The sequence below is a fragment of the Pseudoduganella sp. SL102 genome (assembly GCF_027856995.1).
Lineage (GTDB): Bacteria > Pseudomonadota > Gammaproteobacteria > Burkholderiales > Burkholderiaceae_D > Rugamonas > Rugamonas albidiflava.
Map to the genome: position 1 here is coordinate 1,431,181 of NZ_CP115554.1, position 111,695 is coordinate 1,542,875.

Genomic DNA, 111,695 nt, shown 5'->3' on the forward strand with positions numbered 1-111,695 from the left:
CGCCAGGCGGGTGGCCGTGCGCAGCGGCGCGGTGATCGCGCCGTGCAGCGTCCAGGCCAGGTACAGCGAAGCCACTGCCGCCAGGGAGGCGATCGTGGCCAGCGCATTGCTGCCGTTGCCGCCGTTGCCAAAGAGACTTGCCGCGCAGGCCGCCAGCACCATCGCCGGCAGCACGCCGGCCATCGCCAGCCGGGCCGGCAGCGACAGGCGCAGGCGCGCACCCAGGCGCTGCAGCAGGCCGTCCGCCACCACCTTGCCGCGGCTGATGCGCAGGCCCTGCGCCTTGCCATCCTTGAAGGCCGCATAGGCCTTGCCTGCCTCGGCGACCATGTCGCGGCTGGGCCGCGTGCGCACCGACATGTAGCCGACCGGCTTGCCGTTCTCGACCACCGGCGTGACGTTGGCCAGCACCCAGTAGAAGTCGCCGTTCTTGCAGCGGTTCTTGACCATGCCGGTCCACGGGTGGCCGCGGCGGATCGCACGCCACATGTCGGCGAACGCCTCCGCCGGCATGTCCGGGTGGCGCAGGATGTTTTGCGGGGCGCCGATCAGCTCTGCCTCGGTGAAACCGGAAATACTGATGAAGTACGGGTTCGCGTAGGTGATGTTGCCTTGCAGGTCCGTCGTGGAAACGATGGTCTTGCCTTCCTCGAGAAGGACTTCATGGCCGGTAACGGGCAGGTTGGTCCGCATGTTCGCTCGCTTTCTTGTTGGATCTTCTGACAATGGATGCCGGGCATCCGGATGCGTCGCACTGGCTGGGAGACGGGTCGGCGATGCCGTGGGCATCGGTAACGGCTGGGGTGGGGCCGTCGGAAGTCGGATGCAAGCTTAGCAGAGAAGGATGGCGAAGAACAGGGAAATGTATCCTATGAGCAACACTCCTGGTGGTCTGGAATGTGCCCGTGCCGTCAGCGCGCGCCGGAACAGGCCACGCTCCACGGCAGCAGCTCGTTGCGCGTGCGGCGCACCGAGACGCGCGCTTCGCCGGCGATGTCGCTGGCGAACACCAGCACGGGCAAGCCATCCTTGCCACGGTCGAGGCCAGTGAGCCGGTAGCCGCGCGAACGCGATGGCGCGCAGGACGTGTTGCCCGCCATGAGCAGGCGGGCGCTGCCCAGGATGGATGGATATTGCTGGAGCAGCATCAGGATATCCATCTCCGCCAGCGGCTGGAACAGCCGCACCGGCGTATCGGGCTGGGCGCCGCACTGCGGGGCGTGGTGGATCCAGACCAGCGTCTGCGGCGGGCCCGATTCGCTCCAGCGCGTTTCCTTGCTGGCACGCGGATCGTATTCGTACACGGCGCGCGGCTGGCGGCACAGCGGCAGTACGGCGCGCTGCGCCGGGCCGTCGACGATGGCGGTGACACGGCGCTTGCCCCGCTTGCCGCGTTTTCCTTCTTCGCGGATCACGTTGAATTGCGGGCGCAGCAGGCCGCGGCCGGCGTGGCGCGCGCCGTACCAGTCGAAGAACGACTCCTGTTCGGCTGGCGTGGCCGTGCGCGATGAGGCATCGTCCGGTGCCGCGAATGCCGGCGCCAGTCCCACGGTGATCGATGCCGCCAGCGCGGCGGCTACCCACTTGTGCATCGTTATCCTTTCGTCGAGATACCGATTATAGGCGCTGGTGCTTGCAGTAAAGGCACGGTTCGTGTCTATAATGGCGGCGCTGCCTTCATCGAAGGCGGCAAAACGCTAGGGGTCCTGCGCGCGGTTACAGCCGTGCACGGGTGAGAAATACCCTCCGAACCTGATCTGGATAATGCCAGCGAAGGGAAGCTTAAGGATCCTGTACCCAGCCGCCCGGGTGCGCTCGTCCTCATCTCCTTTGCTGGCTCCTGCCCAAAGGAGCCATTGTTTGAACGCCCACCAGAAGTTTCTGGCCAGTACGGCCGAAGTCGACAGCGCCGCCATCGCGCCGCTGCCCAATTCCCGCAAGATCTACGTGACCGGCAGCCGGCCGGACATCCGCGTGCCGATGCGCGAAATCAGCCAGGCCGACACGTCCGCCTCGTTCGGCCATGAAGTCAATCCGCCCGTGACGGTGTACGACACCTCCGGCCCGTACACGGATCCGGACGTCTCGATCGACATCCGTGCCGGCCTGGCGCCGGTGCGCGCGGACTGGATCGCCGCCCGCGGCGATACCGAGGAACTGGCCGGCCCGACCTCGGACTACGGCAAGGCCCGCCTGGCCGATGCGTCGCTGGAAGCGCTGCGCTTCAACCTGCACCGCCTGCCGCGCTGCGCCAAAGCCGGCGCCTGCGTGACGCAGATGCACTACGCGCGGCGCGGCATCGTCACGCCCGAGATGGAATACGTAGCGATCCGCGAAAACATGCGCCGGCGCGAATACCTCGCGGCGATGCGGGAAGCCGGGCCGCTGGGCACGAGGATGGCGGAACTGCTGGGCCGGCAGCACCGCGGCGAGTCGTTCGGCGCCGCCATCCCGCAGGAAATCACGGCCGAATTCGTGCGCGAGGAAATCGCCCGCGGCCGCGCGATCATCCCCGCCAACATCAACCACCCGGAACTGGAGCCGATGATCATCGGCCGCAATTTCCTCGTGAAGGTCAATGCCAACATCGGCAACTCCGCCGTCACGTCGTCGATCGGCGAGGAAGTGGAAAAGATGACGTGGGCGATCCGCTGGGGCGGCGACACGGTGATGGACCTGTCCACCGGCAAGCATATCCATGAAACGCGCGAATGGATCGTGCGCAACAGCCCGGTGCCGATCGGCACGGTGCCGATCTACCAGGCGCTGGAAAAGGTCAACGGCAAGGCCGAGGACCTGACGTGGGAAATCTTCCGCGACACGCTGATCGAGCAGGCCGAGCAGGGCGTCGACTACTTCACGATCCACGCCGGCGTGCTGCTGCGCTATGTGCCGCTGACGGCGAACCGGCTCACCGGCATCGTCTCGCGCGGCGGTTCGATCATGGCCAAATGGTGCCTGGCGCACCACAAGGAAAACTTCCTGTACACGCACTTCGAAGACATCTGCCAGATCATGAAGGCGTACGACGTGTCGTTCAGCCTGGGCGACGGCCTGCGCCCCGGCTCGATCTACGACGCCAACGACGAGGCCCAGCTGGGCGAACTCCGGACGCTGGGCGAACTCACGCAGATCGCCTGGAAGCACGACGTGCAGGTGATGATCGAAGGCCCCGGCCACGTGCCGATGCAGCTGATCAAGGAAAACATGGACCTGCAGCTGGAGCAATGCGGCGAGGCGCCGTTCTACACGCTCGGCCCGCTCACCACCGACATCGCCCCGGGCTACGACCACATCACCTCCGGCATCGGCGCCGCGCAGATCGGCTGGTACGGCACCGCGATGCTGTGCTACGTGACGCCGAAGGAACACCTGGGCTTGCCGAACAAGGACGACGTCAAGGAAGGCATGATCACCTACAAGATCGCCGCCCATGCCGCCGACCTGGCCAAGGGCCACCCGGGCGCGCAGATCCGCGACAACGCGCTGTCGAAGGCGCGCTTTGAATTCCGCTGGGAGGACCAGTTCAACCTGGGCCTCGACCCGGACCGCGCCCGCTCGTTCCACGACGAAACGCTGCCCAAGGAATCGTCGAAGGTGGCGCACTTCTGCTCGATGTGCGGCCCGCACTTCTGCTCGATGAAGATCACCCAGGAAGTGCGCGAATACGCCGCCAGCGGCATGCAGGAAAAAGCCATCGAGTTCGTGAAGACGGGCAGCCAGCTGTACCAGAAGGCCTGAACAGCGTCGCAAACCAACAACAGGGACAGTCCCCTCAGGGGGGACAGTCCCCAGGTTTTTTACAACACTCAAACCAGCAACAGGGACAGTCCCTCCCAGGGGGACAGTCCCCAAGGTTTTTACAACAGTTGGGGTGAACTATGGAAATCGTATTGAACGGCGCGCCCCGTGCCTTGCCGCCGGGGCAGACGCTGGCGGAGCTGGTGGCGGCGCTGGAGCTGGAAGGGCAGGCGCTGGCGCTGGCGGTCAACCGCAGTGTCGTGCCGCGGCAGCGCTGGGCCGAGGTGGCGCTGCGCGCGCAAGACCGTGTGGATATCGTCCGCGCCATCGGCGGTGGATGAACAAAGGAGACAGACAATGCAAACGAACGATGAAGACCTGCTGACCATCGCCGGCAGGCAATACCGCTCGCGGCTGCTGGTAGGCAGCGGCAAGTACCGCGACCTCGACCAGACCCGTGCCGCCACCCTGGCGGCGGGCGCGGAAATCATCACCGTGGCGATCCGCCGCGTCAACATCGGCCAGGATCCGCACGCGCCGAACCTGCTGGACGTGGTACCGCCTTCGGAATTCACCATCCTGCCCAACACGGCCGGCTGCTACACGGCCAAGGATGCCGTCTACACGCTGCAACTGGCGCGCGAGCTGCTCGATGGCCACAAGCTCGTCAAGCTCGAGGTGCTGGGCGACGAAAGAACGCTGTTCCCCAACATGCCCGAGACGCTGGTAGCGGCCCGGGAGCTCGTGAAGGACGGCTTCGACGTGATGGTCTACTGCAGCGACGATCCGATCCAGGCGCGCATGCTGGAAGACATCGGCTGCGTGGCCGTGATGCCGCTGGCATCGCTGATCGGCTCCGGCATGGGCATCCTCAATCCCTGGAACCTGTCGCTGATCATCGAGCAGGCCAGCGTGCCGGTGCTGGTCGATGCCGGCGTGGGCACCGCGTCGGATGCGGCGATCGCGATGGAACTGGGCTGCGACGGCGTGCTGATGAACACGGCCATCGCGGCGGCGCGCGACCCGGTGCGGATGGCGCGCGCCATGCGGCTGGCGGTGGAGGCGGGGCGCGACGCGTACCTGGCCGGCCGCATGCCGCGCAAGTTCGCGGCGTCGCCATCCTCGCCGATGGCTGGCCGGCTGGCGTGATGGAGCGGCCATGAAAGCGGCCATGAAAGCGCGGCCATGAGCCAGCGTCCCTGCGTGCTGGTCTTCGCCGGCGCCGATCCGTCGGGCGGCGCCGGCATAGCGGCCGACATCGGCGCCGTGGCGGCGCTCGATGCCCATCCGCTGCCCGTGATCACGGCGCTGACGGTACAGGACAACAACCGGGTCCACGAAGTGCTGCCGGTCGAGCACGACGTGGTGATGCGCCAGGCGCTGGCGGTGGCCGCCGCCTTTCCCATCGCGGCCGTCAAGATCGGCATTCCCGGCAGCGCCGAGAATGCGCAGGCGATCGCCCGCGTGATTGCCGGCTTGCGCGAAGAACACCCGGGACTGCCGGTGGTGCTCGATCCGGTACTGGCCAGCGGCCATGGCGACCGGCTGGGGCGGGGCAACGCGATCGCCGCGCTGGCGCCGCTGCTGCCGCTGACCACCGTGATCACGCCGAACGGCCCCGAGGCGGCCGCGCTGGCAAAGGCGCACCAGCAGCATATTCCGCCGCCGGGGAGCGACGTGGCGGAGCTGGCGCATGCGCAGGTCCTGCGGCAGGCCGGCTGCGAGCACGTGCTCGTGACGGGCGGCCATGGCGGCGGCGATACCGTCGTCAACCGCTGGCTGGGCCCGGCAAGGCAGCAGAACTGGCACTGGCCGCGGCTCGACGGCGGCTTCCATGGCAGCGGCTGCACGCTGGCCGCCGCCGTGGCCGCGCTGCTGGCGCAGGGCTGCTCGGTGGCGCAGGCACTGGCCCGCGCCCAGGCCTATACCCACCGCACGCTGGAGGCGTCGTATGCGATCGCCGCCGGCCAGCGCATACCGTTGCGCTAGGTGTCCCCAGGACCCATTACAGGAGAACTTTCATGCAGGGACTTTATCTCGTCACGCCCGACTGGGACGACACTGCCGCGCTGCTGGCCCGCACCGAGGCGGCGCTGGGCGCCGGCGTGGCGCTGCTGCAATACCGGCACAAGACGGCCGGCCCGGAACTGCGGCGCGGGCAGGCCACCGCGCTGCTGGCGCTGTGCCGCCGCCACGGCGTGCCGTTCATCGTCAACGACCACGTGGAACTGGCCCTGGAGCTCGATGCCGACGGCGTGCACGTGGGCGGCACCGACATCTCGGTGGCGCAGGCGCGCGACAGCGTCGGGCCCGGAAAGATCGTCGGCGCCTCCTGCTACGGCGACCTGCAGCTCGCGGTCGATGCGGAACGGGCCGGCGCCAGCTACGTGGCGTTCGGCGGCTTTTATCCGTCGCGCGTGAAGCGCTACGCGGTAACGACGCCGCCCTCGATCGTCGACGATGCGCGCGCCGCCGTTCGCGTGCCCTGCGTGGTCATCGGCGGCATGACGCCGGAAAACGCCGCGCCACTGGTGGCCCGCGGCGCCCACATGGTGGCGGCGATCAGCAGCGTGTACGGCGCGCCGGACGTGGCGGCCGCGGCTGTCGCGTTCGGGCAACTGTTCGGGCGGCGCTGACAGGCCGGCGGAGGCCATCGGGGCTCGCCAGGCGGCGGTGTGGTAGCCGCCCATCGCACGATTCGTGTAACCGCGAATCACCCTTGCCGATGAAATAAACGCCCGTATAATCGGTCCACGTTCATTCCTCCGATTGCCTGACATGCCTGCACCAGCCGCCGCGAAACGCCTGATCCTGATCGTCGACGACGACCAGCTCCTTGCCGAATTCCTCAGCGTCGTGCTGCGCAATGCCGGGTATGAAACCGTGCAGGCCCATTCGGCCGACCATGCGCTGCGCCTGGTGGCCGAGCGCGAGCCGGACATGGCGCTGCTCGATATCCACATGCCCGGCATGTCCGGCCTGGAACTGGCCAAGCAGCTGAACCGTGAAACATCGGTACCGTTCATGTTCCTGTCCGGTCGCGGCGATGCCGATGCCGGCAAGCAGGCCGCCGCCTACGGCGCGGTCGGCTTCCTCGTCAAGCCGGTCGATGAAAAGCAGCTGATGCCGGCCTTCGAAGCGGGGCTGGCGCGGGCGGACGAGATCCGCCAGCTGCGCCGCACCGAGTTGAACCTGAATGCCGCGCTGGCGGCGGGCCGTGAAACCAGCCTCGCCGTGGGGCTGTTGATGTGCAAGTTCCAGACCGATCGCAATACCGCCTTCGAAGTGCTGCGCGACCATGCCCGCTCCAGCCGGCGTAAGGTCAACGAGGTGGCGGACCAGTTGCTTGCCGCCGAGGAAACGTTGAACAGCCTGCATGCGGCTTTCAATGCACGACTGAAGAAATAATTGTTTCCAAAACGCACTTTCCTGCGTTAAGCTCTGTCTTGTGCACTGGTACGCCAGTGCATATCCCTGTCACGGCCGCCTCGCCACCGCCGCCGTTCTCGATTTCATCGGCCCAACTCCGCCGACCAGCAGCCCGGATACCAACCGACCCCGCTCCGGCGGCGCATGGCTCCAGGTTCCTGCATTCCTCATCCGCGGAGAACACACCGATGAACATGACCGATGCCCTCGAGGCCTGCAAGCCGCTCGCCCCCGCTCCCCACGTGCTGCACGTGGATGCCGACGACACCACCGCCCTGATCCTGGCCACGCTGCTGGTGCCGGAAATCCGCGTCAGCCGCGCGGCAACGATGGACAGCGCCGCGGCCCGGCTCGAGAACGAGCAATTCGACCTGGTCATCGTCGACGCCGACTTGCCCGATGGCGACGGCCAGGTGCTTGTCGATGCGGTGCGCGCGCGCGGCTGCCATATCCCGGTGCTGCTGTACTCGGCGCGGCAACCCAGCCTGCACCACCAGGCCCATGCCTACCTGCCGAAACCATGGACTTCGCCGCGCCAGTTGTGGCAAGCCGTCTGCCGCCTGCTGCACCTCGATCTCGCCGTGCAACGCTGAGCGCCCGTCAATGGTTCGTTTGCTATGATTGGGGTTTTTTCCACATCACAGGAACGAACGATGAAAACCAGGGCAGCAGTGGCATGGAAGGCGGGCGCCCCGCTGACGATCGAGGAAGTCGAACTGGGCGGGCCGAAGGAAGGCGAAGTCCTCGTCGAGATCAAGGCCACCGGCATTTGCCATACCGATTACTACACGCTGTCCGGTGCCGATCCGGAAGGCATATTCCCGGCCATCCTGGGCCATGAGGGCGCCGGCGTCGTCGTCGACGTCGGGCCCGGCGTGAAAAGCCTGAAGAAGGATGACCACGTCATCCCGCTGTACACCCCGGAATGCCGGCAGTGCAAGTTCTGCCTGTCGCAGAAGACCAACCTGTGCCAGGCCATCCGCTCCACCCAGGGCCGCGGCCTGATGCCGGACGCCACCAGCCGCTTCTCGCTCGACGGCAAGCCCATCTTCCACTACATGGGTACCTCCACCTTCTCGAACTACATCGTGGTGCCGGAAATCGCGCTGGCGAAGATCCGTGAAGACGCGCCGTTCGACAAGGTCTGCTACATCGGTTGCGGTGTCACCACCGGCGTGGGCGCCGTGCTGTTCACGGCCAAGGTGGAAGCGGGCGCCAGCGTGGTCGTGTTCGGCCTGGGCGGTATCGGCCTGAACGTGATCCAGGCCGCGAAAATGGTCGGCGCGGACAAGATCATCGGCGTCGACATCAACCCGGGCCGGGAAGCGATGGCGCGTCAGTTCGGCATGACCCACTTCATCAACCCGAACGACGTGGAAAACGTCGTCGACAGCATCATCCAGCTGACCGACGGCGGCGCCGACTACAGCTTCGAATGCGTCGGCAACACCACCCTGATGCGCCAGGCGCTCGAGTGCTGCCACAAGGGTTGGGGCAAATCGATCATCATCGGCGTGGCGGCGGCCGGCCAGGAAATCAGCACCCGTCCGTTCCAGCTGGTGACCGGCCGTGAATGGAAGGGTTCCGCGTTCGGCGGCGCGCGCGGCCGTACCGACGTGCCGAAGATCGTCGACTGGTACATGGATGGCAAGCTCAATATCGACGACCTGATCACCCACAAGCTGTCGCTGGACCAGATCAACGAAGGCTTCGACCTGATGAAGAAGGGCGAGTCGATCCGCTCCGTGGTGATGTACTGATGATGTACTGATGCTGTATTAACGAGGCCCGTGCCTGTTGCTGTACCGGTGCAGCAGGCACGCCACCCGGCGCAAAATATGGCATAGTGCAGCTTATGAAAGCCCTCAAAAGTCAACTGGCGTCCGAAGTCCTGGCCGATCCCGAAGGCCGCAAGCACTTGCGCGAATTCCTCACGCGCGGTGCCTCGGATGGCGCGCCGCCCAGCGAATTCCTGTTTCGCCGGCCGAATGGCGAAACCGTCAGACTCAGCCCCAGGATCGTTCCCAAAGCAAAAGCCGCCTGAGTTCGAATGAACGTAGCCCTGCCTGCGCTCGTCATCTTTTTCATCTTCCTGCCCGGCTTTATCTTCCGCATCCGCTTCAAGCGGGTGGAACGCACTTCCCTCGATTTTTCCCCGTTCGGCCGCATCGCCGCCGGTGCCGTCATGTCGGCAGCCGTCGCCCATCTGCTGTGGCTGTCGTTCACGTACTGGCTGTTCGGCCAGCGCTTCGAGCCCATCGTGCTGATGCAGTTGCTGTCGTCCGCTCCGGCCAGCCAGGTCGCGGCGGCCAGCGCGGTGGCTGCCGATTTCAGCTGGATCGCGGCGTATTTCGGCACGCTGCTGTTCGCATCCTTTGCCTTTCCGATACTGCTGCGTTCGGCGATCACGAATTACCGGCTCGACCGCGCCTCGTCGCCGCTGCGGCCCATGCTGCGCTTCCACGAGGCACCATGGTATTACCTGCTCACGGGGGCGGATTTCCCCGAGGAAGAAGCACCGGATTTCGTCATCGTTGCTGCAATTGTCGAGGTCGGCAGGGAAGCCATGCTGTACACCGGCGTGCTGGACAGTTTCTTTTTCGATTCAGATGGGCAGCTCGACCGCCTGGTACTGCAAGGCGTCGCGCGGCGGCCGCTGGCCAGGGATAAAGACACCAGCGATGATGCCGAAGACAGAGCAGCCAGTGCCGGCAGGGCGGACACCGGCCGCTTCTATCCGGTCGATGGCGATTCCTTCGTGCTGCGCTACAGCGAGATGATTACCCTGAACGTGCAATACGTTCACCTGGGCTGACCCCGCAAGCGGCTCGGCCCGCCTTTTTCGCAGTCCGTCGCAAATTCCCGGAAATCGCCGCGTGCGTTGACTATAGTGCAATGACCCCGCCATACCCCGATGTAGACAAAAAGTTCTAGACAAAGTTTTCTACATAATTTAATCTGGTTTCCACTTCACCAGGAGCCGCGCCATGAACAACGACAACCGGTCCGCGATTGCCGCCACCGTCCCCGCACGGAGTGCGGCATGAACATCCTGTTCGATACGCTGGTGCCGGCGATCGGCCGGTCGCTGCTGCATTTCGTCTGGCAGGGCCTGCTGGTCGGGTGGGGCGCGGTGCTGGCGCTGCACTTGCTGCGCAACGCCCGGCCGCAGGCCCGCTACGCTGTCGCGTGCGCGGCGCTGCTGCTGTGCGCCGCGTTGCCGGTGGGCGGGATCGCGTGGCGCGTGCTGGAAGCGCTGCAGGCCGGGTACTCGGCGCCGGTGCCGTTCGATCCTCTGCTGGGGGCAGTGGGCGCGGGCGCAATCCCCACCGCGCATGTGCCGGTGCTGGTCGATGCCGACCAGCTGACATCGGTCGAGTACCTGCTGCGCCGGCAGATCCCATGGCTGGTGCTGCTGTGGGCCGCCGGCGCCGCGCTGATGACGCTGCGCCTGTCGCTGGGCTTGCAGTGGGTACGCCAGCGCACGCTGGCCGGCCATTACCATCCCGATCCCGAGTGGCAGCAGCGCCTGGACCGCCTCGCGCTGCGCATCGGCATCACCCGCCCGGTGCGGCTGGGCGTGTCGGGCGAAGACCTGGAAGGCCCGATGACGGCAGGCTGCTGGCGCCCCATCGTGCTGCTGCCGGCGTCGCTCGTCACCGGCATGCCGGCGCACCTGCTGGAGGGCTTGCTGGCCCACGAAATCGCGCATATCCGGCGCCACGATTACCTGGTCAACCTGGTGCAGAGCGCCATCGAGATCCTGCTGTTCTACCACCCGAGCGTATGGATGTTGAGCAAGCGCATCCGTATCGAACGGGAACAGATCGCCGACGACCTGGCGGCGGCCGCCCTTGGCGAACCGCGCCGCCTGGCCCTGGCATTGTCCGAGCTGGATAAATTCCAGTTCTCAACTTCGCACTTCGCCCCCGCCGCGCACGGAGGAGACCTCATGTCCCGAATCAAACGCCTGGTGCGCCCCGACGCGCAACCGCTCAGCTGGAAAATCGCCGCACCCGTGCTGGGGTTGTGCACCGCTTGCGTGATGCTGTACGCCCATGCGCAGCCGGAGGCGCCAGCCACGGCCGACGCCACGCCGGCGAAGTCCGGCACCTTCATCCACGGCAGCAGTGCCGGCGCGCGGGATGCGGCTGCGGCTGCTGCTGCCGCCACCGCTGCCGGGGCCGCCGCCGCGCAGGAAGCGTCGAAGGCTGCCGACGCGGCGGTTGCCGCTGGCGCAGACGCCGCCCGGGCCGGGGCCGAAGCGGCCAGGGTCGCGGCCCTGCACGCCGCGGATGCAGGCTGGTCGGCGCCCGTGCCGCCCGAGCCGCCCGAACCGCCGGATGCACCCGATGCCCCCGACGCCCCGGATGCGCCGCCCGTTCCACCGATGGCAAGGATGGCGGTGCCGGCCGTGCCGCCGGCACCGCCCGCGCCGCCGATGACGAAGATGGCCGCTCCCGCCGCCCCCATGATGGCTGTCCCGGCCCCGGCCCCGGAAGCGCATCCCGCGCATCCGGCCCCGCCGGCGCCGCCCGCGCCACCAGCACCCCCGGCCCCACCGGCACCGTGGCTCGGCCAGATGGATGGCATCCACATGGTCCACCCGGGCCGCGCCCTCGAATCCTATGCGATCGTCCGGGGCGGCAAGGTGCCGATGCGGGTCGCCGCGTTCGACACGCGCGACCTCCACGACCTGCAATGTGTGAAGGAAGGCTTCAAGGGCGATTTCATCTGGTTCAAGAAAAACGGCAAGGCGTATGTCGTGAAAGATCCGGCGCTCGTCGCCAAGGTGCGCGCCGCGTGGGCGCCGTCCGAAAAGCTGGGCGCCGACATGGAAAAGCAGGGTGCCGCGATGGAACTGCACGGCAAGCGCTTGGAAGCGGTCGGCGAACAGATCGAAGCGCAGGTGGCGGCGGTCTTCAATACCGACCTGGAGCGCAATACCGAACGGGAAATGAACGCAGTGGCGCGGGCACAGGAACGCCTGGGTAACCGCCTGGGCGAACTGGGCGAGCGCATGGCCACGGCCGGCAGCGAAGCCCGCCGCGAAGCGCTGTCGCGCCAGATGGAAGCGGTCCAGAAACAGATGGAACCGTTGCAAGAACGGATGAGCCGGCTATCCGGATCGATGGCGAGCCAACACGCCAAGGTGGATCCCAGCCGCGAACCGATGAAGACGCTGCATGCCCGGATGGCCGAGCTGTCGAAGCCGATGGAGGAACACGGCCGCAGGATGGGCCAGCTGGGCCGCGAACAGGGCCGGCTGAGCCGCGAGGCGGACAAGGCCACCCGCGCGCTGATCGACGAGGCTCTGCGCAAGGGCCAGGCAACCGAGGTGGGCAGGCAAGGCTGACCCGCCGAACTCTCGTGCCGCTGCAAAAAAACCGGTGACGGCAGCGTTGGTGTCCGACACCGGTTTTCCAAAGGTAGAAGAACGCTGGCAGTCCCGCGCCTAGCGCCCCAGCCGCTCCAGCTTCGCCACCGACAGATCCAGCACCTTCATGCCGGCGCTGCCGAAGTTGATCTGCGCCCGGCAGTTGGCACCGCTGCCTTCGATGTTGACGATCACGCCTTCGCCGAACTTGGCATGCGCCACCGATTCGCCGATGCGCCAGGCCGAGCCGGAAGCCGACTTTTGCGCAATGCGCTGGGCGATCGCGTTGTCGCTGCCCCCGTTCAGTTGGCCACTGAGCTGCACGTCTTCCCACTGCGCCTTCTTGTTGGCGAACCAGTGCGTCTGCACGCGCGGCGACAGCCACTTCAGCGACTCTTCCGGCAGTTCGTCGAAGAAGCGCGACTTCATGTTGTAGCGCGTCTGGCCGTGCAGCATGCGGGTCTGGCAGAAGCACATGTACAGGCGCTTGCGGGCCCGCGTGATCGCCACGTACATCAACCGCCGTTCTTCCTCCACGCCGCCTTCTTCCTTCGAGCTGCTCTCGTGGGGGAACAGGCCTTCTTCCAGGCCCGTGATGAAGACGTTGTCGAATTCCAGGCCCTTGGCCGAGTGCACGGTCATCAGCTGCATGGCATCCTGGCCGGCCTGCGCCTGGTTGTCGCCCGCTTCCAGCGAAGCGTGCGCGAGGAAGGCCGACAATGGCGACATCACGGTGGCCAGCGGCGCATCGGCATCCATGATCTCCACGCCATCGGCATTGATGATCGCGGCACCGGCCTGCGCATCGGCCGGCGGGCCGAGGTGCGCCGGGGCGCCCTGGCCATAGCCTTCCTCGCCAACGAACTGGGTGGCCGCGCTGACCATCTGTTCCAGGTTTTCCACCCGGTCGGCGCCATCCTTCTCGTTGGCATAGTGCTGCAGCAGGCCGGACGATTCCAGCGTGATGCGCACCAGTTCCGGGAGAGCCATCTGCTGCGTTTCAAAGCGCACGCCCTCGATCAGCTTGACGAAGCCGCCCAGCGACGTACCGGCCTTGCCGACCATGTACGGCACCGCCGCATACATCGAGATGCCGTAGGTCTCGGCCGCGTTCTGCAACTGCTCCAGCGTGCGCGCGCCAATGCCGCGTGCCGGGAAATTCACCACGCGCAGGAAGGCCGAATCGTTGTGCGGGTTGTCCATCAGCTGCAGGTAGGCGATCGCGTGCTTCACCTCGGCGCGCTGGAAATAGCGCAGGCCGCCGTACACGGTGTACGGAATGCCGGCCGAGAACAGCGCATGCTCGATCACCCGCGATTGTGCGTTCGAGCGGTACAGCACGGCGATCTCGCTGCGCCGCGTGCCTTCGCCGATCAGGTTCCTGGCCTCGTCCACCAGCCATTGCGCTTCCTGCAAGTCCGACGTGGCTTCGTACACGCGCACCGGTTCGCCATGGCCGGCGTCCGTGCGCAGGTTCTTGCCCAGCCGGCGGCTGTTGTTGGCGATCAGTACGTTGGCCGCATCGAGGATGTGGCCGTGCGAGCGGTAGTTCTGTTCCAGCTTGATCAGGTTCTTCACGCTGAACTCGGACTCGAACGCCACCATGTTGCCCACGTTGGCGCCGCGGAACGCATAGATGCTCTGGTCGTCGTCGCCCACGGCGAACAGCGCGCCGCCATGCCCGGTGCCGTGCCCGGCGATCAGCTTCAGCCACGCGTATTGCAGGTTGTTGGTGTCCTGGAACTCGTCGACGAGGATGTGGCGGAAGCGCTGCTGGTAATGCTCGCGCAGCGGCTGGTTGCGCGACAGCAGTTCATACGTGCGCAGCAGCAGTTCGGCGAAGTCGACCACGCCTTCGCGCTGGCACTGGTCGTCGTACAGCCCGTACAGCTCCACCAGCTTGCGCTCGTTGGCGTCGTAGGCCTCGACCTGGCTGGCGCGCAAGCCCTGGTCCTTGTTGTTGTTGATGAAGTACATCACCGATTTCGGCGGGAACTTTTCATCGTCGACGTTGTTCGCCTTCAGCAGGCGCTTGATCATCGACAGCTGGTCCTGCGTGTCGAGGATCTGGAACGACTGGGGCAGGGCGGCATCGCGGTAATGGGTGCGCAGCAGGCGGTTGCACAGCCCGTGGAAGGTGCCGACCCACATGCCGCGTGTATTAATCGGCATCATTGTCGACAGGCGCGCCAGCATCTCCTTGGCCGCCTTGTTGGTGAACGTGACGGCGAGGATGCCGCCCGGCGACACCTGCCCGGTCTGGATCAGCCAGGCGATGCGCGTGGTCAGCACGCGCGTCTTGCCCGAGCCGGCGCCCGCCAGGATCAGGGCGTTTTGCGGTGGCAGGGTAACGGCGGCGAGTTGTTCGGGATTGAGGTTGTGGAGGAGATTCTGCATCCCGCCATTATACCTTCCAGACCCGCGTCCAGAGCCGCGCCCGGACCCTGCGGAACCCTGCCGGATCGCGCCCGGGCGCGCGCCTGGCGCCCGGTCTTGCGTCGATTTCTAGGACTTGGTGAAGGGATCGGCAGCAGCCTGCGCAGGCGGGAAAATATGCACGTAAGCCATGTACAGCGCGCAGTGCGCCACGCCGTACAGCACTTCGGAAAGCATCCGCATCAGCGCCAGGCCCATCGTGTCGAAGCCGAACAGCGCGCGCACCAGCAGCAACACGACGATCGTGATCGCGAACAGGCTGACGGCGAACATGAAGAAGGCGCCGGCCGCGCGCTTGATCGCGAAGAAGCTGTAGAACAGTGCCTTGCCGGGCCCCATGCCGTTCCAGTGGACCAGCGGCGCGGCAAAGCTGATCACCAGCAGCGCCGGGATATACAGCAGGGCCGTGGTCGCCATGGTCGGCACCAGGCCGGAATCGAGCAGCAGTTGCGGATTGGTCTGCAGCTCGGCCGGCGTGGCGTTGCGCAGCGCCTCGGTATCGGCGAACAGCAGTACGCCGATGGCGCCGGCGGCAAGGAACACCAGCAAGTGGATCACGCCGAGCACGCACAGCTTGCGCAGCGACGGGCCGCGAAATCCCGCGACCAGCAGGCCGGGCATCACCGGCTTGCCGGCGCCGATCTCGCGCGCCGCCGTCATGAAGCCGATCGCGAACACGGGCATCAGCACGTAGTGCGCGATTTGCCCGGCCAGCGGCACCACCAGCAGCAGCGTGCTGAGCAGCATGTAGCCGAAGAACAGCGTCGACAGGCCGGCCGGCTGCTTCTTCAGCATGCCGAAGCCCTGTTTCACCCATTCCCATCCTGATCTTGCTGGTGTGTGGTTCATTGGTACAGGCTTGGTGCGGGGGTGGCGATGCGCTCGCGGAGGATGCGCTCGAAGTGGGTGGGATCGTGCGGCGTCAGCATTTCCGCTTCGCGCGGCTGGTGCAGGTCGTACAGGCGCGACAGCCAGAAGCGCAGCGCCCCGGCGCGCAGCATCGCTTGCCAGGCTTCCTGCTCGTCGGCCGTGAAGGGCCGCACCGCGTGGTAGGCATCGAGGAAGGCGCGCACGCGCGCTTCGTCCAGCACGCCGGTGTCCAGGTCCACGCACCAGTCGTTGATGGTCACGGCCACGTCGAACAGCCAGGTATCGCAGCCGGCAAAGTAGAAGTCGAAGAAGCCGGTCAGGCGTTCGCCGTCGAACATCACGTTGTTGCGGAACAGGTCGGCGTGCACCGGGCCCTGTTGCAGGCGGGCGTAGAGCGCGCTGGCGTGGAACGCTTGCTGGAAATGCATTTCGGCGCGCAGCAGCGCCGCTTCCGGTTCGGCCATGTGCGGCAGCACGGCCGGGGCGGCGCCATGCCACCAGGCCAGGCCGCGCAGGTTGGGCTGGTGCAGCGGGAAATCGCGGCCGGCCAGGTGCATCTTCGCCAGCATCGCGCCCACTTCCGCGCAGTGCACGGGCCGGGGAGCGAGTTCGGAGCTGCCGTGGAGTTTCGACACGATGGCGGCCGGCTTGCCATGCAGCGGCACGCACAGCTCGCCCTTGTCGTTCGGTACCGGCGCCGGCACCAGTACGCCGCGCGCGGCCAGGTGCTCCATCAGCCGCAGGTAGAACGGCAGCTGGTCGAAGCTCAGGTTTTCAAAGATGGTGAGGACGTACTCGCCGCGTTCCGTCGTCAGGAAGAAATTGCTGTTTTCGATGCCGGAGGCGATGCCTTTGATGGCTGTTGCACGGCCGAGGGGGAATTGCGCGATCCAGGGCTGGACATCGTCCAGGCTGACCGAGGTAAAGACTGCCATGAGAATCTATCAGGTTCGAGGATGGATGAGCTGCCCCGGGCGAACCTTCCGCCCGGGCGGGAACGCGGCATCACTCCGTTACGGGTGGCATCGGAGGAGGCGGCGGCACGTCTGCCGCGTTGTCCGCCGCGGCTGCGGCCGCGGCATCGGCACTGCGCTGTTTTTGTTTCTTGGCGATATCGAATTCCATCACGGTCCATTGCGGCCCCCGCACTTGCGGGCCGCCCGCGTCGCCCGGCAGCTGGGTGCTGTTCGGATTGGCCGGCTTGACCGTGTAGGTGCTGCCGCCCGCCTGCACGGTTTCTTCCGTGATGCGGCCGCCTTCGCGCCGCACCGTGGTCGAGTTCTCGCGGTTCGACTTGGGCGTGACCGTGATCGGCGTATCGGTATCCGGCACCGGTTCCAGCTTCGGCGGCGTGCCGCTCTGGGCACTGGCGGAGCCTGCGGCCAGGGCCAGCACGATCGCGGCGAACTGGGTAGCTAGCGGGACAGCGGCGAATGACGGGCGCATGATGGGTGCCTTTATCAACGAAAAAACAAGGAAAAAACAGGGGAAAAGCGGATAACCGTGATATTGGTGGTTGGATCATTGTAACAAACTGACACCCGTTTCCGCTGCGGACGCCGTTTTCCGCGGCGGCGCCGCACGATTCGCGGGCCCATGTTCTCTGCGATAATGCCGGATTCGCATCAGACTATTCCACTTGCAAACATGCAAAAGACCTTGCTGCTGGTCGACGGTTCCAGCTATCTCTACCGTGCCTTCCACGCGCTGCCCGACCTGCGCAGCCCGGATGGCCACCCGACCGGCGCCATGCATGGCATGGTCAACATGCTGCGCCGCCTGCGCGCCGATTACCCGGCCGCCTACATCGCCTGCGTGTTCGATGCCAAGGGCAAGACTTTCCGCGACGACCTGTATCCGGAATACAAGGCCACGCGCGCATCGATGCCGTCCGACCTGTCGCTGCAGATCGAACCCATCCACGAAGCCGTGAAGGCCATGGGCTGGCCGATCCTGATGGTGGAAGGGGTCGAGGCGGACGACGTGATCGGCACCCTGTCCGTCACGGCCGAGAAGAACGGCATGGACGTGATCATTTCCACCGGCGACAAGGACCTGGCGCAGCTGGTCACGCCGCACGTCACGCTGATCAACACGATGAGCAACGAAATGCTCGACGAAGCGGGCGTGCTGGCGAAATTCGGCGTGCCGCCGAACCGCATCATCGATTACCTGACGCTGATCGGCGATACCGTCGACAACGTGCCCGGCGTGGCCAAGTGCGGCCCGAAGACGGCCGTGAAATGGCTCAGCCAGTACGACAGCCTCGATGGCGTGATCGCCAACGCCGACCAGATCGGCGGCGCGGTGGGCGCCAACCTGAAGGCGGCGCTGCCGTGGCTGCCGAAGGGCCGCGAACTGATCACCGTGAAGACCGATTGCGACCTGACGCAGCACATGATGTCGATCTCGGAATCGCTGGTGGCGCGCGAGGAAGACCACGAGTCGCTGCTGGCGTTCTTCAACAAGTATGGCTTCAAGACGCTGCTGCGCGAGCTGAAGGCGCTGACGCCGTCGGCGCAGGTGCCCGGCCAGACCGGCCCGGCCGCGCCGGAAGGCCCGACCGGCGACATGTTCGCCGAGCCGCCAGCCAATGTCCGCTACGATACCGTGGTGACGGAAGCGCAGCTCGACGAATGGATCGCCCGCATCGATGCCGCCGAGCTGGTGGCGCTGGATACCGAAACCACGTCGCTGGAACCGATGAATGCGCAGCTGGTCGGCATCTCGATGGCCACCGAGCCGGGCCTGGCGTGCTACATCCCGGTCGCGCACCGCTATGCGGGCGTGCCGGAACAGCTGTCGCGGGAACGGGTGCTGGAAAAGCTGAAGCCCTGGCTGGAAGATGCCGCCAAGCCGAAGCTGGGCCAGAACCTGAAGTACGACGCGCACATCTTCGCCAACCATGGCGTGACCCTGCGCGGCATCGTGCACGACACGCTGCTGCAGTCGTACGTGTTCGAATCGCACCGCACGCACGACATGGACAGCCTGGCCATGCGCCACCTGAACCACAAGACCATCGCCTACGAGGAAGTGTGCGGCAAGGGCGCCGGCCAGATCTGCTTCGACCAGGTCGAGCTGCAGCGCGCCACCGACTACGCGGCGGAAGATGCCGACATCACGCTGCGCCTGCATATGGCGATGCACGGCCACGTGGCGGGCGACGAAGGCCTGACGGCCGTGTACAGCAAGATCGAGCTGCCTACCGCCGTGGTGCTGCAAAAGATCGAGCGCAACGGCGTGCTGATCGACGCGGGCCTGCTGGCCACGCAGTCGAACGAGCTGGGCGCGCGCATCGTCGAACTGGAGCAGAAGGCCTATGAACTGGCCGAAGGGCCGTTCAACCTGGGATCGCCCAAGCAGATCGGCGAGATCTTCTTCAACAAGCTGAAACTGCCGGTGGTCAAGAAGACGCCGAGCGGCGCACCGTCGACCGACGAGGAAGTGCTGCAAAAGCTGGCCGAGGATTACCCGCTGCCGAAAGTGCTGCTGGAATACCGCGGCATGGCCAAGCTGAAATCGACGTACACCGACAAGCTGCCGAAGATGATCAATCCGCAGACGGGGAGGGTGCACACGAACTATGCGCAGGCCGTGGCGGTGACGGGGCGCCTGGCATCGAACGATCCGAACCTGCAGAACATCCCGATCCGCACGGCCGAAGGGCGCCGCATCCGCGAAGCGTTCATCGCGCCGGAAGGCAGCCACCTGGTGTCGGCCGACTATTCGCAGATCGAGCTGCGCATCATGGCGCACATCTCGGAAGACGAAGCGATGCTGCGCGCCTTTGCCGAAGGCGTCGACATCCACCGCGCCACCGCCGCCGAGATCTTTGGCGTGCCGCCCGACGAAGTAAACAGCGAACAGCGCCGCTACGCCAAGGTGATCAACTTCGGCCTGATCTACGGCATGAGCGCGTTCGGCCTGGCCGCCAACCTGGGCATCGACCGCACTGCCGCGCAGAACTACATCGACCGCTATTTCCAGCGCTTCCACGGCGTCAAGCGCTACATGGATGAAACGCGCCTGGAAGCCAAGGCCAACGGCTACGTGAAGACGGTCTTCGGCCGCCGCCTGTGGCTCCCCGAGATCAATTCCCCGAACGGCCCGCGCCGGCAGGCCGCCGAACGCGCCGCGATCAACGCGCCGATGCAGGGTACCGCGGCGGACCTGATCAAGCTGGCGATGATCGCCGTGCAGGACTGGATCGAGAAGGAAAACCTGAAGTCGCGCATGATCATGCAGGTGCACGACGAACTGGTGCTCGAAGTGCCGGACGACGAACTGGCCCTGGTGCGCGACATGCTGCCCAAGCTGATGGCCGGCGTGGCGGCGCTGAAGGTGCCGCTGGTGGCCGAAGTCGGCGTCGGGAAGAATTGGGAGGAAGCTCACTGAAAACGCATGCGTTTTCAGTGAGCTTCCGCGCACTGTGCGTTTTCAGTGAGCTTCCGCGCACTGTGCGTTTTCAGGCGCTTCCGCGAACCGGACATCCTTGTCCACGTCGCGCGCCGTCAAGCCGGTATCTCACACTATTTTTCGTTAGGAAAATGGCGCCAGACAGTAATGCCGCTTAGATAAGCCACCCCAAGTGCAAATTCCGGGGTCAGACCCGCCGGGTCTGACCCCAGCCCTTCGCTGTTGGGGTGAATGCATGCGCTTTCGTATATCAAGTATCGCTTAACTTAACGGCATTAGCGTCAGACACCGGTTTCCATTAATAGTTGGCTTTTCACTACCATTGTGTTTCAATTTCCGACAAACCACCTCCTGGAGAATCCATGAATGACCTGCACAACGATGCCGCCAGCCTCATCGGCGAAGCGGAAGGCATCAGCCGCCGCGACCTGCTGAAGGCGGCGCTCGGCACGGGGTTCGCCGCCGCCGTGCTGCCCGTCAGCGCCGAGACCGTGGTGAAGACCGAGACCGATGGCCTGACCGCCGGCACGGTGAACGTTACCGTCGACGGTTACCCGGTGCCGGTCTATCGTGCCCAGCCCGCGGGCAAGACCGGCTTGCCGGTAATCCTGGTGATCTCGGAAATCTTCGGCGTCCATGAACACATCGCCGACGTGGCGCGCCGTTTTGCCAAGCAGGGCTACCTGGCGCTGGCGCCGAACCTGTTCGCACGCCAGGGCGATCCGCAGAAGGAAGCCTCGATCGCCGACCTGCAAAAGAACATCATCAGCAAGACGCCGGACATCCAGGTGTTCAAGGACCTCGACGCCATCGTGGCCTGGGCCGGGCAGAACGGCGGCGCGGCGGACAAGCTGGGCATCACCGGCTTTTGCTGGGGCGGCCGCATTACGTGGCTGTATGCCGTGCACAACCCGGCCGTCAAGGCCGGGGTGGCCTGGTACGGGAGGTTACTAGGGGAAGCCACTCCCAATACGCCCAAGCATCCTGTCGACGTGGCTGCCGCGCTGAAGACGCCGGTCCTGGGCCTGTACGGCGCCAAGGACACCGGCATTCCGCTGGACTCGGTGGAAAAGATGAAAACCGAACTGGCCAAGGGGAAATCCGGTTCCACGTTCGTCATCTATGACAATTCCGGCCACGCCTTCCATGCCGACTACCGCCCCAGCTACGTGGAAGCGGATGCGAAGGATGGCTGGAAGCGCGCGCTGGACTGGTTCAAGCAGCACGGCGTGGCCTGATTCCGGGCTGTTTTTCGTCCGGTTTTTCGCTGGTTTTTCTCTGCTTGTCCGCTTATTGATACTGTATTTTCAGCAGAAGCGCGAGCTGGACGGTAAAATGTCCGGTTTGCGCGCTGCCCGGACCCCGGAGCAACGCGCGCTGTAAAGCGCACGAGAGGCTCCAAAATCGATCCGGTACTCATTTCCATTCTGCTGGCCACCACGCTTGCCGGCGTTGCCAGCATCTCGGCGGCGGCGCTGTTTTCGTTTACGCTGCTGTCGCGGGTCGTCGAACGAATGGTCAGCCTGTCGGTGGGCATCATGCTGTCCACGTCGCTGCTGCATGCGCTGCCGGAAGCCTTCGAGTCGCACGCCGACCCGCGCACGCTGTTCGCCACGCTGCTGGCCGGCCTGCTGACATTCTTCATGCTGGAAAAGCTGGCGATCCTGCGCCATTCGCACCACCACGAGGGCGACGGCCACCACCACGCGCATGGCCACGACAAGCACGAAGCCGGCCGCGCCGGCTGGATGATCCTGGTCGGCGACGGCATGCACAACTTCACGGACGGCATCCTGATCGCCGCCGCCTTCCTGGCCGACCCGCACCTGGGCATCGTTGCCGCCGTGGCCATCATCGCGCATGAAATCCCGCAGGAGATCGGCGACTTCATCGTGCTGCTCAATGCCGGTTTTTCGCGGGCGCGGGCGTATTTCTACAACCTGCTGTGCAGCCTGCTGTCGGTGGCCGGCGGCCTGCTGGGCTATTTCACGCTCGACCGCGCCAGCGACCTGATTCCCTATGTGCTCGTGTTCGCATCGTCCGGCTTCCTCTACATCGCCGTGGGCGACCTCATGCCGCAAATGCAGCGCCGCGCGACGATGAAGGAAACCGTGCCCCAGGTGATCCTGATTGCGCTGGGCGTGTGCATCGTGCTGTTCCTCACGGCGGGGCGGCACGGATAAGCGGCACGGCAGGATGCATTGCGTGTCACATTCCCTGTCACATTCCCTGTCACATTCCCTGTCACATTCCCGTCACAAAACTGTGCCAGCATGACTCCAACAAAAACAACAACGAAGGAGGCCGATACATGCTGGACACCCTGTCACGAACCCTGAAAACCGCGCGCGCCAAACGTCTTCGCCTCATGTCGCCGCACCGGGAAATGTTGGGCGACATGCCCCCGGAACTCTACGATTACTGGTCGCGCACGGCGCACCTCGAATTCAAAGGCATCCCTCGGGATGCCTTTTTTTACGCCCGTGCGGCCGAGGCGCTGCTGACTTTCTTCGACTGTGTCGCCAGCACTTCCCGGCCTTGCGGATTGCCGTCGAAAGCGGCGGACTCGGTCTGGCACGCATGGCTGCGCTACTCTCCGGCCTCGCTGGACGATTTTTGCGAACGGCATTTCCGCACCCGCATCCCCCATGTGGAAGCCGCCGCGATGAGCGGTGGCATGGCAAGGGCGATTGCGCGCACCCTTGTCGAGGCGCGCAGGCAGGACGGACTGGCCCTTGCCGGCCCCAATGTGCCGCGCTTGTTCCGCACGGATCGTGCGTTGCGCATGCCGGGCGGCTTTGCCTATGACTACAACGGTGCCCAGATGACCTGGGCGCAGATCGACGCGCGGGGGCGGGCGCAGCCAGCTGGCCCGCTCCGCGCCACGGATCCGTCATCCCTGCTCGCCGCCGGCCTGATCACGCGGACCGATTACGAACGGTTCCGGAAGCTTTACCGATGGGGCGGCGACTATCGCCCGGGAGACGGCCCGACCGGGGGCGCGGCGGCGGACGGCGCAGGCTGCGACGATGGCAGCAGTTGCGGAAGCCAGTGCGGCAGCAGTTGCGGCGGAAGCTGCGGCAGCGGTTGCGGAGGTGGCTGCGGAGGTGGCGGTGGTGACTGAATTGCAGGCCGCCCCAGCGCGGGTCGACGACGATCAGGCCTCACGGGGGGCGCGCCACGGCCCCTTCAGGACACGCAGCGGGCATGACTTCAACAATAACGGCAACAATAAGGACAACAATCGGGGAGGTACCACATGGTGAACCATCATCCGGGAACTTTCGACGTCGCGCGGACCACCTGGCTGCGCCTCACGTCGCGCCACCGCAAGGCCCTGCGCGACATTCCGCCGGAACTCTACGAACACTGGGCGCGCACGGCGCACTTCGAATTCAATGGCATCCCTCGCCATCCCTTTTTCTACCTCCGTGCCGCGAACGCGCTGCTGGATTTCTTCGAATGCGTCCGGCGCAGCAACCGCCCTTGCGCCTTGCCTTCCAAGGCCGCGGACTCGGTCTGGCACGCCTGGCTGAGCTACTCGCCCGCCTCGCTGGACGCATTCTGCGAGCGCCACTTCGGCCAGCGCATTCCCCATGTCGAAGCGGTCGACATGTCCGGCGGCATGGCACTGCCGATCGCCATGACGCTGGTCACGGCGCGCACGCTGGACGGCCTCGACCTGGCCGGCCCAAGGGTGCCGCGCCTGTTTGCCACCGACCGCGCGCTGGGCATGCCGCAAGGCCATGCCTGGCAGGTGCAGGGTAGCCGGATGGTCCTGTCGCACATGGACCCGCATGGGCGGACATCGCAGCGTACCCGGGTGCATCCCGCAACAGAGCCGGACTTCCTCCTCGCCGCCGGCCTGATCGCACAGGGCGAGTACGACCGGTGGCTGCATGCCTGCTCGACGGCGAGCAATGGGGGGACTGCCGGCAGCGGCGTGGACTTCGACCTGGCCTGCGACTTTGGCAGCGGCGACTCCGGCGGCAGCGACTCCGGCGGCAGCGATGGCAGCGGTTGCGGCAGCAGTTGCGGCGGCGGCTGCGGCGGTGGCGACTGAAGAAGTTTCGATATAATCGTTATGACAATGTGCTCGACCAGACAAGAAAGGAGGTAAATATGCAGCATCATCTGTCGTGCGTCCTGCCGGGCGCGCGCATGTTTGGCACAACTGCCGGCTCTTGCCTTTTGATCGCGCCGCGATAACCGGGCCGGAGCACACCCAGCACCCATCTTTCGAGTCGGCTCCCGGCTCATCCGTTGTCGTTGGCGCTTTTGCTAACGGGACTGTTCACGTCCCTACAAAAGACAATTGCCATGACGACCCTGATCACCGCCCAATCCCTCTCCCTGGAAACGAACCACGGTTCGCTGTTCCACGACCTGTCCTTTACCCTCCACGCCGGCGACCGCATCGGCCTGCTCGGCCATAACGGCTGCGGCAAGAGCACGCTGCTCGGTCTGTTGTCCGGCAGCGCCGAACCGGCGGCCGGCACGATCCACGTCGCGCGCGCCTGCCGCCTCCAGCATGTCGAACAGCACCTGCCGGATGGACTGGCCGGGCTCACGGTACGCGGCGTACTGGCGCAAGCCGCACCCGGCAGCCCGTGGCGGGTCGATACGCTGCTCGATGAACTGGGCCTGGCCGCCACTGCCGCGCAAGCGGTGGACACGCTGTCCGGCGGCCAGCACACGCGGCTGCTGCTGGGCCGCGCGCTGCTGCACGAGCCCAACGTGCTGCTGCTCGACGAGCCGAGCAACCACCTCGACCTGCCGTCGCTGCTGTGGCTGGAGCGCTTCCTGTCCGGCTGGCGCGGCGCGTTCGTGCTGGTGTCGCACGATGCCCGGCTGCTGGACAACGCCACCAGCAAAAGCTGGATCCTGCGCGACCGCCGGCTGTATCACTTCGACCTGCCATGCGGCGCGGCGCGTGCCGCGCTGGCCGAACAGGATGGCGCCGCAGCCACGCGCCACGCCGCCGAGCAAAAGGAAATCGACCGGCTGGCCGCCAGCAGCAAGCGGCTGGCCATCTGGGGCAGGACGTACGATAACGAAGACCTGGCACGCAAGGCCAAGACCATGCAGCGGCGCGTCGACCGGTTGAAGGAAGAGCAGTCGTTCGTCACCCACGGCGCACCGTGGAAGCTGGCGTTGCGGGGCAGGGCGCTGGCCGCCGATGCGCTGCTGGCGCTGGACGATGTGCCGGTCAGCCCCGCGCCCGGCATGGCGCCGCTGTTCCACGCGCCGCATGGCGTGATCCGCGCCGGCGAGCGGGTGGCGCTGCTCGGCGCGAACGGTGCCGGCAAGTCGTCGCTGCTGCGGCTGTGCTGGGCGGCATACCGGCAGCAGGCCGAAGTCCCTGGCTTGCGGCTGCATCCCGCCGCCGGCATCGGCTACTACGACCAGGGCCTGCGCCAGCTGGCCGGCGACGCCACGCTGGCCGATGCGCTGTATCCGTTCGCGCCGGAAGGCGCCCGCAGCGACACCGTGTTCCGCCAGGCGCTCGTGAAGGCCGGCTTTCCCTATGCGCGGCACGGCCAGCAGGTCGACACGCTGTCCGGCGGCGAGCGTGCGCGCCTGCTGTTCCTGGGCCTGTCGCTGGCCAGCCACCACCTGCTGATGCTGGACGAGCCGACCAATCACCTGGACATCGACGGCAAGCTGGAACTGGCCGAGGCGTTGAAGGCGTTCGAGGGCGGCTGCCTGCTGGTGTCGCACGACCGCGAGCTGATCGAACGGTGCTGCAACCGCTACTGGGTGGTGCACGAAGGGCGGCTGGAGCAGTGGCAGGATGCGGCCGATGCGTTCGCGCGGCTGGGCGCGGCGCCGCCTTCCGCTACCGCCGCCGCGCCCTTGGCCGATGCGGTCCGGGAGCTGGCATGCGATGCGGACGGCCTGCTGGAACGGCTGTGCGATCTCGAGGCCTTGCTGGCCGAAGACCTGGCCCGCAAGCCGCGCCACCAGAAACCGGCCAGCCAGCAGCGCTGGCGAGCAGAGATGGCGGCGCTGGCGCGGGCACTCGGGTTGTGAGCCGGCTGGACGTTGCTTGACGCCGATCACGTGATACAGGGCGCTTGCTTCGGCCCTGTCATGGCGCAGGGCCGGCATGGCTTCGACAATGACGGCACCATCACAACCACGGAGTCGCACATGCTGAACACACTGTCCCATGCACTGACGGCTGCGCGTGCAGCCACGCTTCGCATCACTTCACCGCGGCGCAAGGCCTTGCGCGACTTGCCGCCGAAACTCTACGAGTACTGATCGCGCACCGCGCACGGCGAATTCCAAGGCATCCCACGGGATGCCTTTTTTTATGCCCGTGCCGCCGATGCGCTGCTCATTTTCTTCGAGTGCGTCAAGCGCAGCAACCGGCCGTGCGCCTTGCCGTCGAAGGCGGCGGACTCGGTGTGGCACGCCTGGCTGCGCTACTCGCCAGCTTCGCTGGACGCCTTCTGCGAGCGGCACTTCGGCCAGCGGATTCCCCATGTCGAGGCAGCCGGCATGGCCGGAGGCATGGCGTTGCCGATGGCAACCTCGCTGGTCATGGCACGCAGGCTCGATGGACTCGACCTGGCCGGCCCCGGCGTGCCGCGCCTGTTCGCCACCGACCGCATGCTGCGCATGCCGGCGGGCTTTGGCTACGAAGCACGGGGAAACTGGATGCTTCACTCGCCTCTGGACCGGCACGGACGCCCGGCGGGGGAAGGGCGCGTCGAGCCGGGGACGGAGCCGGATTTCCTGCTCGCCGCCGGCCTGATCGCAAAGGGCCACCATGAGTGGTGGCGCCTGCAATGCCGCCGCAGGGCCGAGAGAAATGGCGCTGGCCGCGCCGCCGACGAGGCCGCGAACAGCGCTATCGAACTTGCCGCGAACGGTAGCGACAGCGGCGGTGGTGGCGGCTGCGGCAGCAGTTGCGGCGGCGGCTGTGGCGGCGGTGGATGTGGTAGCTGAACCGATCCGCGGGCCGGCCGGCATGCCACCCCGATAAGTAAAAAGCACGCTTCAAGCAGCGAAACGCACTCCCGGCCCCGCGTGGCCCACCTATACTTTCCTCGACATTGCCGGGCCCCCGCAGCAGCGCGATGCCTGCGCTGAACCTGCCCCGCCCGGCCGCCGCGAGGAGACAATCATGACACCGCAGTCCCACCACATCGCTTCGATCCCGCCGCCGGCCTAGCAGGTGCGCGCGTGCCGCGCCACCTGCCCGCGGCTTTCCCGATTCACCGTTCTCGTCTTGCACTCCGCCTCTCCGCACTCCGGCGGCGTGTGCCCGCGTTCGTCCACCATTCACAACCAGGAGACTCCATGCATCAAAAAAACACGACACTGAAGGCTTGCGCGCTCGGCGCATCGCTGCTGCTGGCGCTGGCCGCCTGCGGCTCCGGCAACGACAGTAACGCGGCGGCGGCCGTCGGCGTTTCCGACAGCGCGCTGGTTTTCGACAGCGCGAAGTACACCACCATCAACGTCACCATCGATGGCGCGCAGGTGCCGGTGCGCTGGTACAGGGAGGTGTGCTACGTGGCGAAGCCGGTGGCGATGGCGGCCACGCAGACGGCCCTCAACGGCAGCAGCACCACGATCGCCAACACGGCATGCGGCTACCAGAGCATGAACATCTTCGTGCCGGAAAGCGCGGCGGCCAGCAACGATACGGCGCTGTACTTCGCCGTCAACAACAGCGGCTGGTTTGCCAGCTATATCAGGGCCAGCGTGGCCGATGGCGCCAGCTTCGACAGCGCCACCAGCCATGTGGGCGCGGCACTGAAGGCGGGCTACGTGTTCATCGACGTGGCCACGCGCAGCCGCGGCGTGGCAGCGGCCGACGGCAGCTGGCCCGGCAAGGCACCTGCGCCCGTGGTCGACGCCAAGGCGGCGATCCGCTACCTTCGCCTGAACGATGCGCGCATGCCCGGCAGCGCGAGCCGCATCGTGGTGAACGGCACCAGCGGCGGCGGCGCGCTGTCGTCGATCATCGGCGCATCCGGCAACAGCGCTGACTACCTGCCTTACCTGGCTTCGGTGGGCGCAGCCGGCATTGACGCCAGCGGCCAGAGCACGCTGCGCGACGATGTCCTGGCCATCAATGCGTATTGCCCGATCACGGACCTGGGCAACGCCGACCTGCACTATGAATGGCTGTACACCGCGTTCGGCACGCGTGCCGCGGTGGGGCGCAATCCGAACCCGTCGGGCAGTGCGCAGCTGGCGGCGAAATTTTCCGCCTACCAGCAGGGCCTGAAGCTGGCCAATAGCGGCGGCGCGGCCCTGACGGCCGACAACATGATGGACCAGATACGCCAGGAAGTGATCCGCTCGGCCGAGGTCTACATGGCGGCCGGCGGCACCATCCCCGACCTGGGCGAGGCGATGCCCTACACCAGCGCCGGCGCCGCGAAGTCCTATATCAACGACTGGCTCGATGTCGACAACGGCGCCAGGAAAGTGGTGTCGCTCGACATGGAGAAATACCTGAAGTTCGTGGCCACGCAAGCCACGCTGAAGGCGGCGCCGGCGTTCGACCAGACCGGCATGTCGGTCACCGCCGCCAGCGGCGAATCGAACCTGTTCGGCACGGACAGCCAGAAGTACAGCAACTTCACCGAGTACGGCTGGGACAACAACGACGCGCACGGCGACGGCATCGGCTACGACGATACCGGCATCACCGGCAGCCGGCATTTCAGCCTGGCGGCGACGCCCATCATGACGCAGGTGAAGCTGGTCAATCCGATGGCCTACATCGGCACGGGCGGCAGCAGCGGCGCCGACACGGCGCCTTACTGGTACGTGCGGCACGGTACGCGCGACCGCGACACGGCATTTACCGTGTCGATCAACCTCGCGCGTGCATTGCAGGCCGACCCGAACGTGCAGGAAGTGAACTACCGGCTGGCGTGGAACCAGCCGCACGCCGGCAACTACGATGTGCCGGAAGCGATGGCGTGGATCGCGCAGGCGCTGAAGGCCGCCGCGGCAAAGGGCCTGTAGGCGCCTGGCTCGCCGTTGGACTCAGGCCCCGGTCGCCACCGGCCGCTCGGGCGCCGCGCACCACTCCGACCACGAGCCCGGGTACAGCGCGGCCCCCGGCAGGCCGGCCACTTCCAGCGCCAGCAGGTTGTGGCAGGCAGTCACGCCGGAGCCGCACTGCATCACCGCGGCGGCCGGGGAGGCAAACAGCGGCGCGAACTCGTCCTTCAGCTGCGCGGCCGGCTTGAACTTGCCATCGGGCGCCAGGTTGTCCTTGAAGAAGCGGTTCTTCGCGCCGGGGATGTGGCCGCCGACCGGATCGATGGTTTCATTCTCGCCGCGGAAGCGGTCGCTGGCGCGGGCATCGACCACGGTGAATGCGCCGGTGTCCAGGTTGGCCACCACGTCGTCCACCGACACCGTGCGCATCAGCGACGGCCGCTCGGCGATGCCGCCGGCGGTCCGTTGCGGCGCCAGATCCGCCGTCACGGGCTGGCCCGCGGCCTGCCATGCCGGCAAGCCGCCATCGAGCACGGCCACCGCTTCATGGCCGATCCAGCGCAGCAGCCACCACAGCCGCGCGGCATACATGCCGCCCTGGGCGTCGTAGGCCACCACCTGGCTGTCGTCGTCGATGCCGAAGCGGCGCAGCGCCTGGACCAGCGCCGCGCGCTCCGGCAGCGGATGCCGGCCGCGGAAGGTGCTGCCGGTGCCGGTCTTCGGGCCGGACAGGTCATCGTCGATGCTGGCGAATTGCGCGCCCGGGATGTGGCCGGCGGCAAATGCTTCGCGGCCGAAGGCCGGGTTCAGCAAATCGTGGCGGCAATCCAGGATGACCCATTTCGGGTCGGCGGCATGGCGGGCCAGGGTGGCGGCGTCGATCAGGGTAGTGTGCATGGGGCTCCTCAAACTTCGCTGGCGATAGGGTCGGTCGAAGCAACGGCCTTGCCGCGCTCGGTGTTCCGGGTATTGTAGAACGTGGCGGCACTGCCCGAGGCGAGGATGATGCCGATGCCCAGCCAGCTGTGCCAGTCGAACGAGTCGGCAAACACGAGCACGCCCCAGATACTGGAAAACACGATGCCGGTGTATTGCAGGTTGGCGACCACCAGCGTGTTGCCCAGGCGGTAGGCGCGCGTCATCGAAATTTGCGCGGCGGTGGCGAACAGGCCGATGCCGAGCAGCAGCAGGAAACCATATTCGCTGTTCAGCGAGTGGAACACGACCGGGCCGCCACCCGCTTCGGCCACGGTGCCGAGCAGGCCGGCCACCACGTTCGACACGGCGAAATAGAACACCACGCGGTTTTCCGGCTCCCCGGCCAGGCCCAGCTTGCGCACCTGCATGTAGGCCACCGCCGTGAGGATCGACGAGAAAATCGCGATCAGCGCATACACCAGCTGGTCGGACTGGAACGCCGGCTGCAGCAGCAGCACGACGCCGACAAAGCTCATGCCCACCGCCACCAGCAGCGGCCATGCCACCTGGTTCTTCGCCTGCCACCAGCCATGCGCGAACAGCCACACGGCGATCCAGATCGGCGACAGGTAGTTCAGGGTCATCGCCGTGGCCAGCGGCAGCTTGGCGATCGAGTAGAACCACAGCCACAGGGAGATCACGCCCACTACGCTGCGCCACAGGTGGCCCATTGCAAAGCGCGTCTTCAATGTGCCGCCCTGCAGGCGGATCAGCACCAGCAGCACGGTCACGCCGACGATGCCGCGGTACATCACGATCTCCGAGGTGGAGAACATATCCGAGGCCAGCTTCACGCACACGCCCATGGCGGCGAACAGGAAACTGGCGAACAACATCCACAGCGATTGCATTGCATTCCTTCTGTTCAAATGATCGAGGGGACAGTCCGTTGCGATCCGGATCTGTCCCCTCGTTGTGTTTTATTTATACGGCGATTTTACTTCGGTACCATTCGTGGAAGTGCTGCATGCCGTCTTCCATCGGGCTCTGGTACGGCCCCGCGTCCGTGGTGCCCCGGTCCAGCAGGATCTTGCGGCCGGCATCCATGCGCAGCGCGATCTCGTCATCCTCGACCGCCGTTTCCATGTAGGCGGCGCGTTCCGCGTCCACGAACTCGCGCTCGAACAGCACGATCTCTTCGGGGTAGTAGAACTCCACCACGTTCTTGGTGCGGTTCGGGCCTTCCGGCCACAGGGTCGACACCACCAGCACGTGCGGATACCACTCGACCATGATGTTCGGATACAGCGTCAGCCAGATCGCGCCGAACGGCGGTGCTTCGCCGTTGCGGAACTTGAGCACCTGTTCATGCCAGCGCTGGTACACGTCCGAACCGGATTTCTTCAGGCCGCGGTTCACGCCCACCGTCTGCACCGAGTAATCGGCGCCGAATTCCCAGCGCAGGTCGTCACAGGAAACAAAGCCGCCCAGGCCGGGGTGGAACGGCTCCACGTGGTAATCCTCGAGGTAGACCTCGATGAAGGTCTTCCAGTTGTAGTCGCAATGGTGCACTTCCACGTGATCGAGCATGTAGCCGGTGAAGTCCAGGTCCTTCGTGACGGACATGTCCTTCAGCTTGTCCATCACGTTGTAGCCGTTCTGCTCGAACAACAGGCCGTTCCAGCTTTGCAGCGGCGCCTTGGGCAGGTTCAGGCACGGCGTCTCGGGGAAATGCGGTGCGCCGATCAGCTCGCCCTTCAGGTCGTAGGTCCAGCGGTGCAGGGGACAGACGATCGTGTTGGCATTGCCGCGTCCGTTGAACATCAATGCCTGGCGGTGCCGGCAGACGTTCGACAGCAGTTCGATACCCTGGGCATTGCGGACCAGCATGCGCCCTTCGTTCTCCGAGGCGAGCGTGGTGAAGTCGCCGACGTTCGGCACCATCAGTTCATGGCCCACGTAGCGTGGGCCGTTCTGAAACAATTGCTGCATTTCACGCTGCAGTAGCGCTTCGTCAAAGTAGACGTGGACCGGAAGTTGCGCGTGCGAACGCGCCAGCCTGGCGTGGGTACCCAGATCGGACATCCCAACCCCCCTTAATTAAAGTACTGCAAACCAAGAAGAGACAGAATCCGCAAAGACCTGAATTCAGAGTATGAGAACGGGTGTTTCGGACAGAACCGGAGATTATAGCGTGAACGGCGTGATACTGCCGATAAATCTTCGTTTCACCCCCGATGCGACCGGCATTGTGCGCCCTTTCGCCAAACAGGGGTGCCGCCCTGGCCGCAATTGCAACATGGCACGCCCGGCCGGGTTGTCATTTTGGACCGTGCGGGACACTTTGTTCTAAAATAACGGGCTAAACTCCAGCACTGAGTCAAAATCAAGACATGGTCAATAAAATTAACAGCGGTGAGAATGCCGCGCCTGCCCCCGCGCCTGCCTCCTTCGAAGAGGCCATGGCCGAGCTGGCGCAGCTCGTCACGCAGATGGAATCCGGCCAACTGCCGCTGGAGGCGTCGGTCGCGGCCTACGCACGCGGTTCGGAACTGGTGAAGTACTGCGCCGCCCAGCTGGAAAAAGTGGAATCGCAGGTGAAGATCCTGGAAGGCGACATGCTCAAGCCCTTCGCCGACAGCGACGAGGGCGGGCAATGACGTTCGCACCCGACGCCGTCACGTTCCAGGACTGGATGCGTGGCATCCAGCAAGGCATGGAAGCGGACATGTCCGCGTATTTACCGGCCGACACCGCCGAACCCGCGAAACTGCACGAAGCAATGCGGTATGCATTGCTGGGCGGCGGCAAGCGCGTGCGCCCGCTGCTGGTCTACGCGGCCGGTGCCCTGTTCGGTGCCGATGCGCCGACACTGTCGCGTGCGGCGGCGGCCGTGGAAATGATCCATGCGTACTCACTGGTGCACGACGACATGCCGTGCATGGACGACGACGACCTGCGCCGCGGCAAACCCACGGTGCACGTGGCCTACGATGAAGCAACCGCGCTGCTGGTCGGCGATGCCCTGCAATCGCAGGCGTTCACGGTGCTGGCCGGTGCGGAGGGTGTTCCGCCGGCGCGCCTGCTGGCCATGGTGCGGCTGCTGGCCGACGCGGCGGGTTCGGCCGGCATGTGCGGCGGCCAGGCGATCGACCTGGACAGCGTGGGCCTGGCGCTGACGCTGGAACAGCTGGAGCGCATGCACCAGCTGAAGACGGGCGCGCTACTGCGTGCCTCCGTGGTGCTGGGCGCGCTGGCCGGCAAGGACCTGTCAGCGACCGAACTGGAAGCACTGCATGCGTACAGCCGCGCGATCGGCCTGGCCTTCCAGGTCGTCGACGACGTGCTCGACGCCACCGCCGATTCGGCGACCCTCGGCAAGACGGCCGGCAAGGATGCCGCCGACAACAAACCCACCTACGTCTCGATCCTCGGGCTCGACGAATCCGTCGCCCTGGCCGAACAATTGCGGCGCGACGCCCACGCGGCGCTTGGCGCCTTTGGCGACGGCGCACAGCGCCTGCGCGAACTCGCGGACCTGATCGTGCAGCGGAAGGCATAAATGAACCTGCTTCAAACCATCAACAACCCGGCCGACCTGCGCAAGCTGCCGCGCCACCAGCTGGCACCGCTGGCCAACGAACTGCGCAGCTTCCTGCTCGATTCCGTGTCGAAGACGGGCGGCCACCTGTCGTCCAATCTCGGTACCGTCGAACTGACCGTGGCATTGCATTATGTCTTCAACACGCCGCACGACCGCATCGTGTGGGACGTGGGCCACCAGACCTACACGCACAAGATCCTCACGGGCCGGCGCGATCAGTTCCACACGCTGCGCCAGCTCGACGGCATCTCCGGTTTCCCGCGCCGCGTGGAAAGCGAATACGACACGTTCGGCACCGCCCACTCGTCCACGTCGATCTCCGCCGCGCTGGGCATGGCGCTGGCCGCCAAGATCAAGGGCGAACAGCGCCACGCGATCGCCGTGATCGGCGACGGCTCGATGACGGCCGGCATGGCGTTCGAGGCGCTGAACAACGCCGGCGTGGAAGAAGACTGCAACCTGCTGGTGATCCTGAACGACAACGACATGTCGATCTCGCCGCCGGTGGGTGCGCTGAACCGCTACCTGGCGCGGCTGATGTCCGGCCAGTTCTACGCGGCCGCGAAGAACGTCGGCAAGTCGGTGCTGCCGGCGCCGATGCTGGAGCTGGCGAAGAAGCTGGAAGAACATGCCAAGGGCATGGTGGTACCGGCCACCATGTTCGAGGAGTTCGGCTTCAACTACATCGGCCCGATCGATGGCCACGACCTCGATTCGCTGATCCCCACGCTGCAGAACATCCGCAACCTGAAGGGCCCGCAGTTCCTCCACGTGGTCACGAAAAAAGGGCAGGGCTACAAACTGGCCGAGGCGGAACCGATCCTGTATCACGGCACCGGCAAGTTCAACCCGGCCGAAGGCATCAAGCCCGCCACGGCGCCGGCCAAGATGACGTACACCGAGGTGTTCGGCAACTGGCTGTGCGACATGGCGGCGCAGGACGAGCGCCTGGTCGGCATCACGCCGGCGATGCGCGAAGGTTCGGGCATGGTGCGCTTCCATGCCGAATATCCGAAGCGCTACTTCGACGTGGGCATCGCCGAGCAGCACTCCGTCACCTTCGCCGGCGGCCTTGCCTGCGAAGGCATGAAGCCGGTGGTGGCGATCTATTCGACCTTCCTGCAGCGCGCCTACGACCAATTGATCCACGACGTGGCGCTGCAGAACCTGGACGTGACGTTCGCGCTGGACCGCGCCGGCCTGGTGGGCGCCGATGGCGCCACGCACGCCGGCAATTACGACCTGGCCTACCTGCGCTGCATCCCGAACATGGTGGTGATGGCCGCATCGGACGAGAACGAATGCCGCCAGATGCTGACCACCGCCTACCAGTATCCCGGCCCGGCCGCCGTGCGCTACCCGCGCGGTGCCGGCATCGGCGCGGCCATTGCACCGGAACTGACCACCATCGACCTGGGCAAGGGCGAACTGCGCCGCCAGGGCGAACGCGTGGCGATCATGGCGTTCGGCGCGATGGTGGCGCCGTCGCTCAAGGCGGCCGAGGGCATCAATGCCACGGTGGCCAACATGCGCTTCGTGAAACCGCTGGACGTGGAGCTGGTGAAGGAACTGGCCGCATCGCACGACTACCTGGTCACGGTGGAAGAGGGCTGCACGATGGGTGGCGCCGGCGCCGCCGTGGCCGAGGCGCTGGCCGAGGCGGGCATCGCCAAGCCCCTGCTGATCCTGGGCCTGCCCGACCAGTTCATCGACCACGGCGACCCGGCCAAGCTGCTGGCCAGCGTGGGCCTGGATGCCGACGGTATCGCCAAATCGATCAAGACCCGCTTCTTCGGCGGCGAACCGCGGCTGGTGGTCAGCAACGGCTGATCCGGCTGAGGGGCAAATGAAAAGCGGCGCATTGCGCCGCTTTTTTGTTTTTACCGCACCTGCGGCAAACATCGACGCACGCGATCCGGCGCCCGTCGATTGCGCACCTGGTGCATGGCCGACCTCAGGCCGCGAGCCGTTTCGTTTCGCTTGCCTTGCGGCGCCGTGCCACCGCACCGATGAGGAACAAGCCGGTCGCTGCCATCGCCCAGGTCGAAGGTTCCGGGACGGGGCTTACGCCATTGAATTCGTCGATCACCAGGTCTGCACCCCAGTCGAATTGCACATGACCGTATTCGGTCTCCCGGTAATATTCGGCGTCGTACTTGGCTTGCGTGAGCGTGAAGCCAGTACCGAAGAAGATCCGGTCGAGCACTTCGTTGAAATAGGTTGCATTGTCGAGAGAATGTGCCGCGCCCTGGAAGGTCAGGCTTAAATTTTTCATCCCCACATTGTTCAGCCTGACAAATACGCCGTCGGCGCGACTGTCAATGTTAATTTGCGCGTCGTAGTAATAGGGGCTGTGTTGCCAGGTTCCAACGGTCCCAAAGTCTCCAAGCTCGACAGCATATTCTCCTCGTACATGCATACTGTCAGCCCACCAGTAGACGGGCTCGGGAGAGTCGCCGTTGTGCCACACCTGATTGCCCGGTCCCTGGAGGTCATAGCTGATTTTTCCGGCTACGACGGAGCCGTTGGAATAGGTAGGACCACTGCCGAGTTTAACGGACGAAACCGGTTTGCCATCTTTCGTCAGGTTGGCCAACTCCGCAGAGAAGGTTATTTCCCGTGGTGCGGCAGCGGCGTGGAATGAGATTCCCAGCGCCATGATGGCGAGGGTGTAACGCAATGGGTGCATGGGTGTCCTCGATGATAATAAAATTTAAATAATATCATTATGTAATAAGTAATAAATATCCATGCTGAAAAATAATAATGCTTGCAAATCGAAAGTTAATTGCCGTGCACTCACGGTTTATTGCGTTGGTCCAGGATTCAAGGACCACAACCGAGGAGTGGTTGACAGTTATCCAGCGTGGATAGCGCCGCAACCGCCCGGGCCATCGCCGCGAATCCCGCATCGCCCGGATGCAGGTGATCACCCGAATCGTACGCGGGAAGCAGCCGCGCCGGATCGGCCGGATCGCGCAGCACCGCATCGAAATCGGCCACCGCGTCGAATTCGCCACTGGTCCGGATCCAGGCGTTCACATCACGGCGCACCGCCTCCTTCGCCGGCGTCCAGTACCCCTCGAACGGCGTGCCGGGTAGCGCATCCCGGAATGGCGGCAGCGTACCGCCGATGACCCGGACGCCGCGTGCATGGGCGCGGGCGACCAGCGCGCGGTAGCCGTCGACCAGCCGCTCCGCCGTCATCGGCGGGTCTTGCGGCGCGAACGGGGTGCCGGGCCAGCCGATATCGTTTGTCCCCAGCAGCACGACGACGGCCGTCACGCCGGGCTGCTCCAGCACGTCCGCGTCGAACCGTTCGATCGCCTTCACCCCCATCTTCGACGACAGCAGCCGCGCGCCGGAAATCCCGGCATTGGCGACGGCGATACCTTGCGGCGCAAGCCGCTCGGCCAGCCGGTCCGGCCAGCGGCGGTGCCGGTCCGGTGTCGAGCCATTGCCGTCGGTGATCGAATCGCCCAGTGCCACGATGCTGCCGCCCTGGCCGGCGACGTGGACGGCGGCGAGGAAGGCGCGGCCCTGCAAACGCTGCGCTTTGTCCAGCGTTGCCGCCGCCGTGGCATTGCCGGCTTCGATGTAGCCGGTCTGCTGGGCGCCCCAGTGGAAGGTCGCCAGTGGTGCCGGGCCCGGGAACCAGGTCGATACCGTCAGGCGTTCCAGTGCCACGACCGGGAACGCGAGAGGATCGCTGGTTGCCGTGCCGCCTGGCGGGATCGTGAACTCCGTGCTGCCGGCAAAAGTCAGTGCCCGGTTGCTGGCGGTGTCGATGGCGGACGTGGCGCCGGGTCCACCTGCCGTGCGGGCAATACGCACCGCGCCAACGGCCATCGGCACCGCGCCATAGCGGTTCGACAGCACGACGCGCACGCTGCTGCCGCCGGTGGAGAGCCGCAGCACCTCGCGCACCGTGCTGCCGGCAACGCTGGCCGGCACATTGGTCGGCAGGGCGAAGGCAGGGTCCCAGGCCGGCTGGGGCGCCGCGTACCAGCTGGCCTGCCAGTCCGACGCGGCGTGGGCGGGCATTGCCAGTGCGGCGGCAAGGACGACTGCGCTGAAGGATCGGATGGTGAACATGATGGCTCCTGGTCGATGGATAGGCGGGAGAGGCTATGCTCGGTCATTCCATTCACGCTGGGTAGGGGGCAAGATCGACTATCATTCATTCCAGACTGGAATGAGGGAGCCATGGATACGATCCGCTCGCTGCAATTTTTCGTTCGCGCCGTGGAACTGGGCAGCCTGTCCGCGGTGGCGCGCGAGGAGGGCATCACGCAACCGACTGTCAGCAAGGTCATCGCGGCACTGGAGCGCGAGGTCGGTGCGCGGCTGCTGGAACGGTCGACCACCAGCCTGGCGCCGACCGCCGAGGGGCGGCGCTTCCATGAGCGGGCGCGCGGTTTGCTGGCCGAGTTCGATGCCGCTGTCACGGAGGCGCGCGGCGGCGGCGCGGCCCTGCGCGGCCCGCTGCGTGTCAGCGCCCCGGTGGCGCTGGGGCAGTTCCGCCTCAACGCGCTGGTGCTGGAATTCCTGGCACTGCATCCGGCCATCGAACTGGAACTGATCTTGAACGACCGGATGGTCGACCTGGTGGAAGAGGGCGTCGACGTGGCCTTGCGGCTGGGCGGCGACCTGCCGGGCGACATGGTGGCGCGCAAGGTCGCGGTATCGGCGCGGCTGCTGGTGGCGGCGCCGGCATACCTGGCGCGCCATGCGCCGCCGCGGACGCCGGACCAGCTTGCGCAACACGAGCAGGTGCGCTTTGCCTGGCTGCTGGCCGGCGACGTGGTCACGCTGCACGATGGCAGCCGCAGCGTGGCGGTGACGGTGAAAAGCCCCTACCGCGTGAACCATGCGCTGGCGATCCGCGACAGCCTCGCGCAGGGCGCCGGCATCGGGCTGTGCCCGGCATGGCTGGTGGGCGACCTGCTGGACGCCGGCACGCTGCGGCCGGTGCTGCCGGGCTGGCATGGCACGCCGCAGGAAGTACACCTGCTGGCCGGGCGCCACCGCAGCGCGCGGGCGCGCGCCCTGATCGACTTCCTCGGCGCGCGCCTGCCGGCACTTCCCGGGTTCGACGGCGTGGCCTGACGCGGTATGGCGAGAGTGGCAATGGAAATATTTCCGCCTATTTAACAAACTCCCGCTGCATGACAATTACCCAGGCGGGCAAGCGGCTGACTTACCCCCTCCGTTAGTTTTTCCTGTAGGATACCGGCTTTCGTCCGCGCAAAACGCATGGCGAAAATCCAAGTCGAAGCTTGTCGCGGATCAAAGCGCACAAGCCGGTATTCATGCTGGGCAGGGAAACACGTCAACAGTTCTCATGTCCATCTTTTTCGGAGACGGAATGGGAGCAGGACGCCCACCTGTCCGGCGCACCGGCAAGCTGGTCGCGCTGGCCTGCATCATTGCGCTGGCGAGTGCCGCCGCCGCGGAAGCACTGCGCTGGTCCGGCGGTGTACAGCGGGCCGAGCAGCCCGCCGTCGCCGGCACCACGGTAACCGCACCGACCGCCATCACCATCAACGAAGTCAGCCGCTCGATCATCCCGATGCCGGCCGGCGTGCCGTCCGCGCATGCCAGCGCCCTGGCGGCACTGCCACGCGGCGACCTGCTGTCGTTCTGGTGGGCCGGCAGCCGCGAGAGCGGGCCGGATGTGAAGGTCTACGCGTCGCGCTGGTCGAACGGCACCTGGAGCAATAACTGGGTGGTGGCCAGCCGCGAATCGCTGGGCAAGGCGCTCGGTTTCGGCGTACGCCGCATCGGCAACCCGGTGGCCTGGACCGCGCCCGACGGCACGGTGCACCTGTATGTGGTGGCCACCGGCCTGGGCGGCTGGGCGGCCTCGCGCATCGTCCAGATGCACTCGCGCGACGATGGCGCGACCTTCACGGTGCGCCGCGTGCTGCCGCTGTCGCCGCTGTTCAATACGAGCACGCTGGTGCGCACGTCGGCGGTGCCCTTGGCCGATGGCGGCTGGTGGCTGCCCGTCTATTTCGAGATCGGCAACAAGTACCCGATGCTGATGTCGTTCGACGCCGGCGGCGAACCGCGCCGCATCGGCCGCATCGGCAGCGGCACCTCGTCGCTGCAGCCGGCCATCGTGCCCGTCTCGGCCACCGAGGTGCGGGCCTGGATGCGCGATGCCGGCGAAGGCCAGCGCGTGCAGCAGGCGCTGAGCCGCGATGGCGGCAACAGCTGGGAAGACCTGGCGCCGTCGCAGCTGTCGAACCAGAGCACGTCGCTGGCCGCGTTGCGCCTGTCCAGCGGCAATTTCCTGATGCTGTACAACCACGTGGCGGCGGGCGGATCGGACCGCAACGTGCTGTCGCTGGCGCTGTCGACGGATGCGCGTACCTGGCGCCCGCTGGCGGACATCGTCAGCGGCAAGCCGGGCGACGAGTTTTCCTACCCGACCATGCAGCAGGTGGGTGACCAGCTGCACATCACGTACACCCACCAGCGGCAGGCCATCGCCCATCACCTGCTGCGCATCACCCCTGGAAAGGAGCCGTTATGACCTTGCCCGATCTCGCCCTGCAGATCGTCTACGGACACGTGGCGTGGGCACTGGTGCTGGTGGCCCTGCTGACGGCTTGCGTGCCGCAGGTGGCCCGCCGCCACTGGCGCGCGGTGGCCGCCGGCCTGGTGGTACTGAGCGCGCTGCCCGGCACCTGGTCGCCCGCCTGGTGGCTGACGCTGGCCTTCCAGTACCCGAGCGGCTTGTTGGTGGGCCTCAGCCTGGTGGCGCTGGAGCGGCGGCGGCAGGGCAGTGCGCCCCGCATGGTGCTGCCGCTGGCGATGGCGCTGCCGCTGGCGCTGGGCGGCGCGGCGTTGTACCTGGATACCTTTGGCGTGCTGGCGCTGGGCCTGTACCATGGCGGCTTTGGCGCGGTGGGCGCGCCGCTGCTGGGCATCGCGGCGATCGCCGCTTGCGCCTTTGCCATCTGGCGCGGCCATGCGCTGCAGCCGGCGCTGGCCCTGCTGGCCGGCCTGCTGCTGTACGCGCTGCTGCGCCTGCCGACGGGGAACCTGTGGGATGCGCTGCTCGATCCGCTGCTGTGGATGTGGGCGCTGGGTTCGGCCGTGGCCGCCGGCGTGCGCCAGGCCGCGGGAGCGCGCGTGCCGGCCGTCCAGCCAGCATTGCCGCCGCTGCAGCCGCCGCAGCCAGCCCCGCTGCTGGCGGCCGAGCCGGTGCCCGCGGGCGCGGCCGGCATCGAACAACTTCAAACGCTAAGGGAGTAATACGTGGTTCAGAACAAGTGGTACATCCACCCGGCGATCGCCGTGGCGGTCCTCGTCAATGTCTTCGTGATGGGGCTTGCCATGGCATGGTCCGGCGACCCGGCCAAGCTGCAGCGCCTGCTGGTGGAAGACGGTATCGTCGAGTGGATGCAGTTCCTGTGCTTCGCCGTGACGTCCGGCCTGCTGGCCTTTGCCGCGCTGGAACACTGGCAGCGTGGGCGGCGCATCGACCTGCCGCTGCTGGCGCTGGCCGGCCTGGCCGGCATCGTGGCGCTGGCCGCGCTGGAAGAGATCAGCTGGTTCCAGCGCATCCTGAATGTCACCACGCCGGAATACTTCGCCCAGAACAACCGCCAGGGTGAAACCAACCTGCACAACCTGGCGATCGGCGAGAAGGGCAGCATCCACAAGACGATCCTGCTGAAACTGATCGCCATCGCCGGCCTCACGCACAACATCGTGCTGCCGCTGCTGGCCCGCAAGCGCCCGGCGATCCGCGACTTCGTCGAGCGCTTCGGCCTGTACCTGCCGCCGCTGTCCGCCTCGGTGATCTACATCGTGCTGGTGGCGGTTTCGCACCTGGTGATCGACCACCCGCGCAAGGGCGAGCTGGGCGAGATGTTCGGCGCCGTGCACTACCTGGCCACGGTATTCATCGCCTACTTCCTCGGCATCGGCTACGGCAAGCAGCCCATCTTCGAAGGCCCGGCCGACCGCCGCCGCGTGGGCACGCTGTTCGCGATGCTGCTGGTGTTCCTGCTGATGACCGGCTGGCTGCTGAGCGCCGGCGCGGGCGCCGAGCCTTACCTGGCACTGCACCCGAACGGCAAGGAGTGATCGCCCGGCACGTTCCCGGCCGGGCAGCGGTAGCGACTTAGCTGCGCTTCCGGTCGTGGTGCCACAGCACGTCGCTGCCGCCGGCAAAGCGGTTCAGCACGCGGGCCAGCACGAACAGCAGGTCCGACAGGCGGTTGACGTACTGGCGCGGGTGGTCGTGGATGGTTTCCTCGCTGCCCAGCGTGACGATGCTGCGCTCGGCGCGCCGGCATACCGTGCGGCAGACATGCGCCAGCGCCGCGGCGCGCGAGCCGGCCGGCAGGATGAATTCCGTCAGCGCCGGCAAGGTGCCGTTGTACTTCTCCAGCAGCGCATCGAGCCGCTCCACGTGCTCTTCCTTGATCAGCTGGTAGCCGGGAATGCACAGTTCGCCGCCCAGGTCGAACAGGTCGTGCTGGATCGACACCAGCTCGTCGCGCAGCTCGTCCGGCAGCGCTTCGCACAGCAGCACGCCCAGGTTCGAATTCAATTCATCGACATCGCCCATGGCGTGCACGCGCACGCTGTCCTTGCGCGTGCGGCTGCCATCGCCCAGGCCGGTGGTGCCATTGTCGCCCGTGCGGGTCGCGATCTTCGATAACCGGTTGCCCATGCTCGTCTCCGTAGGATGAAAGGTGGGAGCATACGCCACAGCCGGCAAAACCGGTGACAGGCTCCGATTATTTTGAAACATTTCCCGAAAAATGGCGCCTGTCACTGTTTTTTGGAGCATGCTCCGCGAAACCCGGCTAAGCCCCCGGTTTTTCTGAAACATTTCCTGAAGCGCACAAGCGGGGCGTTTGGCCTACAATCGGCCCATGACCACGCCATCCGCCAGCGCAGCGCCGTTCAGTGAAAGCCGCCAGCGCGAGGTTGCGCAAGCCCTGGGTGCCGTATTGCCACACGGCTGTGTGCTGTTTCGCCTGGAAGATACCCGCCCGTACGAATGCGACGGCCTGTCGGCGTTCCGCCAGCCGCCGATGATCGTGGCGTTGCCCGAAAACGAGGCGCAGGTGGTGGCCGTGCTGGAAGTATGCCGCCGCATGAATGTGCCGATCGTGCCGCGCGGCGCGGGCACCGGGCTGTCGGGCGGGGCGATGCCGATCGCCGACGGGGTGGTGCTGTCCACCGCGAAGCTGAACCGCATCGTGCGGCTCGATGCCCAGGCGCGCACGGCCGTCGTGCAGCCCGGCGTGCGCAACCTCGCCATCTCCGAGGCGGCCATGCCGTTCGGCCTGTACTACGCCCCCGATCCCTCGTCGCAGATCGCCTGCACCATCGGCGGCAACGTGGCGGAAAATTCCGGCGGCGTGCATTGCCTGAAATATGGCCTGACCCTGCACAACGTGCTGCGCGTGCGCGTGGCCACCATCGGCGGCGACATCATCGAGCTGGGCAGCGAAGCGCCCGATGCGCCCGGGCTCGACCTGCTGGCCGTGTTCATCGGTTCCGAAGGCATGCTGGGCATCGTCACGGAAGTCACCGTGAAACTGGTGCCCAGGCCCGCCGTGCAGCGCGTGATCATGGCCTCGTTCGGCGACATCGTCACCGGCGCCAACGCGGTGGCGCGCGTGATCGCGGCCGGCATCATTCCGGCCGGGCTGGAAATGATGGACCAGACTTCTTCCCGGATGGTCGAACCGTTCGTCCACGCCGGCTACGATCTCGACGCGGCGGCGATCCTGCTGTGCGAAGCGGACGGCACGCCGGAGGAAGTGGAAGACGAGATCGCGCGCATGATAGCGGTGCTGCGAGAGGCCGGCGCGACCGCGATCGCGGTGTCGGACAGCGAGGCCGAGCGGCTGAAGTTCTGGTCCGGCCGCAAGAACGCCTTCCCGGCGGCCGGCCGCATCTCGCCCGATTACTACTGCATGGATGGCACGATCCCGCGCAAGCACCTGGCGCAGGTGCTCGCCGGTATCGCGCAGATGGAAGTGAAGTATGGCCTGCGCTGCGCCAACGTCTTCCATGCCGGCGACGGCAACCTGCATCCGCTGATCCTGTTCGATGCCAACGTGCCGGACGAACTGGTGCGCGCCGAAGCGTTCGGCGCCGATATCCTGGCACTGTGCGTGGCGGTCGGCGGCACGATCACCGGCGAACACGGCGTGGGCATCGAGAAGATCGATTCGATGTGCGTGCAGTTCGGCGCGGCCGAGCTGGGTGCGTTCTTCGGCGTGAAACGCGCGTTCGATCCGCCGGCGCTGCTGAATCCGAACAAGGCCATCCCCACGCTGCAGCGCTGCGCCGAGTTCGGGCGCATGCGCGTCACGGGCGGCGTGCTGCCGCACCCGGACCTTCCGCGCTTCTGACTTGCCGGCAGGGCTAGCCGGCCAGCAGTGCCTCGATATCGGCGGCGATGTCGTCCGGCTTGGTGGCCGGCGCATAGCGTTTCGCCACGGTGCCATCCCTGCGCACCAGGAACTTCGTGAAGTTCCACTTGATGCCTTCGGTGCCGAGCACGCCGGGTGCCGTCTTCTTCAGGTGCTGGAACAGCGGGTGCGCCTCCGCGCCATTCACGTCGATCTTGGCGAACAGGGGGAAGGTGACGCCGTAGTTCTTTTCGCAGAACGCGCCGATTTCCTCGTGCGTGCCTTTTTCCTGCGCACCGAACTGGTTGCAGGGGAAGCCCAGCACTTCGAAGCCCCGCTCGCGGAAGCGTTCATACAGTTTTTCCAGGCCCGCGTACTGCGGCGTGAAGCCGCAGGCGCTGGCCGTGTTCACGATCAGCAGCACCTTGTCCTGGTACTGGCCCAGGTTGACGGGCTGCCCCGCCAGGCCGACGGCGGAAAAATCAAAAACGGTGTTCATATGGTCTCCTCGTGGCGGCGCGGCTCATCTCATCTCAGCTCGGCTCATCTCATCTCGGCTCAGACCAGGCCCAGGTGCTCGGTGCCGGACGACAGGTCGCGGTTCTTCGCCCCCTTGCCTTCGAGCTTGATGGCCAGGCGCAGGTCGTTCACCGAATCGGCGTTGCGCAGCGCATCCTCGTAGCTGATCTTGTCCGCCTCGTACAGGTCGAACAGCGACTGGTCGAAGGTCTGCATGCCCAGCTCGCGCGACTTCTTCATCAGCTCCTTGATCTCGTGCACCTTGCCCTGGAAGATCAGGTCGGAGATCAGCGGCGAATTGAGCAGGATCTCGATGGCCACCGCGCGGCCGCGGCTTTCCTTCAGCGGAATCAGCCGCTGCGAGATCATGCCCTTCAGGTTCAGCGACAGGTCCATCAGCAACTGCTGGCGGCGTTCCTCGGGGAAGAAGTTGATGATGCGGTCCAGCGCCTGGTTGGAGCTGTTGGCGTGCAAGGTAGCCAGGCACAGGTGGCCCGTTTCGGCAAACGCGATGGCGTGGTCCATCGTTTCGCGGTCGCGGATCTCGCCGATCTGGATCACGTCCGGCGCCTGGCGCAGCGTGTTCTTCAGGGCGATTTCCCAGTCTTCCGTATCGACGCCCACCTCGCGCTGCGTGACGATGCAGTTGCGGTGCGGGTGCACGAATTCCACCGGGTCTTCGATGGTGATGATGTGGCCGTAGCTGTGCTCGTTGCGGTAGCCGACCATGGCCGCCAGCGTCGTCGACTTGCCCGAACCGGTGGCGCCGACCATGATCACCAGGCCGCGCTTGGCCATGATGACTTCCTTCAGCACGGCCGGCAGCGCCAGCTCGTCCAGGTCGGGAATCTTGCTGTTGATGACCCGCAGCACCATGCCGGCGGCGCCCATCTGCACGAAGGCCGAGACGCGGAAGCGCCCCAGGTCGCCCGGGCTGATGGCGAAGTTCGCTTCCTTGGTCTGCTCGAAGGTGGCGGCCTGCTTGTCGTTCATGATCGAACGGGCCAGGTCGGAGGTATGCGCGGCCGTCAACGGCTGCGCGGAAACGGGCGTGAGCTTGCCGTCGATTTTCATCGCCGGCGGAAAGCCGGCGGTGATGAAGAGGTCCGATCCTTTTTTGCCGACCATCAGGCGCAGCAGGTCGAACATGAATTTACTGGCCTGGTCGCGTTCCATGACGGTCTCTTATCCGGGGAAGTTTTCGGGGATCTTGGCGGCCGAGCGCGCGGTGGCCGCCGAGATCACGTTGCGGCGCACCAGGTCCGTCAGGTTCTGGTCCAGCGTCTGCATGCCGGCATTGCTGCCGGTCTGGATCGCCGAGTACATCTGCGCGATCTTGGCTTCGCGGATCAGGTTGCGGATCGCTGGCGTGCCCACCATGATCTCGTGCGCGGCCACGCGGCCGGCGCCGTCCTTGGTCTTGAGCAGCGTCTGCGAGATCACCGCCTGCAGCGATTCGGACAGCATCGCCCGCACCATTTCCTTTTCCTCGGCGGGGAACACGTCGACGATCCGGTCGATCGTCTTCGCGGCGGACGAGGTATGCAGCGTGCCGAACACGAGGTGGCCCGTTTCCGCGGCGGACAACGCCAGGCGGATCGTTTCCAGGTCGCGCAGTTCGCCGACCAGGATCGCATCCGGGTCTTCGCGCAGCGCCGAGCGCAGCGCGTTACTGAACGACAGCGTGTGCGGTCCCACCTCGCGCTGGTTGATCAGGCATTTCTTCGATTCGTGCACGAACTCGATCGGGTCCTCGATGGTGAGGATGTGGCCGTACTCGTGTTCGTTCAGGTGGTTCACCATCGCGGCCAGCGTGGTCGACTTGCCCGAGCCGGTGGGGCCGGTGACGAGCACCAGGCCGCGCGGCTTCAGCGCGAAGTCGCCGAAGATCTTCGGCGCGTTCAGGTCTTCCAGCGTGAGGATCTTCGACGGAATGGTGCGCAGCACGGCCGACGCGCCGCGGTCCTGGTTGTAGGCATTGACGCGAAAGCGCGCCAGGCCGGGAATGGCGAACGAAAAGTCGACCTCGAGCATCTCCTCGTAGGCCTTGCGCTGGGCATCGTTCATGATGTCATAGATCATGCGGTGCACTTCCTTGTGCTCCAGCGGGTCCACGTTCAGGCGGCGCACATCGCCGTGCACGCGGATCATCGGCGGCAGGCCGGCCGACAGGTGCAGGTCGGATGCCTTGTTTTTCACGGAGAACGCGAGCAGATCGGAGATGTCCATTTATAATCCCTGTGCCTTAAAAATAATGCCAGCTATGGGCTGGCGCGTCTGATTATGTCCGGAATCCCAGAGCGTTTGCAAGCTGTCGAAAATGCCATTGTGGCCGCCTGCGCCGAGGCGCGGCGCCCGCCTGCCGCCGTGCGGCTGCTGGCCGTATCGAAAACCTTCGGGGCCGATGCCGTGCTGGCCGCGGTCGAGGCAGGCCAGCGCGCCTTCGGTGAAAACTATGTGCAGGAAGGCGTGGACAAGATCCGCGCCGTGGCCGCTGCGTTGCCCGCTGTATTGCCCAACATGTCGCCCGATGCGCGCCTGGCATGGCATTTCATCGGGCCCATCCAGAGCAACAAGACGCGCCCCATCGCCGAGCATTTCGACTGGGTGCATACGGTCGAGCGCGAGAAGATCGCGGCACGGCTGTCCGAGCAGCGCCCGCCCGCGCTGGGGCCGCTGAACGTCTGCGTGCAGGTCAACATCAGCGGCGAGGCCAGCAAGAGTGGCGCCGTGCCGGCCGACGTGGCGGCGCTGGCCGAGGCCGTGGCTCGGCTGCCGAACCTGCGGCTGCGCGGCTTGATGGCGATCCCGGAACCGGCGGCGGACCTGGCGGCGCAGCGCGCGCCCTTCGCTGCCATGCGCACGCTGTTCGAACAGCTGCGCGCGAACTTCGGGCCCGATTTCGACACGCTGTCGATGGGCATGTCGGCCGACATGCGCGCGGCCATCCTGGAGGGCGCCACGATCGTCCGCGTCGGCAGCGCGATCTTCGGCGCACGGGACTACAACAACTAATTACGACAAACTGCAGGGGATATCCATGAAGATTGCATTCATCGGCGGCGGCAACATGGCCGCCGCGCTGGTCGCCGGCCTGGCCGGCAAGGTCACGCCCGGGGCGAACATCCACGTCGTCGATCCCAACCCGGCCGCGCTGGAAGCGCTGCATGCCGGGCACGGCGTGACGACGGCACCGTCGATCGACGCCGCCGTCAGCGCGGCCGAGGTAATCGTGCTGGCCGTGAAACCGCAGAGCATGCGCGAAGCCGTGGCACCGCTCGTGCCCCTGCTGGCAAGCGCTGCCCACGCACCCCTGGTGCTGTCGATCGCCGCGGGCATCCGCAGCGCCGACCTGTCGCGCTGGCTCGGCGGCTACGGCGCGATCGTGCGCTGCATGCCGAACACTCCGGCGCTGATCGGCATGGGCATTGCCGGCCTGGTTGCCTCGGCGGGCGTGACGCAGGCCCAGCGCCTGGCGGCCGACCAGGTACTGAAGGCTGTCGGCGGTACCGTGTGGCTCGACGATGAAGCGCAGATCGACGCGGTGACCGGCGTTTCCGGCAGCGGCCCGGCATACGTGTTTTATTTCATCGAAGCGATGCAGCAGGCCGCCGTCGAACTGGGCCTGACGGCCGGGCAGGGGCTGGAACTGGCGAAGGCCACGTTCACCGGCGCCGCGCAGCTGGCCGCGCAATCGCAGGAGCCGGTGTCGGTGCTGCGCGAACGCGTGACATCGAAGGGCGGCACCACCTACGCGGCGCTGACCAGCATGGAAGAAAGCGGCGTGAAGGCGGCCATCGTCAACGCCGTGAAGGCCGCCGCGGCAAGGGGCAGGGAGCTGGGCGAACAGATGGGCCGGGACGGCTGAGCAGGGCAATATCAGGTAGGACAGTCAGTAATGCAATAAAATAAAACAAAAAAGTAAAACAAAAAAGTAAAACAAAAAAGTAAAACAAAAAAGTAAAACCACAAACCAAAACGACAACATAAAAACCATCAAGGGAGACTGAATGGACAAGCTGGAAAAAAAACTGTGGTTCGTGATGCTGGTCAGCATCTTCGCAACGATCGCAACGCTGTACCTGACCGAGAGCGCCGGATTGCCCAGGCTGGCCGAGATGAGCTTCAGCCAGGTGATCCTGTATTTCCTCTGCTTCGGCGCCTGCTGGAGGCTGGTCTCGTTCTGCGGCTGGTTGCTGGCGCAGTGTTTCCAGACACCGGCGCAAGACCGCTGATAAAAAAACGGCCCGCATCGCGGGCCGTTTTTCTTCGGATGCCGGTGATGGTCAGTCGCGTGCGATGATGACGCCGGCCAGCAGGCCGACGACGGCACCGATGACGACCGAACGCCACGGATTGTCGTGCACGTACGTATCGGCGCACTGGGCCGCCAGCTTGCCCTTTGCCAGCGCCGTGTCTTCCAGGCTCAGCAGGTTGGTTTTCGCGTTGCGCAGGGTGTCCTTGAACTGCGATTTGGCTTCTTCGGCGCCTTCCGCGCCAGCGCTGGCAGCGCCACGCAGCCACTGTTCGGCATCGCCGATGGCATTTTTCAGGTCGGTCATCAGGCGCTCGCGCGCCGCGCCCGTGTCGCTGCCGATCGTGCCGGTTCCCGCAGTGCTGCTGCCGATGCCATTGCCGGCAGTGGGGTTGTTCGTCTGATCCATGGTCGCCTCGTGTTTAAATTGTTGGAAAGCTGGGTTGGTACAAAGCTGCATTGGTGCAAAAGCTGCATGGTGCAAAGCTGCATGGTGCAAAGCTGCGTGGTGCAAAGCTGCATGGTGCAAAAATGCATTGGTACAAAGCCGCATGATGCAGTCTGGTACAGGCGGCATACCCGGGATTGCTCAAGCGCCACTCAAGGTACGTGACAAGACTAATGCGTAACGCTTTCAGCGTAGTTCATTGTCAGCGCAGTGCATTGTCAGCGCAGCCCAAAGTCGAGCGCGATCCCGGCAAATACGGCCGCTCCCAGGTAGTTATTGTGGCGGAATGCCGCAAAGCATGGCGCACGCTCGCGTCCACGGATCAGGAAGTAGTGATAGACGGCGCACGCGGCGGCCACGGCAAGGCCGGCCATGTACCAGGCGCCGAGGCCGAAATACGCGCCGGCGGCCAGCAGGATCGCCAGGTGCACGCCATAGCACAGCATCACGATCGCCACGTCGAAGCGGCCGAACGTGATGGCCGAGGTCTTGATGCCGATCTTCAGGTCGTCGTCGCGGTCGACCATCGCATACTCGGTGTCGTAGGCCACGGCCCAGAACACGTTCCCGAGCAGCAGCAGCCAGGCCCAGGCCGGCACCGCGCCCTGCACGGCGGCAAAGGCCATGGGAATCCCGAAGCCGAAGGCGATGCCCAGGTAAGCCTGCGGGATGGCGAAGAACCGCTTGAAATAAGGGTAGGTGCCGGCAATCACCAGCGCCGCCACCGACAATTGCTTGACCAGGCCGTTGAGTGGCTGGATCAGCAGGAACGCAATCAGCGACAGGGCGGCCGCGATGGCCAGCGCTTCCTTCCCGCTGACGCGGCCGCTGGTAATGGGGCGGTCCGCCGTGCGCTTGACGTGGCGGTCGAAATCCTGGTCGGCGTAGTCGTTGACGGCGCAGCCTGCCGAGCGCATCAGCAAGGTGCCGAGGCAGAAGATGACGAGCAGCTGCCAGTCCGGCACGCCGCCGGAGGCCAGCCACAGCGCCGACAGCGTGGGCCACAGCAGCAGCACGGTGCCGATCGGCTTGTCCAGCCGGACCAGGCGGAAATACAGTTGCAGCTTGCCGGGGGAGCGGGCAGGGGAGGGCGCGGGTGCGTGCATGGTCGGTTCCTCAGGCGGTGGCGTCGGCCTTGTTCGAGCCGAGCTTGTTCAAGCCGAGATCAATTACGCCGGGCAGGCGGATCTGGGCGATCGCCTCGCACAGCGCGTCGATCGCGGCCTTGCGCGTAAAGCTCTTGCGCCACAGGATCACCACGCGGCGCGACGGCTGCGGGTCGTCGAAAGGCCGGAACTGCAGCATGCCGTCCTTCGCTTCCATGTCGGCCACCGAGGCGCGCGGCAGCACGGTCAGGCCGATGCCGGAAGCAACCATGTGGCGGATGGTTTCCAGCGACGAGCCTTCGAAGGTGCGCTGCATGCCGTTGCCGGGCGTCGAGAAACGCGCCATTTCCGGGCACACTTCGAGCACCTGGTCGCGGAAGCAGTGGCCGGCGCCCAGCAGCAGCATCGTTTCGCTTTTCAGGTCTTCGGCCGGTATGCTCTCGCGCGCCACCCAGGGATGGTTGTTCGGCATCGCCACCACGAACGGTTCGTCGTACAGCGTCTGCATCGCCATGCCGTGCTCGGGCAGCGGCAAGGCCATGATGGCGGCATCGAGCTCGCCCTGGCGCAGCAGTTCCAGCAGCTTGACCGTGAAGTTCTCCTGCAGGATCAGGGGCATCTGCGGGGTTTTCTCGATCATCGTCTTCACCAGCGGCGGCAGCAGGTAGGGGCCGATGGTGTAGATCACGCCGAGGCGCAGCGGGCCGGCCAGCGGATCCTTGTTCTGCTTGGCCAGTTCCTTGATGGCGGCGGTCTGCTCGAGCACGCGCTCGGCCTGGGCGACGATCTGCGCGCCGAGCGGCGTGACGGAGATTTCCGCGCCGCCGCGCTCGAACAGCATGACGCCCAGCTCGTCCTCGAGCTTCTTGATCGCCACCGACAGCGTAGGCTGGGCCACGAAGCAGGCTTCGGCGGCGTGGCCGAAGTGCTTGGCGCGGGCGACGGCAACGATGTATTTCAGTTCCGTGAGTGTCATAAGTCTAGGCAGGTCGATCCATGCGGGGCGTTCCGGACAGAGTATTGTAACGGAATGCTTTCGCGCGAACGGCCGGCGCGGCGGCGTTGCTCCCGTGCCTGCCGGCGGTGCGCACGGCCGGACTTTATAATGGCGGCTTCCTTACTGACCGATATCCTCCATGCCCTCGTTCGAAGACAAGATCTGCCCCCGCGACCAGTTGCGCGCCCGCGTTGCCGCCCTGCCCAAGCCGGTGGTCGTCACCAACGGCGTGTTCGACATCCTGCACCGCGGCCATGTCACCTACCTGGCGCAGGCGCGCGAACTGGGCGCGTCGCTGGTGGTGGCGGCCAACACGGATGCTTCCGTGAAGCGGCTGGGCAAGGGCGACGACCGTCCGCTCAACACGCTGGCGGACCGGATGGCGGTGCTGGCCGCGCTGGCGTCGGTGGACCTGGTGGTGCCGTTCGACGAGGATACGGCGCTGGAAGTGGTGCTGGAAGCACGTCCGGAAATCTATGCCAAGGGCGGCGACTACGACATGGCGGCGATCCCGGAAGGGCAGGCGGTGCTGGCCTACGGCGGCAAGGCCGTGGCGATCGACTTCGAACATGACCGCTCGACAACGAAGCTGCTGGCCAGGGTGCGCGAGTTCACTGCTCGTTCTGGAGAATCGTGATCTTGCCGTCCGGTTCGAGAAAGGCGCACTTCATTTTCTGAACCGGGCAGTCGGCCTCGCGCAAGGCCTGCTCGACATCGCCTTCGGCCACCCGGCATTTTTTCACGACATCGTCGAAGATTTTGCCGTCCCGGCCCAGCAGCACGGGGCGGCCATCGACCAGGTCGGCAATCTTCCGGCTGCGCGACGTGGCCACGGCAAAGAAGACGTTCAGCGCAATCAGCGTGGTGGCGACGATCATGCCGCCCGGCAGCGAATCGTCGCCGCCCGACAGCGAATTCGATACCGCCTCCGACAGCAGCATGACCACCAGCAGGTCGAACGGCGTGAACTGCCCGATGGTGCGTTTGCCCGTGATGCGCACCATCACCAGCAGGAAACAGTAAATGATGGCGCCGCGCGCCATGAATTCCCACCACGGCAAGTCCATGTCGAACATAGCTCCTCCATCGCATGATGATGGGTTTGCTTATACGACGTTTCGTGCATTTATGCCAACACTGGAGGGCTGGAGGGCTGGAGGGCTGGAGGGCCGGTGCCCTCCTGGCGTGGCAATCGCGCGGGCGGGCTTACCGGGAATCGTGCGCGGGCGGCTGGCGCGCCGCCTGGATCATCTTCCAGCCATTGCCGGACGGATCGCGGAAGCCCGCATCGACCGTGCCGAAGCGATCCACGGGTTCCTGCGTGAACTCGACACCGCGGCCGCTCAGCCGGTCGTAGGCGGCGCGGCAGTCGTCCACCAGCAGGACCAGCGGCGGCATGGCGCCCTTGGCGACGAGCTCGTTCAAGGCTTGCGCGGTCCTGGCGTCATGCACCGGCGGCCCCGGCTTGAACAGGCCGAGCTGGAACGAAGGCTGGTCCGGATGCTGCACCGTCAGCCAGCGGTAATCGCCCGAGCCCGCGTCCGTATGGACCTGGAAACCCAGCTTGCCGACATAGAACGCCAGCGCTTCGTCCTGGTCGCGCACATACAGTCCGACTACATTCACGTTTTTGATCATGGCACCTCCTTGGATAGGGGTTCCAGTGTGCCAGCGGCCAGCAGGCGCCGCTTCTCCAAAACTGCGATGTTGAGGTCCGGCCGGTGCGCGCCCCGAAGGGCGCACTCCGGTACCTGCGCGCCTGCCTGGGGCGCCGAACGCTCGCGGGTTCGCCATTCGCCGGGGCTGGCGCCGGTGATGTCGCGGAAAATGCGCCCGAAGGTGCCCAGGCTGTTCCAGCCGGTCTGGAACGCGACTTCCATGATGGGCAGGTCGGTCTCGCGCAGCAGGGCCGTGGCCCGTTCGATGCGGCGCGTGAGCAGGTAGCGGTGCGGCGGCAGCCCGAACGCCTTCCTGAACTCGCGCGCGAAATGCGCCGCCGATACCGTGCCGACCTCCGCCAGCCGCTCGACCGGCCATTCCTCATGGGGTGCGGCATCCATCCGGTCTTTCGCGCGCAGCAGGCGCCGCAGCAGATTGGGGTTCTGGCTCATCCTCGCCTCGGGCACCTTCGGGTCATGACAGATGCCGGGATTATGCGGAATGTCATCCGGTGGGTAAACAACAGGCGCTGTGAGCGGTAATTAAGCGAACTTCCCGCCGGAATCACGGTCTGACTTCCTGTTGAGATACTTCATGTATATCAGGAGGCGACATGGGCACGGCGGATGTTCGAGTACTGATCGAAGCGTTGGTGCAGCAACAGCTTTCAGAAGATCAGGTCACATTGCTGCAGCGCTTTTTGGCCAACGTCGAGCAACCAGGCCAGTGCCATCGCCTGATCGAAGAAGCCGCCGGACGACCATCGTGTCCACATTGCGGGTGCCAGCGCTCCCACCGTTGTGGGCAGGCCAGTGGCTTGCAGCGCTATCGCTGCGTGGTGTGCCGGCGCAGCTTCAACGCCTTGACCGGCACACCCCTTGCTCGTCTGCGTTTGCGCGAGAAGTGGCTGCAATACCTGCAATGCCTGATCGAGTCGACCCCTGTACGTTCGGCAGCCAGCCGCGTGGCGGTGGCCAAGTCGACCAGTTTTCGATGGCGTCACCGTTTCATCGCCGCCTTGCTCCGGGCGCCTCGCCCGCAGCTATCAGGCATCGTCGAGGCTGACGAAACCTACCATTTAGAATCACAAAAAGGCTCGCGATATTTGAACCGCCCGCCGCGCAAACGCGGCGGCAAGGCCAGCCGGCGCGGCATCAGCAGCGAGCTGGACTGCATCCTCGTTGCCCGTGACCGCAACCGGCAAACCTGTGACTTCGTCACGGGCCGCGGCCCGGTCAGTGCTGGCCAGCTGATGCAACACCTGAAGCCCGTGCTGGCGCCCGATGTGCTGCTGGTGACCGATGCCGCCAAGGCGTACCAGGCATTTGCGAAGCAGGCTGGCATCACGCACGAAGCGATCAATGTGCGTGCTGGCATGCGGGCACGCGGCGCACTCCATATCCAGGGTGTCAACGGATGGCATGGCCGCTTCAAGACTTGGCTGCGGCGATTCAACGGTGTTGCCAGCCGCTACCTGGAAAATTACACCGGCTGGCAACGTGTACTCGATGCCGCCGTGCTGACGACACCGCGGCAATGGTTGCGAAGTGCCGTGGCGCCAGCCTAAGGGCGTCGGCTTTTTGCCGCGCTCGGCATGCAAGAAAGTTCCGTGATTAACGGCAAGGCTACTTAACGCGAACAGCGCCAAACAGGAGAAGTCCGAAGAGAAACCCGGAAGAGAAACCTGGGGGCGGGAGCGGACACCGCGCCGCCGCAATCCCGGGTGGCGGGCCATCCGGCGTTCCCCGATCTGCGACACAACAAGGCGGGTAACGGTACTAGCGCGGCGATAAGCAGGATGACAATATTTCTCCCGGCAACGCCAGGGCGCCTGCTGCCGCACACCAGCCCTCCCAACCACCGCAAAGGATCATCATGAGCTTTCGTAACGGTCTCGATTCCCTGCTTCGCCCGGAAGATTCGGTCCTCGTCCTGATCGACCACCAGCCTTTCCAGCTCGCCAACCTGCACAGCCACACCGCGCACGAGGTCGTCAACAACGCGGCGGCGCTGACGAAAACCGCCAAGGCCTTCCGCGTCCCGACCATCATCACCAGCGTCATCGCCGACCGGGGCGGCCTGGTCTTTTCGCAGATCACCGATGTCTTCCCGCACCAGGAAGTGATCGATCGCACCACCCTCAACACCTGGGAAGACAAGAACGTCGTCGATGTCGTGAAGGCGACCGGCCGCAAGCAGCTGATCATCGCCGGCCTCTACACCGAGATCTGCGTGGCGATGCCGGTGATCCACGCGCTGGGCGAAGGCTGGGACGTGACCGTCGTTGCCGATGCGTGCGGCGGCGTCACCGTCGAGGCCCATGAACGGGCCATCCAGCGCATGCTCGCCGCCGGCGCCAATGTGATGACGTGGCTGGCGGTGGCGTCCGAATGGCAGCGCGACCATGCGCGTACCGAGCACATCCTCGAGTTCGTGGACGTGCTGAAGGAACATGAGCCGGGCAGCGGCATCGCGTTCCTGTGGGAGCAACAGCTGCTCAACACCCCGGTCGAGACCCTGCAGAGCTCCGGCTTCTGAGCCGGGCAGGGCGGCGGGCATATTCACCAATGAAGTCTTGACGGCACTGACCAGGAGTCGAACGTGGAAAAGATTGGCCGGGATCTGTTGGAAATGCAGCGGGTGCCGCTGGCGGAAGCGCATGTCGCCGCCATCCGGCAAGCCGGCACCGAAGTGCGCTATCCGGCCGGCACGGTGCTGGTCCGGCCCGGCGACCCCGCCCGGCATTTCGTCTATGTCGAAGAGGGCGAGATCGAGGTCATGAACGTGTTCACCGGCGAGCGCCTGATCGCCGCGACGCTCGGGCCGACGCAGTTCATGGGGGAGATCTCCTTCCTTGCGGGCGGCAGCTGGTCGATGGCATTCCGGGCCGCCCGGGACACCAGGGTCGTCGAGGTGCCCCGCCGCGCGATGCTCGACCTGATGGCGCAGGTCCCCGAGATGTCGGACATCGTCATCACCGTCCTCGCGGCGCGGCGCCGGAAGCAGCTGGAAACGGGCCACAGCGCGCTCGTGCTCATCGGGGAAGAGCTGCACCGGGACATCCGGCGCATCGCCGAGTTCGCGGGCCGCAACCGGCTGCCATGCGCCTCCCACCCCCTGGGCAGCAGCGCGGCGCATGCGGTCGCGGTGAGCTGTTCGGTCGATCCGCACCGGCCCGCCGTGATCTTCGGCCGGGACACGGTGATCGCCGATCCGACGCCGGAAAAGGTCGCCCGGCTGATCGGCCTGAACCAGGACCTCGCCGACGACGAGGCGGTCGACGTGCTGATCGTCGGAGGCGGGCCGGCCGGCGTCTCGGCGGGCGTCTACGCGGGCGCCGAGGGACTGAAAGCCCTGGTGGTCGAGGACATCGCCATCGGCGGGCAGGCCGGCACGTCGAGCAGGATCGAGAACTACATGGGCTTCCCGACCGGTATCTCCGGCGCCGACCTGGTCTGGCGGGGCGAGGTGCAGGCAATGAAGTTCGGCACGCGCTTCGCCATGCCGCTTCGCGTCGAGGCGCTGGAGAAACTGGCGGATGGGACCTTCTGCGCCACGTTCGGCAATGGACAACGGGTCCGGGCGCGCGCCGTGGTGATCGCCACGGGCGTGCAGTATCGCCGCCTGCCCATCGACCGCCTTGCCGGATTCGAGGGGGCGGGGATCTACTATTCCGCCACCGAGAACGAGGCGCGCTTCTGCCGCGACACCGAAGCGATCGTCATCGGCGGCGGCAATTCCGCCGGGCAGGCGGCGATGTTCCTCAGCCGCGTCGCCGCCCGGGTCCGGCTGGTGGTCCGCGGCGACTCGCTCGCCGCCTCGATGTCCAGCTACCTGTCGTCCCGGCTCGAGGCCGATCCGGCCATCACGATCCAGTATGGCGCCCGGGTGACGGCCGTGCATGGCGACCAGCGGCTGGAAGCGGTGACCATCCATTGCAATGGCTCGGCGGAGACGGTGGACACCTGCGCCGTGTTCGTGATGGTGGGCGCGGTGCCGAATACCGGATGGCTCGCCGGGCTGGTCAAGCTGGACGAACACGGCTTCGTGCTGACCGGTGGCGACGCCGGCGCCGCCTCCCCCTACGCAAGCTCATGCCCCGGCGTCTTTGCCGTTGGCGACGTGCGTGCCGGATCCGTCAAGCGGGTCGCTTCCTCGGTCGGCGAAGGGTCGGTCGTCATCTCCCGGGTGTGGGAGCACCTCCATCGGCCCGGCCAGTCCGGTGATCGGCATGCGGGGGCAAGCCGGGCGGCTGCTTCCGCTACTTGAACAGGGAAAGGCAAGCTGATGGCGGCAACGAGCCTGGTGCAAACGATCGGACCGGTGGTGGTCCTGCTGGGGGCGGCGGTGATCGCGGTGCCATTGTTCCGGAGACTGGGCCTTGGATCGGTACTCGGCTATTTCGCCGCCGGCATGCTGATCGGTCCATCGGCGCTGGGCCTGGTGACGAATGCGCAATCCATCCTGCATATTTCCGAGCTTGGCGTCGTGATGTTCCTGTTCGTGATCGGCCTGGAACTGCGCCCGCCCAAGCTGTGGGCCATGCGTGGCCAGATCTTCGGCCTCGGCCTTGTGCAGGTGGCCGCGGCCATCGCGGCGCTGGCGCTGACCGCGTATGCGATGTTCGGCTTTTCCGCGCCGGCGGCCTTCGTGGCCGGGGCGGGTTTCGTGCTTTCCTCGACCGCCGTCATCATGATGGTGCTGCAGGATCGCGGCGAGGTGTCGAACACGGAGGGGCAGAAGTCCGTGGCGATCCTGCTGTTCGAGGACCTGATGATCGTGCCGCTGCTGGCGGTGGTAGCCTGGCTGTCGCCACTGTCGCGGCAAACATCGGGATGGTCCGGACTCCTCATCGCGCTCGCCGCGCTGCTGTCGCTGCTGGCCGTGTCGCGCTGGGGGCTGGACACCTTCTTCGCCTTGCTGGCACAGGCGCGCACACGCGAGGTGTTGACGGCGGGCGCGCTGCTGGTGGTGCTGTGCGCGGCCCTGCTGATGGAGTTCGCCGGGCTGTCGATGGCCATGGGCGCGTTCCTTGCCGGCGTAATGCTGTCGAGTTCGAGCTACCGGCACCAGATCGAGAGCGATATCGAGCCTTTCCGCGGTTTGCTGATGGGCCTGTTCTTCCTGGCGGTCGGCATGTCGCTCGACCTGTCCATCGTGGCGGCGGAATGGCGCTTGCTGCTGGCGCTGCTGGGCGCATTCATGCTGGCGAAGGGGGCAGCGGTGTATGCGACCGGGCGGCTTTTCGGCGCGACCCGGCACCAGGCGCTGCATCGAACGTCGATGTTCCTGCAAGGCGGTGAATTCGCCTTCGTGCTCTACGCGGCGGCACTGTCGGCCGGTATCTTCGATGCCAGGACCAACGCCTTGTTCGCCACCGTGGTCATCCTCTCGATGGCGCTGTCGCCCTTGGTGATGCTCGCGGCCGATCGCATGCCGCGGGCGAAAGCCTCGATGGAGGGTGTCGACATCGCCCGGGACCTGAAGGGACGCATCCTCGTCATCGGCTTCGGCCGGTTCGGCCAGATCGCTTCGCAGATCCTGCTGTCCAGCGGCGTCAGGCTGTCGGTCATCGACAAGGATCCCGGCCGGATCCGCGATGCCGAACGCTATGGCTTCAAGGTGTTCTTCGGCGAAGGCACCAGGCTCGCCACGCTGCGCCACTCGGGTGCCGGCGAGGCCGATGCCATCATGGTCTGCATCGACGATCCGAAGGCGGCCATGCGGATCGTGGAACTCGCGCAACAGGAGTTCCCCCAGGCCAGGCTGCTGGTCCGCAGCTACGACCGTGGGCATGCCGTGGAGCTGATACGGGCGGGCGTGGATTACCAGGTCCGGGAGACCGTGGAATCGGCCTACCTGATGGGCGCGGAAGGCTTGCGCGCACTGGGCTACGCGCAGGCCGATGTCGAGGAGGCGGCCAACGATATCCGGCGGCGCGATGCCGAGCGGCTGTCGGAGCAGGTGCAGGGAACCCCCATGTCGGGACTGGACCGGATACATTTCCCGGTCATCCCGGAGCCGCTGCATGGACCCGCTTTGCAAGAATCATCTTCCAGATAGCGCGGCGCCTGGCCATGGCAAGCAATTTTTGCTGTGCTCGAGCCCGGTACGGAAGTACCATTCCGGGAAAGGTCGTGTCGCGCTATCGGGAGCACTGGATTGGACATCGAAGAATTACGGACATTCGTGGAAGTCGCCGATGCCGGGGGAATCTCCCCCGCAGCATTGCGGCTCGGCGTAGCGAAGTCGATCGTCAGCCGCCGGCTCGCCCGGCTGGAAGCGGACCTGGGCATCCAGCTGCTGTCGCGCACCACCCGCGGCGCGGCACTGACGGAAGCCGGTGCCACGTTTCGTGATTACGCGGCCAGGGTTTGCGCCGAGATCGACCTGGCGAAGGAGACCATCGTCCCTGCCGGCGAACTGCGTGGCCGGCTGCGCATTGCCGCCCCGCTGACGTTCGGCCCGACACACTTCGCGCCCGTGCTCGCGGAGATGGCCCGGCGCCATCCGCAGCTGCAAATCCACACCTGCTACAGCGACCATGTCGTCAATCTCATCACGGAAGGCTACGATTGCGCGATACGGGTCGGCTATCTCCAGGACTCCAACCTCATTGCGCGGTGTGTCGGGCCGGTTCATGGAGCCACTGTCGCGAGCCCGGAATACATCAGGGCACACGGGGCGCCCTCGACACCCGAGGAACTGCTCGACCACGAGGCCCTCATGCAGGGCACGGAAGCCTGGTATTTCATGGATGGCGACAAGACCATCACGGTGCGCCCGCAAGGGCGCTTCAAGGCCGACAACGGCGCAGCCCTGGTGGCGGCCGCGGTCGCCGGGCTCGGCATTGGCTGGCTCCCCGACATCCTCATTCAGGAACATCTGCGTACCGGCGCTCTCGTCGCGGTCATGACCCGCTATCCACCGCCGCCCGCGGCAGCCTACGTGGTTCGGCCACCCGGCCAGAATCCGGCAAAGAAGATACGCATCCTGACCGAACTGCTGATCGAGCATTTCGACAACATGCCCCATATCGCCAGGGCTCCTCTCGGCTGACTCCCGATGCGAACCGTGGCGCCCGGGCGGAGCACTTCCCCATCCGCATGCCAGCCCGCGTTCCCGCTTCCGCGACACAGCACGCCTTGAGGTAGCGCTACCGCGCCGAGCCCGGGAAAAGCACAATCTTTCTCGGGAAATGCCGGCGCTGGCGGATGTTTCCTCCCGTCGCCGACCAAACCGGTACGGCGTGGTGTCCCTTCACATCCAGCAAAGGGGGAGAGACAGTGAAGTCGATATTACTGATGGCATTCATGGTGGCGAATGGCCTGGCCGGCACCCATGCACAAGAAGTGCAGGACGCGCCCGGCGCGGACCTGATCGTGCACAACGCCAGGATCTTCACCGGCAATCCCGCACAGCCGGCGGCGTCCGCCCTGGCCGTCAAGAACGGCCGCATCCATGCGGTGGGAACCGATGCCGAAGTGCTGGCCCTGAAGAAGGCCGGCACGCGGGTCATCGATTCGAACGGCCGCCGGCTCATTCCGGGCATCATCGACGCGCACACCCATGTGCTCAACGAGGGCGGCTACAACTACTCGTTGCGGTGGGAGGGCGTGCCGACGCTGCGCCGCGCCCTGCAGATGCTGGGCGAGCAAGCCAGGCGGACACCGGAAGGCCACTGGGTGAAAGTCATCGGCGGCTGGTCTCCATACCAGTTCGACGAGAAGCGCTTCCCCACCATGGACGAATTGCGCAAGGCGGTGCCGAACCGCCCGCTGATCGTGCAGTATGCCTACAACCGCGCCTACCTGAACCAGCAGGCGATGGATGCGCTCGGCGTGGGCACCGACAAGTTTCCCATGTTGCCGGGTACCGAGTTCGAGAAGGACGGGCAGGGCAGGTACACCGGCGTGGTGCATGGCTACACCTTCCAGTTCGTCGCCATGGAAACCATGGTCCCGCAACTCTCCTTCGATGAAGAGGTAAGCTCGCTGGTCCAGACGATCCACAGTATCAACCGCGTGGGGGTCACCTCCATCGTCGATGCGGGCACGGGCTTCCGCGGGTATCCGAAGGCCGTGCGCACGGTGGATGCACTCGCCCGCGACAACCGCCTCAACATCCGCATGCCCTTCGTGGACATCCAGCTGGGAGAAGGCGCGGACTTCAACATGGTGGATGCGCAGATCACGGCGATCACGAAGACGGCGCCGATCAGTCCAGGGCACAACCTGCACCCGCGCCTCGCGCACGGCCATGTCTACCGGGGCGCCGGCGAGTTGCTGTCGGCGGAAGTCCACGATCACGAGAACTTCGACCGCCCCGCGGTCGTCATCGAGCCGGCCAAAATGCGCGAGCTGGTGGAGCGGGATGTCGCAAAGCTGGTGGAGCGGCGCATTCCTTTTCGCGAACACATCACCTATGACGAGAACATCACGCCATTCCTCGATGCGCTCGGCAAGCTGAACGAAAAGACGCCGCTCGCCGGCCTGCGCTGGAGCCTCGAACATGCCGAGACGATCAGTCCCGCGAACATCGCCAGGGTGAAGGCGCTGGGTGGCGGCATTGCCCTGGACACCAAGATGGCGCTGCACGGCGACGCCTTCATCAAGACCCACGGCCGCGACAAGGCGTTGCGGACACCACGCCTGCGCGAGCTCGTCGACAGCGGCATCCCGCTGGCCATGACCACCGATGCCTTCCGGGCCGCTTCGTTCAATCCCTGGGTCGGCATCAGCTGGATGGTGACGGGGAAGGCGATTTCGGGAACCGAAGTGCTGGGCAAGGAAAACCGCCTGTCACGCGCCGAAGCGCTGGGACTGTTCACGCGCACGCCGGCGTGGTTCATGCACGCCGAATCGGAACTGGGCATGATCGCCCCCGGTTTCCTTGCCGACTTCGTGCTGCTGGACAGGGATTACTTCACGATCCCGGAGTCCCAGATCCAGTCCGTTGCCTCGGTCCTGACCGTGATGGATGGCAGGGTGGTGTACGGCGCGCAGGACTACCAGGCGCTTTCGCCGGCGCTGCCCGCGATCCTGCCTGCCTGGTCGCCGATCAGGCATTTCGGTGGCTATCACCCGGCCCGGTGAGGGGACCGGATGATGCGCCTGGCGTGGCTCGGCATCCTCTTGTTGCCGGCGGCCGATGCCGCGCTGGCGCAATTCATGCCGATGCGATTCGACGACGATTTCCGCAGCCAGCGCCAGGGGTGCGACGCGAACGGCCACCGCGCCGCATGCTGGAAGGACCGCCCGGCCGCGGACCAGCTACGCCTGAGTATCGGCGGCGACCTGCGCTGGCGTTACGAGCACACCGGCAAACCGCGCTACGGGCTGGAACGCCAGGACCGGTGGGGTGTGCTGATGCAGCGCGGCTCCGTCTTTGCGGACCTGCGCGTCGGCGAGCACTGGCGCTGCTTCGCCCAGTTGGCCAGCTCGATCACCAGGGGCCGCGCCGCGGGCCCATCCCCGGTGGACGAGAACCGGCTCGATCCGGCCAACCTGTTCGTCGAATGGCGGGCGGCCGGCACCGGAGAAGGCAGCATCGGCGTGCGTGCCGGCATCCAGGAGCTGCAGTTCGGATCGGGGCGCGCCATCGATGCCCGCGAGGGCCCGAACGTGCGGCGCAGTTTCGATGCCGTGCGCGCGTATGCGGCCAGGGGGACCTGGCGTGTCGATGCCTTTGCCGCGGCGCCAAGGCAGAACCGGCCTGGCAGCCTCGATGACGCGCGTTCCAGGACCCAGGCGCTGCGCGGCATCTACGCCACCCGCACCGGCGGTATCACGTCCTGGGACGTCTACGCGCTGCATGGCGAAGACACGGCTGCCCGCTACGTCCAGGGCGTGGCGCACGAACGCCGCTGGTCGGTCGGTACCCGCCTGTTCGGCTCCGGGCTGGACGTCGACCGCGGTGATCGCCTATGCGCGGCCTGGCGCGTTCCTGCGCGAGACGGGCGCCGGCGATGTCCTGAGCTTCGTCAGCGCTGGTGTGCAATACCGGTTTTGAACAAGCCGGCGCCGCTCGCCTTGGCCGGACGTTCCGGACAGTGAAGGGCAAACGTCTGCGGCAGTCCAGCGCCTCAGGCGTCCTTCGCCTCGCTCACCGCGGCGCTGATGACTAAGCTTCTGGAGCGTCCGGGGCCGCCGACGGAACGACGGCAATCGCGATCTTCCCCCGCAAGCCGTTATCGGGACTCTCGAGGCGGGCATGGGCCTGGCCAATATCAGCCAGTGCATAGACCGCCCCGACATGGGGCCGGAGTTGACCGCGTTCGACCAGTGCTCCCAGTTCATCGAGCTTGCCACGGTTCTGCCTTGTGAACACGAAGTGGTAACTCGCATTCTTGCCCCACGCCTGGATCAGGTTTTGTGGCTGCGCGGTATCGACGATCGTGACGAGCCGGCCCAGCTGTGCGAGCGCGTCGGGAGCACGGGACAGGGTGTCGCCACCAATCGTGTCGAAGATGACGTCGACACCCCGGCCTGCCGTTTCACGCATGACAGCCTCGACATAGTCTTCGTTCCGGTAGTCGATGACGACATCGGCTCCCATGCTGCGTGCGAACGCGAAGTTCGCCTCGCGCGCGGTGGTGATCACCCTCGCGCCGATGGCCTTGGCGAGCTGGATCGCCACATGGCCTACCCCGCCTGCGCCACCGTGTACCAGGATGGTTTCGCCGACCCGAAGCGCCGCGCGTACGACAAGCGCTTCCCATGCCGTGCCTCCGACCAGGCTCAGGCTTGCAGCTTCCAGATGACTGAGCGCAGCGGGCTTCTTGCCGATGATGTGTTCGGCGGCCACGTGGTACTCGGCATAGCTGCCCGGACCGTCGAATATCTGGGGCGTATACCAGACCTCGTCGCCTGGCGCAAAAGTGGTGACGCCTGGTCCGATCGCTTCGACCACGCCGGAAACATCGTGTCCGGTAATGGCCCAGGCTGTGTAAAAACGCCGGCAGTGTAAACGAAACCAGTTCGGTAAACGTTGGGTGAGTATCTCATCAACCGGGGTGCAAGATGAAGCGTTTCATCGAAGGCGAAGACCGAGGACAGGGGACGTTGCTGCCTGAGCTGCTGGACGACTACGTGGCCGAGAACAATCCGGTTCGCGTGGTCGATGTATTTGTAGAAGAACTCGACTTGGGAAAACTCGGCTTCGGGCGTGTGCAGCCGGCCAGGACCGGACGACCGTCCTACCATCCAGCAGTACTGCTCAAGCTCTACATCTACGGCTACCTCAACCGCATTCAGTCGAGCCGGCGGCTCGAGCGTGAAGCGCAGCGTAATGTGGAACTGATGTGGCTGACGGGGCGGCTGACGCCGGACTTCAAAACGATTGCCAACTTCCGAAAGGACAACGGCAAGGCGATTCGCAATGTCTGCCGGCAGTTCATCGTACTGTGCCAGCAACTGGACCTGTTCGCCGATGCAATGGTCGCAATTGACGGCAGCAAGTTCAAGGCAGTCAACAGCAGTGATCGCAATTTCACGCAGGCCAAGCTCAAGCGCAGGATGGAAGAGATCGAGGCCAACATCGGTCGTTACCTGGCAGACCTGGACACGGCTGACAGGCAAGAACCGGCGACGAAACAAGCGCGCAGCACCCGGCTGAACGATAGAATCGCGGCGATGAAGTCGCAGATGGCTGTCCTTAAGGAAATCGAAGCGAAGCTGGAAGCGACTGGCGAAACGCAGATCTCGCTGACCGATCCGGATGCCCGTTCAATGATGACGCGAGGCTCGGGCATCGTCGGGTACAACGTCCAGACCGCGGTCGACGCCAAGCACCACCTGATCGTCGAGCACGAGGTAACCAATATCGGCAGCGACCGCGATCAACTGTCAGGGATGGCCAAGAAGGCCCGCACTGCAATCGGGACCAACACGCTAACTGCGATCGCTGATCGCGGCTACTTCAAAGGCGAGGAAGTCCTGGCATGCAGCCAAGCCGGCATCACTGCAGTAGTGCCAGCGACAAAGACGTCCAATGCCAAGGCCGACGGGCGATTCGACAAAGCCGATTTCGTCTACGATCGGGAGAAGAACGAGTACCGCTGCCCAGCTGGCCAATCCCTGATCTGGCGATTTTCCGGCGTTGAAAAGGGCATGACGCTTCATCGCTACTGGAGCTCGAACTGTAAGGCTTGCCCGCTCAAGGATAAGTGCACGCCGAGCCAGGAGCGCCGGGTGACGCGCTGGGAACACCAGGACGTGCTTGACGACATGCAGGAGCGTCTTGAACAAAATCCGGACGCCATGCGAATCCGGCGTTGCTCGGTCGAGCATCCCTTCGGGACGATCAAGTCATGGATGGGCGCCACGCATTTCCTGACAAAAGGACTTGAGCGTGTGAAGGCCGAGATGAGCCTGCACGTGCTCGCCTATAACTTGAAGCGCTTGATGACGTTACTTGGTGTCGATGGCATGATCGAAGCAGTCAGGGCATATGCCCTTTTACAGGCATTACAACGTGCGTTTGCAGCGGTTATCCTACTGGTCCAGTCGCCGAGCTCGAAAGATGGGAACAGCTCACGTAGCGCCCCATCAAACCGCAGAAATGCAGTGGCCGGGTGCAAACTGATCACCTCTATCCATTTCTGAGTTTTTACACAGCCTGGGCCGGGAGCTGTACCAGCCCGGCATAGTCCCCGCGCCGGACCTGGTAGTCCAGGGGGTTGATGGACGTGGCATGGACCCGGACCAGAACTTGCCCTGCTCCAGGGACCGGTTTGGGTACGTCACGGAGTACGAATGCGTCCGGGCCGCCGAACGTGTCGAGTGCGATAGCTTTCATGGGATCCTCATTTCGTTAAAAAGGAATATCGGGAATTTTCGATATAAATAGGCAAAAAAACTTCACAGGTCCTTGCCGATCAGATCGGCGAGGGTACTGATGGCTTCCTCGTTTCGCTTGTAGTAGGTCCACTGGCCGATGCGCCGGGCCTCGACCAGGCCGGCCCTTTGCAAGGTTGCCAGATAGTCGGAGACCGTCGACTGCGACAATCCGACACCCTCCTGGATACTGCTGACGCAGACCCCGACCGTATCGACGTCCCCTTCGTCCTGCGGCGGGAAGTTGTTGGCGGGGTCCTTCAACCGTTTCAGGATATCGAGCCGGGTGCGGTTCGAGAGCGCCTTGAATATTTCGAGCAAGTCCATGCGCCGAGTATATCGAAAATTCCCGATATGTCAATCTGTAGTTTGTGAGACGCCGCCATCGCCTGCTACAGAAGAGCCCGCTCCAGGCTCCTGCTCAGTTCCCGCCTTCGTACCCGTTCTGCCGCCACGCCTCATAGACCACCACGGCCACCGTGTTGGACAGGTTCAGGCTGCGGTTCCCCGGCCGCATCGGCAGGCGGATACGCTGCGGGGCAGGGAAGGTCTCCCGGAACTCCGGTGCCAGGCCGCGCGTCTCCGAGCCGAACACGAACACGTCGCCGGGCTGGAACGCCAGCTGGCCGAAGGGCGTGGAACCGTGCGTGGTCATGGCGAACATGCGCAGCGGATCGGGCGACACGGCGGCCAGGAACGCATCCCAATCCTTGTGCACCTTCATTTGCGCGTACTCGTGATAGTCGAGCCCCGCGCGGCGCATCTTGGCATCGTCGAGGGGGAAGCCCAGGGGTTCGATCAGGTGCAGCTGCGCGCCCGTGTTGGCGCACAGGCGGATGACGTTGCCGGTGTTCGGCGGAATTTCTGGATTGACCAGCACTACATGAAACAACGTTTTCTCCTCGATTAAGAATGACGGGGCGGCGTGCGGGCAAACACGATATTCGTCACCCGCGCGGCGCCATGGCGCTTGAACACGGCCGCCAGTTCGCCCAGGGTCTGGCCGCTGCTCATCACGTCGTCGACGATGCCGATATGGCGCCCTTCCACGAGCGCCCGGTCCGGCACCGCGAACACATGGGCGACGTTGGCACGGCGCCGGCCGCCATGCAGCCTGCTCTGCGCCGACGTTTCCTGCACCCGTTCGGCCAGCCGCGGCGCCACGGCGATACCCAGCATGCGCCCCAGTGGCCGGGCGATTTCCAGCGCCTGGTTGAAGCCCCGCCCGGCCAGCCGGGCCGGGCCCAGTGGTACCGGGCACAGCACTGCAGGAGCGGTGAACGCGGGCAGCGCACGTACCGCCTCGGCCAGCAATTGCGCGAACAGCCGCGCGTGGGCCAGCTGGCCGCCGAACTTCAGCTCCAGGACCAGCCGGTCCCAGGGCAGGGCATAGGCGGTTGCCGCCACGGTCGCGTCGTAGGAAGGGCGGCGCGTCACGCATGCGCCGCACATGAGCACGGTACAGCCGGGCGGCAGCGGGTCCGCGCAGACCGGGCAGCGAGGCTCGGCCTGGCTGAAGAATTGCGCGCGGCAGGGAGCGCACAGCGCTTCCCGGCCGTGCTGCCCGCACAGCACGCACGGGCAGGGCAGCAACATGGCCAGGGGCTTTGCCAACGCCATCGCCAACGCCATCGCAATTTGCTCCAAGCATGTAGACTGCGCACATTATCGCATTCAACCTTACATCCCCATGCAAGCCCGTCCCCCCAAACTGTCCGCTCCCATCGATGTGGAGCGGGTCCGCGCCCTGTTCTCCCAACCCGGGCGCCTGCGCGACGCCGAGTTCCTGCGCCGTGAAATCGCCCACCGCATGTTCGAACGCCTGCAGCTGGTGCGCCTGGCGCCGCTGCGTGTCCTCGATGCCGGCTGCGGCGGCGGTGCCGATCTCGCAACGTTGCAGAAAGCATATGCCGCGGCGCAGATCGTCGGCCTCGACGCCTCGCTTCCGATGCTGGACACTGTCGACACGGGCGGCGCGAAAGGCTTGAACCGCCTGATCAGCAAGCTGTTGCCCGCCAAGACCGGTATCGACCTCGTCTGTGGCGATTTTGCCGACTTGCCGCTGGGGGCGGCCAGCGTGGACCTGGTCTGGTCGAACCTGGCGCTGCACTGGCATCCGCAGCCGGACCGGGTGTTCGCCGAATGGCGCCGCGTCCTGCGCGTCAAGGGCCTGCTGATGTTTTCCTGCTTCGGTCCGGACTCCTTACAGGAAGTACGTTCTGCCTTTACCGATATAGATCTTGCTCCCCATACACTACCCTTCGTGGACATGCATGATTTCGGCGACCAGCTGGTCGAAGCGGGCTTCTCGACCCCGGTGATGGACATGGAAAAAATCACCGTTACGTACGACGATCCGGCGAAACTGCTGGCCGATGTGCGCGCTTTGGGCGGAAACCCCTTGAGCACCGTACGTAAAGGCTTGCTCAGCCGTTCAGCCCGTGAGAAGCTACTTGCAGGACTGCAAAAACAGCGCCGCGCAGACGGCAAGATCGGCCTCACTTTCGAGGTCATTTACGGGCATGCTTTCAAGCCCGAAGCACGCGTTACGAAGGATGGCGAAGCCATCATTCGCTTCGCGCCGCGGACACCAAAATGATAGCGATACATGCCGCGACGCACCATTTTTCGTGGCGCAATTTACCTTGAAGTCGATAAGATTTACTGCTTATAATCCTTGACTGTTTTGGCCACTTTTTTCCATACGGACAGCAAGATCCGGACGTTTGCAAAGGCCGAAAGTATCAAGCTCAGTAGCCCGCGTCATCGGCGATGGTGGCTCTGCCGGTGGCATGGTCGTGACTCCGACAAGGAGGCACAAGGTGTTTGAGAGCCAGACGATCCACCCCTACAGGCAGGTCGTCGCCATAATAATTTTTTCTACTATCTTGGGTTGGTTTTGGGGAACATATGACACTTGCGAAGCGACTCACATCGTTGCTGGCCGCATCATGGGCGGCGTTGGCCTGCTCGTCGGCCTGGGCAGCGCCGGCAGCGACGGCAACCGGAACATACACCACGGCCACGGGCGGCACGGGCGGGCCGCTGCCGAACCAGCTCGACCTGCAGCCCGCCGCGACCCAGATCGCTTCCGAAATCCATACGCTGCACAACTGGATGATGATCGTCTGCCTGGTGATCTTCGTCGCCGTGTTCGGCGTGATGTTCTATTCGATCCTCAAGCACCGCAAATCGGTCGGCCACAAGGCCGCCACGTTCCATGAATCCACCGCCGTTGAAATCGCCTGGACGGTGGTGCCGTTCCTGATCGTCATCGGCATGGCGCTGCCTGCGACCCGCACCGTGGTCGGCATGAAGGACACGTCGAACGCCGACATCACGATCAAGGCCACCGGCATGCAATGGAAGTGGGGCTACGACTACCTGAAAGGCGAAGGCGAGGGCATCTCGTTCATCTCGAACCTGTCCACCCCGCGCGCCCAGATCGGCGCCCCCGGCGTGCCCGCGACCGAACAGCGCGGCGAAAACTACCTGATGGAAGTCGACAATGAGGTGGTGGTTCCCGTCAACAAGAAGATCCGCATCGTCACCACCGCCACCGACGTCATCCACGCATGGATGATCCCGGCGTTCGGCGTCAAGCAGGATGCGATTCCCGGCTTCGTGCGCGATGCGTGGTTCAAGTCCGAGCATACCGGCACGTTCCGCGGCAACTGCGCCGAACTGTGCGGCAAGGAACACGCGTTCATGCCGATCGTCGTGCGGGTTGTCACGGACGCCGAGTACACGGCGTGGGTCAACACGAAGAAGGCGGAGATGGCCGCGCTGGCGGACGATCCGAACAAGACCTGGACCATCGACGAACTGAAGACCAAGGGTGAAAAGGTGTACGCCGCCAACTGCGCCGTGTGCCACCAGGCCAACGGCAAGGGCGTTCCGAACGCATTCGCACCGCTCGATGGCTCGGCCATCGTCAACGGCGGCAAGGGCGACCAGATCCACGTGCTGCTGAACGGCCAGAAGACCGGCAAGTACCCGGCCGAGATGCCGGCCTGGAAGCAACTGTCGGATACCGACATTGCCGCCGTCATCACGTACACGCGGAACAACTGGTCGAACAAGCCAGCGGAAAACATCGTTCAACCGGCTGAAATTGTGGCTGCACGCAAGTAATCAGGAGCATTACGATGAGCACTACTACGATCGACCACGGTCATGACCAGACGCACGGTCACGACCACGCGCATGGCCACGACGACCACGCACATGACCATCCGACCGGCCTGCGCCGCTGGCTGTTCGCCACCAACCACAAGGATATCGGTACGCTGTACCTGTGGTTCTCGTTCATCATGCTGCTGTCCGGCGGCGTGCTGGCGCTGATGATCCGCGCGGAACTGTTCCAGCCGGGCCTGCAGTTCTTCCACCCCGAGTTCTTCAACCAGCTGACCACGATGCACGGCCTGGTGATGGTGTTCGGCGCCATCATGCCGGCCTTCGTGGGCTTCGCGAACTGGATGATCCCGCTGCAGATCGGCGCGTCGGACATGGCGTTCGCCCGCATGAACAACTTCAGCTTCTGGCTGCTGCCGCCCGCCGCGCTGCTGCTGGCCGGCTCGTTCCTGGCACCGGGCGGCGCCACCGCCGCCGGCTGGACGCTGTATGCGCCGCTGTCCACCCAGATGGGCCCGGGCATGGACATGGCGATCTTCGCGATGCACATCATGGGCGCCTCGTCGATCATGGGTTCCATCAACATCATCGTCACCATCCTGAACATGCGCGCACCCGGCATGACCCTGATGAAGATGCCGATGTTCTGCTGGACCTGGCTGATCACCGCCTACCTGCTGATCGCCGTGATGCCCGTGCTGGCCGGCGCCATCACCATGACGCTGACCGACCGCCACTTCGGCACCTCGTTCTTCAACGCCGCCGGCGGCGGCGACCCGGTCATGTACCAGCACATCTTCTGGTTCTTCGGCCACCCCGAGGTGTACATCATGATCCTGCCGGCATTCGGCATCGTCTCGCAGATCATCCCGGCCTTCGCCCGCAAGCCGCTGTTCGGCTACGCATCGATGGTGTACGCCACCGCGTCGATCGCGATCCTGTCGTTCATCGTCTGGGCGCACCACATGTTCACCACCGGCATGCCGGTCACGTCGCAGCTGTTCTTCATGTACGCCACCATGCTGATCGCGGTGCCGACCGGCGTGAAGGTGTTCAACTGGATCGCCACGATGTGGAAGGGGTCGATGACGTTCGAGACGCCGATGCTGTTCGCGGTGGGCTTCATCTTCGTGTTCACGATCGGCGGCTTCACCGGCCTGATCCTGGCCGTGACGCCGATCGACATCCAGGTGCACGACACCTACTACGTGGTGGCGCACTTCCACTACGTGCTGGTGGCCGGTTCCCTGTTCGCGCTGTTCGCCGGCTTCTATTACTGGGCGCCGAAGTGGACGGGCCACATGTACAGCGAAGCGATGGGCAAGATCCACTTCTGGGGCTCGCTGATCACGTTCAACATCACCTTCTTCCCGATGCACTTCCTGGGACTGGCCGGCATGCCGCGCCGCTATGCGGATTATCCGGCCCAGTTCACCGACTTCAACGCCATCGTGTCGGTGGGCGCATTCGGCTTCGGCCTGATGCAGGCCTTCTTCCTGTTCTTCGTGGTGCTGCCGACGATCCGTGGCGGCAAGGCCGCGCCGGCCAAGCCATGGGAAGGCGCCGAGGGCCTGGAGTGGACCGTGCCGTCGCCGGCGCCGTTCCACACCTTTGAAACGCCGCCGACCGTCAAGTAAAGCGGGAACGTGCCATGTCGAACCGGAAAAAAAGCAACCTGCGGCTGGCGCTGATCCTGGGTTCGATCGCGCTGGTGTTCTTCATCTCCGTGATCGCCAAGCGGCTGATGGGCTGAGCCGATGAACAATGAAAACCGCAAGCTGTTGCGCAAGCTGGTCGTGATCGCGGTGGCGATGTTCGGCTTCGGCTACGCGCTGATCCCGGTCTACAAGCACATCTGCGAAGTGCTCGGCATTAACGTGCTGACGCAGAAGGATGGCACGGTGGCGCCGCCGGAAAACACCCAGGTCGACCGGTCGCGCAGCATCACCGTGGAGCTGGACAGCAACGTGCAGGGCACGCTGCGCTTCCGTCCCACGCAAGGCAGCGTGACCGTGCACCCTGGCGAGATGGTGACGGTGGTGTATGAAGTGGTCAATTCGCAGGGGCGCGTGGTGAATGCGCAGGCGGTGCCGAGCTATGCGCCGCAAAGCGCCACGCCGCACTTCAAGAAAGTGGAGTGCTTCTGCTTCAAGCAGCAGACCCTGCAGGCGCACGAGGCCAGGCAGATGCCGGTGATGTTCTACCTGGATCCGCAACTGCCGAAGGAAGTGAAAACGATCACGCTGTCGTACACGTTCATCGAGATCGGCGGGCTGGCGCAGTCGCCGCAGCCGGCCGGCGCCGCTGCCGCTGGCGGGACAGCAAGGCTGTGAACGGGCGCAAGCCGTCCTTCCTGTATTCGCTGAAGGCGGTGCTGTGGTCGTTCGTGGGTTTGCGCCGCAAGAGCGATTTCGACCAGGACACGGGCAAGCTGAACCCGATCCACGTGATCGTGGCCGGATTGATCGCGGTGGCGCTGTTCATCGGCATCCTGGTCGCCATCGTCAAGGTCGTGGTGGCGCAGCAGTAAGTCCGGTGCAAGGGGGGGCAATGAGTGGGCCATGAGCGGGACAGGAAGCACCGCATCAAGCCAGACACGGCCGCAACAAAGAATCGCATTAGAAATATTAAACAAGATATTCGATCGTAAGTTCGCGAGGAGATGAAGATGAATTCGAAGCAAGCACCGTATTACTTCGTGCCCGGCCCGTCCCGCTGGCCCATGCTGGCCGGGATTTCGATGCTGGTGACGATGATCGGCGCGTCGGCCTGGGTCAACGACAGCGCGTGGGGCAAGCTGGTCTGCCTGGTCGGCATCGCCGCGATGCTGGCCGTGCTGTACGGCTGGTTCGGCGATGCGATCCACGAATCCGAGGGAGGCCTGTACAGCAAGCGCATCGACCATTCCTACCGCTGGTCGATGGCCTGGTTCATCTTCTCGGAAGTGATGTTCTTCGGTGCGTTCTTCGGCGCGCTGTTCTATGCGCGCGTGATCTCGATGCCGTGGCTGGCGGACCTGGACCACAAGGTGCTCTGGCCCGACTTCTCGCCGCAGTGGGGCAACGCCGGCCCGGCGGGCGTGGTCGACACGTTCAACACGATGGGCCCGTTCCCGATCCCGACCATCAACACGGCGCTGCTGCTGGCCTCCGGCGTCACGCTGACGATCTCGCACCACGCCATCCAGGCCGGCAAGCGCAGCAAGTGCGCCATCTGGCTGGCCGCCACGATCCTGCTGGGCGCCGTCTTCATGGGCTTCCAGGTGTATGAATACATGCACGCCTACCAGGACCTGAACCTGAAGCTCACGTCCGGCATCTACGGTTCCACGTTCTTCATGCTGACCGGCTTCCACGGTTTCCACGTGACGATGGGGGCGATCATGCTGACGATCGTGCTGTTCCGGGTACTGAAGGGGCATTTCACGCCGGAGAACCACTTCGCGTTCGAAGGCGCGGCCTGGTACTGGCACTTCGTCGATGTGGTATGGCTGGGACTTTATGTCGTAGTGTACTGGCTGTAGGCGCGGGCTATAATCGGCTGATGACAGCAAAGCCGCAGTGGCGTGGTCACTGCGGCTTTTTGTTTGGTCTTTCGATCTTCGAATCTTGTGATGGCGCGACGTGCTTCCTACCGGATTCCCGTCGGCTGGATATAGCCCATCCGGTTCAGCACGAGGATGATGATGAACAGCGCGATCGAGAAGCCCACGCGCAGCGCAAGGGCGCGCACGGTGCGGGGATTGCCGCCCTTGCCGCGCATCACGTAGAACAAGGCGGAGCCCAGGCTGCCGATAATCAGGATGAAGGCGATGGCAACGAAAATTTTCATGGTGGCTGCGGGCCGGAAGGGTGGAGCTTCATTGTAATGCGTATCGCTTTCCGCTTTAAGACCGTGCCGTTCATTGCAACGCTGCTGCTCGTGGTGCTGGGCATCGCGCTGGGCCGCTGGCAGGATGGCCGCGCCGAGGAAAAACTGGCCGTGGCCGCCGAACTGGCGGGCGGCAGCACCGCCGCGCCCCTGGTGATCGGCGCGGCGCCGCTGGCCCCCGAGCAGGCGCAATTTCGCCGCGTCTCCGCCACCGGCACCTTCGTCGCCGACTGGCCCGTGTACCTGGACAATCGCCCCCACGATGGCCGCGCCGGCTTCTACGTGCTGATGCCGTTCCGCATCCAGGGCACGGCCATGCACGTGCTGGTGGCGCGCGGCTGGCTGCCGCGCGACGCGGTGGACCGCCAGCGCATCGCCACGTATCCGACGCCTTCCGGCACCGTCACCATCGAAGGCGTGGCCAAGCCGAACGCCGGGCACGTGATGGAGCTGGGCGAGGCGCCGCCGCTGGCCGCCGGCGCGATCGTGCAGAATGCCGACGTGGCGCGGGTGGCGGCCGCCAGCGGCCTGCAGTTGCAGCCCTTCGTGCTCGAGCAGACTTCCGCCGACGGCAGCGAGGGCATGCTGCTGCGCGACTGGCCGCGGCCCGACCTGGGCGTCGACAAGCACCGTGGCTACGCGTTCCAGTGGTATGCGCTGGCGCTGACGGCCTTCCTGTTCTTTATCATCAGCGGAACAATCAGTGGACAACGCAGTGGAAACAGCAGTGGAAAAAATGGTGGAGAAAGCAGTGGGACGGAACGCAGTGGAACAAAAGACAATCAGTAAGGCGCGCGGGCGCTGGAAGCTGTTCGCCGTGCTGGCCGTGTGCGCCTCGCCGCTCCTGGCCTCCTATCTCACCTACTATGTGCTCAAGCCATCGGCGCGCAACAACTACGGCACGCTGATCGACCCGCGCACGGTGCCGATGCCGGCGATGGCCACGCGCACGCTGGCCGGCGATCCGGTCACGCTGGAATCGCTGAGCGGCAAGTGGATCATGCTGAAGGCCGGCGGCTCCGATTGCCAGCAGGCGTGCCAGGACCAGCTGTTCACCATGCGCCAGCTGCGTACGATGCAGGGCCGGGAACGCGAACGCATCGAGCGGGTATGGCTGATCACGGACGAACAGCCGCTGGAAACCGTACTGCTGCGGGTCAACGACGGTACCCGGATGCTGCGCGCACCGAAGGACACCGTCTATCGATGGCTGCCGGTGGAGGAGGGCGGCAACGCGCAGGAACACATCTACATCATCGACCCGCGCGGCAACCTGATGATGCGCTTCCCGAAGAATCCGGACCCCGCGAAGATGAAGAAGGATATCGGCAAGCTGCTGAAGGCATCGGCGATCGGATAAGCGGCCGGCCGGACAAAGGAACATCATGCATCACACCACGCTGGCCCAGATGGCCATCACCGCCCTGATCGTCGCGCTGCTGCCGCTGTCGATCGTGTTCATTTCAAGGGATGTCAACAAGTACCGCAAGCTGGTATGGATCAGCGTGTTCATCACCTTCGACCTGATCGTGTTCGGCGCGTTCACCCGGCTGACCGACTCGGGCCTGGGATGCCCGGACTGGCCGGGCTGCTACGGCCTGGCCAACCCCTTCCTGGCGCACGAGGAAATCCGCGCCGCCGAGGCGCTGATGCCGACCGGCCCGGTGACGATGTTCAAGGCCTGGGTCGAGATGATCCACCGCTATTTCGCGATGGCCATCGGCGTGCTGATCATGGCGATGATGGCGGTGGCCTGGTACCGCTGGCGCCGCGAGCGCAAGGCCGGCTACCATCCGGGCTACCCCACCTTGCTGTTCTTCTTCGTCTGCCTGCAGGGCGCGTTCGGCGCCTGGACCGTCACGCTGAAGCTGCAGCCGGTCATCGTCACCATCCACCTGCTGCTGGGCATGGGCCTGCTGGCGCTGCTGGCCTGGTTCGGCGGCCGGCAGGACCATGCGATGACGCCGTTCGGTCCGGCCGGCGTGCCGGCCCCCACGCTGCGCACCATCCGCCGCCTGGCCGCGCTGTCCGGCGTGGTGGTATTCGTGCAGCTGTTCCTGGGCGGCTGGGTCAGCACCAATTACGCGACGCTGGCGTGCATGGAGTTTCCGCTGTGCGGCGGCGGCAAGGTGATACCCGAGATGGATTTCGAGCACGGCTTCCACCTGTGGCGCGAACTGGGCAAGACCAGGGCCGGCCATTACCTGCCGTTCTCCGCGCTGACGGCGATCCACTGGGTGCACCGCAATTTCGCGCTGGTGGTCTTCCTGGTGCTGGGCTATACGTGCTGGCGGGCGTGGCGCGTGCCGGCGCTGCGCAAGCCGGCGCTCGGCATCGCCATCGTGCTGGTGCTGCAATTGCTCACCGGCGTGGCGACGATCTACCTGAACTTCCCGCTGACAATCGCCGTGCTGCATAACGCCGGCGCCGCTCTCCTCGTGCTTTTCCTGACCATGGTAAACTATCGGGCCAGTTTTTCGACCCCCACTCCATGACCGCTCAAGCCGCAGCCCACCGCCAGACCAGCCGCATCGCCCAGTATTGGGCGCTGACGAAGCCCCGCGTCACGCAGCTGGCCGTGTTCTGCGCGGTGATCGGCATGTTCCTCGCCACCGACGGCTTGCCGGACTGGCGCGTGGTGGTGGCCGCCACGATCGGCATCTGGCTGCTGGCCGGCGCGGCGTTCGCCGTCAACTGCCTGGCCGAGCGCGAGATCGACGCGCGCATGGCGCGCACCGCGCGCCGCCCGATGGCGCGCGGCGAAATCACGCCGACCCAGACGATGGTCTTCTCCAGCATCATCGGCGGCGCCGGCATGTGGATCCTGTACGCGCTGGTGAACCCGCTGACGATGTGGCTGACCTTCGTCACCTTCGTCGGCTATGCCGTCATCTACACGATGATCCTGAAGCCGGCCACGCCGCAGAACATCGTCATCGGCGGCCTGTCCGGCGCGATGCCGCCGGCGCTGGGCTGGGCCGCCATCGCCAACGAGGTGCCCATGCAGGCCTGGCTGCTGGTGCTGATCATCTTCCTGTGGACGCCGCCGCATTTCTGGGCGCTCGCGCTGTACCGCCGCGACGATTACGCGAAATCGGGCCTGCCGATGCTGCCCGTCACGCACGGCATGGCATTCACGCAGTTCCACGTCTTCCTGTACTCGATCGCGCTTGCCGCGACGACGCTGCTGCCGTTCGCGGTCGGCATGAGCGGCCTGATCTACCTGGCCAGCGCCATCGTGCTCGATGCGGTCTTCCTGTGGTATGGCTGGCGCATCTGGCGCAACTACAGCGACCTGCTGGCGCGCAAGGCCTTTGCGTTCTCGATCCTCTACCTGGCGCTGCTGTTCGGCGCGCTGCTGCTCGATCACTATATCCGGATCACCTGACATGAAAAAACTGCTCGCGGTGCTGTTCCTCCTGGCCACCCTGGTCGCCTGTTCCGAGAAGCGTGCCAGCTTCGTGAATACCGACATCACGGGCATCGACTACGCCAAGGGCTTCTCGCTGAAGGACCATAACGGCAAGCCGGTCACGCTGGAAAGCTACAAGGGCAAGGTGGTGGTGATGTTCTTCGGCTTCACGCAGTGCCCGGACGTGTGCCCGACCACGATGGCGGAAATGGCCGCCGTGATGAAGGAGCTGGGCCCGCAGGCGAAGGATGTGCAGGTGCTGTTCGTCACGCTGGACCCGGAGCGCGACACGCCCGAACTGCTCAAGCAGTACGTGCCGGCATTCGACCCGGGCTTCCTGGGCCTGTACGGCACGCCGGCCGAGATCGCGCAGACCGCCAAGGAGTTCAAGGTGTTCTACAAAAAGGTGCCGGGCAAGGACCCGGCCCAGTACTCGATCGATCACACCGCCGGCAGCTACGTGTTCGACAAGCAGGGCAGGGTGCGCCTGTTCCTGCGGCACGCGCAGGGCGCCCAGCCGGTGGTGCACGACCTGAAGCAGTTGCTGTCCTGATTGCCGCCGCGGTACACGAAGGGGGGCGCGGTGCCGTCCTCCTTATGCCGCTCTCCTTTTGCCGCTCTCCTTTTGCCGCTCTCCTTGTGCCGCTCTTCTTATGCTGCCCTCCTGAAGCGGCTTTCCTGATGCTGCCTTCCTGCTAACCTTGCATCCTTTGCAGGGCGCCCCCATCTGCCGGGCAACCCTGGAGGATGCCGCCGCATGGAAAAGCGCTTTCAACCCTATACCCGCCTCGCGGCGATTGTCTTCCTCGTGGTCGGCTGCCTGTGGGTGCTGCGGCCCTTCCTGCCGGCCGTGCTGTTCGCCTGCGCGATCACGATCTCCAGCTGGCAGCTTTACCTGCGCCTCCTGAACCGCATGAACGGCCACCGCACGCTGGCCGCCACCGTGATGACGGTGTCGCTGGTGCTCGTGATCATCCTGCCGCTGGCCCTGGTGACCTGGAACGTGGCCGACAATGCCGGCAACGTCTACCGCGCGCTGCGCGATGCGCTGGCTTCCGGCACGATGGTGGCGCCGGACTGGCTGCGCGGCATCCCCATCGTCGGCGAGACCGTCTACAACTACCTGCAAAACCTGATCAGCAGCCGCGAGCAGCTGATCGACACCGCCAAGCGACTGGTGGAGCCGGCCCGGCACTTCCTGCTGGGCGGTGGCCTCGTGCTGGGCAGCGGCGTGGCGCAGGTGAGCCTGGCGGCCTTCGTCAGCTTCTTCCTGTACCGAGACGGCCATACGCTGCTGAAGGCCCTGTCGATCGGCATGGACAAGATCATGGGCGAGCATGCGCCCGACGTGGCCGATACCGTCAGCCGCACCGTGCGCGGCGTGATGTACGGCTTGCTGGGTACCGCGCTGGCGCAGGCCTTCGTTGCCGCCGTCGGCTTCATGATCGCCGGCGTGCCGGCCGTCGCGCTGCTGGCCGTGGCCACGTTCCTGTTTTCGCTGATCCCCGTGGGACCGCCGCTGATCTGGGGCGGCGCCGCGATCTGGCTGTTCTACCAGGGCAGCACGGGCTGGGCCATCTTCATGGCCGTGTGGGGCGTGTTCCTGATCAGCGGCGTCGACAACGTCGTCAAGCCCGTGCTGATCAGCCGCGGCTCCAGCCTGCCGTTCCTGCTCGTGCTGCTGGGCGTGCTGGGCGGCGTGATCGCCTTCGGCTTCGTCGGCCTGTTCATCGGCCCGACCCTGCTCGCCGTGGCCCTGGGACTGCTGCGCAACTGGACCAACGTCAACCCCGTCACCCCGCACCGCCCCGGCCACGAGCAAGGCGAAGCCGCCCCTTAGAAGTTGCAAAAAAAAACGGTGACAGTCACCATTTAAAACCGGTCACAGGCTCCGATTTCGAGCGATGTTTCGAAAAAAAACCGGTGACAGGCTCCGATTTCGAAAGAAACCGGTGACAGGCTCCGATTTCGAGAATGTTTCGGAACTGTTTCGAAATTAATTCGGAGCCTGTCACCGGTTTCGAAAATAATCGGAGCCTGTCACCGGTTTTGAGGGGCACGCCGTGGGGGAAAGCGCGTCTGCGCTGCCGGGTCAGTTCAGCAGGGTCTTCACCAGCGTGCGGCCGTCGGGCAGGGTGCTTTCCTGCCGGACCATCAGCTGCGTGCCCTTGGCGTACCAGAACTTCGACACGCTGCCAGGCTGGTTGTAGTCGGTGGTGACGATCCAGCAGTCGACGGGGCCGGCGGGGCCGGCGATGGCTTCGCTGCCGGCGACCCTGAAGCTGTAGCGCGCAGGGGCGGCAGAGCCGCCGGCGTGGTAGAACACCAGCTGCGCCTCGTAGCCGTCGGCCAGCGGCAGCGCCTGCAGCAGTTCCATGTCGGTTTCGAAGTTGAACGCCGGCTCCTTCGATTCCACCGCCAGGTTTTTCTGCGCATTGTCCTGCAGCTCCGCCATGCCGGTGATCCGGTCGGCCGCGAACGTGAAGCCCTCGACGGTCTTCCTGCCATCCTTCTCGGTGATGCGCACATGCGTCAGCGGCCGGAACGTGGCGGTCTCGAAGGTGGATTCGAGCCGCTTCACGGAAGGCGCCTTGCCCACCGCATCCCAGCGCTGGCGGATCTGCATGCGCTTGCCGTCGAAATGGATGTCGCGCTGCCAGATGTCGACCGCCAGGTTGCCCTCGGTGGAACGCAGGTAGCGCAGGTAGCGGTGGCTGCCTTCCTTCAGCAGGTGGAAGCGGGGCAGCGCGGTGCCGACTTCAACGTATTGAGGCGCGGCGCCGGCCAGCGTGGTGGCGGCCAGCAGCACGGCGGCGAGCAGGGTCGATCGGAAACGCGGCATTCGGGTCCTCCACGGGTGTGAAAGACCCGATTATAGGGAAATTAAGACGGAAGATAACAAGAAGATAACAGGAGGATGGCAGGAGAGAGGGGCCGGCGAAGGCGCCGCCGGCCGCTCCGGCGTCAGTCCTGCTCGTCCTCGGCGGTGCGCGGCACGCGCGGGATCACCTTCACCAGCAGGATGCGCGGGCCGTTCATCTTGCGCACCACGATGTCGAACGCGTTGAAACTGACCCGCTGGCCCTGTTTCGGGATGTCGCCCAGCTTCAGCATGATCAGGCCACCCACGGATTCCACCTCGTCCAGGCCCAGCTCCTCGTTCTCGATGTCGATGCCCAGCACCCGTTCCAGCGAGAAGATCGGCAGGCTGGCCTTGCCGATCAGCGAACCGTCGTCGCCGCGCAGCCAGTCGTTTTCGTTCAGGCGGAACTCGTCGTGGATTTCGCCGACCATCGCTCCCAGCAGGTTATCCAGCGTCAGGAAGCCCACCGGCCGCTTGCCTTTTTCGCCGATCAGCGCGAAGTGCGGCGCTCCTTCGCGGAAGCGGCGGAACAGGTCGATCGCCAGCGTGCGCGCGGAAATCGTCTCGACCGGCCGCAGGAAGGGCGTGAACGACTTGATCGGCTTGCCGCTCTGCTGCGCGAAGAACAGGTCCTTCAGGTGCACGATGCCGAGCACCGATTCGTCGTCGTCGAAATACGGGTAGCGCGAAAAACGGTTGCGCACCACGGTTTCCAGGTTCGCCTCCAGCGTGCGCGAAGCGTGCAGCGCGATTACCTCGTTGATAGGCCGCATCAGGTCCGACACGCGCAGCTGCGAGAAATCCAGCGTGTTGGCCAGGATGTTGCGCTCGTCCTTGTCGAACTGCTCGCCCGGTTTGCTGGTGCGCAGGATCAGCTTCAGCTCCTCGGTCGAGTAATGCGATTCGTGGCCGCCCGTGCCGCGCAGGCCGGCCAGGTGCAGCACCATGTTGGCGCTCTTGTTCAGCACCCAGATGGCCGGGTACATCATCCAGTAGAAGCCGTACAGCGGCACCGCGCACCAGACCGCCACCGCTTCGGGCACGCGGATCGCCAGCGATTTCGGCGCCAGTTCGCCGACCACGATGTGCAGGAAGGAGATCGTGACGAAGGCGAACACGAACGAGATGCCGTGCAGGATTTCGGGAGAGGTGACGCCGACGGCGGTCAGCACGGGTTCCAGCAGGCCGGCGAAGGCGGGTTCGCCGATCCAGCCCAGGCCCAGCGAGGCCAGCGTGATGCCCAGCTGGCAGGCCGACAGGTAGGCATCGAGCTGGCCATGGACTTTTTCAAGGATGCGGCCCCGCAGGCCCTGCGTTTTCGCGATGGCGCGCACGCGGGTGCGGCGCAAGGTCACGATACCGAATTCGGCGGCAACGAAAAAACCGTTCAGTGCAACGAGGAGCAGTGCGAACAGGACCAGCAATAGATTATGCATAGGGCACACTTCGAGGTGCTTTCGTCACGGCGCGGCGTGGCGCGGCGGTGGTGCGAAATGCTTCGAAGCGGGTAGTTAAAACGCACATCTTAGCCGACCCGCCGCTACCCCAGCGCAATTTTCAGTCCAGCAGCCCCCGGCAATGCCGCGGATACGCACAGAAGCCCGCCCAGGCCCGCCGATGTCCGCTCAGGCTTGCGGCATCACTCCGGTCGCCTTGCAGATCGCCAGCAGCCGCACGGCCAGCGCCGCTTCGCTGCGCACCCGGTCGCGCCGCGCCGCCAGCAGCGTGCGCTGGGCATCCAGCAGCGGCAAGGCATCCGACAGGCCCTGGCGATAACGCACGGTAGCCAGCTCCAGCGCGGTACGCGCGGCTTGCTCGCGCTGGCTGGCCGATTCGCGCCGCGCGCGTTCGGCCGCATAGGCCGACAACGCATCGTCCGCCTCGTGCCAGGCGCGCAGCACGGCCTGGTGCCATGCCACGGCCGCTTCCTGCTGGTCCAGTTCGCGCAGCGTGACCGTGGCGCGCCGCACGCCGCCGTCGAACAATGGCAGCGACAGGCCGGGGCCGACCGACCACTGCCGGCTGCCCCATTCGCCGAAACGGCCCGCCGCCACCGATTCGGCGCCGAACGACAGGCCCAGCGTGATGCGTGGATACAGCCCGGCCCGCGCGATGCCGATCCGCGCGGTGGCGGCGCGCAACGCGGCTTCGGCGGCGGCGATATCCGGGCGCCGCGCCAGCAGTTCGCCGGGCACGCCCAGCGCCAGGTCGGGTGCGGGTCCCAACGGCGTGACGTCGTCAGGCATCGGTACCATGTCGCGCACGGCGCCGGGCGGCCTGTCGAGCAGCAGTGTCAGGCGGTTCTCGGCCTGCGCCTCCTGTTCCAGCAGGCCGGGAAGGGTGCCGCGCTGTTCGGCCAGCTGCGCTTCCTGGCGCGCGACATCGAAGTCCGTGGCGAGGCCGTTGCCGCTGCGCAGCCGGGCCAGCTGCAGCAGCTCCTCGCCGGCCGCCAGGTCCGCGCGGGCCAGCTGCAACTGGGCCCGCGCGGTGCGCACCTCGTAATAATTGCGCGCCACTTCGACGGCAATGGCGAGCCGCACCTGCCACTGCAGCGCCGCGGCTTGCGCGGCATCCGCCTCCGCGGCCTCCACCGAGTGGCGCACCCGTCCCCACAGGTCGGGCTCCCAGCTGGCATCGAAGCCCGCCTGCCACAGGCCGAACGGGCCGGCCAGGATACCGGTGAGACGGTCGCGCTCCGCCGCCGGCGCCAGCGCGTCGAGCATCCTGGTCGCCGCGCCGGTCTCGCTCTGGCGCTGGCGTGCCACGCCGGCCTGCGCGTCGAGGCGCGGCCTGCCCGCGGCGGCCGCCACATCGCGCTGCACGCGGCTTTGCGCGAACCGCAGTGCCGCCGCGCGCACGTCGTGGTTGGCCTGCGCGGCCCGGTGCAGCAACTGGCGCAGGACCGGATCGTCGAAGCGGGCGTAGGCCTGGCCGGCGGCGATGCCGGTCTCGCGCAACTGCGCGCTGCCGCCGTGCCAGTGCTGCCAGTCATCCGGCACGGCAGTGGCGGGGCGCGAATACTGCGGCCCGACGCCGGCGCAGCCGGCCAGCAGGAGCGCTGAAAGAAGGATCGATGGTGTCTTCATGGTGGTCTCACACGAGGCGGTGCCGGAACAGCCAGGCGGCGTACGGCAGCGTGATGGCGGCGATGACGAGCAGGGGCACCATGTCGTGCCGCACCGCGGCCAGCCCCGCTCCTTCGAGATAGATGCGCTGCACCATGTCGATCGCGAAGCGCAGGGGATTGGCCCATGTCAGCGTCTGCATCAGGGCCGGCATGTTGCGCACCGGCGTCGTCAGGCCGGACAGCAGCATCAGCGGCATCACCAGCACGAAGGTATACAGCATGGCCTGCTGCATGCTCGCGGCGACGGCCGATATGGCCAGCCCGATGCCCACGCAGGCCACTGTGAACAGCGCCAGCGCGGCGTACAGCGACACCACCGAGCCGGCCATGGGCACCTCGAACCAGAAGCGCGTGACGAGCAGGATCAGCGTCGATTGCAGCAGGCCGATGCAGACCGGCGGCAGCGCCTTGCCGAGCATGATCTCGGCCGGCGTCATCGGCGTCACCAGCAACTGGTCGAACGTGCCCTGCTCGCGCTCGCGGGCCACGGACAGCGCCGTCAGCAGCAGCGTCTGCAGCATGCTGAGCGAGGCGATCAGGCCGGGCATCAGGTTCCAGCGGGTTTCCAGGTTCGGGTTGAACCAGGCGCGCACCGCCACCTCGAGCGGCGCACCGCCGCCGCCGTGCCGCTCGCGCCACTGGCGGTTGAAGTCGGCGACCACCGCGGCGACATGGCTGGCGGCCGATCCGGCCGTGTTGGAATTGCGTCCGTCGAGGATCAGCTGCACCGGCACCTGCTCGCCCGCATGCAGGCGCCGCTCGAAGTCGCGCGGGATATGCAGCACCAGCAGCACCTGCTGCGTGTCGACCAGGTGGCGCTCGGCCGCCGGCGTGTTCGCGGTGGCGACCCGCCGGAACACGCCCGTGCCATCGAGCTTGGCGGCCAGTTGCGCGGAGGCGGCGCTGCGGCTGTCGTCCACCAGCGCATAGGGCACGTCGTTCAGGTCGTAGGTAGCGGCGTAGCCGAACAGGAGGCTTTGCACCAGCGCCGGCATGACCAGGATGGTCCTGCTCTTCGGGTCCTTCAGCACCGCCAGGAACTCCTTGCGGCACAGGTTCAGCAAGCGGAACCACAGGTCGGCAAGCGTGTCGTGCATGGCGTCAGTCCAGCCGCTTGCGGGTGACCAGGCGGGCGGCACCCAGCAGCAGTACCGCGTAGCCGGCCAGCACGGCGCAATCGCGCACGATCAGGGGCCACACATCGCCGGCCAGGAACAGCGTCTTGAGCAGTTCCATGAAGTAGGTGGCCGGCAGGGCGTTGCCGATCCAGCGCACCACGGCGGGCACGTTGCGCAGGTCAAACAGGAAGCCGGACAGCATCAGCGACGGCATGAAGCTGGCCAGCAGCGCCACCTGGCTGGCGATGAACTGGTTCTTCGCCACCGACGAGATCAGCAGGCCCATGCCCACCGCCACGAACAGGTACAGCATCGATGCCAGCAGCACGATCCACAGCGAGCCCTGCATCGGCACCGCGAACAGCCAGCGCGCCGCGGCCAGGCACAGGGCCAGCCCGGCCATGCCGACTGTGAAGTACGGGATGATCTTGGCCAGCAGGATTTCCACCGGCCGCACCGGCGTGACGAACAGGGCCTCCAGCGTGCCGCGCTCCCATTCGCGCGCCATCACCAGCGCCGTCAGGAAGGCGCCGACCAGCGTCATGATCAGCACGATCAGGCCCGGCACCAGGTACCAGGTGCTGGTATTGGCGGCGTTGAACCACATGCGCTGCTCGATGGTGACGGCGCCATTGGACGGTACGGCAGCCGGCGCCGGGCCGCCTTCGCGGTCGAGCCGCCGCTGCGGCCACTGCGCCAGCGCGGCCGTGATGTAGTTGGCGATGATGGCCGCGCGGCTGGCTTCCGCGCCGTGGACGATCAGCTGGATGGCCGCGCCACCGGTGGCCAGGCGCGCGGAGAAATCGGCCGGCACGCGCACGATCGCATCCGCCTCGCGCCGCTCCAGCAACGCGACGGCGTCGTGCATCGATGGCATGAACACGGGGCGGAACGCGCCGGAAAGCCGCAGTCCCGCCACCGCGTCGTAGGCGGCGGGGGATGCGTCGTCGAGCACCACCGCGACCGGCGCATCCTTCACGTCCAGCGACATGCCGTAGCCGAAGATCAGGATCAGCACGATGGGCAGGGCGATGCCGATCGCCAGGTTGCTGGCGTCGCGCAGCAACTGGCGGAATTCCTTGCGGGTCAGCGCCGCCAGGCGGCGGACAAAACCCCGGCTGCCGTTCATGTCGTGCATGCGCGGCTCCTTTCGACGATGGCGATGAAGGCCTGTTCCATCGTGGCGGCGCCGCCGGCCTGTTCGCGCACTTCGCCGGGCGTGCCCAATGCCAGCAGCCTGCCGGCATCCTGGATGGCGACGCGGTCGCAGTATTCCGCTTCCTCCATGAAGTGCGTGGTGACGATGGTGGTGACGCCGGCCAGCGCCAGCGCCGTGATGCGGCGCCAGAAGGCGCGCCGGGCCAGCGGATCGGCACCGCTGGTGGGTTCGTCGAGGAACAGGATGGCCGGTTCATGCAGCAGGGCGGCCGCCATCGCCAGCCGCTGGCGGAAGCCGCCCGGCAGGCTGCCGGCCGGTGCGGCGGCCTGGCCGTGCAGCCCGAACTCGTCCAGCATCCGGGCCGTGCGCTGCCTGAGGCGCTCGCCCCGCAAGCCATACGCGCCGCCGAAGAAGGCCAGGTTCTCGGCCACGGTCAGGTTGCCGTACAGCGCGAATTTCTGCGCCACGTAGCCGATATTGCGCCGTGCCTGCGCACGTGCAACGCGCAGGTCCACCCCGGCCACGCGCAGGGTGCCGCCGCTGGCCGGCAGCAGGCCGCACAGCATCCGGAACGTGGTGGTCTTGCCGGCGCCGTTCGGTCCCAGCAAGCCGAAAATCTCGCCGCGGCGCACGTCGAAGCTGGTCTTGTCGACCGCGGTGAAGTCGCCGAAGCGGCGCTCCAGGTCGCGCACTTCGATCACCGGGGCATGCCCGCCGTTGCTGTCGCTATCGCCGTGACTGCTGGTGCCCGCGGCAGGCGCGGCAAGCGTGGCCATGTCCGCGGCCGGCGACGCTTCCCCGCCGCTGCCGCGCAGCAGCAGCATGAAGCCATCCTCCAGCCTGGGCGGTACCGGCACGGCGCCGGCGCCGCCGAGCAGGCGCTCGAGCGAGCCCGCAGGCGCATCCTCGCGCAGGATCATGCGCACCTGCCCGCCCTGCGGCACCGCGTCCACCACGGTCGCCCGCGCATCGAGCAGGCGCGCCTGGAGAGCGCGGGCGCCGCCATCGGCCGGCGTGGCGAGGAAGGTGCGCCCGTCCGCCCGGCTGCGCAGTTCCCGGGGCGGGCCGGAAGCCAGCAGGCGGCCTTCATGCAGCACGTGCACGGTGGCGCAGCGCTCCGCTTCGTCCAGGTAGGCGGTGCTGGCGACGACGGTCAGCGCTTCGTTGTCGACCAGTTCCTGCACGATGCGCCACAGTTCACGGCGCGACAGGGGATCGACCCCCACGGTGGGCTCGTCCAGCAGCAGCAGCTCGGGCGAGCGCACCAGCGTGCAGGCCAGCCCCAGCTTCTGCTTCATGCCGCCGGACAGCTTGCCGGCCGGGCGCGCCGTGAAGCGCCGCAGGTCCATCATGTCCAGCAGGCGCTCGAAGCGTTCGCGCCTCTCCCGGGCCGGCACGCCATGCAGGTCGGCATACAGGTCGAGGTTTTCCTGCACGGACAAGTCTTCGTACAGGCCGAAACGCTGCGGCATGTAGCTGATCCTGTCCTGCACGCGCTGCGGCTGGGCGGCCACGTCGATGCCCAGCACGGTCACCGTGCCCGCACTGGGCGCCAGCAAGCCGGCGACGATGCGCAGCAGCGTCGTCTTGCCGGCACCATCGGGGCCCACCAGGGCGGTCAGCGCACCGCGCGGCACCGCGAGGGAAATGTCGCGCAGCGCGGCGGTGGCGCCGAAGCGCTTTTGCAGGCCGCTGATTGCCAGCACGGGGTCCATGGTCAGGGGCTCGCGTCGATGTGCACGGTGGCGGGCATGCCCAGGCGCAGCCGGTCGGCCCGGTCGTCCGCCAGCACGCGCACTTCGTAGACCAGCGCGGTGCGCAGTTCTTCGGTCTGCACCGTCTTCGGCGTGAATTCCGCCACGGAAGAGATGTAGCCCACGCGGCCCGGCAGCGGCTGGCCCGGCTGGCTGTCGATCGCGATGCTGGCGGCCATGCCTGGGCGGATGCGGCCCAGGTCCGCCTCGGCGATCCAGGCACGCACCCATTTCGGATCGGCGATGGCCAGTGTGTACACGGGGCGCTGGGGCGAGGCCATGTCGCCCGGTTCCATCAGCCGGGACCGCACGATCGCGTCCACCGGGGCGGTCAGCCGCGCTTCAGCCATTTGCCGCTCCATCAGGGCGATGTCGGCCCGCGCCGCATTCAACTGTGCCTGTGCCTCCGCCACCTCTTCATCGCGGGCGCCAGCCTGCACCAGCTGCTGTGCCTTGCGCATGCTTTCCAGGCGGGCCGCTGCCGTGCGGGCGGTGGCCTGGGCGGCGTCGAGATCCTGCTGGCTGACGGCGCGCCCATTGGACTCGCGCCATGCGGCGCGCAGGCGCTCCAGCTGGCGTTGCGCCAGGTCGGCGTCGGCCTGCACCGCGGCAGTGTTGGCGCGCGCCTGGGCCACTTCCTCCGGGCGGCTGCCGGCCCGCAGGCGCCGCAGCACCTGCTGCCGGGCTTCGGCCTGGGCGCGCGCCGCTTCGAGCCGGAGTGCCAGCGTGCGGGTATCGAGTTCCCCCAGCACCTGGCCCGCCACGACGCGCTGGCCTTCGTCGACTGCCAGGCGGGCAATGCGCTCGCTGGCATTGAACGCCAGCGATACCTGCCGCAACTCCACGTTGCCATGCAAGACGATCGCATCCGGGTCGCGCGGCGGGTGGCTGGCATGCCACCAGTACCAGCCCCCAGCCGCCAGCGCGACGGCAAGCACGGCGATGCCGATTTTCCTTCGTTTCGATGGCGTGGCGGGGGCGGCGGGTGGTTGTGGAGAGGGCGCGGTCATCATCGGCTCCAGAGGTGTGACGTCTTTATATCAAATTCAAATTTGAATTTCAATCAGATTCGACGCGGGCTGTCGTACAATTGCCGCATGTTGAGTTCGACCCGTCACCCCGCCGCCCGTTCCGGCAGTGCCCACGGCAATGCCACCCGCCAGCAATTGCTCGCTGTCGCGGGGCAAGTTTTTGCCGAGCGTGGCTATGCCGATGCCACCAGCAAGGAAATCTGCGCGCGCGCCGGCGCCAACGCGGCGGCCGTCAACTATCACTTCGGCGGGCGCGAGCAGCTCTACGAGGCGGTGCTGATCGAGGCGCACCAGCACCTGGTGACCCTGGAAGCCATGCAGCAGGCGGCGGCGATGGATTGCGCGCCCCGCGACAAGCTGCGCGCCGTGCTGGCCGGGATCGTACAGCGCGCCGTCGCTCCCGACGCCCACTGGGCCACGCGCGTGCTGGTGCGCGAACTGCTCTCGCCCACGGCCGGCATTTCCGCGCTGGCACAGAAAGCCGTCGCGCCGAAGGTGCGCGTGATGATGGGGGTGGTGTCCGACATCCTGGGCTTGCCGCCGGAAAGCCCGGGGCTGCAGCGCAGCCTGTTCCTGCTGATGGGGCCGTGCATGGCCTTGTTGCTGGCGCCGCCCGCGCTGCGCAGCGAAGTATTGCCGGCGCTGGCAAACGAGCCGGCCGCCCTGGTCGACGACATGATGTGCTACGCCGAAGCGGGGCTGGCCGCGATCGCGCGGCGCTACCGGCCGGCCGGCGGTGCGCCTGCACCCGCTTCTACATTCGCTCCCGCCCCCGCCTCTAAACGCGCTTCCAAATCCGCTTCTAAACTCGTTTCCAAACCCGCTTCTAAACTGTAAACAACCCCGTGTTGGCGGCCATGATCGCTTCCACCGCCGGGTGCTTGATGCGCCGCTCGCTCGAGATCGCGTAGAACTGTTCGCGCAGTTCGGTGGCGGCGCCGGCGGGCACCGCGCCGTACTGCGCCTGGATATCCGGTTCCAGGCCGGCGGGGGCGAAGAACAGGCCCAGGCCGTCGCGGGCGAAGGTGGTCAGCATCGCGTTGTCCTCGAATTCGCCCACCACTTCCGGCCGCACGTCGTGTTTCAGCAGCCACTCGTCGATGCGCCCGCGCAGCGCGTTGTTCCGCGTCGGCAGCAGCATCGGCGCGTGATTCAGGTTGCGCGGGAAGTTGCCGCCCAGCCGGTGCACCAGGTCCTTGGTGCCGAAGACCAGCATTTCACTTTCCCCCAGCAGGTGGTTGTACACGCGCAGGCTGGCCGAGGCGCGCACCGAGCGGTCGGTCAGCACCACGTCGAGCTTGTGCAGCGCCAGGTCGGCCAGCAGCGATTCGAATTCGCGCTCCACGCACACCAGTTTCACGGGTACCTTCATGTTGAACGCCGCCCGCAGCAGGCGGTACGCGATCAGCTTCGGCAGCGAGTCCGAGATGCCGACGGTCAGGCGGGTGCGCCCGGCGTCGGCCTCGTTGAGCGCTTCCTGCATGCGGTCGCCCAGTTCGAAGATCTGCTCGGCATAGGTCAGCGCCACGCGGCCGGCCTCGGTGGGCACCAGGCGGCGGCCCTGCTGTGTCAGCAGCTGCTTGCCGACCGACTGCTCGAGTGCCGCGAGCTGTGCGCTGATGGTCTGGATGGCCAGGCCCAGCCGCTCGGCCGCGCGCGTGACACTGCCTTCCGCGGCCACCACGCGGAAGAAATACAGGTGGCGAAAATTGATGCCGCTGGTTTTCATGGTTTCGGTTTTTACGCAGTAATGTTCATATTATCTTCTATTTTTATATTCAAATGTTTCCTCTACACTGCTTGACATTGATCAAGCAACAAGTGATCGGCAGAACCAGGCGGGCGGCCTCGCCCGCGATGAATCGCGGCGCGCTACAGACACCAGTCGCGCCGGATAGGCAACAAGGGTGTCCTACTAACTGAAGGAGTATCGATCATGGCAATCAGTCTGCAAAAAGGCGGCAACGTCAACCTGAGCAAGGAAGCTCCCGGCCTGTCGCAATTGACGATCGGCCTGGGCTGGGACGTGCGCACCACCGATGGCGCGGCATTCGACATCGACAGCTCGGCATTCATCCTGAAAGCGGATGGCAAGGTGCGCAGCGACTCCGACTTCATCTTCTACAACAATTTGAAATCGACCGACGGCGCCGTGCAGCACTCGGGCGACAACCGCACCGGCGAGGGCTCGGGCGACGACGAGACCGTGCAGGTCGACCTGTCGAAAGTGCCGGCCGACGTGGACAAGATCGCCGTCTGCGTGACGATCCACGATGCCGACACCCGCCGCCAGAACTTCGGCCAGGTGCAGAAGGCCTTCGTGCGCTGCGTGAACACCGCCAACAACCAGGAAGTGGCGCGCTACGACCTGTCCGAGGACAGCTCGACGGAAACCGCGATGGTGTTCGGTGAACTGTACCGCAGCGGCAGCGACTGGAAGTTCCGCGCCGTGGGCCAGGGTTTCGCGGGCGGCCTCGCCTCGCTGGCCACCAGCTACGGCGTAGCGGTCTAAGCGTGCCTTGCCGGCGGCCCGCCGCCGGCAGGATTCAGTGAGCAGCAATACGAGCAGCAATACGAGCAGCACACCAAGGAGTCAGACATGTCAGTGAATTTGAGTAAGGGCCAGAAGATCTCTCTGGACAAGGAAGCCGGCGGCGCGCTGTCGCACGTGACGATGGGCCTGGGCTGGGATTCCGTGAAGAGCAAGGGTTTCCTCGGTTTCGGCAGCAAAAGCGCCGATGTCGACCTGGATGCATCCTGCCTGCTGTTCGACGAGGCCAACAAGCCGGTCGACACAGTGTGGTTCCGCCAGCTGAAGAGCCGCGACGGCAGCGTCGTGCACTCGGGCGACAACCGCACCGGCGCCGGCGATGGCGACGACGAGCAGATCAGCGTCAGCCTGCAGCAGGTGCCGGCCAACGTGAAAAGCATCGTGTTCACCGTGAACAGTTTCACCGGCCAGAGCTTCGCACAGGTGCAGAACGCCTATTGCCGCCTGCTGAATGCGAACAACGGCAAGGAAGTGGCACGCTTCGACCTGTCCGTGCAGGGTTCGCACAGCGCCCAGATCATGGCCAAGCTGTATCGCCACAACGGCGAATGGAAGATGCACGCGATCGGCGAGAACGGCACCGGCCGCACGTTCGACGAGCTGCTGCCGCAAGTCGCGCAGCACCTGTAATACCCTGCGGCCCGATCGGCCGCGCAGGCATGGCGCATGCCATGCCCCCAAGCCGCGGTGGCCCGGTGCCGCCGCGCGAAGACATGCAGTCGGATGACAGCAAACCGCCGCAGCGAAGACGTTGCGGCACGTACCGTGTTTCACCTGCGCCTGCCCCATGGCGCGCTTCCCTTTGCGGTGGTCCGGTCAACCGGCCACCGCTTTTTTTTCGGTTTTCAGTTTATTCTCGTGGTCTCGTGCACCGCGCCCCGGCAGCCGATCATTCCAACAAAGAGGACATATGCGAGTCTGGTACAACCGAACGTTTTCATCGATCTACAACGCGATGACGCTGATCCGGCAGCATGACCGCGCCGGCCGGTATCACCTGCTGTACACGGCGGGCAGCCGGACCGTGGCGGCGGGCGCGGCCCATGCGTTCGAACCGGAACCGCCCCTGAAGGGCGACGAATACCTGGAATGGTGCCTGGACTTCTGCCAGCGCCGCGACATCGGCATCTTCGTGCCGCATCGCGAGGCGGCCCTGGTCAGCGCCGCGCGCGAGCGCTTCGCCGCCGTCGGCACGCGCGTGATGGCGGTGGCCAGCGCCGACGTGCTGGCACTGCTGCACGACAAGGAACGTTTCTACGCGACGGTGGACCTGCCCATGGCGCCGCCGCCGGAAACGGTGCCGTTCACCACGGCCGCGCAGTTCGATGCCGGCCATGCCAGCCTGCGCGCGAAGTACCCGCAGGTGTGCGTCAAGCCGTCGAAATCCGTGTACGGGCTGGGCTTCGCCCTGCTCGATGAAGAGCGCAGCAGCGCGCAGATCCTGATGGCGGGCGACCAGTACCAGATCGGCCTGGACGACTTCCGCAACGGCCTGCAAGGCCTTGGCGAATTCCGCACCATGCTGCTGATGGAATTCCTCGAAGGCCTGGAATACAGTGTCGACTGCCTGGCCGACAATGGCCGCCTGGTCTGCGCGGTGCCGCGCCGCAAGCTGCTCAAGCCGGGCGCCGGGCAGGTGATCGATCCCCAGCCGGTGATCCTGGAGGCCGTGACGCGACTGGCCGCCGCGTATGGCCTGAACGCCGTATTCAACGTACAGTTCCGCGTGAGCGGCGGCCGCATGCGGCTGCTGGAAATCAATCCGCGCATGTCGGGCGGGGTCGGCATGGCCTGCATGGCGGGGCCGGCGCTGCCCTGGCTGGCGCTGGCGGGCTTCGACCGGGGCTATGAACAGCTGGAGATTCCCGGAGTGCGGGCCGGCATGCGTGTCGGCGAATGGCAGCATGCCGTGGAACTGGAGGGGGCACAATGAAGGGGATCCAATGAATGACCGTGCCATGAATGGCTGGGCCGCGCCCGGCCATCGCGAGATCGCGATGCCGACCGGCGTGCTCACCGTGCGCACCGACGCGGGGGCATATCCGCTGGACAGCCTGCTGGGTTTCGGTGCGCGCGCCAATGCCAGGCGGGGCTTCCTGTTCGTCAGCAAGGTACTGGGCAAGCACTGGCCATCGCGTCCCGCCATGATGCGCGAGCTGCACGATGCGCTGGCGGGCCAGCTGCCGGCCGCGCTGCCGGGTCCCGTGGTGTTCATCGCGCTGGCCGAAACGGCGATCGGGCTGGGGCAGGGCGTGTTCGAGTCGCACCTGCGGCGCCACCCGGAAGCGGAGGCGCTGTTCCTGCATACCACGCGCTACCGCATCGATGGCGTGCCGACCGTCGAATTCGCCGAACCGCACAGCCACGCGCCGCGGCAGTTCCTGCACCTGCCGGCCGATCCCGCGCTGCACCAGCTGTTCATGCGCGCGCGCTCGCTCGTGCTGGTCGATGACGAAGCGAGCACCGGCACCACCTTCCGCAACCTGGCCGCGGCCTGCCGCTCGCTCAATCCGGCGCTGGCCCACGTCCACCTGGCCACGCTGACCGATTTCATGGGCGCGCAGGCGGGCGAGGCGCTGTCGGCCGGCATCGGCCTGCCCGTCACGCAGGGCGCCGCGCTGCATGGCAGTTTCACCTTCGCTCCCGGCGCGAGCTTCCCGGAAGCCGCGCCGGCGCAAGTGGTGGGTGCGGCCGGCGGCGTCGCGGTGGGCGGTGCCTTCGGCCGGGCGGGCCTGGCACGGCCCCTGGCCATCCCGGCAGCCGTGGTCGACGCGCTGGCGGCAGGCATCGCTCCCGGCGAGACCGTGCTGGTGCTGGGCACCGGCGAATTCATGCATCCGCCGTTCCTGTTGGCGCATGCGCTGGCCGGTGCCGGCATCGATGCCGTGGTGCAGTCGACCACGCGCTCGCCGATCCTCGAATGGGGCGCGATCGGCAGCCGCCTGGCGTTTGCCGACAACTATGGCGAGGGCATCGCGAATTACCTCTACAACGTGCGCCCCGGCCAGTACGCGCATGTGCTGATCTGCCATGAAACCCCGGCGGACGACGCGCTGCGCGGCCTGGCCCGCCAGCTTGGCGGCCGGCTGCTGCATTTCCGCTCCGAGAACACGATCGAGGGAGCCCTGCCTTGAAGAAGTTCCTTTTTGTGGACCTGGACGACACGCTGTTCCACTCGCTGGCGAAGTGCGACCCGGCCGACGTGCTGCAGCCGATCGCCTTCCTGAAGGACGGTTCGGCGAACTCGTACACCAACGCCCGCCAGCGCGCCTTCCTCGACATGGTCGGCGAAGGCATGACGCTGATCCCGACCACCGCGCGCGACCGCGATGCGCTGGCGCGGGTCGATTATCCGTTCGCGGACTACCGGATCATCGACTTCGGCGGCATCATCCTGGCACCGGACGGCACGCCCGACCCGGTCTGGCTGGCGCGCATGGGCGACGACATGGCCACCGCCTTGCCGGGCCTGCGCCAGGTGCGGGCCGTGATCGAGGATTACGCGCAGCGCGCGGGTCTCCCGGCCCGCATCCGGCTGGTGGAAGATCTCGGCCTGCCGTTCTACGTGAACGTCAAGGATGCGGACAAGGACCTGGCGCGGCTCGACGCGATCGAGCGCGAGGCGGTGGAACCATGGCTGGCGACGGCGGGGCAGGACTTCTGCCTGCACCGCAACGGCAACAACCTGGCGGTACTGCCCAAGCGGCTGAACAAGGCCCGCGCCGTCGACTACCTGAAGGCCCGGCTGCGCGACGAGCATGGCCCGATCATGACCTTCGGCATGGGCGACAGCCGCTCCGACGCGCGTTTCATGGCGGCCTGCGACTACGCCATCATCCCGCGCGGCACGCAGCTGTCGGCACTGGCCCTGGGGGCGCTATGAGTGGCGGAAGCAGCACGGCGAGCAGCGCATCGAATGCCGGCGCCTTCATGCCGTTCTCCGGCAGCTACCGGCAGGGCGACGTGCAGTTCCTGCTGCGGCGCCTGCCCGGCCACGCCTTCGTGTCGGTCGAGGAAAAGGAAGCGCTGATCCAGTCCGGCCAGCGGCACTACAGCGAGATGCTGTCGGCCGAGCGGCTGCCGTCGGCGCGGCACCTGGCGCTGTTCGACGAGGCCTGCCAGGCCAACCGTGGCCGCATGGCGGCGGATTGCCTGCGCCTGGCGCACCTGGTCGCGGCGCGGCGCTCGGGCCAGATCACGCTGGTCTCGCTGGCCCGCGCCGGCACGCCGGTGGGCGTGGTCGTGCGGCACCTGCTGGAACGGGTGCTGCACCGCGACGCCGTGCACTATTCGGTGTCGATCGTGCGCGACCGGGGCATCGACGAAGCGGCGCTGCGCACGATCCTGGCGGGCCACGTGCCCGCATCGATCGTGTTCATCGATGGCTGGACCGGCAAGGGTGTCATCGCCCGGGAGCTGGAACGTTCCGTCGAACGTTTCAACGTGCAGCATCGCGTGCGCATCGACGCGGGCCTGTTCGTGCTCTCCGACCTGGCCGGTGCCGCGGCCTGCGCCAGCTCGGATGCCGACTACCTGATCCCGTCGAGCATCCTGAATGCCACCGTCTCGGGGCTGGTCAGCCGCACCGTCGTCAATGGCGGCACCGGGCAGGGCGATTACCACGGCTGCGTGTACTACAAGGAATTCGCCGCGCACGACCGGTCGCAGGCCTTTGCCGACGATATCGTGGCGGCGGCCCTGGAAATCGCCGAGGCCGGCGAGCTGGCCGCGGTGCCGGTCGATCGGGCGCGCGCGGCGGCCACCTCGCGCGCCTGCCTGCGCGACCTGGCCGAGCGCCATGGCGTGGCGGACGTCAACCTGATCAAGCCGGGCATCGGCGAGGCCACCCGGGTACTGCTGCGGCGCGTGCCGCGGCTGCTGATCCTGCGCGATCCCGATGCCGCCGACGTGGCGCACCTGAAGCTGCTGGCGCAGGAAAAGGAAGTGCCGGTCGTGGTCGACCGGGCGTTGCCCTACCAGGGCGTTTCACTGATCAGGAGGGAAGGCGATGCATGACAAACCGATAGGTGCTTCGCTGTACGTACCCACGACACACCGGCACCTGCTCGAGATCGCCAATGGAGAACGGATCGCGGCGCTGCGCTCGGTCATCTTCTGCACCGAGGACGCGGTGGCCGAACGCGAGCTGGAGGCGGCGCTGGCCAACCTGGCCGCAACGCTGCGGGCGATGCGTGCGGAAGCGCGGATCGACCGCTTCGTGCGCGTGCGGAACACGGGCGTGCTGGCGCGCGTGCTGGCGATGGACGGGGTGGAAAAACTGGCCGCCTTCGTGATCCCCAAGGCCACGCGCGACAACCTGGACGAGTACATCGGCCTGTTGAGCGGCACCAGGCACCTGCTGATGCCGACGCTGGAAACGGCCGAGGTGTTCGACCCGGCGGACATGCGCGCGCTGCGCGTCCGGCTGTCGATGCCGGACATCGCGCCCCGCATCCTGGCGCTGCGCATCGGCGGCAACGACCTGCTGGCGCTGCTGGGATTACGCCGGCCGCGCGACATGACGATCTACCAGTCGCCGCTGGGCCCCGTGATCGCCAGCCTGGTGACGACGTTCCGGCCGTACGGCTTCCGCCTGACGTCCCCGGTGTTCGAGCACCTGGACTGCCCGGCGCTGATGGCCCAGGAAGTGCAGCAGGACATCGCCTACGGCATGGTGGGCAAGACCGCGATCCACCCGTCGCAGATCGAGCCGATCGAGCAGCACTTCCGCGTGCAGCCGAAGGAAGTGGCGATGGCGCTGCGCATCCTGGACCGCGATGCGCCGGCCGTGTTCAAGCTCGACGATTCGATGTGCGAAGTGGCCACCCACCGCAACTGGGCCAACGCCGTGATCGCGCGCGCCAGCCGGTTCGGCACGCACGCCGTGGCCGCCGGTACCGCCGGCAACGACGAGCCGGAGGCTTCCGTCAATCCCGTGGCGCATCCGTCGCCCGGTTGGACGGACGGCGACAAGCGTGTCAATGGTTCGGCTTTTGCGAAGTGAAGTTCATAATATCTACCATTTTCCGATTGACGTGTTTTCTCTACACTCCACCCTGTAAATCTATAACCGCATAAATATAGGGGAAATATCATATGAAGCACTTCAGGATCTCATTCCTGGTCACGGCCGTCTGCCTGGCGATTGCCGGGTGGTGGGGCTACCGGACCGCGGGTATCACCGGCGCGCTGTCGGCGCTCGGCATCGCCATGATTCTCGGCGTGATGGAAGTCTCGCTGTCGTTCGACAACGCGGTGGTCAACGCCTCCGTGCTGAAGACGTGGAACGACTTCTGGCGCAAGCTGTTCCTCGGCGTGGGCATCATCATCGCCGTGTTCGGCATGCGGCTGCTGTTCCCGCTGGTGATCGTGGCCGTTGCCGCGGACATCGGACTGACCGACGTGTGGACGCTGGCATTGAACAATCCGGACGAGTACTCGCGCCACCTGACCGAGCACCACGCGGAAGTGGCGGCGTTCGGCGGCATCTTCCTGCTGATGGTGTTCCTGAACTTCATCCTGGATCCGGAAAAGGAAACCCACTGGCTGGGTAACTTCGAGCAGAAACTGGGTTCGCTGGGCAAGGTGTCCTCGATTTCGATCATGGTGGCGCTGGCCACGCTGCTGGGCTGCATGACGCTGGTCGGCGAAGGCCAGAAGCTGGCGGTGCTGCTGTCCGGCCTGTGGGGCCTGCTGATCTACGTGGCGGTCGACGCCTTGTCGAACTACCTCGAGGCCGGCGAAGAGGGCGACTCCGGCGTTGGCGAGATGGTCAAGCGCGGCGGTATCGGCGGCTTCCTGTACCTGGAAGTGCTCGATGCGTCGTTCTCGTTCGACGGCGTGATCGGCGCGTTCGCCATCACCAAGGACGTGGTCATCATCATGGTAGGCCTGGCGATCGGCGCGATGTTCGTGCGTTCGATGACGGTGTACCTGGTGGAAAAAGGCACGCTGGACGCTTACGTCTACCTGGAACATGGGGCACACTATGCGATCGGCATCCTGGCGGCGATCATGCTGGCAAGCATGAAGTTCCATGTGCCCGAGATCTTCACCGGCCTGATCGGCGTGGCCTTCATCGCCGCCTCGGTATGGTCGTCGGTACGGTACCGCAAGCAGCAGGAAACCCTCGCCCCGGCATGACGGCCCGCAGGGCAACATCAGGGAACATAAGGGTGGCATAAGGACCGTCGGTTAAGGTCCCTCACAAGAATGGACGGGCAGCGAGCCCGTCCCGAACAACGCGGCGCGCCATTCGACACCAGTCGCGCCGCGCCGGAAGCAAGGTGTCTCAAACAATCGAAGGAGAAATCGATCATGGCAATCAGTCTGCAAAAAGGCGGTAACGTCAACCTGAGCAAGGAAGCTCCCGGCCTGTCGCAACTGACGATCGGCCTGGGCTGGGATGTGCGCGCCACCGATGGCGCGGCATTCGACATCGACAGCTCGGCCTTCCTGCTGAAGGCGGATGGCAAGGTACGCAGCGACTCCGACTTCATCTTCTACAACAACCTGAAATCCACCGACGGCTCGATCGTGCACTCGGGCGACAACCGCACCGGCGAAGGCTCGGGCGACGACGAGACCGTGCAGGTCGACCTGTCGAAAGTGCCGGCCGACGTGGACAAGATCGCCGTCTGCGTGACGATCCACGATGCCGAGGCGCGCCGCCAGAGCTTCGGCCAGGTGCAGAAGGCCTTCGTGCGCTGCGTGAATACCGCCAACAGCCAGGAAGTGGCGCGCTACGACCTGTCCGAGGACAGCTCGACGGAAACCGCGATGGTGTTCGGCGAACTGTATCGCAACGGCAGCGACTGGAAATTCCGCGCCGTGGGCCAGGGTTATGCGGGCGGCCTGGCGGCACTGGCCCGGAACTACGGCGTGGCGGTGTAAGTCATGCCCGTATTTACGATCACCGGCGAAGAGGATCCGTTCCTGCACGTGACCCTTCGCCACGGCGAGAAGATCTATTGCGAAGCCAACGCGATGGTCATGATGGAGGCGAACCTCGAGCTGAAAGGCAAGATGAACGGCGGGCTGGGGGCGGCGCTGATGCGCACCTTCGCCAATGGCGAATCGTTCTTCCAGCAGCACATCGAAGCCGTCAAGGGCGATGGCGACTGCCTGCTGTCGCCCACGCTGCCGGGCGCCATGCAGGTGCTGGACGTGGGCCAGCGCCAGTACATGATCAGCGACGGCGCCTTCGTGGCGGCGTCGTCCAGCGTGAACCTGAACGTGCGCACCCAGAACGTGGGCACCGCGCTGTTCGGCCAGACAGGCGGCTTCTTCATCACGGAAACCTCGGGCAGCGGGCAGCTGGTGGTCTCGGGCTTCGGCTCGGTGGCCACGCTGGACGTGGAAGCCGGCAAGGATATCGTGATCGACAACTCGCACGTGGTGTGCTGGGACAGCTCGCTGCGCTACGAGATGTCGGTGTCGACCAGCCGCAGCAGCGGCTTCCTCGGCAACCTGGTCAACAGCGTGACGAGCGGCGAAGGGATGGTGCTGCGTTTCTCGGGTACCGGCAAGGTGGTGGTGTGCTCGCGCAGCCGGGCGGCGTTCCTGTCGTGGCTGTCGAGCACCAAGCCTCAGTAAGCGCGCCCGCGAGCGTGGGCGGCAGCTGAGCATATCGATTCGAGTGCAGTGACGAGGAGGATGTCATGTCAGTCAATTTGACGAAAGGCCAGAAGATTTCCCTGGACAAGGAAGCCGGCGGCGCGCTGTCGCAGGTGACCATGGGCCTGGGATGGGACGCCGTGAAGAGCAAGGGTTTCCTCGGTTTCGGCAGCAAGAGCGCCGACGTCGACCTGGACGCTTCCTGCCTGCTGTTCGACGAGGCCAACAAGCCGGTCGACGCGGTATGGTTCCGCCAGCTGAAGAGCCGCGATGGCAGCATCGTGCACTCGGGCGACAACCGCACCGGCGCCGGCGATGGCGACGACGAGCAGATCAGCGTCAGCCTGCAGCAGGTGCCGGCCAACGTGAAGAGCATCGTGTTCACCGTGAACAGCTTCACGGGCCAGAGCTTCGCGCAGGTGCAGAACGCCTACTGCCGGCTCCTGAACGCCAAGGACGGCAAGGAAGTGGCGCGCTTCGACCTGTCCGTGCAGGGTTCGCACAGCGCCCAGATCATGGCCAAGCTGTACCGCCACAACGGCGAATGGAAGATGCACGCGATCGGCGAGAACGGCACCGGCCGCACGTTCGAGGAATTGATGCCGCAAGTCGCGCAGCACCTGTAGGCAACGATCACGGCGGCCATGGCCCTGCCGCGCCGCCACGTACCGTGTTTCACCTGCGCCAGCCCCATGGCGCGCTTCCCTTCGCGGTGGCCCGTACGAGCCACCGCTTTTTTTCGCGCAATGTTTGAGGAAAAAGATTCGGGGACTGGAAGGAATACAGGCTTGCAGGCCTGTATCGTTACGCAGGCGCGAAGCATGCTTCGCGAAACCCCAGCTACACCCCCGAATTTGGGCAACACTTTTTGTGGTGGAGGCACAACAGTGCGGCGCCTTGCGCTATGCTGGCGGCCTTTGCCGAGGAAACAAATGCGCATCCTGCAAATGATCTTGTTTGTCGCTGTTTTCCTTGCCGTGCTGTGCGGGCCGGTGGTGCTCGCGGCGCGCAAGCTCGAGCGGCGCGGCTTTCCCGGTGCGCGGCGCTGGCTGCGCGTGATCGTGCCGGCGCAACTGGTGCTGGCGCTGGGCGCGATCGTGCTGGCCGATGAACTGGGCGAGCATGCGCTGCCCCTGCTGATCGTGGTGACGACGATCGCCACCAGCGTGCTCGGTGCGGCCACGCTGTGGCTGATGCGCGCCCTGTGTCCGGAGCGCCTGCTGTAGCGCGCGCGGCACAGGCAACTACGCCAGGAAGAACTCCATCCCCCGCGCCATGGCGGGGAACGCCGCGGAGCCGTGGTTTTCGCGCGGGAAGAGCATGAATTCCGCTCGCGCTACGGTGCCGCTCATGGCGCCCAGCCTCGCCGACAACGCCCGCGCCTCATCGATCATGCGCCGTTCGGCCGCGATCGCGTCGCGCGAGCCGGGAGCACCGCCGGCGGCCGGCTGTTCCAGCTCGCCGGCGCACAGCAGCACGGACGGCTTCACCGCCAGCGTGGCCACGCGCTTGTCGAAGCCTTCCAGCCCCGCCAGCACGGCGCGCCCGCGGTACCAGATCGACGGACTGGCGGCCAGATAAGTCTGGAACATTGCCGGCCGCGTGAACAGCGCGTGCAAGGTGCACAGGCCGCCGTACGAGTGCCCGTACAAGGCCTGCCGCTGCGGATCGATCGGCGCCAGCGTGCGCACCAGCGGCTTCAGTTCCTGTTCGATGAAATCGAGGAAGCGCCCTGCGCCGCCTTCCGTGGCCGGGGCACCGGGCGTGGGCGGCGTGTAGTCGCGCCCGCGGTCCGGGTGGTAATCGTCGCCGGTCGGATAACCGATGCCGACCACCACCGGCGCCGCCTGCCCGGTGGCCTTGGTGCGCCGCGCGGCGGTGCGCGCCATCTGTGCCAGCAGCGGGAACGAGGCGTTGCCGTCCAGCGCATACAGCACCGGGTGGACGGCCGCCGGTACCGGCGTATCGGGCACGCTGATGAAGATGCGGTAACGCCCGCCGGTGATGGATGAAACCAGGTCGCGCTGGCGCGCCTGCGGCAGCACGACGTCTTGCCAGGCATCGGCGGCGCGCGCCACGCCGGGCAGCAGGGTCGCACCCAGCAGGGCGCCGCCCGCCGACAGCAGGCGGCGGCGCGACGGAGAGGGGGAAGAACGGGGGGAAAAAGAGGAGGAAGGGAAAGCCGTCATTGCACGTAATTGAATGAGAATAATTCTCATTCTAACTCGGCGGGGATGAACCCGGCACGCATGAATTCGGCAGGCATGAATTCGACATGCATGGTCAAGCCTGGATCGCGATGATCGCCCCGTTGTACACCGCGTGGGTGGCCACCGCCGCCAGCAGGCTGCCGTTACGCCCGTACGCCAGCGCCGTGCACAGGCCCAGCACGAACACCGGCAGCATCGACGGCGGCGGATGCACGACGGCGAACAGCGCCGCGCTGACGATGGTTGCCGCCGCGAACGGCAGCGAGCGGCGCAGCCCGCCGAACAGCAGGCCCCGGAAGATGAATTCCTCGGACAGCGGCGCCGCCACGCAGGCGATGGCCAGCAGCAGCGGCAGCGCGATGGCGCCCTCCGGCCGCGGCAGTGGGATACCGAAGTGCCGTGCCGCCACCAGGTACAGCGCCGCAGCGGCGATCGCCGGGATCGCCCACGCGGCGCCGGCCAGCAGGGCGGGCAGCACCGGCCCGTGCCGGAACCTGGGCACGCCGGTCGTGCCCATGCGCCAATAAACGAAGCGCACCAGCGCCCACACCACGGCGCCGCCGATCGCCAGCGCGAGCGCCAGGTCCGGCAGCGCGGGCGGTCCGGGCGTACGGTGGATGACGGCCAGCGCGATCGCCTGCACGGCAAGGAACAGCAGCGCGGCGACCATGCCGTCGGCGGCGGACACGCGGGGCGGCGGCGCCGCGGCCGGGTCGAGCAGGTAGGGCAGGTGGTCGCGCGCCTTCTGCCACAGCGCCAGTGCCAGCGCGACCAGCAGCACGACCACGGCCACCCGGTGCGGCAGCGTGGTGGTGTACAGCGCAAAGCCGTACAGCCCCGCCAGCAGCGAATACAGGTACACGTAGGTGGGGCGGATGCGCGCGGTGGCTTCCTGCGCCAGCGGGTCGGAAGCCCACACGCCGAGCGCCACCGCGATGAGCGCGAACACGGGAATGCCGAGCGCCACGAGCGCCATCCTTGTCACCAGCCCGGCATCGATGCCCGGCGCATAGCCGATGCCGATCGCGAACACGGCCGCCGGGTACACCAGTGCCAGCACCGCCCATAAGCGCGCCTTCTGCAGCAGCATGCGTTCCAGTGTGCCGGGGAAGGTGTACAGCATCCACAGCGCCTGGCCTTCCGTATTGATGGTCTGGAACGCGGACAGCAGCAGCACATAGCTGCCCAGCCCGAACGCGATGGAAGCCAGCAGCGCCTGGTCGGATCCCAGCTGCGCCATCGCCTCCATGCGCCCGGTGAAGAACAGCTGGCTGCCGATGATCACCAGCGGCACGACCAGGCTTTGCACGAGGAAGGTGCGGTCGCGGCCCAGCAGGCGCAGGGCGCGCCGCTGCAGCGCGGTGCCCGGCACGGCGCGCAACGATGCCGGCGGCGGCCGCTGCGCGCGTGCCGCTTCGCGCGAGCTGGCGGCCACCACGCCGGCGGACAACTGGCGCGCCAGCAGCGCGATGCCGGCCCACAGCAGCAGGCCGGCCTGCAGCACCAGCAATGCGGCATGGCCGAGCGCGGCCGGCAGCGACCGCGCATCGAGCAGCTGGACGGCGAGGCCGGGCGGGGTCCACAGCGTCCAGCCGGGCCAGGCGCGGGCCCAGTCCATCGTGATGCCGCCGCGGCCCGTCGACAGGGCGATGACGAGGTAGATCAGCGGCAGCGAGACCACCGAGATGGCGGCCTGCAGGTTGCGCAATTGCGATGGCGGCAGCGTGAGGCGCAAGCCGGTATCGACCAGCGTGCGCACCATCGCGGCCAGCGCGAGCAGGGCCAGGGCGGCGGCCGTTGCCGCCAGCGGCGCGCTCCAGCGCAGGCCGGCATGCCAGCCGATCATCAGCATCGTCGGCCACAGCACCAGCCAGCCGGTGGGATTGGTGACGGTGCGTTCCAGCACCCGGGCCCACAGCAGGCCCTTGCGGCGCACCGGCAAGGTAACCAGCCATTCCAGGTCCCAGTCTGGCTGCGCCAGTTCGCGGCTGCCGAGCGGCACCAGCAGCGCCACCAGCCACAGCAGCCAGAGTTCCATGGCCAGCGCGCGCTGCAAGGGAGCGCTGAACGGCGCCTCGCGCAGCTGCGCCGATACCGCGCGCCGCAGGTCTTCCGGCGTGGCCTGGCTGCCGCAGGCGCTGTGCGGCGTCAGCTCGCAATGCAGGTTCGTCAGGATCGTCTGCGACTGGAGCGCAAAGGCCAGCACCATCAGAAGCGCCAGCGCGAGTGGCAGGATCCAGCGGCCGCGGCGCTTGCCCGCGGTGGCGGCGCGGCCCATGGCGGGGCCGCTGGCGGGCTTGCGCCGCATCGACACGGTGGCGAGGTTCAGCAGGCGTTGCAGGCGCAGCCGCGCCAGCAGCCAGGCCGCGCGCGCGGTACCGACGGGCAGTTCGCCGTTCACTGCGGCGCCGCTTCCGTTTCGTCCGTCAGGCGCAGGAACACTTCCTCGAGCGAGGTGGCGCGGTCGTCGCGCAGCTCGTCCAGTGCGCCGGTGGCCACCAGCGTGCCGCGATGGATGATGCCGACGCGATCGCACATGCGCTGCGCCATGTCCAGCAGGTGGGTGGAGAGAAAGATCGTCTTGCCGGCGGCGGCGCGGCCCACCAGCAGGTCCTGCACGTCGCGCGCGGCGCGGGGATCGAGGCCGTTGATCGGTTCGTCGAGGATCAGGACGGCCGGGTCGTGCACCAGCGCGCACGCCAGGCCCAGCTTCTTCTTCATGCCCATCGAGTAGTTGACGGCGAATTCCTCGGCCACTTCGCCGAGGCCGAATTCGGCCAGCAACTCCGCGGCCCGGGTGGCGGCGGCGCGCCGCGGCAGGCCATGCATCTCGCCGACGAACTGCAGGATTTCACGCCCGCGCAGGTAGTCGTAGAAGATCGGGTTGTCGGGCAGGTAGCCCACGTGGCGCTTCACGCTGGCGCCATCGGCATGGCAATCGAGGCCGTCGACCAGCACGCGGCCCCCGCTGGGCACGAGGATGCCCATCATCATGCGGATCGTGGTGGTCTTGCCGGCGCCGTTCGGGCCGAGGAAGCCGAACACTTCGCCGCGCCGCACGGCAAGGGTCAGCGGCCGCACCGCCTCGTAGTCGCCATAGCGCTTGGCCAGGCCATCGAACTCGATCATGTCGCTCCCGCGTGGATGGAGAGCGCCGATCTTATCATTGGGCCTACTGGCTGCGCAGGCTCATGCCGATGCGTTCCGTGCGGGGCGCCCAGTTGCCCTGGATGTCGGCGGAGACCAGGATGCCCTCGGCGCGGCCGATCAGCAGCGCGCGCGGCACGGTGCCGAACACGCGCGAGTCGCCGCTGTTGTCGCGGTTATCGCCCAGCATCAGGTAGCTGTCGCGCGGTACTGTCACCGGGCCGAAGTCGCGCATGGCCGTCACCTGCGGCAGGACCTGGATGCGGTAGCTGGCCTCGCTGCTGTGTTCTCGCAAGTGCAGCGCCGCCAGCTCGCCCAGCGTATCGATACGTTCGGTGCTGTTGCCCAGCACCGTGTAGGCGGCCTGGCGGCCGTTGATCAGCAGCCGCTCGCCGCGCATCTCGACAGTGTCGCCGGGCAGCGCGGCAATGCGCTTGATCAGCCGCGTGCCATCCTTCGGCGACGAGAACGTGACGACGTCGCCGCGGCGCGGTTCGCCGGTGCGCGCCAGCGAGATATCGGTGAGGGGGATCTTCACGTCGTAGGCCAGGCGGTTGACGAACACCACGTCGCCTTCGAGCAGGTTGGGCCGCATCGACGCCGACGGAATCGGGTTCCAGTCCGCCACGGCGGTGCGGAATATCCCGAACAGCAGCAGGAAGGCAATGAACCCCTTGTTGGCGCGGATGGCTTCCTTCATGTGAATCTCCCTTGGATGGTGGTGGATCCTCATCATCGGGCGGCCATCTTAATCAATGCTTATACACGGGCAGCCCCGGGCGCTTGCGCGGGCATGCCCAGGGCCGCCAGCATGCGCCGCCGGCCCTGCGGGGCGACGCCCAGTGCCCGGCTGTCGAGATCCTGCTCGACCCAGCCTTTCTGCAGGGCGAGCCGCAGCAGCGCGGCACCGAGCGCGCCGCCCAGGTGCGGCCGGCGTTCGCTCCAGTCCAGGCAAGGGCAGGCGAAGCGGCGGCGCTGGGCGCGCATCGTGGCCATGTCCAGCCCCAGCTCGCCGAAGCGCGTCTCGCCTTCCGCCGACAGCACATACGCGCCATCGTCCTCGGCAAGCCAGCCCGCCGCCAGGAAATGATCGTTGAGCATGACGGCCAGCGCGCCCGCCATGTGGTCGTAGCAGGTGCGCGCCTCGCGCAGCCGGTCCGGCGTGTTCGGCACGAAGGGGGCGCGCTGCACGCCGGCCACGACGAGCAGCGCTTCCAGCGCGGCCGCCACCTCGCCCCCGGCCAGGCTGTAGTAGCGGTGCCGGCCTTGCGCGAGCTGGCGCAGCAGGCCATCTTCCTGCAGCCTCGCCAGGTGCGCGCTGGCGGTCGACGCACCGATCCCGGCCACCACGGAGAGCTCGGTGCTGGTGCGCGCATGGCCGTCCAGCAGGCTGCACAGCATGCGTGCGCGGGCCGGTTCGGCGATGGCGGCGGCGATGCGCGCCAGGCGGTCGTCGGCATTCGCCGTTGCCGCAGTCGTGATGTTCCTGGCGCGTGCTGCATCCATGATTCGGTCTCCAGCGAAGTATCGAGGTGGGCTTTTCAGGATACTGCATCCATTCGATCACGCAAAGGAACAGCATGGAACCCGATCACCCACCCGCCGATGCGGTGGCAGCCGTCACGCACCCGGACCCTTATTCGTATTACGCCCTGCTCGCGGCGGACCCCGCGCCCCGCTACGACGAACGCCTGCGGCTATGGGTCGCCGCGCATCCCGCCACGGTGCGCCAATTGCTGGCGGATCCCGCCTGCCGCGTGCGGCCCGTGCAGGAACCGGTGCCGGTGGCCCTGGCGGGACCGGCGGGCGACCTGTTCGGCGCCCTGGTACGGATGAACGACGGCCCGCGCCATGCCACGCCGAAGGCGGTGCTGCTGCACGCGCTGGCGGCGCTGCCGCAGTCCCTGGCGGCGGATCACGCGGCGAGCGTGGCGACGGCGATGGCGGCGGAGGTATGCGATGCCGCGACGCTGAATGCCTTCGTCCAGGGCGTGCCGGTGCGGGCAGTGGCCAGCCTGCTGGGCTTTGCGGACGGGGAGCTGCCGCGTGTCGCGGCGCTGGTCGCGCGGTATGTGGCCTGCCTGACGCCGCTGGCGTGTCCCGGCGAGATCGCGGCGGGGCACGAAGCGGCGCAAGCGCTGCTGGAAGCGTTGCGCCAGCTGGTCCGGCGGGCGCCCGGCACGGCCTTGCTGGCCGGCGTCACGCGGGAGCCATGGCCGGACAAGCATGCGCTGCTGGCCAATCTGGCAGGCCTGATGACGCAGACGCATGACGCCACCACCGGCTTGCTGGGCAATAGCATCGTGGCCCGCTTGCGCGGCGATGCCAGCGGCCCCGCCGCGCTGGTGCCGGCCGTGATGGAACGCGATCCCGCCATCCATAACACGCGCCGGTTCACCGCCGCCGGTCTCGATGTCGCCGGCGTGCGCGTGCCGGCCGGCCAGGCGCTGCTGCTGGTGCTGGCGGGAACGGCGGGGTTTGGCGACGGCCGCCACGCCTGCCCCGGCCAGGCGCTGGCGCGCAGCATCGTCACGCAGGCATTGCGGGCCTTGCGCGCGGCCGGGCCGTTGCCCCGCGCGGCATGGCGCTACCGGCCTTCGGTGAATGCCCGCATGCCCGTCTTCGTCGGGGAGGGCGGAGCATGATCGCCGTGATCTTCGAAGTCGTTCCGCATCCCGACGGGAAACAGGCGTACCTGGACCGTGCGGCGGCACTGCGGCCGCTGCTGGAAGAGATCGACGGCTTCATCTCCATCGAGCGCTTCCAGAGCCTGGCCGATCCCGGCAAGCTGCTGTCGCTGTCGTTCTTCCGCGACGAGGCGGCGCTGGCACAGTGGCGCAACCTGGAGGAACACCGTGCCGCGCAGCAGGCCGGACGGGGTGGACTGTTCGCCGGTTACCGCCTGCGCATCGCTGGCGTGATGCGCGACTATGGGCTGCACGACCGCGCGCAGGCGCCGGCCGATTGCCGCGCCCGCAATGGCTGAGGCCTTGGCGCCAGCAGTGGCGAACAGCGGGTCGATCAATGCCCTTTCTTTTGCACCAGCGCGCTGCCCACGCCGTGGCGGTGCCCTTCGCTGACGGCGGTCACGGTGCCGTCGGGGTTGAACACGAGCGCGTTCGCCGCGCCGATCTCTTCGGGCTCGCTGGCCCAGCGCTGGCCAAGGCGCACCAGCGCGTCGGCCTGGGCGGCCTCGTCGAAGCCGGGCTCGATGTCCGTGGCGGGGCCGTTGCGCTGCGACAGGCGGGGCGCATCGATGGCCTGGTCCATGCGCATGCCGAAGTCGACGTGGTTGACGATGGTCTGCAGGACCGTGGTGATGATCGTGGCGCCGCCCGGGCTGCCGATCGTGAACGCCGGCTTGCCGTCCTTCAGCGCGATGGTCGGCGCCATGCTGCTGCGCGGGCGCTTGCCGGCTTCGGGCACGTTCGGCCCCGGGCCGGAAAATTCGAAGTCGGTCATTTCGTTATTGAGCAGGAAGCCATGGCCGGGTACCACGATGCCGCTGCCGCCCCACGATTCGATGGTGAACGTGTAGGAGACCACGTTGCCGGCCTTGTCCGACACGGTCAGGTGGGTGGTGTGGGCGCTTTCCTGCCGCAGCCGTGCCGTGGGCGCGGGGCGCTGCGGCACGCTGGCATCCTGCTGGAACGGATAGGGATCGCCGGCGGCGACCGGGCCGGTAGCCGCGCGGCCGGCGTCGATGAGCTTCCTGCGCTGCGCCGCGTACTCCTTGCTGAGCAGGCCGGCCACGGGGGCATCGACATATTCGGGATCGGCCAGGTAGGCATTGCGGTCGGCGAACGCGAGGCGGCTCGCTTCCAGGTACAGGTGCTCGGCCTGCGCGCGCGGCAGCGCCTTCAGGTCCCAGCCTTCGAGAAGGTTCAGCGCCGCCAGCACGGTCACGCCGCCGCTGCTGGGCAGCGGCATGCCATACAGCTCATAGCCGCGGTAGGTGCTGCGCACCGGCTGGCGGATGCGCGCTTCGTAGTTGGCCAGGTCGGCCAGCGTGAGCTTGCCACCGCGGACGCTGACGCCAGGCGCCGTGGCGGGGCGGTTCACGGCGTCGACGATCGCGCGCGCCACCGGCCCTTCGTAGAACGCCTTCACGCCGCCTTGCGCCAGTGCGCGGTAGGTGCTTGCCAGGCCGGGATTCTTCAGCAGGGTGCCGGGCGGCGGCGCCATGCCATCCTTCAGGTACAGCGCGGCGGTGGCCGGGAAACGCCGGAACTTGTCGGCGTTTTCATCGACCAGCCGGGAAAAGTTGGCGTTCACCGTGAAGCCCTTGGCCGCCACGTCGATGGCCGGGGCCAGCACCTGCTTGAACGACATCGTGCCATAGCGGCGCAGCGCTTCATCCCAGCCGCGCACCGTGCCGGGCACGCCGACCGACTGGCCGCTGGCGACGACGGTGTCGAAATCCATTTCCTTGCCGTTGTCGAGGAAGGTGGCCGGGCTGAATGCGGCGGGTGCCGTTTCGCGGTGGTCGATCGTGACCACGCGCTGTTCCCTGGCCAGGTACACCACCATGAAGCCGCCGCCCCCGATGCCGCAGCTGAACGGGTCCGTCACGCCCAGCGTGGCCGCCGCGGCGATGGCCGCATCGATCGCGTTGCCACCCTTGTCCAGGATCGCCAGCGCCGATTGCGACGCCTGCTCGCTGATCGTGGCGACCGCGCCGCCGGTACCGGTCGCGACCGGCGTTTTTGCAATGGCGACCGTGCCGACGGCGGTCAGGACGATGGCGGCGACGAGGTGTCTGGTCATGAGCTGGTGGCTTGCCTGGTGGGTGGGCGGGCTGTCTGGGCTATGCGGGCGATCGTTACGCGCAAGCTTACCCGATAATCCGGCGGCGGCGCATCCACGGCGGGCGGTTCGGGCGGTTCCAGTTTTTCCAGCGCGAACGTCAGCCCATCCTGCGTGAGGGCGGGTTTCGCGTTCGGCATGTTCTCGGCCAGCACGAAGTTGCGCGTTCCACGCGGGCTCGTCAGCATGAATGTGTAGCTGATGTAGCCGGCCCAGACGCACACCGCGCCCTGCCCGCAGCGGCTGTCGTTGATACGTTCCAGCTTCAGGTGCGTGCCCGGCGCCAGCATCACGCTTTCCCCCTGGCGCAGCGCGTAGCTGGCGCTGGTCTTGCGGGGCTTGTCGGCCACCGCTTCCGCCTGCGTGCTGTCGATCGAGCACGCGGCCACCACGCCCGCCGTCAGCGCGCAGCCGATAATTCCGATGAGCCTGGCTTGCATAGGTCCTCCATCCGGCAAGGACCTTCAGGTTATCAAATTGCTATGAAAATGGTCGCACTGCTGAGCTATAGCTGCCAGGAAAACATCGATTCGAGAACAAAAGTTGCAAAAAAACCGGTGACAGGCTCCGATTTGCCGGCCTGGAAGGAGAGAGGGCCAGCAGGCACTCTCGGTTACGCAGGCCAGGAGCAGTGCTCCTCGAGCCCTCTGCTACACCAGCGGTTTTCGGGAACTTGCCAAAGAATCGGAGCCTGTCACCGGTTTTCGAAGAATCGGAGCCTGTCACCGGTTTTCGTCACCGATTTTCAGGCAATAAAAAACCCGGCACGAAGCCGGGTTCTGGAGGGAGCGGGGCGCCTTACACGTAGGCGGCCAGCGCGCCTTTCATCTTCTTCAGCGCGGCCGATTCGATCTGGCGGATGCGCTCGGCGGAGACGCCGAATTCGTCGGCCAGCGTGTGCAGCGTGGCGCCGGAGCCGTCGTCGTTGGCCAGCCAGCGCGCTTCGACGATGCGGCGCGAGCGCGGATCGAGTTTGCCCAGGGCCGTTTCCAGGCCTTCCGACTGCAGGCGCGTCACCTGTTCCGCTTCGAGCACCTTGGTCGGCTCCGACAGGTCGGACGACAGGTAGGCGATCGGCGAGAACTTGTCGTCTTCATCGTCGGTCGGTGCTTCCAGCGCGATATCGCGGCCGGACAGGCGCGTTTCCATCTCGATCACTTCCTCGCGCTTGACGTCCAGCGTTTTCGCCAGCGCGTCGATCTGGTCCGGCGTCATCGCATCCAGGCCGGTCTTGTGGCTGCGCAGGTTGAAGAACAGCTTGCGCTGCGCCTTCGTCGTGGCCACTTTCACCAGGCGCCAGTTCTTCAGGATGTACTCGTGCATCTCGGCCTTGATCCAGTGCATGGCGTACGACACGAGGCGCACGTTCTGGTCCGGGTCGAAGCGCTTCACGGCCTTCATCAGGCCGATATTGCCTTCCTGGATCAGGTCGGCGTGCGGCAAGCCATAGCCGAGGTAGCCGCGGGCGATCGATACCACCAGGCGCAGGTGCGACAGCACCAGCTTTTCCGCTGCCTTCAGGTCATTGTTTTCCTTCAGGCGGCGGCCCAGCGAGACTTCTTCCTCGTGCGTCAGCATCGGCAGGCGGTTCACAGCGGAAATGTAGGCGTCCAGGTTCCCCAGGTTGCCACTGAACCCGAGTCCCAGTGCACTGCTGCCGGCTGGAACCAGGGCGGAAGGTGCGGACATGGTAGTCATTTTCATTCCTCGCTTGAAGGTCTTGCATGGTCCTGCTGCGGGATTGCAGCGCGACATTTGCGTACAGCATGCAACGTTGAGCTTAATTCGGTCTTAACCACCGGCAAGCACTTGCTGTCAAGACTTGCCGGCACTTTATCGTGTTCAACGTTGCGTTTGAACATATATTAGCACTCTCCACCGAGGAGTGCCAATGTCACTAATTCTATGGCTTC

107 protein-coding genes, 4 pseudogenes and 1 riboswitch (1 of these 112 running past the window's edge) are annotated in these 111,695 nt (G+C 66.1%); of the genes and pseudogenes, 68 read left to right on the top strand and 43 right to left on the bottom strand.

Translation table 11 applies throughout. The features are described 5' to 3' along the window. Positions 1-693: the 5' end (the start) of a PAS domain-containing methyl-accepting chemotaxis protein gene (locus OU994_RS06085; protein WP_281610022.1), read on the bottom strand. 918 nt of this gene lie to the left of the window's left edge; 693 of the gene's 1,611 nt are visible here — the first part of the coding sequence; its start codon is at positions 691-693; its stop codon lies beyond the left edge, outside the window. A gap of 218 nt (positions 694-911) precedes the next feature. Beyond that, on the bottom strand, positions 912-1,592 hold the full coding sequence (locus OU994_RS06090) for a hypothetical protein (protein ID WP_281610023.1): 681 nt from the start codon (positions 1,590-1,592) through the stop codon (positions 912-914). Positions 1,593-1,689: 97 nt separating this feature from the next. Then, positions 1,690-1,796: riboswitch (TPP riboswitch) on the top strand. 64 nt (positions 1,797-1,860) lie between these two features. On the opposite strand from OU994_RS06090, the gene thiC reads away from it, so the two are divergent. The 11 genes from thiC (at position 1,861) to OU994_RS06145 (ending at position 12,526) form a co-directional block, all read left to right on the top strand. After that, the gene (thiC, locus tag OU994_RS06095) at positions 1,861-3,741 is read left to right on the top strand and encodes a phosphomethylpyrimidine synthase ThiC (RefSeq protein WP_281610024.1); all 1,881 of its coding nucleotides are present in this window, start codon (positions 1,861-1,863) and stop codon (positions 3,739-3,741) included. Between the two features lie 140 nt (positions 3,742-3,881). Next, positions 3,882-4,082: a sulfur carrier protein ThiS gene (thiS, locus tag OU994_RS06100; protein ID WP_281610025.1), complete on the top strand. Its 201-nt coding sequence runs from the start codon at positions 3,882-3,884 to the stop codon at positions 4,080-4,082. A gap of 16 nt (positions 4,083-4,098) precedes the next feature. Further along, positions 4,099-4,890: a thiazole synthase gene (locus tag OU994_RS06105; RefSeq protein WP_131147705.1), complete on the top strand. Its 792-nt coding sequence runs from the start codon at positions 4,099-4,101 to the stop codon at positions 4,888-4,890. 36 nt (positions 4,891-4,926) lie between these two features. Further along, on the top strand, positions 4,927-5,730 hold the full coding sequence (locus OU994_RS06110) for a hydroxymethylpyrimidine/phosphomethylpyrimidine kinase (RefSeq protein WP_131147704.1): 804 nt from the start codon (positions 4,927-4,929) through the stop codon (positions 5,728-5,730). A gap of 32 nt (positions 5,731-5,762) precedes the next feature. After that, positions 5,763-6,377: a thiamine phosphate synthase gene (gene thiE / locus OU994_RS06115; protein WP_281610026.1), complete on the top strand. Its 615-nt coding sequence runs from the start codon at positions 5,763-5,765 to the stop codon at positions 6,375-6,377. A 142-nt stretch (positions 6,378-6,519) separates the two neighbouring features. Next, complete coding sequence (locus OU994_RS06120) at positions 6,520-7,149, top strand: ANTAR domain-containing response regulator (RefSeq protein ID WP_281610027.1); 630 nt, start codon at positions 6,520-6,522, stop codon at positions 7,147-7,149. A gap of 209 nt (positions 7,150-7,358) precedes the next feature. After that, positions 7,359-7,763 (top strand): response regulator, encoded by a 405-nt coding sequence (locus tag OU994_RS06125; protein ID WP_131147701.1) that lies wholly within the window; start codon positions 7,359-7,361, stop codon positions 7,761-7,763. A gap of 60 nt (positions 7,764-7,823) precedes the next feature. Next, positions 7,824-8,930: an S-(hydroxymethyl)glutathione dehydrogenase/class III alcohol dehydrogenase gene (locus tag OU994_RS06130; RefSeq protein ID WP_281610028.1), complete on the top strand. Its 1,107-nt coding sequence runs from the start codon at positions 7,824-7,826 to the stop codon at positions 8,928-8,930. Between the two features lie 95 nt (positions 8,931-9,025). Next, positions 9,026-9,214, top strand: coding sequence for a hypothetical protein (locus OU994_RS06135; protein ID WP_131147699.1), 189 nt, complete (start codon positions 9,026-9,028; stop codon positions 9,212-9,214). Positions 9,215-9,220: 6 nt separating this feature from the next. Further along, a complete protein-coding gene (locus OU994_RS06140) occupies positions 9,221-9,985 on the top strand; it encodes a hypothetical protein (protein WP_281610029.1) in 765 nt (254 codons plus the stop codon). A gap of 228 nt (positions 9,986-10,213) precedes the next feature. Further along, positions 10,214-12,526 (top strand): M56 family metallopeptidase, encoded by a 2,313-nt coding sequence (locus OU994_RS06145; RefSeq protein ID WP_281610030.1) that lies wholly within the window; start codon positions 10,214-10,216, stop codon positions 12,524-12,526. A 99-nt stretch (positions 12,527-12,625) separates the two neighbouring features. Here OU994_RS06145 and OU994_RS06150 read toward each other — a convergent pair whose 3' ends face one another. From OU994_RS06150 to OU994_RS06165, 4 genes are all read right to left on the bottom strand, one after another. Beyond that, positions 12,626-14,944, bottom strand: a complete 2,319-nt coding sequence (locus OU994_RS06150) for a UvrD-helicase domain-containing protein (RefSeq protein ID WP_281610031.1) — start codon at positions 14,942-14,944, stop codon at positions 12,626-12,628. 108 nt (positions 14,945-15,052) lie between these two features. Continuing rightward, positions 15,053-15,832 carry a BPSS1780 family membrane protein gene (locus tag OU994_RS06155; RefSeq protein ID WP_281610032.1) on the bottom strand — a complete coding sequence of 260 codons (780 nt, stop codon included), beginning with the start codon at positions 15,830-15,832 and terminating at the stop codon, positions 15,053-15,055. Next, positions 15,829-16,788 carry a homoserine kinase gene (locus OU994_RS06160; protein ID WP_131147694.1) on the bottom strand — a complete coding sequence of 320 codons (960 nt, stop codon included), beginning with the start codon at positions 16,786-16,788 and terminating at the stop codon, positions 15,829-15,831. The genes OU994_RS06155 and OU994_RS06160 overlap by 4 nt, the downstream gene beginning before the upstream one ends. Before the next feature lie 70 nt (positions 16,789-16,858). Beyond that, a complete protein-coding gene (locus tag OU994_RS06165) occupies positions 16,859-17,299 on the bottom strand; it encodes a hypothetical protein (protein WP_174800426.1) in 441 nt (146 codons plus the stop codon). A gap of 201 nt (positions 17,300-17,500) precedes the next feature. On the opposite strand from OU994_RS06165, the gene polA reads away from it, so the two are divergent. The 8 genes from polA (at position 17,501) to OU994_RS06205 (ending at position 29,269) form a co-directional block, all read left to right on the top strand. Next, on the top strand, positions 17,501-20,251 hold the full coding sequence (gene polA / locus OU994_RS06170) for a DNA polymerase I (RefSeq protein ID WP_281610033.1): 2,751 nt from the start codon (positions 17,501-17,503) through the stop codon (positions 20,249-20,251). A gap of 383 nt (positions 20,252-20,634) precedes the next feature. Continuing rightward, the gene (locus tag OU994_RS06175; protein ID WP_281610034.1) at positions 20,635-21,510 is read left to right on the top strand and encodes a dienelactone hydrolase family protein; all 876 of its coding nucleotides are present in this window, start codon (positions 20,635-20,637) and stop codon (positions 21,508-21,510) included. Positions 21,511-21,699: 189 nt separating this feature from the next. Then, entirely contained in the window at positions 21,700-22,455 is a 756-nt protein-coding gene (locus OU994_RS06180) for a ZIP family metal transporter (protein ID WP_131147691.1), read from the top strand. A 128-nt stretch (positions 22,456-22,583) separates the two neighbouring features. Next, positions 22,584-23,396, top strand: coding sequence for a hypothetical protein (locus tag OU994_RS06185; RefSeq protein WP_281610035.1), 813 nt, complete (start codon positions 22,584-22,586; stop codon positions 23,394-23,396). Positions 23,397-23,531: 135 nt separating this feature from the next. Then, entirely contained in the window at positions 23,532-24,335 is an 804-nt protein-coding gene (locus OU994_RS06190) for a hypothetical protein (protein ID WP_281610036.1), read from the top strand. A gap of 257 nt (positions 24,336-24,592) precedes the next feature. Further along, positions 24,593-26,305: an ABC-F family ATP-binding cassette domain-containing protein gene (locus OU994_RS06195; protein ID WP_281610037.1), complete on the top strand. Its 1,713-nt coding sequence runs from the start codon at positions 24,593-24,595 to the stop codon at positions 26,303-26,305. 378 nt (positions 26,306-26,683) lie between these two features. Then, positions 26,684-27,229 carry a hypothetical protein gene (locus tag OU994_RS06200; protein ID WP_281610038.1) on the top strand — a complete coding sequence of 182 codons (546 nt, stop codon included), beginning with the start codon at positions 26,684-26,686 and terminating at the stop codon, positions 27,227-27,229. Between the two features lie 354 nt (positions 27,230-27,583). Further along, entirely contained in the window at positions 27,584-29,269 is a 1,686-nt protein-coding gene (locus tag OU994_RS06205; RefSeq protein ID WP_281610039.1) for a subtype B tannase, read from the top strand. Positions 29,270-29,290: 21 nt separating this feature from the next. Here OU994_RS06205 and OU994_RS06210 read toward each other — a convergent pair whose 3' ends face one another. The 3 genes from OU994_RS06210 to OU994_RS06220 all read right to left on the bottom strand — a co-directional run bounded on the left by OU994_RS06210 (position 29,291) and on the right by OU994_RS06220 (position 32,251). Then, positions 29,291-30,145, bottom strand: a complete 855-nt coding sequence (locus OU994_RS06210; protein ID WP_281610040.1) for a sulfurtransferase — start codon at positions 30,143-30,145, stop codon at positions 29,291-29,293. Between the two features lie 8 nt (positions 30,146-30,153). Next, positions 30,154-31,077 (bottom strand): DMT family transporter, encoded by a 924-nt coding sequence (locus OU994_RS06215; protein ID WP_281610041.1) that lies wholly within the window; start codon positions 31,075-31,077, stop codon positions 30,154-30,156. A 73-nt stretch (positions 31,078-31,150) separates the two neighbouring features. Then, positions 31,151-32,251, bottom strand: a complete 1,101-nt coding sequence (locus OU994_RS06220; RefSeq protein WP_281610042.1) for an aromatic ring-hydroxylating dioxygenase subunit alpha — start codon at positions 32,249-32,251, stop codon at positions 31,151-31,153. Positions 32,252-32,559: 308 nt separating this feature from the next. On the opposite strand from OU994_RS06220, the gene OU994_RS06225 reads away from it, so the two are divergent. Genes OU994_RS06225 through dxs form a run of 3 tightly spaced genes read left to right on the top strand, consistent with a single transcriptional unit; the run spans position 32,560 to position 35,600 of the window. After that, a complete protein-coding gene (locus OU994_RS06225) occupies positions 32,560-32,826 on the top strand; it encodes an exodeoxyribonuclease VII small subunit (protein WP_131147681.1) in 267 nt (88 codons plus the stop codon). Continuing rightward, positions 32,823-33,728: a polyprenyl synthetase family protein gene (locus OU994_RS06230; protein WP_281610043.1), complete on the top strand. Its 906-nt coding sequence runs from the start codon at positions 32,823-32,825 to the stop codon at positions 33,726-33,728. Before OU994_RS06225 ends, OU994_RS06230 begins: the two co-directional genes overlap by 4 nt. Then, a complete protein-coding gene (gene dxs / locus OU994_RS06235; protein ID WP_281610044.1) occupies positions 33,729-35,600 on the top strand; it encodes a 1-deoxy-D-xylulose-5-phosphate synthase in 1,872 nt (623 codons plus the stop codon). A 124-nt stretch (positions 35,601-35,724) separates the two neighbouring features. Here the strand turns inward: dxs and OU994_RS06240 are convergent, their stop codons facing one another. Then, positions 35,725-36,459, bottom strand: coding sequence for a PEP-CTERM sorting domain-containing protein (locus tag OU994_RS06240; RefSeq protein WP_281610045.1), 735 nt, complete (start codon positions 36,457-36,459; stop codon positions 35,725-35,727). A 137-nt stretch (positions 36,460-36,596) separates the two neighbouring features. Further along, complete coding sequence (locus tag OU994_RS06245; RefSeq protein ID WP_281610046.1) at positions 36,597-37,865, bottom strand: SGNH/GDSL hydrolase family protein; 1,269 nt, start codon at positions 37,863-37,865, stop codon at positions 36,597-36,599. 111 nt (positions 37,866-37,976) lie between these two features. On the opposite strand from OU994_RS06245, the gene OU994_RS06250 reads away from it, so the two are divergent. The 4 genes from OU994_RS06250 to OU994_RS06265 all read left to right on the top strand — a co-directional run bounded on the left by OU994_RS06250 (position 37,977) and on the right by OU994_RS06265 (position 41,873). After that, entirely contained in the window at positions 37,977-38,879 is a 903-nt protein-coding gene (locus OU994_RS06250) for a LysR family transcriptional regulator (protein WP_281610047.1), read from the top strand. A 259-nt stretch (positions 38,880-39,138) separates the two neighbouring features. Beyond that, positions 39,139-40,311, top strand: a complete 1,173-nt coding sequence (locus OU994_RS06255; RefSeq protein WP_281610048.1) for an exo-alpha-sialidase — start codon at positions 39,139-39,141, stop codon at positions 40,309-40,311. Further along, a complete protein-coding gene (locus tag OU994_RS06260) occupies positions 40,308-41,036 on the top strand; it encodes a hypothetical protein (protein WP_281610049.1) in 729 nt (242 codons plus the stop codon). Before OU994_RS06255 ends, OU994_RS06260 begins: the two co-directional genes overlap by 4 nt. Before the next feature lie 3 nt (positions 41,037-41,039). Next, a complete protein-coding gene (locus OU994_RS06265) occupies positions 41,040-41,873 on the top strand; it encodes a hypothetical protein (protein WP_281610050.1) in 834 nt (277 codons plus the stop codon). A gap of 37 nt (positions 41,874-41,910) precedes the next feature. Here the strand turns inward: OU994_RS06265 and OU994_RS06270 are convergent, their stop codons facing one another. After that, positions 41,911-42,465 (bottom strand): cob(I)yrinic acid a,c-diamide adenosyltransferase, encoded by a 555-nt coding sequence (locus tag OU994_RS06270; RefSeq protein WP_131147673.1) that lies wholly within the window; start codon positions 42,463-42,465, stop codon positions 41,911-41,913. A 205-nt stretch (positions 42,466-42,670) separates the two neighbouring features. On the opposite strand from OU994_RS06270, the gene OU994_RS06275 reads away from it, so the two are divergent. Then, positions 42,671-44,164: an FAD-linked oxidase C-terminal domain-containing protein gene (locus tag OU994_RS06275; protein ID WP_281610051.1), complete on the top strand. Its 1,494-nt coding sequence runs from the start codon at positions 42,671-42,673 to the stop codon at positions 44,162-44,164. A 13-nt stretch (positions 44,165-44,177) separates the two neighbouring features. On the opposite strand, the gene OU994_RS06280 is transcribed toward OU994_RS06275, so the two are convergent. The 3 genes from OU994_RS06280 to OU994_RS06290 are packed head-to-tail and all read right to left on the bottom strand — an operon-like array spanning position 44,178 to position 46,912. Beyond that, a complete protein-coding gene (locus OU994_RS06280; RefSeq protein WP_131147671.1) occupies positions 44,178-44,663 on the bottom strand; it encodes a glutathione peroxidase in 486 nt (161 codons plus the stop codon). Between the two features lie 59 nt (positions 44,664-44,722). Continuing rightward, entirely contained in the window at positions 44,723-45,859 is a 1,137-nt protein-coding gene (locus OU994_RS06285) for a PilT/PilU family type 4a pilus ATPase (protein WP_281610052.1), read from the bottom strand. Between the two features lie 9 nt (positions 45,860-45,868). Further along, entirely contained in the window at positions 45,869-46,912 is a 1,044-nt protein-coding gene (locus tag OU994_RS06290) for a type IV pilus twitching motility protein PilT (protein ID WP_131147669.1), read from the bottom strand. A gap of 54 nt (positions 46,913-46,966) precedes the next feature. Between OU994_RS06290 and OU994_RS06295 the strand changes: the two genes are divergently transcribed. The 3 genes from OU994_RS06295 (at position 46,967) to OU994_RS06305 (ending at position 48,918) form a co-directional block, all read left to right on the top strand. Continuing rightward, positions 46,967-47,698 carry a YggS family pyridoxal phosphate-dependent enzyme gene (locus OU994_RS06295; RefSeq protein ID WP_281610053.1) on the top strand — a complete coding sequence of 244 codons (732 nt, stop codon included), beginning with the start codon at positions 46,967-46,969 and terminating at the stop codon, positions 47,696-47,698. A gap of 25 nt (positions 47,699-47,723) precedes the next feature. Then, positions 47,724-48,551, top strand: coding sequence for a pyrroline-5-carboxylate reductase (gene proC, locus OU994_RS06300; RefSeq protein ID WP_281610054.1), 828 nt, complete (start codon positions 47,724-47,726; stop codon positions 48,549-48,551). Between the two features lie 142 nt (positions 48,552-48,693). Continuing rightward, positions 48,694-48,918 (top strand): hypothetical protein, encoded by a 225-nt coding sequence (locus OU994_RS06305; protein WP_281610055.1) that lies wholly within the window; start codon positions 48,694-48,696, stop codon positions 48,916-48,918. Between the two features lie 51 nt (positions 48,919-48,969). Here the strand turns inward: OU994_RS06305 and OU994_RS06310 are convergent, their stop codons facing one another. Next, positions 48,970-49,347, bottom strand: a complete 378-nt coding sequence (locus OU994_RS06310) for a YqjD family protein (RefSeq protein WP_281610056.1) — start codon at positions 49,345-49,347, stop codon at positions 48,970-48,972. 53 nt (positions 49,348-49,400) lie between these two features. Here OU994_RS06310 and OU994_RS31715 point away from each other — a divergent pair, with 53 nt between their 5' ends. Then, a complete protein-coding gene (locus OU994_RS31715; protein WP_373922557.1) occupies positions 49,401-49,493 on the top strand; it encodes a pentapeptide repeat-containing protein in 93 nt (30 codons plus the stop codon). Positions 49,494-49,604: 111 nt separating this feature from the next. Here the strand turns inward: OU994_RS31715 and ubiA are convergent, their stop codons facing one another. After that, on the bottom strand, positions 49,605-50,492 hold the full coding sequence (ubiA, locus tag OU994_RS06315) for a 4-hydroxybenzoate octaprenyltransferase (RefSeq protein WP_281610057.1): 888 nt from the start codon (positions 50,490-50,492) through the stop codon (positions 49,605-49,607). Between the two features lie 10 nt (positions 50,493-50,502). Beyond that, a complete protein-coding gene (locus OU994_RS06320; RefSeq protein WP_281610058.1) occupies positions 50,503-51,468 on the bottom strand; it encodes a hydrogen peroxide-inducible genes activator in 966 nt (321 codons plus the stop codon). A 160-nt stretch (positions 51,469-51,628) separates the two neighbouring features. On the opposite strand from OU994_RS06320, the gene rfaE2 reads away from it, so the two are divergent. After that, positions 51,629-52,126 (top strand): D-glycero-beta-D-manno-heptose 1-phosphate adenylyltransferase, encoded by a 498-nt coding sequence (rfaE2, locus tag OU994_RS06325; protein ID WP_131147661.1) that lies wholly within the window; start codon positions 51,629-51,631, stop codon positions 52,124-52,126. On the opposite strand, the gene OU994_RS06330 is transcribed toward rfaE2, so the two are convergent. The 3 genes from OU994_RS06330 to OU994_RS06340 form a co-directional block, all read right to left on the bottom strand. Beyond that, complete coding sequence (locus OU994_RS06330) at positions 52,101-52,565, bottom strand: DUF421 domain-containing protein (protein ID WP_131147660.1); 465 nt, start codon at positions 52,563-52,565, stop codon at positions 52,101-52,103. The two genes, rfaE2 and OU994_RS06330, sit on opposite strands and share 26 nt — an antisense overlap. A 130-nt stretch (positions 52,566-52,695) precedes the next feature. Beyond that, positions 52,696-53,127, bottom strand: coding sequence for a VOC family protein (locus tag OU994_RS06335; protein ID WP_281610059.1), 432 nt, complete (start codon positions 53,125-53,127; stop codon positions 52,696-52,698). Then, on the bottom strand, positions 53,124-53,600 hold the full coding sequence (locus tag OU994_RS06340; protein WP_281610060.1) for a helix-turn-helix domain-containing protein: 477 nt from the start codon (positions 53,598-53,600) through the stop codon (positions 53,124-53,126). Before OU994_RS06340 ends, OU994_RS06335 begins: the two co-directional genes overlap by 4 nt. 161 nt (positions 53,601-53,761) lie before the next feature. Between OU994_RS06340 and OU994_RS06345 the strand changes: the two genes are divergently transcribed. The 7 genes from OU994_RS06345 (at position 53,762) to OU994_RS06375 (ending at position 63,203) form a co-directional block, all read left to right on the top strand. After that, positions 53,762-54,715, top strand: coding sequence for an IS1595 family transposase (locus OU994_RS06345; RefSeq protein WP_281610061.1), 954 nt, complete (start codon positions 53,762-53,764; stop codon positions 54,713-54,715). Between the two features lie 308 nt (positions 54,716-55,023). Then, a complete protein-coding gene (locus OU994_RS06350; protein WP_281610062.1) occupies positions 55,024-55,686 on the top strand; it encodes an isochorismatase family protein in 663 nt (220 codons plus the stop codon). Between the two features lie 63 nt (positions 55,687-55,749). Beyond that, positions 55,750-57,417: an FAD-dependent oxidoreductase gene (locus tag OU994_RS06355; protein WP_281610063.1), complete on the top strand. Its 1,668-nt coding sequence runs from the start codon at positions 55,750-55,752 to the stop codon at positions 57,415-57,417. 18 nt (positions 57,418-57,435) lie between these two features. Beyond that, positions 57,436-59,211 (top strand): monovalent cation:proton antiporter-2 (CPA2) family protein, encoded by a 1,776-nt coding sequence (locus OU994_RS06360; RefSeq protein ID WP_281610064.1) that lies wholly within the window; start codon positions 57,436-57,438, stop codon positions 59,209-59,211. A gap of 99 nt (positions 59,212-59,310) precedes the next feature. Beyond that, the gene (locus OU994_RS06365; protein ID WP_281610065.1) at positions 59,311-60,207 is read left to right on the top strand and encodes a LysR family transcriptional regulator; all 897 of its coding nucleotides are present in this window, start codon (positions 59,311-59,313) and stop codon (positions 60,205-60,207) included. Between the two features lie 227 nt (positions 60,208-60,434). Next, the gene (locus OU994_RS06370; RefSeq protein WP_281610066.1) at positions 60,435-62,243 is read left to right on the top strand and encodes an amidohydrolase; all 1,809 of its coding nucleotides are present in this window, start codon (positions 60,435-60,437) and stop codon (positions 62,241-62,243) included. A gap of 9 nt (positions 62,244-62,252) precedes the next feature. Beyond that, the gene (locus tag OU994_RS06375; protein ID WP_281610067.1) at positions 62,253-63,203 is read left to right on the top strand and encodes an alginate export family protein; all 951 of its coding nucleotides are present in this window, start codon (positions 62,253-62,255) and stop codon (positions 63,201-63,203) included. 67 nt (positions 63,204-63,270) lie between these two features. On the opposite strand, the pseudogene OU994_RS06380 reads toward OU994_RS06375, so the two are convergent. Further along, positions 63,271-64,086: pseudogene (locus OU994_RS06380) on the bottom strand (zinc-binding dehydrogenase); the annotation flags it as partial. Positions 64,087-64,169: 83 nt separating this feature from the next. On the opposite strand from OU994_RS06380, the pseudogene OU994_RS06385 reads away from it, so the two are divergent. After that, a pseudogene (locus tag OU994_RS06385) lies at positions 64,170-65,597 on the top strand (IS1182 family transposase); the annotation flags it as partial. A 172-nt stretch (positions 65,598-65,769) separates the two neighbouring features. On the opposite strand, the pseudogene OU994_RS06390 reads toward OU994_RS06385, so the two are convergent. The 4 genes and pseudogenes from OU994_RS06390 to OU994_RS06405 form a co-directional block, all read right to left on the bottom strand. Then, positions 65,770-65,946, bottom strand: a pseudogene (locus OU994_RS06390) (NADPH:quinone oxidoreductase); the annotation flags it as partial. Positions 65,947-66,008: 62 nt separating this feature from the next. Then, entirely contained in the window at positions 66,009-66,311 is a 303-nt protein-coding gene (locus OU994_RS06395; protein WP_131147651.1) for a helix-turn-helix transcriptional regulator, read from the bottom strand. 94 nt (positions 66,312-66,405) lie between these two features. Then, the gene (gene trmL, locus OU994_RS06400; protein ID WP_281610068.1) at positions 66,406-66,876 is read right to left on the bottom strand and encodes a tRNA (uridine(34)/cytosine(34)/5-carboxymethylaminomethyluridine(34)-2'-O)-methyltransferase TrmL; all 471 of its coding nucleotides are present in this window, start codon (positions 66,874-66,876) and stop codon (positions 66,406-66,408) included. 14 nt (positions 66,877-66,890) lie between these two features. Beyond that, a complete protein-coding gene (locus tag OU994_RS06405) occupies positions 66,891-67,598 on the bottom strand; it encodes a ComF family protein (RefSeq protein WP_281610069.1) in 708 nt (235 codons plus the stop codon). A gap of 76 nt (positions 67,599-67,674) precedes the next feature. Between OU994_RS06405 and OU994_RS06410 the strand changes: the two genes are divergently transcribed. The 7 genes from OU994_RS06410 (at position 67,675) to OU994_RS06440 (ending at position 73,641) form a co-directional block, all read left to right on the top strand. Continuing rightward, entirely contained in the window at positions 67,675-68,583 is a 909-nt protein-coding gene (locus OU994_RS06410; protein ID WP_281611591.1) for a methyltransferase domain-containing protein, read from the top strand. A gap of 311 nt (positions 68,584-68,894) precedes the next feature. Continuing rightward, on the top strand, positions 68,895-70,118 hold the full coding sequence (coxB, locus tag OU994_RS06415; protein ID WP_131147647.1) for a cytochrome c oxidase subunit II: 1,224 nt from the start codon (positions 68,895-68,897) through the stop codon (positions 70,116-70,118). A gap of 14 nt (positions 70,119-70,132) precedes the next feature. Further along, positions 70,133-71,755 carry a cytochrome c oxidase subunit I gene (gene ctaD, locus OU994_RS06420; RefSeq protein ID WP_281610070.1) on the top strand — a complete coding sequence of 541 codons (1,623 nt, stop codon included), beginning with the start codon at positions 70,133-70,135 and terminating at the stop codon, positions 71,753-71,755. Positions 71,756-71,769: 14 nt separating this feature from the next. Continuing rightward, the gene (locus OU994_RS06425) at positions 71,770-71,871 is read left to right on the top strand and encodes a cytochrome oxidase small assembly protein (RefSeq protein WP_218943719.1); all 102 of its coding nucleotides are present in this window, start codon (positions 71,770-71,772) and stop codon (positions 71,869-71,871) included. Between the two features lie 4 nt (positions 71,872-71,875). Beyond that, complete coding sequence (locus OU994_RS06430) at positions 71,876-72,451, top strand: cytochrome c oxidase assembly protein (RefSeq protein ID WP_281610071.1); 576 nt, start codon at positions 71,876-71,878, stop codon at positions 72,449-72,451. Next, positions 72,448-72,648 (top strand): DUF2970 domain-containing protein, encoded by a 201-nt coding sequence (locus tag OU994_RS06435; protein ID WP_131147644.1) that lies wholly within the window; start codon positions 72,448-72,450, stop codon positions 72,646-72,648. Before OU994_RS06430 ends, OU994_RS06435 begins: the two co-directional genes overlap by 4 nt. Positions 72,649-72,780: 132 nt before the next feature. Continuing rightward, positions 72,781-73,641 carry a cytochrome c oxidase subunit 3 gene (locus OU994_RS06440; protein WP_281610072.1) on the top strand — a complete coding sequence of 287 codons (861 nt, stop codon included), beginning with the start codon at positions 72,781-72,783 and terminating at the stop codon, positions 73,639-73,641. A gap of 107 nt (positions 73,642-73,748) precedes the next feature. Here OU994_RS06440 and OU994_RS06445 read toward each other — a convergent pair whose 3' ends face one another. Next, a complete protein-coding gene (locus tag OU994_RS06445; RefSeq protein WP_131147642.1) occupies positions 73,749-73,949 on the bottom strand; it encodes a twin transmembrane helix small protein in 201 nt (66 codons plus the stop codon). 36 nt (positions 73,950-73,985) lie between these two features. Here OU994_RS06445 and OU994_RS06450 point away from each other — a divergent pair, with 36 nt between their 5' ends. The 6 genes from OU994_RS06450 (at position 73,986) to OU994_RS06475 (ending at position 79,240) form a co-directional block, all read left to right on the top strand. Next, the gene (locus OU994_RS06450; RefSeq protein WP_281610073.1) at positions 73,986-74,777 is read left to right on the top strand and encodes an SURF1 family protein; all 792 of its coding nucleotides are present in this window, start codon (positions 73,986-73,988) and stop codon (positions 74,775-74,777) included. Beyond that, positions 74,725-75,348 carry an SCO family protein gene (locus tag OU994_RS06455; protein ID WP_373922558.1) on the top strand — a complete coding sequence of 208 codons (624 nt, stop codon included), beginning with the start codon at positions 74,725-74,727 and terminating at the stop codon, positions 75,346-75,348. The genes OU994_RS06450 and OU994_RS06455 overlap by 53 nt, the downstream gene beginning before the upstream one ends. Before the next feature lie 25 nt (positions 75,349-75,373). Continuing rightward, entirely contained in the window at positions 75,374-76,483 is a 1,110-nt protein-coding gene (locus tag OU994_RS06460; RefSeq protein ID WP_281610075.1) for a heme A synthase, read from the top strand. Beyond that, complete coding sequence (gene cyoE, locus OU994_RS06465; protein WP_281610076.1) at positions 76,480-77,376, top strand: heme o synthase; 897 nt, start codon at positions 76,480-76,482, stop codon at positions 77,374-77,376. The genes OU994_RS06460 and cyoE overlap by 4 nt, the downstream gene beginning before the upstream one ends. 1 nt (position 77,377) lies before the next feature. Continuing rightward, entirely contained in the window at positions 77,378-77,953 is a 576-nt protein-coding gene (locus OU994_RS06470; protein WP_281610077.1) for an SCO family protein, read from the top strand. A gap of 204 nt (positions 77,954-78,157) precedes the next feature. Further along, the gene (locus OU994_RS06475) at positions 78,158-79,240 is read left to right on the top strand and encodes an AI-2E family transporter (RefSeq protein ID WP_281610078.1); all 1,083 of its coding nucleotides are present in this window, start codon (positions 78,158-78,160) and stop codon (positions 79,238-79,240) included. A 252-nt stretch (positions 79,241-79,492) separates the two neighbouring features. Here the strand turns inward: OU994_RS06475 and OU994_RS06480 are convergent, their stop codons facing one another. From OU994_RS06480 to OU994_RS06510, 7 genes are all read right to left on the bottom strand, one after another. Next, a complete protein-coding gene (locus tag OU994_RS06480; protein WP_281610079.1) occupies positions 79,493-80,242 on the bottom strand; it encodes a hypothetical protein in 750 nt (249 codons plus the stop codon). 122 nt (positions 80,243-80,364) lie between these two features. Then, the gene (locus OU994_RS06485; protein WP_281610080.1) at positions 80,365-81,699 is read right to left on the bottom strand and encodes a hemolysin family protein; all 1,335 of its coding nucleotides are present in this window, start codon (positions 81,697-81,699) and stop codon (positions 80,365-80,367) included. Positions 81,700-81,888: 189 nt separating this feature from the next. Beyond that, complete coding sequence (locus tag OU994_RS06490) at positions 81,889-83,349, bottom strand: efflux transporter outer membrane subunit (RefSeq protein ID WP_281610081.1); 1,461 nt, start codon at positions 83,347-83,349, stop codon at positions 81,889-81,891. Between the two features lie 7 nt (positions 83,350-83,356). Beyond that, positions 83,357-84,487, bottom strand: coding sequence for an ABC transporter permease (locus OU994_RS06495; protein ID WP_281610082.1), 1,131 nt, complete (start codon positions 84,485-84,487; stop codon positions 83,357-83,359). Between the two features lie 4 nt (positions 84,488-84,491). Next, entirely contained in the window at positions 84,492-85,646 is a 1,155-nt protein-coding gene (locus tag OU994_RS06500; RefSeq protein WP_281610083.1) for an ABC transporter permease, read from the bottom strand. After that, on the bottom strand, positions 85,634-87,382 hold the full coding sequence (locus tag OU994_RS06505; RefSeq protein WP_281610084.1) for an ATP-binding cassette domain-containing protein: 1,749 nt from the start codon (positions 87,380-87,382) through the stop codon (positions 85,634-85,636). Before OU994_RS06505 ends, OU994_RS06500 begins: the two co-directional genes overlap by 13 nt. A gap of 2 nt (positions 87,383-87,384) precedes the next feature. Then, entirely contained in the window at positions 87,385-88,431 is a 1,047-nt protein-coding gene (locus tag OU994_RS06510) for an HlyD family efflux transporter periplasmic adaptor subunit (protein WP_373922609.1), read from the bottom strand. An 87-nt stretch (positions 88,432-88,518) separates the two neighbouring features. Between OU994_RS06510 and OU994_RS06515 the strand changes: the two genes are divergently transcribed. After that, complete coding sequence (locus OU994_RS06515; RefSeq protein WP_281610086.1) at positions 88,519-89,289, top strand: CerR family C-terminal domain-containing protein; 771 nt, start codon at positions 88,519-88,521, stop codon at positions 89,287-89,289. On the opposite strand, the gene OU994_RS06520 is transcribed toward OU994_RS06515, so the two are convergent. After that, the gene (locus tag OU994_RS06520; RefSeq protein WP_281610087.1) at positions 89,279-90,181 is read right to left on the bottom strand and encodes a LysR family transcriptional regulator; all 903 of its coding nucleotides are present in this window, start codon (positions 90,179-90,181) and stop codon (positions 89,279-89,281) included. The genes OU994_RS06515 and OU994_RS06520 overlap by 11 nt on opposite strands. Positions 90,182-90,388: 207 nt before the next feature. Between OU994_RS06520 and OU994_RS06525 the strand changes: the two genes are divergently transcribed. The 12 genes and pseudogenes from OU994_RS06525 (at position 90,389) to OU994_RS06580 (ending at position 100,845) form a co-directional block, all read left to right on the top strand. After that, on the top strand, positions 90,389-90,964 hold the full coding sequence (locus OU994_RS06525) for a TerD family protein (RefSeq protein ID WP_281610088.1): 576 nt from the start codon (positions 90,389-90,391) through the stop codon (positions 90,962-90,964). Between the two features lie 87 nt (positions 90,965-91,051). Continuing rightward, positions 91,052-91,633 (top strand): TerD family protein, encoded by a 582-nt coding sequence (locus OU994_RS06530; RefSeq protein WP_131147628.1) that lies wholly within the window; start codon positions 91,052-91,054, stop codon positions 91,631-91,633. Positions 91,634-91,913: 280 nt separating this feature from the next. Next, positions 91,914-92,936: an ATP-grasp domain-containing protein gene (locus OU994_RS06535; RefSeq protein WP_281610089.1), complete on the top strand. Its 1,023-nt coding sequence runs from the start codon at positions 91,914-91,916 to the stop codon at positions 92,934-92,936. Positions 92,937-92,946: 10 nt separating this feature from the next. After that, positions 92,947-94,137, top strand: coding sequence for a phosphoribosyltransferase domain-containing protein (locus OU994_RS06540; RefSeq protein ID WP_281610090.1), 1,191 nt, complete (start codon positions 92,947-92,949; stop codon positions 94,135-94,137). After that, on the top strand, positions 94,134-94,886 hold the full coding sequence (locus OU994_RS06545; RefSeq protein WP_281610091.1) for an HAD family hydrolase: 753 nt from the start codon (positions 94,134-94,136) through the stop codon (positions 94,884-94,886). The genes OU994_RS06540 and OU994_RS06545 overlap by 4 nt, the downstream gene beginning before the upstream one ends. Beyond that, entirely contained in the window at positions 94,883-96,019 is a 1,137-nt protein-coding gene (locus OU994_RS06550; protein WP_281610092.1) for a cysteine protease StiP family protein, read from the top strand. The genes OU994_RS06545 and OU994_RS06550 overlap by 4 nt, the downstream gene beginning before the upstream one ends. Beyond that, positions 96,012-97,007, top strand: coding sequence for an HpcH/HpaI aldolase/citrate lyase family protein (locus OU994_RS06555; protein WP_281610093.1), 996 nt, complete (start codon positions 96,012-96,014; stop codon positions 97,005-97,007). Before OU994_RS06550 ends, OU994_RS06555 begins: the two co-directional genes overlap by 8 nt. Positions 97,008-97,099: 92 nt before the next feature. Next, positions 97,100-98,071: pseudogene (locus tag OU994_RS06560) on the top strand (DUF475 domain-containing protein); the annotation flags it as partial. A 249-nt stretch (positions 98,072-98,320) separates the two neighbouring features. Continuing rightward, positions 98,321-98,896, top strand: a complete 576-nt coding sequence (locus tag OU994_RS06565) for a TerD family protein (RefSeq protein WP_131147623.1) — start codon at positions 98,321-98,323, stop codon at positions 98,894-98,896. Positions 98,897-98,899: 3 nt separating this feature from the next. Further along, complete coding sequence (locus OU994_RS06570) at positions 98,900-99,598, top strand: TIGR00266 family protein (protein WP_131147622.1); 699 nt, start codon at positions 98,900-98,902, stop codon at positions 99,596-99,598. A 65-nt stretch (positions 99,599-99,663) separates the two neighbouring features. Then, positions 99,664-100,245, top strand: a complete 582-nt coding sequence (locus OU994_RS06575) for a TerD family protein (RefSeq protein ID WP_281610094.1) — start codon at positions 99,664-99,666, stop codon at positions 100,243-100,245. Between the two features lie 306 nt (positions 100,246-100,551). Further along, on the top strand, positions 100,552-100,845 hold the full coding sequence (locus OU994_RS06580; RefSeq protein ID WP_281610095.1) for a hypothetical protein: 294 nt from the start codon (positions 100,552-100,554) through the stop codon (positions 100,843-100,845). A gap of 18 nt (positions 100,846-100,863) precedes the next feature. Here OU994_RS06580 and OU994_RS06585 read toward each other — a convergent pair whose 3' ends face one another. From OU994_RS06585 to OU994_RS06605, 5 genes are all read right to left on the bottom strand, one after another. After that, the gene (locus OU994_RS06585) at positions 100,864-101,808 is read right to left on the bottom strand and encodes an alpha/beta hydrolase (protein ID WP_281610096.1); all 945 of its coding nucleotides are present in this window, start codon (positions 101,806-101,808) and stop codon (positions 100,864-100,866) included. Positions 101,809-101,902: 94 nt separating this feature from the next. Beyond that, positions 101,903-104,230: a CPBP family intramembrane glutamic endopeptidase gene (locus OU994_RS06590; RefSeq protein ID WP_281610097.1), complete on the bottom strand. Its 2,328-nt coding sequence runs from the start codon at positions 104,228-104,230 to the stop codon at positions 101,903-101,905. Beyond that, a complete protein-coding gene (locus OU994_RS06595; RefSeq protein ID WP_131147619.1) occupies positions 104,227-104,958 on the bottom strand; it encodes an ABC transporter ATP-binding protein in 732 nt (243 codons plus the stop codon). Before OU994_RS06595 ends, OU994_RS06590 begins: the two co-directional genes overlap by 4 nt. A 43-nt stretch (positions 104,959-105,001) precedes the next feature. Beyond that, positions 105,002-105,676 carry a signal peptidase I gene (lepB, locus tag OU994_RS06600; protein WP_281610098.1) on the bottom strand — a complete coding sequence of 225 codons (675 nt, stop codon included), beginning with the start codon at positions 105,674-105,676 and terminating at the stop codon, positions 105,002-105,004. 59 nt (positions 105,677-105,735) lie between these two features. Continuing rightward, positions 105,736-106,482 (bottom strand): helix-turn-helix domain-containing protein, encoded by a 747-nt coding sequence (locus OU994_RS06605; protein ID WP_281610099.1) that lies wholly within the window; start codon positions 106,480-106,482, stop codon positions 105,736-105,738. A 74-nt stretch (positions 106,483-106,556) separates the two neighbouring features. Between OU994_RS06605 and OU994_RS06610 the strand changes: the two genes are divergently transcribed. Together OU994_RS06610 and OU994_RS06615 are read left to right on the top strand one after the other, a co-directional pair. Then, positions 106,557-107,621 carry a cytochrome P450 gene (locus tag OU994_RS06610; RefSeq protein ID WP_281610100.1) on the top strand — a complete coding sequence of 355 codons (1,065 nt, stop codon included), beginning with the start codon at positions 106,557-106,559 and terminating at the stop codon, positions 107,619-107,621. After that, positions 107,618-107,962 (top strand): antibiotic biosynthesis monooxygenase, encoded by a 345-nt coding sequence (locus tag OU994_RS06615; RefSeq protein ID WP_281610101.1) that lies wholly within the window; start codon positions 107,618-107,620, stop codon positions 107,960-107,962. The genes OU994_RS06610 and OU994_RS06615 overlap by 4 nt, the downstream gene beginning before the upstream one ends. 35 nt (positions 107,963-107,997) lie before the next feature. Here the strand turns inward: OU994_RS06615 and ggt are convergent, their stop codons facing one another. The 3 genes from ggt to rpoH form a co-directional block, all read right to left on the bottom strand. Then, entirely contained in the window at positions 107,998-109,743 is a 1,746-nt protein-coding gene (gene ggt, locus OU994_RS06620; RefSeq protein WP_281610102.1) for a gamma-glutamyltransferase, read from the bottom strand. Continuing rightward, positions 109,740-110,222: a hypothetical protein gene (locus tag OU994_RS06625; protein WP_281610103.1), complete on the bottom strand. Its 483-nt coding sequence runs from the start codon at positions 110,220-110,222 to the stop codon at positions 109,740-109,742. The genes ggt and OU994_RS06625 overlap by 4 nt, the downstream gene beginning before the upstream one ends. Positions 110,223-110,580: 358 nt before the next feature. Beyond that, positions 110,581-111,480, bottom strand: coding sequence for an RNA polymerase sigma factor RpoH (gene rpoH, locus OU994_RS06630; protein ID WP_131147611.1), 900 nt, complete (start codon positions 111,478-111,480; stop codon positions 110,581-110,583). Positions 111,481-111,695 lie beyond the last annotated feature (215 nt).

What these genes read in the sequence shown, in the direction of transcription:
- OU994_RS06090 (WP_281610023.1), bottom strand. Translation starts at nt 1,592, where the DNA reads ATGCACAAGTGGGTAGCCGCCGCGCTGGCGGCATCGATCACCGTGGGA.
- thiS (WP_281610025.1), top strand. Translation starts at nt 3,882, where the DNA reads ATGGAAATCGTATTGAACGGCGCGCCCCGTGCCTTGCCGCCGGGGCAG.
- OU994_RS06105 (WP_131147705.1), top strand. Translation starts at nt 4,099, where the DNA reads ATGCAAACGAACGATGAAGACCTGCTGACCATCGCCGGCAGGCAATAC.
- OU994_RS06110 (WP_131147704.1), top strand. Translation starts at nt 4,927, where the DNA reads ATGAGCCAGCGTCCCTGCGTGCTGGTCTTCGCCGGCGCCGATCCGTCG.
- thiE (WP_281610026.1), top strand. Translation starts at nt 5,763, where the DNA reads ATGCAGGGACTTTATCTCGTCACGCCCGACTGGGACGACACTGCCGCG.
- OU994_RS06120 (WP_281610027.1), top strand. Translation starts at nt 6,520, where the DNA reads ATGCCTGCACCAGCCGCCGCGAAACGCCTGATCCTGATCGTCGACGAC.
- OU994_RS06125 (WP_131147701.1), top strand. Translation starts at nt 7,359, where the DNA reads ATGAACATGACCGATGCCCTCGAGGCCTGCAAGCCGCTCGCCCCCGCT.
- OU994_RS06130 (WP_281610028.1), top strand. Translation starts at nt 7,824, where the DNA reads ATGAAAACCAGGGCAGCAGTGGCATGGAAGGCGGGCGCCCCGCTGACG.
- OU994_RS06135 (WP_131147699.1), top strand. Translation starts at nt 9,026, where the DNA reads ATGAAAGCCCTCAAAAGTCAACTGGCGTCCGAAGTCCTGGCCGATCCC.
- OU994_RS06140 (WP_281610029.1), top strand. Translation starts at nt 9,221, where the DNA reads ATGAACGTAGCCCTGCCTGCGCTCGTCATCTTTTTCATCTTCCTGCCC.
- OU994_RS06145 (WP_281610030.1), top strand. Translation starts at nt 10,214, where the DNA reads ATGAACATCCTGTTCGATACGCTGGTGCCGGCGATCGGCCGGTCGCTG.
- OU994_RS06150 (WP_281610031.1), bottom strand. Translation starts at nt 14,944, where the DNA reads ATGCAGAATCTCCTCCACAACCTCAATCCCGAACAACTCGCCGCCGTT.
- OU994_RS06155 (WP_281610032.1), bottom strand. Translation starts at nt 15,832, where the DNA reads ATGAACCACACACCAGCAAGATCAGGATGGGAATGGGTGAAACAGGGC.
- OU994_RS06160 (WP_131147694.1), bottom strand. Translation starts at nt 16,788, where the DNA reads ATGGCAGTCTTTACCTCGGTCAGCCTGGACGATGTCCAGCCCTGGATC.
- OU994_RS06165 (WP_174800426.1), bottom strand. Translation starts at nt 17,299, where the DNA reads ATGCGCCCGTCATTCGCCGCTGTCCCGCTAGCTACCCAGTTCGCCGCG.
- polA (WP_281610033.1), top strand. Translation starts at nt 17,501, where the DNA reads ATGCAAAAGACCTTGCTGCTGGTCGACGGTTCCAGCTATCTCTACCGT.
- OU994_RS06175 (WP_281610034.1), top strand. Translation starts at nt 20,635, where the DNA reads ATGAATGACCTGCACAACGATGCCGCCAGCCTCATCGGCGAAGCGGAA.
- OU994_RS06185 (WP_281610035.1), top strand. Translation starts at nt 22,584, where the DNA reads ATGCTGGACACCCTGTCACGAACCCTGAAAACCGCGCGCGCCAAACGT.
- OU994_RS06190 (WP_281610036.1), top strand. Translation starts at nt 23,532, where the DNA reads ATGGTGAACCATCATCCGGGAACTTTCGACGTCGCGCGGACCACCTGG.
- OU994_RS06195 (WP_281610037.1), top strand. Translation starts at nt 24,593, where the DNA reads ATGACGACCCTGATCACCGCCCAATCCCTCTCCCTGGAAACGAACCAC.
- OU994_RS06205 (WP_281610039.1), top strand. Translation starts at nt 27,584, where the DNA reads ATGCATCAAAAAAACACGACACTGAAGGCTTGCGCGCTCGGCGCATCG.
- OU994_RS06210 (WP_281610040.1), bottom strand. Translation starts at nt 30,145, where the DNA reads ATGCACACTACCCTGATCGACGCCGCCACCCTGGCCCGCCATGCCGCC.
- OU994_RS06215 (WP_281610041.1), bottom strand. Translation starts at nt 31,077, where the DNA reads ATGCAATCGCTGTGGATGTTGTTCGCCAGTTTCCTGTTCGCCGCCATG.
- OU994_RS06220 (WP_281610042.1), bottom strand. Translation starts at nt 32,251, where the DNA reads ATGTCCGATCTGGGTACCCACGCCAGGCTGGCGCGTTCGCACGCGCAA.
- OU994_RS06225 (WP_131147681.1), top strand. Translation starts at nt 32,560, where the DNA reads ATGGTCAATAAAATTAACAGCGGTGAGAATGCCGCGCCTGCCCCCGCG.
- OU994_RS06230 (WP_281610043.1), top strand. Translation starts at nt 32,823, where the DNA reads ATGACGTTCGCACCCGACGCCGTCACGTTCCAGGACTGGATGCGTGGC.
- dxs (WP_281610044.1), top strand. Translation starts at nt 33,729, where the DNA reads ATGAACCTGCTTCAAACCATCAACAACCCGGCCGACCTGCGCAAGCTG.
- OU994_RS06240 (WP_281610045.1), bottom strand. Translation starts at nt 36,459, where the DNA reads ATGCACCCATTGCGTTACACCCTCGCCATCATGGCGCTGGGAATCTCA.
- OU994_RS06245 (WP_281610046.1), bottom strand. Translation starts at nt 37,865, where the DNA reads ATGTTCACCATCCGATCCTTCAGCGCAGTCGTCCTTGCCGCCGCACTG.
- OU994_RS06250 (WP_281610047.1), top strand. Translation starts at nt 37,977, where the DNA reads ATGGATACGATCCGCTCGCTGCAATTTTTCGTTCGCGCCGTGGAACTG.
- OU994_RS06255 (WP_281610048.1), top strand. Translation starts at nt 39,139, where the DNA reads ATGGGAGCAGGACGCCCACCTGTCCGGCGCACCGGCAAGCTGGTCGCG.
- OU994_RS06260 (WP_281610049.1), top strand. Translation starts at nt 40,308, where the DNA reads ATGACCTTGCCCGATCTCGCCCTGCAGATCGTCTACGGACACGTGGCG.
- OU994_RS06270 (WP_131147673.1), bottom strand. Translation starts at nt 42,465, where the DNA reads ATGGGCAACCGGTTATCGAAGATCGCGACCCGCACGGGCGACAATGGC.
- OU994_RS06275 (WP_281610051.1), top strand. Translation starts at nt 42,671, where the DNA reads ATGACCACGCCATCCGCCAGCGCAGCGCCGTTCAGTGAAAGCCGCCAG.
- OU994_RS06280 (WP_131147671.1), bottom strand. Translation starts at nt 44,663, where the DNA reads ATGAACACCGTTTTTGATTTTTCCGCCGTCGGCCTGGCGGGGCAGCCC.
- OU994_RS06285 (WP_281610052.1), bottom strand. Translation starts at nt 45,859, where the DNA reads ATGGAACGCGACCAGGCCAGTAAATTCATGTTCGACCTGCTGCGCCTG.
- OU994_RS06290 (WP_131147669.1), bottom strand. Translation starts at nt 46,912, where the DNA reads ATGGACATCTCCGATCTGCTCGCGTTCTCCGTGAAAAACAAGGCATCC.
- OU994_RS06295 (WP_281610053.1), top strand. Translation starts at nt 46,967, where the DNA reads ATGTCCGGAATCCCAGAGCGTTTGCAAGCTGTCGAAAATGCCATTGTG.
- proC (WP_281610054.1), top strand. Translation starts at nt 47,724, where the DNA reads ATGAAGATTGCATTCATCGGCGGCGGCAACATGGCCGCCGCGCTGGTC.
- OU994_RS06305 (WP_281610055.1), top strand. Translation starts at nt 48,694, where the DNA reads ATGGACAAGCTGGAAAAAAAACTGTGGTTCGTGATGCTGGTCAGCATC.
- OU994_RS06310 (WP_281610056.1), bottom strand. Translation starts at nt 49,347, where the DNA reads ATGGATCAGACGAACAACCCCACTGCCGGCAATGGCATCGGCAGCAGC.
- ubiA (WP_281610057.1), bottom strand. Translation starts at nt 50,492, where the DNA reads ATGCACGCACCCGCGCCCTCCCCTGCCCGCTCCCCCGGCAAGCTGCAA.
- OU994_RS06320 (WP_281610058.1), bottom strand. Translation starts at nt 51,468, where the DNA reads ATGACACTCACGGAACTGAAATACATCGTTGCCGTCGCCCGCGCCAAG.
- rfaE2 (WP_131147661.1), top strand. Translation starts at nt 51,629, where the DNA reads ATGCCCTCGTTCGAAGACAAGATCTGCCCCCGCGACCAGTTGCGCGCC.
- OU994_RS06330 (WP_131147660.1), bottom strand. Translation starts at nt 52,565, where the DNA reads ATGTTCGACATGGACTTGCCGTGGTGGGAATTCATGGCGCGCGGCGCC.
- OU994_RS06335 (WP_281610059.1), bottom strand. Translation starts at nt 53,127, where the DNA reads ATGATCAAAAACGTGAATGTAGTCGGACTGTATGTGCGCGACCAGGAC.
- OU994_RS06340 (WP_281610060.1), bottom strand. Translation starts at nt 53,600, where the DNA reads ATGAGCCAGAACCCCAATCTGCTGCGGCGCCTGCTGCGCGCGAAAGAC.
- OU994_RS06345 (WP_281610061.1), top strand. Translation starts at nt 53,762, where the DNA reads ATGGGCACGGCGGATGTTCGAGTACTGATCGAAGCGTTGGTGCAGCAA.
- OU994_RS06350 (WP_281610062.1), top strand. Translation starts at nt 55,024, where the DNA reads ATGAGCTTTCGTAACGGTCTCGATTCCCTGCTTCGCCCGGAAGATTCG.
- OU994_RS06360 (WP_281610064.1), top strand. Translation starts at nt 57,436, where the DNA reads ATGGCGGCAACGAGCCTGGTGCAAACGATCGGACCGGTGGTGGTCCTG.
- OU994_RS06375 (WP_281610067.1), top strand. Translation starts at nt 62,253, where the DNA reads ATGATGCGCCTGGCGTGGCTCGGCATCCTCTTGTTGCCGGCGGCCGAT.
- OU994_RS06395 (WP_131147651.1), bottom strand. Translation starts at nt 66,311, where the DNA reads ATGGACTTGCTCGAAATATTCAAGGCGCTCTCGAACCGCACCCGGCTC.
- OU994_RS06410 (WP_281611591.1), top strand. Translation starts at nt 67,675, where the DNA reads ATGCAAGCCCGTCCCCCCAAACTGTCCGCTCCCATCGATGTGGAGCGG.
- coxB (WP_131147647.1), top strand. Translation starts at nt 68,895, where the DNA reads ATGACACTTGCGAAGCGACTCACATCGTTGCTGGCCGCATCATGGGCG.
- ctaD (WP_281610070.1), top strand. Translation starts at nt 70,133, where the DNA reads ATGAGCACTACTACGATCGACCACGGTCATGACCAGACGCACGGTCAC.
- OU994_RS06425 (WP_218943719.1), top strand. Translation starts at nt 71,770, where the DNA reads ATGTCGAACCGGAAAAAAAGCAACCTGCGGCTGGCGCTGATCCTGGGT.
- OU994_RS06430 (WP_281610071.1), top strand. Translation starts at nt 71,876, where the DNA reads ATGAACAATGAAAACCGCAAGCTGTTGCGCAAGCTGGTCGTGATCGCG.
- OU994_RS06440 (WP_281610072.1), top strand. Translation starts at nt 72,781, where the DNA reads ATGAAGATGAATTCGAAGCAAGCACCGTATTACTTCGTGCCCGGCCCG.
- OU994_RS06445 (WP_131147642.1), bottom strand. Translation starts at nt 73,949, where the DNA reads ATGAAAATTTTCGTTGCCATCGCCTTCATCCTGATTATCGGCAGCCTG.
- OU994_RS06450 (WP_281610073.1), top strand. Translation starts at nt 73,986, where the DNA reads ATGCGTATCGCTTTCCGCTTTAAGACCGTGCCGTTCATTGCAACGCTG.
- OU994_RS06455 (WP_373922558.1), top strand. Translation starts at nt 74,725, where the DNA reads ATGGTGGAGAAAGCAGTGGGACGGAACGCAGTGGAACAAAAGACAATC.
- OU994_RS06460 (WP_281610075.1), top strand. Translation starts at nt 75,374, where the DNA reads ATGCATCACACCACGCTGGCCCAGATGGCCATCACCGCCCTGATCGTC.
- cyoE (WP_281610076.1), top strand. Translation starts at nt 76,480, where the DNA reads ATGACCGCTCAAGCCGCAGCCCACCGCCAGACCAGCCGCATCGCCCAG.
- OU994_RS06470 (WP_281610077.1), top strand. Translation starts at nt 77,378, where the DNA reads ATGAAAAAACTGCTCGCGGTGCTGTTCCTCCTGGCCACCCTGGTCGCC.
- OU994_RS06475 (WP_281610078.1), top strand. Translation starts at nt 78,158, where the DNA reads ATGGAAAAGCGCTTTCAACCCTATACCCGCCTCGCGGCGATTGTCTTC.
- OU994_RS06480 (WP_281610079.1), bottom strand. Translation starts at nt 80,242, where the DNA reads ATGCCGCGTTTCCGATCGACCCTGCTCGCCGCCGTGCTGCTGGCCGCC.
- OU994_RS06485 (WP_281610080.1), bottom strand. Translation starts at nt 81,699, where the DNA reads ATGCATAATCTATTGCTGGTCCTGTTCGCACTGCTCCTCGTTGCACTG.
- OU994_RS06490 (WP_281610081.1), bottom strand. Translation starts at nt 83,349, where the DNA reads ATGAAGACACCATCGATCCTTCTTTCAGCGCTCCTGCTGGCCGGCTGC.
- OU994_RS06495 (WP_281610082.1), bottom strand. Translation starts at nt 84,487, where the DNA reads ATGCACGACACGCTTGCCGACCTGTGGTTCCGCTTGCTGAACCTGTGC.
- OU994_RS06500 (WP_281610083.1), bottom strand. Translation starts at nt 85,646, where the DNA reads ATGCACGACATGAACGGCAGCCGGGGTTTTGTCCGCCGCCTGGCGGCG.
- OU994_RS06505 (WP_281610084.1), bottom strand. Translation starts at nt 87,382, where the DNA reads ATGGACCCCGTGCTGGCAATCAGCGGCCTGCAAAAGCGCTTCGGCGCC.
- OU994_RS06510 (WP_373922609.1), bottom strand. Translation starts at nt 88,431, where the DNA reads ATGACCGCGCCCTCTCCACAACCACCCGCCGCCCCCGCCACGCCATCG.
- OU994_RS06515 (WP_281610086.1), top strand. Translation starts at nt 88,519, where the DNA reads ATGTTGAGTTCGACCCGTCACCCCGCCGCCCGTTCCGGCAGTGCCCAC.
- OU994_RS06520 (WP_281610087.1), bottom strand. Translation starts at nt 90,181, where the DNA reads ATGAAAACCAGCGGCATCAATTTTCGCCACCTGTATTTCTTCCGCGTG.
- OU994_RS06525 (WP_281610088.1), top strand. Translation starts at nt 90,389, where the DNA reads ATGGCAATCAGTCTGCAAAAAGGCGGCAACGTCAACCTGAGCAAGGAA.
- OU994_RS06530 (WP_131147628.1), top strand. Translation starts at nt 91,052, where the DNA reads ATGTCAGTGAATTTGAGTAAGGGCCAGAAGATCTCTCTGGACAAGGAA.
- OU994_RS06535 (WP_281610089.1), top strand. Translation starts at nt 91,914, where the DNA reads ATGCGAGTCTGGTACAACCGAACGTTTTCATCGATCTACAACGCGATG.
- OU994_RS06540 (WP_281610090.1), top strand. Translation starts at nt 92,947, where the DNA reads ATGAATGACCGTGCCATGAATGGCTGGGCCGCGCCCGGCCATCGCGAG.
- OU994_RS06550 (WP_281610092.1), top strand. Translation starts at nt 94,883, where the DNA reads ATGAGTGGCGGAAGCAGCACGGCGAGCAGCGCATCGAATGCCGGCGCC.
- OU994_RS06555 (WP_281610093.1), top strand. Translation starts at nt 96,012, where the DNA reads ATGCATGACAAACCGATAGGTGCTTCGCTGTACGTACCCACGACACAC.
- OU994_RS06565 (WP_131147623.1), top strand. Translation starts at nt 98,321, where the DNA reads ATGGCAATCAGTCTGCAAAAAGGCGGTAACGTCAACCTGAGCAAGGAA.
- OU994_RS06570 (WP_131147622.1), top strand. Translation starts at nt 98,900, where the DNA reads ATGCCCGTATTTACGATCACCGGCGAAGAGGATCCGTTCCTGCACGTG.
- OU994_RS06575 (WP_281610094.1), top strand. Translation starts at nt 99,664, where the DNA reads ATGTCAGTCAATTTGACGAAAGGCCAGAAGATTTCCCTGGACAAGGAA.
- OU994_RS06580 (WP_281610095.1), top strand. Translation starts at nt 100,552, where the DNA reads ATGCGCATCCTGCAAATGATCTTGTTTGTCGCTGTTTTCCTTGCCGTG.
- OU994_RS06585 (WP_281610096.1), bottom strand. Translation starts at nt 101,808, where the DNA reads ATGACGGCTTTCCCTTCCTCCTCTTTTTCCCCCCGTTCTTCCCCCTCT.
- OU994_RS06595 (WP_131147619.1), bottom strand. Translation starts at nt 104,958, where the DNA reads ATGATCGAGTTCGATGGCCTGGCCAAGCGCTATGGCGACTACGAGGCG.
- lepB (WP_281610098.1), bottom strand. Translation starts at nt 105,676, where the DNA reads ATGAAGGAAGCCATCCGCGCCAACAAGGGGTTCATTGCCTTCCTGCTG.
- OU994_RS06605 (WP_281610099.1), bottom strand. Translation starts at nt 106,482, where the DNA reads ATGGATGCAGCACGCGCCAGGAACATCACGACTGCGGCAACGGCGAAT.
- OU994_RS06610 (WP_281610100.1), top strand. Translation starts at nt 106,557, where the DNA reads ATGGAACCCGATCACCCACCCGCCGATGCGGTGGCAGCCGTCACGCAC.
- OU994_RS06615 (WP_281610101.1), top strand. Translation starts at nt 107,618, where the DNA reads ATGATCGCCGTGATCTTCGAAGTCGTTCCGCATCCCGACGGGAAACAG.
- ggt (WP_281610102.1), bottom strand. Translation starts at nt 109,743, where the DNA reads ATGACCAGACACCTCGTCGCCGCCATCGTCCTGACCGCCGTCGGCACG.
- OU994_RS06625 (WP_281610103.1), bottom strand. Translation starts at nt 110,222, where the DNA reads ATGCAAGCCAGGCTCATCGGAATTATCGGCTGCGCGCTGACGGCGGGC.
- rpoH (WP_131147611.1), bottom strand. Translation starts at nt 111,480, where the DNA reads ATGACTACCATGTCCGCACCTTCCGCCCTGGTTCCAGCCGGCAGCAGT.